This window comes from Streptococcus sanguinis (assembly GCF_050225395.1).
Classification (GTDB): domain Bacteria; phylum Bacillota; class Bacilli; order Lactobacillales; family Streptococcaceae; genus Streptococcus.
The window spans coordinates 57672-173014 of record NZ_CP071431.1; the positions used below are offsets into that span (position 1 = coordinate 57672).

115 protein-coding genes, 1 tRNA gene and 1 pseudogene (2 of these 117 cut by a window edge) are annotated in these 115343 nt (G+C 44.1%); 102 read left to right on the forward strand and 15 right to left on the reverse strand.

The window, feature by feature from the left end:
* From J1C81_RS00375 to thrC, 37 genes are all read left to right on the forward strand, one after another.
* A protein-coding gene (locus J1C81_RS00375; RefSeq protein ID WP_002916771.1) for a glycoside hydrolase family 35 protein crosses the window boundary here: on the forward strand, window positions 1-1617 show its 3' portion. Its footprint begins 204 nt before the window's first position; 1617 of the gene's 1821 nt are visible here — the last part of the coding sequence; its start codon lies off the left edge, out of view; the stop codon is at window positions 1615-1617.
* Window positions 1614-2090, forward strand: coding sequence for a PTS system mannose/fructose/N-acetylgalactosamine-transporter subunit IIB (locus J1C81_RS00380; protein WP_002898809.1), 477 nt, complete (start codon window positions 1614-1616; stop codon window positions 2088-2090). The genes J1C81_RS00375 and J1C81_RS00380 overlap by 4 nt, the downstream gene beginning before the upstream one ends.
* Before the next feature lie 25 nt (window positions 2091-2115).
* Window positions 2116-3021: a PTS mannose/fructose/sorbose/N-acetylgalactosamine transporter subunit IIC gene (locus tag J1C81_RS00385; RefSeq protein WP_002898808.1), complete on the forward strand. Its 906-nt coding sequence runs from the start codon at window positions 2116-2118 to the stop codon at window positions 3019-3021.
* Window positions 3008-3832 (forward strand): PTS system mannose/fructose/sorbose family transporter subunit IID, encoded by an 825-nt coding sequence (locus J1C81_RS00390; RefSeq protein WP_002914222.1) that lies wholly within the window; start codon window positions 3008-3010, stop codon window positions 3830-3832. Before J1C81_RS00385 ends, J1C81_RS00390 begins: the two co-directional genes overlap by 14 nt.
* Window positions 3833-3843: 11 nt before the next feature.
* Complete coding sequence (locus J1C81_RS00395; RefSeq protein ID WP_002916770.1) at window positions 3844-4248, forward strand: PTS sugar transporter subunit IIA; 405 nt, start codon at window positions 3844-3846, stop codon at window positions 4246-4248.
* A gap of 310 nt (window positions 4249-4558) precedes the next feature.
* Window positions 4559-5737 carry an SIS domain-containing protein gene (locus tag J1C81_RS00400; RefSeq protein WP_002916769.1) on the forward strand — a complete coding sequence of 393 codons (1179 nt, stop codon included), beginning with the start codon at window positions 4559-4561 and terminating at the stop codon, window positions 5735-5737.
* Window positions 5738-5751: 14 nt separating this feature from the next.
* The gene (gene lacD / locus J1C81_RS00405) at window positions 5752-6789 is read left to right on the forward strand and encodes a tagatose-bisphosphate aldolase (RefSeq protein WP_002916768.1); all 1038 of its coding nucleotides are present in this window, start codon (window positions 5752-5754) and stop codon (window positions 6787-6789) included.
* 24 nt (window positions 6790-6813) lie between these two features.
* Window positions 6814-7860, forward strand: coding sequence for an aldose epimerase family protein (locus J1C81_RS00410; RefSeq protein WP_002916767.1), 1047 nt, complete (start codon window positions 6814-6816; stop codon window positions 7858-7860).
* A 557-nt stretch (window positions 7861-8417) separates the two neighbouring features.
* Window positions 8418-9416, forward strand: a complete 999-nt coding sequence (ruvB, locus tag J1C81_RS00415) for a Holliday junction branch migration DNA helicase RuvB (protein WP_002916766.1) — start codon at window positions 8418-8420, stop codon at window positions 9414-9416.
* On the forward strand, window positions 9413-9982 hold the full coding sequence (locus tag J1C81_RS00420) for a nucleotidyltransferase family protein (protein WP_002916765.1): 570 nt from the start codon (window positions 9413-9415) through the stop codon (window positions 9980-9982). Before ruvB ends, J1C81_RS00420 begins: the two co-directional genes overlap by 4 nt.
* 275 nt (window positions 9983-10257) lie before the next feature.
* Window positions 10258-10680 carry a low molecular weight protein-tyrosine-phosphatase gene (locus tag J1C81_RS00425; protein WP_002916764.1) on the forward strand — a complete coding sequence of 141 codons (423 nt, stop codon included), beginning with the start codon at window positions 10258-10260 and terminating at the stop codon, window positions 10678-10680.
* Complete coding sequence (locus J1C81_RS00430; RefSeq protein WP_002916762.1) at window positions 10673-11098, forward strand: MORN repeat-containing protein; 426 nt, start codon at window positions 10673-10675, stop codon at window positions 11096-11098. Before J1C81_RS00425 ends, J1C81_RS00430 begins: the two co-directional genes overlap by 8 nt.
* The gene (locus J1C81_RS00435) at window positions 11088-12893 is read left to right on the forward strand and encodes an acyltransferase family protein (RefSeq protein WP_032909980.1); all 1806 of its coding nucleotides are present in this window, start codon (window positions 11088-11090) and stop codon (window positions 12891-12893) included. Before J1C81_RS00430 ends, J1C81_RS00435 begins: the two co-directional genes overlap by 11 nt.
* Before the next feature lie 252 nt (window positions 12894-13145).
* Window positions 13146-13673 (forward strand): hypothetical protein, encoded by a 528-nt coding sequence (locus J1C81_RS00440; RefSeq protein WP_002898792.1) that lies wholly within the window; start codon window positions 13146-13148, stop codon window positions 13671-13673.
* 141 nt (window positions 13674-13814) lie between these two features.
* A complete protein-coding gene (locus tag J1C81_RS00445) occupies window positions 13815-14435 on the forward strand; it encodes a hypothetical protein (protein ID WP_002905737.1) in 621 nt (206 codons plus the stop codon).
* Between the two features lie 357 nt (window positions 14436-14792).
* On the forward strand, window positions 14793-17447 hold the full coding sequence (adhE, locus tag J1C81_RS00450) for a bifunctional acetaldehyde-CoA/alcohol dehydrogenase (protein WP_002916760.1): 2655 nt from the start codon (window positions 14793-14795) through the stop codon (window positions 17445-17447).
* A gap of 202 nt (window positions 17448-17649) precedes the next feature.
* Window positions 17650-17808, forward strand: coding sequence for a hypothetical protein (locus J1C81_RS00455; RefSeq protein WP_002916759.1), 159 nt, complete (start codon window positions 17650-17652; stop codon window positions 17806-17808).
* 82 nt (window positions 17809-17890) lie between these two features.
* Window positions 17891-18571, forward strand: a complete 681-nt coding sequence (locus tag J1C81_RS00460; RefSeq protein WP_002916758.1) for a DUF6796 family protein — start codon at window positions 17891-17893, stop codon at window positions 18569-18571.
* A 115-nt stretch (window positions 18572-18686) separates the two neighbouring features.
* Window positions 18687-18794, forward strand: coding sequence for an acetylxylan esterase (locus J1C81_RS00465; protein ID WP_223310948.1), 108 nt, complete (start codon window positions 18687-18689; stop codon window positions 18792-18794).
* A gap of 324 nt (window positions 18795-19118) precedes the next feature.
* Entirely contained in the window at window positions 19119-19820 is a 702-nt protein-coding gene (locus J1C81_RS00470; protein ID WP_002911373.1) for an N-acetylmannosamine-6-phosphate 2-epimerase, read from the forward strand.
* A 14-nt stretch (window positions 19821-19834) separates the two neighbouring features.
* Entirely contained in the window at window positions 19835-20752 is a 918-nt protein-coding gene (locus tag J1C81_RS00475; RefSeq protein WP_002911380.1) for a dihydrodipicolinate synthase family protein, read from the forward strand.
* Window positions 20753-20836: 84 nt separating this feature from the next.
* Window positions 20837-22375: a sodium:solute symporter gene (locus tag J1C81_RS00480; protein WP_002901990.1), complete on the forward strand. Its 1539-nt coding sequence runs from the start codon at window positions 20837-20839 to the stop codon at window positions 22373-22375.
* The gene (locus J1C81_RS00485; RefSeq protein ID WP_002916757.1) at window positions 22375-22827 is read left to right on the forward strand and encodes a YhcH/YjgK/YiaL family protein; all 453 of its coding nucleotides are present in this window, start codon (window positions 22375-22377) and stop codon (window positions 22825-22827) included. Before J1C81_RS00480 ends, J1C81_RS00485 begins: the two co-directional genes overlap by 1 nt.
* A 169-nt stretch (window positions 22828-22996) precedes the next feature.
* Complete coding sequence (locus J1C81_RS00490) at window positions 22997-23839, forward strand: MurR/RpiR family transcriptional regulator (protein ID WP_002901994.1); 843 nt, start codon at window positions 22997-22999, stop codon at window positions 23837-23839.
* A complete protein-coding gene (locus tag J1C81_RS00495; RefSeq protein WP_002916755.1) occupies window positions 23836-24732 on the forward strand; it encodes an ROK family protein in 897 nt (298 codons plus the stop codon). The genes J1C81_RS00490 and J1C81_RS00495 overlap by 4 nt, the downstream gene beginning before the upstream one ends.
* Window positions 24733-24883: 151 nt before the next feature.
* The gene (locus J1C81_RS00500; RefSeq protein WP_002916754.1) at window positions 24884-25207 is read left to right on the forward strand and encodes a hypothetical protein; all 324 of its coding nucleotides are present in this window, start codon (window positions 24884-24886) and stop codon (window positions 25205-25207) included.
* The gene (locus J1C81_RS00505; RefSeq protein WP_002916753.1) at window positions 25197-27152 is read left to right on the forward strand and encodes a V-type ATP synthase subunit I; all 1956 of its coding nucleotides are present in this window, start codon (window positions 25197-25199) and stop codon (window positions 27150-27152) included. The genes J1C81_RS00500 and J1C81_RS00505 overlap by 11 nt, the downstream gene beginning before the upstream one ends.
* Window positions 27153-27284: 132 nt before the next feature.
* Window positions 27285-27764, forward strand: coding sequence for a V-type ATP synthase subunit K (locus J1C81_RS00510; RefSeq protein ID WP_002898768.1), 480 nt, complete (start codon window positions 27285-27287; stop codon window positions 27762-27764).
* 10 nt (window positions 27765-27774) lie between these two features.
* A complete protein-coding gene (locus tag J1C81_RS00515) occupies window positions 27775-28365 on the forward strand; it encodes a hypothetical protein (protein ID WP_002916752.1) in 591 nt (196 codons plus the stop codon).
* A gap of 10 nt (window positions 28366-28375) precedes the next feature.
* Window positions 28376-29389 (forward strand): V-type ATPase subunit, encoded by a 1014-nt coding sequence (locus J1C81_RS00520; RefSeq protein WP_002916751.1) that lies wholly within the window; start codon window positions 28376-28378, stop codon window positions 29387-29389.
* Window positions 29376-29696 (forward strand): V-type ATP synthase subunit F, encoded by a 321-nt coding sequence (locus J1C81_RS00525; RefSeq protein ID WP_002894448.1) that lies wholly within the window; start codon window positions 29376-29378, stop codon window positions 29694-29696. The genes J1C81_RS00520 and J1C81_RS00525 overlap by 14 nt, the downstream gene beginning before the upstream one ends.
* Before the next feature lie 7 nt (window positions 29697-29703).
* The gene (locus J1C81_RS00530; RefSeq protein ID WP_002911403.1) at window positions 29704-30399 is read left to right on the forward strand and encodes a GNAT family N-acetyltransferase; all 696 of its coding nucleotides are present in this window, start codon (window positions 29704-29706) and stop codon (window positions 30397-30399) included.
* Window positions 30400-30564: 165 nt separating this feature from the next.
* A complete protein-coding gene (locus tag J1C81_RS00535; protein WP_032909468.1) occupies window positions 30565-32355 on the forward strand; it encodes a V-type ATP synthase subunit A in 1791 nt (596 codons plus the stop codon).
* Window positions 32342-33736 carry a V-type ATP synthase subunit B gene (locus J1C81_RS00540; RefSeq protein ID WP_002902006.1) on the forward strand — a complete coding sequence of 465 codons (1395 nt, stop codon included), beginning with the start codon at window positions 32342-32344 and terminating at the stop codon, window positions 33734-33736. The genes J1C81_RS00535 and J1C81_RS00540 overlap by 14 nt, the downstream gene beginning before the upstream one ends.
* A complete protein-coding gene (locus J1C81_RS00545; protein ID WP_002916750.1) occupies window positions 33733-34356 on the forward strand; it encodes a V-type ATP synthase subunit D in 624 nt (207 codons plus the stop codon). Before J1C81_RS00540 ends, J1C81_RS00545 begins: the two co-directional genes overlap by 4 nt.
* Before the next feature lie 327 nt (window positions 34357-34683).
* Window positions 34684-35781, forward strand: coding sequence for a LysM peptidoglycan-binding domain-containing protein (locus J1C81_RS00550; RefSeq protein WP_002916749.1), 1098 nt, complete (start codon window positions 34684-34686; stop codon window positions 35779-35781).
* Between the two features lie 112 nt (window positions 35782-35893).
* Window positions 35894-37378: a threonine synthase gene (gene thrC, locus J1C81_RS00555; protein WP_002916748.1), complete on the forward strand. Its 1485-nt coding sequence runs from the start codon at window positions 35894-35896 to the stop codon at window positions 37376-37378.
* A 43-nt stretch (window positions 37379-37421) separates the two neighbouring features.
* Here the strand turns inward: thrC and pulA are convergent, their stop codons facing one another.
* Together pulA and J1C81_RS00565 are read right to left on the reverse strand one after the other, a co-directional pair.
* Window positions 37422-39497: a type I pullulanase gene (pulA, locus tag J1C81_RS00560; RefSeq protein WP_002916747.1), complete on the reverse strand. Its 2076-nt coding sequence runs from the start codon at window positions 39495-39497 to the stop codon at window positions 37422-37424.
* Window positions 39498-39614: 117 nt separating this feature from the next.
* Complete coding sequence (locus J1C81_RS00565; RefSeq protein WP_002916746.1) at window positions 39615-40598, reverse strand: LacI family DNA-binding transcriptional regulator; 984 nt, start codon at window positions 40596-40598, stop codon at window positions 39615-39617.
* A gap of 435 nt (window positions 40599-41033) precedes the next feature.
* Here J1C81_RS00565 and malQ point away from each other — a divergent pair, with 435 nt between their 5' ends.
* From malQ to nrdI, 4 genes are all read left to right on the forward strand, one after another.
* Window positions 41034-42545, forward strand: coding sequence for a 4-alpha-glucanotransferase (malQ, locus tag J1C81_RS00570; protein ID WP_002916745.1), 1512 nt, complete (start codon window positions 41034-41036; stop codon window positions 42543-42545).
* 32 nt (window positions 42546-42577) lie between these two features.
* On the forward strand, window positions 42578-44839 hold the full coding sequence (glgP, locus tag J1C81_RS00575) for a glycogen/starch/alpha-glucan family phosphorylase (protein WP_002916736.1): 2262 nt from the start codon (window positions 42578-42580) through the stop codon (window positions 44837-44839).
* A gap of 178 nt (window positions 44840-45017) precedes the next feature.
* Window positions 45018-45536, forward strand: a complete 519-nt coding sequence (locus tag J1C81_RS00580) for an ABC transporter permease (protein ID WP_002916734.1) — start codon at window positions 45018-45020, stop codon at window positions 45534-45536.
* A gap of 62 nt (window positions 45537-45598) precedes the next feature.
* The gene (gene nrdI / locus J1C81_RS00585; protein ID WP_002916733.1) at window positions 45599-46087 is read left to right on the forward strand and encodes a class Ib ribonucleoside-diphosphate reductase assembly flavoprotein NrdI; all 489 of its coding nucleotides are present in this window, start codon (window positions 45599-45601) and stop codon (window positions 46085-46087) included.
* Window positions 46088-46118: 31 nt separating this feature from the next.
* Here nrdI and argS read toward each other — a convergent pair whose 3' ends face one another.
* Window positions 46119-47807, reverse strand: a complete 1689-nt coding sequence (gene argS / locus J1C81_RS00590; RefSeq protein WP_002916732.1) for an arginine--tRNA ligase — start codon at window positions 47805-47807, stop codon at window positions 46119-46121.
* A 301-nt stretch (window positions 47808-48108) separates the two neighbouring features.
* Between argS and argR the strand changes: the two genes are divergently transcribed.
* Together argR and mutS are read left to right on the forward strand one after the other, a co-directional pair.
* On the forward strand, window positions 48109-48546 hold the full coding sequence (gene argR / locus J1C81_RS00595; protein ID WP_002916730.1) for an arginine repressor: 438 nt from the start codon (window positions 48109-48111) through the stop codon (window positions 48544-48546).
* A gap of 78 nt (window positions 48547-48624) precedes the next feature.
* Window positions 48625-51174: a DNA mismatch repair protein MutS gene (mutS, locus tag J1C81_RS00600; protein WP_002916729.1), complete on the forward strand. Its 2550-nt coding sequence runs from the start codon at window positions 48625-48627 to the stop codon at window positions 51172-51174.
* A 48-nt stretch (window positions 51175-51222) separates the two neighbouring features.
* Here the strand turns inward: mutS and J1C81_RS00605 are convergent, their stop codons facing one another.
* Together J1C81_RS00605 and J1C81_RS00610 are read right to left on the reverse strand one after the other, a co-directional pair.
* On the reverse strand, window positions 51223-51693 hold the full coding sequence (locus J1C81_RS00605; protein WP_002916728.1) for a DUF3021 family protein: 471 nt from the start codon (window positions 51691-51693) through the stop codon (window positions 51223-51225).
* Window positions 51690-52130 carry a LytTR family DNA-binding domain-containing protein gene (locus J1C81_RS00610; RefSeq protein WP_002916727.1) on the reverse strand — a complete coding sequence of 147 codons (441 nt, stop codon included), beginning with the start codon at window positions 52128-52130 and terminating at the stop codon, window positions 51690-51692. The genes J1C81_RS00605 and J1C81_RS00610 overlap by 4 nt, the downstream gene beginning before the upstream one ends.
* Window positions 52131-52314: 184 nt before the next feature.
* Here J1C81_RS00610 and mutL point away from each other — a divergent pair, with 184 nt between their 5' ends.
* A complete protein-coding gene (gene mutL, locus J1C81_RS00615) occupies window positions 52315-54258 on the forward strand; it encodes a DNA mismatch repair endonuclease MutL (protein WP_002916725.1) in 1944 nt (647 codons plus the stop codon).
* Between the two features lie 35 nt (window positions 54259-54293).
* On the opposite strand, the gene J1C81_RS00620 is transcribed toward mutL, so the two are convergent.
* Entirely contained in the window at window positions 54294-54815 is a 522-nt protein-coding gene (locus J1C81_RS00620) for an RDD family protein (RefSeq protein WP_002916723.1), read from the reverse strand.
* Complete coding sequence (locus J1C81_RS00625) at window positions 54799-55302, reverse strand: helix-turn-helix domain-containing protein (protein ID WP_002916722.1); 504 nt, start codon at window positions 55300-55302, stop codon at window positions 54799-54801. Before J1C81_RS00625 ends, J1C81_RS00620 begins: the two co-directional genes overlap by 17 nt.
* 168 nt (window positions 55303-55470) lie before the next feature.
* On the opposite strand from J1C81_RS00625, the gene ruvA reads away from it, so the two are divergent.
* Genes ruvA through J1C81_RS00640 form a run of 3 tightly spaced genes read left to right on the forward strand, consistent with a single transcriptional unit; the run spans window position 55471 to window position 57204 of the window.
* Window positions 55471-56061 (forward strand): Holliday junction branch migration protein RuvA, encoded by a 591-nt coding sequence (ruvA, locus tag J1C81_RS00630; protein ID WP_002916721.1) that lies wholly within the window; start codon window positions 55471-55473, stop codon window positions 56059-56061.
* Complete coding sequence (locus J1C81_RS00635) at window positions 56061-56630, forward strand: hypothetical protein (RefSeq protein ID WP_002916720.1); 570 nt, start codon at window positions 56061-56063, stop codon at window positions 56628-56630. The genes ruvA and J1C81_RS00635 overlap by 1 nt, the downstream gene beginning before the upstream one ends.
* Before the next feature lies 1 nt (window position 56631).
* Window positions 56632-57204 (forward strand): DNA-3-methyladenine glycosylase I, encoded by a 573-nt coding sequence (locus J1C81_RS00640; RefSeq protein WP_002916719.1) that lies wholly within the window; start codon window positions 56632-56634, stop codon window positions 57202-57204.
* Window positions 57205-57213: 9 nt separating this feature from the next.
* Here the strand turns inward: J1C81_RS00640 and J1C81_RS00645 are convergent, their stop codons facing one another.
* The gene (locus J1C81_RS00645; RefSeq protein ID WP_002916718.1) at window positions 57214-58062 is read right to left on the reverse strand and encodes a helix-turn-helix domain-containing protein; all 849 of its coding nucleotides are present in this window, start codon (window positions 58060-58062) and stop codon (window positions 57214-57216) included.
* A 346-nt stretch (window positions 58063-58408) separates the two neighbouring features.
* On the opposite strand from J1C81_RS00645, the gene J1C81_RS00650 reads away from it, so the two are divergent.
* From J1C81_RS00650 to J1C81_RS00670, 5 genes and pseudogenes are all read left to right on the forward strand, one after another.
* Complete coding sequence (locus J1C81_RS00650; protein WP_002916717.1) at window positions 58409-58675, forward strand: hypothetical protein; 267 nt, start codon at window positions 58409-58411, stop codon at window positions 58673-58675.
* 67 nt (window positions 58676-58742) lie between these two features.
* Entirely contained in the window at window positions 58743-60725 is a 1983-nt protein-coding gene (locus tag J1C81_RS00655) for a hypothetical protein (protein WP_002916716.1), read from the forward strand.
* Entirely contained in the window at window positions 60725-61348 is a 624-nt protein-coding gene (locus J1C81_RS00660) for an ATP-binding cassette domain-containing protein (RefSeq protein WP_002916715.1), read from the forward strand. Before J1C81_RS00655 ends, J1C81_RS00660 begins: the two co-directional genes overlap by 1 nt.
* Window positions 61345-61836, forward strand: a complete 492-nt coding sequence (locus tag J1C81_RS00665) for a hypothetical protein (protein ID WP_002894087.1) — start codon at window positions 61345-61347, stop codon at window positions 61834-61836. Before J1C81_RS00660 ends, J1C81_RS00665 begins: the two co-directional genes overlap by 4 nt.
* A 58-nt stretch (window positions 61837-61894) precedes the next feature.
* Window positions 61895-62422: pseudogene (locus tag J1C81_RS00670) on the forward strand (ATP-binding cassette domain-containing protein); the annotation flags it as partial.
* Window positions 62423-62616: 194 nt separating this feature from the next.
* Here the strand turns inward: J1C81_RS00670 and J1C81_RS00675 are convergent.
* Entirely contained in the window at window positions 62617-63024 is a 408-nt protein-coding gene (locus tag J1C81_RS00675; protein ID WP_002916713.1) for a helix-turn-helix domain-containing protein, read from the reverse strand.
* Between the two features lie 270 nt (window positions 63025-63294).
* On the opposite strand from J1C81_RS00675, the gene J1C81_RS00680 reads away from it, so the two are divergent.
* The 34 genes from J1C81_RS00680 to J1C81_RS00845 all read left to right on the forward strand — a co-directional run bounded on the left by J1C81_RS00680 (window position 63295) and on the right by J1C81_RS00845 (window position 95753).
* The gene (locus J1C81_RS00680) at window positions 63295-64551 is read left to right on the forward strand and encodes a competence/damage-inducible protein A (protein ID WP_002916712.1); all 1257 of its coding nucleotides are present in this window, start codon (window positions 63295-63297) and stop codon (window positions 64549-64551) included.
* Window positions 64552-64609: 58 nt separating this feature from the next.
* Window positions 64610-65758: a recombinase RecA gene (recA, locus tag J1C81_RS00685; protein WP_002916711.1), complete on the forward strand. Its 1149-nt coding sequence runs from the start codon at window positions 64610-64612 to the stop codon at window positions 65756-65758.
* 85 nt (window positions 65759-65843) lie between these two features.
* Window positions 65844-66242, forward strand: coding sequence for a transcriptional regulator Spx (gene spx / locus J1C81_RS00690; protein ID WP_002894078.1), 399 nt, complete (start codon window positions 65844-65846; stop codon window positions 66240-66242).
* 136 nt (window positions 66243-66378) lie between these two features.
* Complete coding sequence (locus tag J1C81_RS00695; protein WP_002916710.1) at window positions 66379-66951, forward strand: SP0191 family lipoprotein; 573 nt, start codon at window positions 66379-66381, stop codon at window positions 66949-66951.
* Between the two features lie 105 nt (window positions 66952-67056).
* Window positions 67057-67599 carry a hypothetical protein gene (locus tag J1C81_RS00700; RefSeq protein ID WP_002916709.1) on the forward strand — a complete coding sequence of 181 codons (543 nt, stop codon included), beginning with the start codon at window positions 67057-67059 and terminating at the stop codon, window positions 67597-67599.
* Between the two features lie 177 nt (window positions 67600-67776).
* Window positions 67777-68043 carry an IreB family regulatory phosphoprotein gene (locus tag J1C81_RS00705; RefSeq protein ID WP_002894075.1) on the forward strand — a complete coding sequence of 89 codons (267 nt, stop codon included), beginning with the start codon at window positions 67777-67779 and terminating at the stop codon, window positions 68041-68043.
* Window positions 68043-68462 carry a Holliday junction resolvase RuvX gene (gene ruvX / locus J1C81_RS00710; protein WP_002916708.1) on the forward strand — a complete coding sequence of 140 codons (420 nt, stop codon included), beginning with the start codon at window positions 68043-68045 and terminating at the stop codon, window positions 68460-68462. The genes J1C81_RS00705 and ruvX overlap by 1 nt, the downstream gene beginning before the upstream one ends.
* A 24-nt stretch (window positions 68463-68486) precedes the next feature.
* The gene (locus tag J1C81_RS00715; RefSeq protein ID WP_002894073.1) at window positions 68487-68798 is read left to right on the forward strand and encodes a DUF1292 domain-containing protein; all 312 of its coding nucleotides are present in this window, start codon (window positions 68487-68489) and stop codon (window positions 68796-68798) included.
* 181 nt (window positions 68799-68979) lie between these two features.
* Complete coding sequence (locus J1C81_RS00720; protein WP_032909954.1) at window positions 68980-70212, forward strand: bifunctional folylpolyglutamate synthase/dihydrofolate synthase; 1233 nt, start codon at window positions 68980-68982, stop codon at window positions 70210-70212.
* Between the two features lie 57 nt (window positions 70213-70269).
* Entirely contained in the window at window positions 70270-70749 is a 480-nt protein-coding gene (locus tag J1C81_RS00725) for an SP_0198 family lipoprotein (RefSeq protein WP_002916705.1), read from the forward strand.
* A gap of 194 nt (window positions 70750-70943) precedes the next feature.
* Window positions 70944-72479 (forward strand): cardiolipin synthase, encoded by a 1536-nt coding sequence (cls, locus tag J1C81_RS00730; protein ID WP_032909950.1) that lies wholly within the window; start codon window positions 70944-70946, stop codon window positions 72477-72479.
* Window positions 72480-72632: 153 nt separating this feature from the next.
* Window positions 72633-72776: a hypothetical protein gene (locus tag J1C81_RS00735; RefSeq protein ID WP_002916703.1), complete on the forward strand. Its 144-nt coding sequence runs from the start codon at window positions 72633-72635 to the stop codon at window positions 72774-72776.
* Between the two features lie 38 nt (window positions 72777-72814).
* Complete coding sequence (locus tag J1C81_RS00740; RefSeq protein WP_002916701.1) at window positions 72815-74362, forward strand: hypothetical protein; 1548 nt, start codon at window positions 72815-72817, stop codon at window positions 74360-74362.
* A gap of 222 nt (window positions 74363-74584) precedes the next feature.
* A complete protein-coding gene (nrdD, locus tag J1C81_RS00745) occupies window positions 74585-76780 on the forward strand; it encodes an anaerobic ribonucleoside-triphosphate reductase (protein ID WP_002916700.1) in 2196 nt (731 codons plus the stop codon).
* A 1-nt stretch (window position 76781) separates the two neighbouring features.
* Window positions 76782-76922, forward strand: coding sequence for a hypothetical protein (locus J1C81_RS00750; RefSeq protein WP_002902050.1), 141 nt, complete (start codon window positions 76782-76784; stop codon window positions 76920-76922).
* A gap of 52 nt (window positions 76923-76974) precedes the next feature.
* Window positions 76975-77472 carry a GNAT family N-acetyltransferase gene (locus J1C81_RS00755; RefSeq protein WP_002916699.1) on the forward strand — a complete coding sequence of 166 codons (498 nt, stop codon included), beginning with the start codon at window positions 76975-76977 and terminating at the stop codon, window positions 77470-77472.
* A 9-nt stretch (window positions 77473-77481) separates the two neighbouring features.
* Entirely contained in the window at window positions 77482-78027 is a 546-nt protein-coding gene (locus J1C81_RS00760; RefSeq protein ID WP_002916698.1) for a GNAT family N-acetyltransferase, read from the forward strand.
* Window positions 77993-78592, forward strand: coding sequence for an anaerobic ribonucleoside-triphosphate reductase activating protein (gene nrdG, locus J1C81_RS00765; protein ID WP_002916697.1), 600 nt, complete (start codon window positions 77993-77995; stop codon window positions 78590-78592). Before J1C81_RS00760 ends, nrdG begins: the two co-directional genes overlap by 35 nt.
* Window positions 78593-78796: 204 nt before the next feature.
* Window positions 78797-80305, forward strand: coding sequence for an LCP family protein (locus J1C81_RS00770; protein ID WP_002916693.1), 1509 nt, complete (start codon window positions 78797-78799; stop codon window positions 80303-80305).
* The gene (cps4B, locus tag J1C81_RS00775; RefSeq protein ID WP_002916691.1) at window positions 80302-81033 is read left to right on the forward strand and encodes a capsular polysaccharide biosynthesis protein Cps4B; all 732 of its coding nucleotides are present in this window, start codon (window positions 80302-80304) and stop codon (window positions 81031-81033) included. The genes J1C81_RS00770 and cps4B overlap by 4 nt, the downstream gene beginning before the upstream one ends.
* Window positions 81034-81040: 7 nt before the next feature.
* Window positions 81041-81736 carry a Wzz/FepE/Etk N-terminal domain-containing protein gene (locus tag J1C81_RS00780; RefSeq protein WP_002894051.1) on the forward strand — a complete coding sequence of 232 codons (696 nt, stop codon included), beginning with the start codon at window positions 81041-81043 and terminating at the stop codon, window positions 81734-81736.
* 10 nt (window positions 81737-81746) lie between these two features.
* A complete protein-coding gene (locus J1C81_RS00785; RefSeq protein WP_002911466.1) occupies window positions 81747-82445 on the forward strand; it encodes a polysaccharide biosynthesis tyrosine autokinase in 699 nt (232 codons plus the stop codon).
* 38 nt (window positions 82446-82483) lie between these two features.
* Complete coding sequence (locus J1C81_RS00790; RefSeq protein WP_002916690.1) at window positions 82484-84286, forward strand: polysaccharide biosynthesis protein; 1803 nt, start codon at window positions 82484-82486, stop codon at window positions 84284-84286.
* Window positions 84287-84301: 15 nt separating this feature from the next.
* The gene (locus J1C81_RS00795) at window positions 84302-84907 is read left to right on the forward strand and encodes a sugar transferase (protein WP_002899251.1); all 606 of its coding nucleotides are present in this window, start codon (window positions 84302-84304) and stop codon (window positions 84905-84907) included.
* Window positions 84908-84913: 6 nt separating this feature from the next.
* On the forward strand, window positions 84914-85774 hold the full coding sequence (locus J1C81_RS00800) for an NAD-dependent epimerase/dehydratase family protein (protein WP_002916689.1): 861 nt from the start codon (window positions 84914-84916) through the stop codon (window positions 85772-85774).
* Window positions 85775-85784: 10 nt separating this feature from the next.
* Window positions 85785-86618: a glycosyltransferase gene (locus J1C81_RS00805; protein WP_002916688.1), complete on the forward strand. Its 834-nt coding sequence runs from the start codon at window positions 85785-85787 to the stop codon at window positions 86616-86618.
* Between the two features lie 90 nt (window positions 86619-86708).
* Window positions 86709-87668: a glycosyltransferase family 2 protein gene (locus tag J1C81_RS00810; RefSeq protein WP_002916687.1), complete on the forward strand. Its 960-nt coding sequence runs from the start codon at window positions 86709-86711 to the stop codon at window positions 87666-87668.
* A 5-nt stretch (window positions 87669-87673) separates the two neighbouring features.
* Window positions 87674-88597 (forward strand): LicD family protein, encoded by a 924-nt coding sequence (locus tag J1C81_RS00815; protein WP_002916686.1) that lies wholly within the window; start codon window positions 87674-87676, stop codon window positions 88595-88597.
* Window positions 88597-89922: an O-antigen polymerase gene (locus J1C81_RS00820; RefSeq protein ID WP_002916685.1), complete on the forward strand. Its 1326-nt coding sequence runs from the start codon at window positions 88597-88599 to the stop codon at window positions 89920-89922. Before J1C81_RS00815 ends, J1C81_RS00820 begins: the two co-directional genes overlap by 1 nt.
* On the forward strand, window positions 89919-90641 hold the full coding sequence (gene ispD / locus J1C81_RS00825; protein WP_002899243.1) for a 2-C-methyl-D-erythritol 4-phosphate cytidylyltransferase: 723 nt from the start codon (window positions 89919-89921) through the stop codon (window positions 90639-90641). The genes J1C81_RS00820 and ispD overlap by 4 nt, the downstream gene beginning before the upstream one ends.
* Window positions 90622-91707 (forward strand): NAD-dependent epimerase/dehydratase family protein, encoded by a 1086-nt coding sequence (locus J1C81_RS00830; protein WP_002916684.1) that lies wholly within the window; start codon window positions 90622-90624, stop codon window positions 91705-91707. The genes ispD and J1C81_RS00830 overlap by 20 nt, the downstream gene beginning before the upstream one ends.
* Window positions 91708-91717: 10 nt before the next feature.
* Entirely contained in the window at window positions 91718-93127 is a 1410-nt protein-coding gene (locus J1C81_RS00835; protein ID WP_002916683.1) for a lipopolysaccharide biosynthesis protein, read from the forward strand.
* Window positions 93128-93588: 461 nt separating this feature from the next.
* On the forward strand, window positions 93589-94605 hold the full coding sequence (gene galE, locus J1C81_RS00840) for a UDP-glucose 4-epimerase GalE (RefSeq protein WP_002916682.1): 1017 nt from the start codon (window positions 93589-93591) through the stop codon (window positions 94603-94605).
* Window positions 94606-94778: 173 nt separating this feature from the next.
* Window positions 94779-95753 (forward strand): acyltransferase family protein, encoded by a 975-nt coding sequence (locus J1C81_RS00845; RefSeq protein WP_002916681.1) that lies wholly within the window; start codon window positions 94779-94781, stop codon window positions 95751-95753.
* Window positions 95754-95827: 74 nt separating this feature from the next.
* On the opposite strand, the gene J1C81_RS00850 is transcribed toward J1C81_RS00845, so the two are convergent.
* A complete protein-coding gene (locus J1C81_RS00850; RefSeq protein ID WP_002916680.1) occupies window positions 95828-96703 on the reverse strand; it encodes an RluA family pseudouridine synthase in 876 nt (291 codons plus the stop codon).
* A gap of 176 nt (window positions 96704-96879) precedes the next feature.
* On the opposite strand from J1C81_RS00850, the gene pbp2a reads away from it, so the two are divergent.
* The 4 genes from pbp2a to nusG all read left to right on the forward strand — a co-directional run bounded on the left by pbp2a (window position 96880) and on the right by nusG (window position 100382).
* Window positions 96880-99108, forward strand: coding sequence for a penicillin-binding protein PBP2A (pbp2a, locus tag J1C81_RS00855; protein WP_002916679.1), 2229 nt, complete (start codon window positions 96880-96882; stop codon window positions 99106-99108).
* Between the two features lie 68 nt (window positions 99109-99176).
* Window positions 99177-99329, forward strand: a complete 153-nt coding sequence (gene rpmG / locus J1C81_RS00860) for a 50S ribosomal protein L33 (RefSeq protein ID WP_002894024.1) — start codon at window positions 99177-99179, stop codon at window positions 99327-99329.
* Window positions 99330-99338: 9 nt separating this feature from the next.
* The gene (gene secE, locus J1C81_RS00865) at window positions 99339-99518 is read left to right on the forward strand and encodes a preprotein translocase subunit SecE (RefSeq protein ID WP_002894022.1); all 180 of its coding nucleotides are present in this window, start codon (window positions 99339-99341) and stop codon (window positions 99516-99518) included.
* A gap of 327 nt (window positions 99519-99845) precedes the next feature.
* On the forward strand, window positions 99846-100382 hold the full coding sequence (gene nusG, locus J1C81_RS00870; RefSeq protein WP_002894018.1) for a transcription termination/antitermination protein NusG: 537 nt from the start codon (window positions 99846-99848) through the stop codon (window positions 100380-100382).
* A gap of 231 nt (window positions 100383-100613) precedes the next feature.
* Here nusG and J1C81_RS00875 read toward each other — a convergent pair whose 3' ends face one another.
* Window positions 100614-101306, reverse strand: a complete 693-nt coding sequence (locus J1C81_RS00875; RefSeq protein WP_002916678.1) for a hypothetical protein — start codon at window positions 101304-101306, stop codon at window positions 100614-100616.
* 129 nt (window positions 101307-101435) lie between these two features.
* Window positions 101436-101506, reverse strand: a tRNA-Cys gene (locus tag J1C81_RS00880).
* Between the two features lie 307 nt (window positions 101507-101813).
* Here J1C81_RS00880 and rpsB point away from each other — a divergent pair.
* Window positions 101814-102596 (forward strand): 30S ribosomal protein S2, encoded by a 783-nt coding sequence (rpsB, locus tag J1C81_RS00885; protein WP_002894015.1) that lies wholly within the window; start codon window positions 101814-101816, stop codon window positions 102594-102596.
* 72 nt (window positions 102597-102668) lie between these two features.
* Window positions 102669-103712: a translation elongation factor Ts gene (gene tsf, locus J1C81_RS00890; protein WP_002894014.1), complete on the forward strand. Its 1044-nt coding sequence runs from the start codon at window positions 102669-102671 to the stop codon at window positions 103710-103712.
* 101 nt (window positions 103713-103813) lie between these two features.
* Here the strand turns inward: tsf and J1C81_RS00895 are convergent, their stop codons facing one another.
* Window positions 103814-104263, reverse strand: coding sequence for a hypothetical protein (locus J1C81_RS00895; RefSeq protein ID WP_002916677.1), 450 nt, complete (start codon window positions 104261-104263; stop codon window positions 103814-103816).
* Window positions 104264-104448: 185 nt separating this feature from the next.
* Between J1C81_RS00895 and J1C81_RS00900 the strand changes: the two genes are divergently transcribed.
* From J1C81_RS00900 to J1C81_RS00940, 9 genes are all read left to right on the forward strand, one after another.
* The gene (locus J1C81_RS00900; RefSeq protein ID WP_002916676.1) at window positions 104449-104913 is read left to right on the forward strand and encodes a CtsR family transcriptional regulator; all 465 of its coding nucleotides are present in this window, start codon (window positions 104449-104451) and stop codon (window positions 104911-104913) included.
* The gene (locus J1C81_RS00905; protein WP_002916675.1) at window positions 104914-107343 is read left to right on the forward strand and encodes an ATP-dependent Clp protease ATP-binding subunit; all 2430 of its coding nucleotides are present in this window, start codon (window positions 104914-104916) and stop codon (window positions 107341-107343) included. It abuts the gene before it with no gap.
* A gap of 82 nt (window positions 107344-107425) precedes the next feature.
* Window positions 107426-108169, forward strand: a complete 744-nt coding sequence (locus J1C81_RS00910) for a DUF4272 domain-containing protein (protein ID WP_002916674.1) — start codon at window positions 107426-107428, stop codon at window positions 108167-108169.
* A 42-nt stretch (window positions 108170-108211) separates the two neighbouring features.
* Window positions 108212-108697 (forward strand): hypothetical protein, encoded by a 486-nt coding sequence (locus J1C81_RS00915; protein ID WP_002916673.1) that lies wholly within the window; start codon window positions 108212-108214, stop codon window positions 108695-108697.
* Window positions 108681-109082 carry a DUF4430 domain-containing protein gene (locus J1C81_RS00920; RefSeq protein WP_002905510.1) on the forward strand — a complete coding sequence of 134 codons (402 nt, stop codon included), beginning with the start codon at window positions 108681-108683 and terminating at the stop codon, window positions 109080-109082. The genes J1C81_RS00915 and J1C81_RS00920 overlap by 17 nt, the downstream gene beginning before the upstream one ends.
* Window positions 109083-109268: 186 nt before the next feature.
* The gene (locus tag J1C81_RS00925; RefSeq protein WP_002916672.1) at window positions 109269-110327 is read left to right on the forward strand and encodes an AAA family ATPase; all 1059 of its coding nucleotides are present in this window, start codon (window positions 109269-109271) and stop codon (window positions 110325-110327) included.
* Window positions 110328-110348: 21 nt separating this feature from the next.
* The gene (pnuC, locus tag J1C81_RS00930) at window positions 110349-111164 is read left to right on the forward strand and encodes a nicotinamide riboside transporter PnuC (protein ID WP_002916671.1); all 816 of its coding nucleotides are present in this window, start codon (window positions 110349-110351) and stop codon (window positions 111162-111164) included.
* Between the two features lie 56 nt (window positions 111165-111220).
* A complete protein-coding gene (locus J1C81_RS00935) occupies window positions 111221-112009 on the forward strand; it encodes an NUDIX domain-containing protein (protein ID WP_032909977.1) in 789 nt (262 codons plus the stop codon).
* A gap of 161 nt (window positions 112010-112170) precedes the next feature.
* Window positions 112171-112920, forward strand: coding sequence for a hypothetical protein (locus J1C81_RS00940; protein WP_002916669.1), 750 nt, complete (start codon window positions 112171-112173; stop codon window positions 112918-112920).
* 40 nt (window positions 112921-112960) lie between these two features.
* On the opposite strand, the gene dusB is transcribed toward J1C81_RS00940, so the two are convergent.
* Both dusB and hslO read right to left on the reverse strand, forming a co-directional pair.
* On the reverse strand, window positions 112961-113938 hold the full coding sequence (gene dusB / locus J1C81_RS00945) for a tRNA dihydrouridine synthase DusB (protein ID WP_002916668.1): 978 nt from the start codon (window positions 113936-113938) through the stop codon (window positions 112961-112963).
* Complete coding sequence (hslO, locus tag J1C81_RS00950) at window positions 113925-114797, reverse strand: Hsp33 family molecular chaperone HslO (RefSeq protein ID WP_002916667.1); 873 nt, start codon at window positions 114795-114797, stop codon at window positions 113925-113927. The genes dusB and hslO overlap by 14 nt, the downstream gene beginning before the upstream one ends.
* A 118-nt stretch (window positions 114798-114915) precedes the next feature.
* On the opposite strand from hslO, the gene J1C81_RS00955 reads away from it, so the two are divergent.
* Window positions 114916-115343, forward strand: partial view of an ADP-ribosylglycohydrolase family protein gene (locus J1C81_RS00955; RefSeq protein WP_002916665.1) — the 5' portion only. It continues 391 nt past the right edge of the window; only the first 428 of its 819 coding nucleotides appear in the window; it begins with the start codon at window positions 114916-114918; its stop codon lies off the right edge, out of view.

Sequence of the window (115343 nt, forward strand, 5' to 3'; positions counted from 1 at the left end):
CACGAACCCCAAAAAGGTGTCTTTAACTTCCAAGGGATTTTAGATATTGAGGCATTTTTACAGACAGCTCAGGATTTGGGACTTTATGCCATTATCCGCCCTTCGCCTTTTATCTGCGCGGAGTGGGAGTTCGGTGGTCTGCCGGCCTGGCTGCTCAATGAAAATATGCGCATCCGCTCATCAGATGAGGCCTTTCTGCAGGCCGTGGCCAGCTATTATGACGAGCTGCTGCCGCGACTGACTCCAAGGCTTCTGGACAATGGGGGCAATATCCTCATGATGCAGGTGGAAAATGAGTACGGTTCTTATGGAGAAGACAAGGCCTACCTAAGAGCAATCAGACAGCTCATGGAAGAACGAGGTGTAACCTGTCCGCTCTTTACTTCAGACGGACCTTGGCGGGCTACCCTTCAAGCGGGTACATTGATTGATGATGATGTCTTTGTGACAGGAAATTTCGGCTCCAAGGCAGATTATAATTTTGCCCAGATGCAGGAATTCTTTGACGAGCATGGCAAAAAGTGGCCGCTCATGTGTATGGAGTTCTGGGATGGCTGGTTCAATCGCTGGAAAGAGCCTGTCATCAAGCGAGATCCAGACGAGTTGGCTCAAGCAGTTCACGAAGTGCTCCAGCAGGGTTCAATCAATCTCTATATGTTTCATGGTGGTACCAACTTTGGCTTCATGAACGGCTGTTCGGCCAGAGGTGTCATTGACCTGCCACAGGTAACTTCCTATGACTATGATGCTCTACTCGATGAGCGAGGCAATCCGACGGACAAGTACTATACAGTCCAGAGGATGCTGAAAAAGTATTATCCAGAGTATCCGCAGATGGAGCCCTTGGTGAAAGAGTCTTTTGAGCTCAGGAATATTCCGCTCAGTCAGAAAGTCAGTCTCTTTGAAACATTGCCTGATTTGGCAGAGCCTATCGAAAGTCTCTATCCGATGAAGATGGAGGAGCTGGGGCAAAATGTCGGCTACTTGCTCTATCGGACTTGGGCTAGTTGGGATGCTGATCAGGAAAGGCTCCGTGTCATTGATGGCCGCGACCGTATGCAGCTCTATGTGGACGGTCAGCACATAGCAACCCAGTACCAGACAGAAATCGGTCAGGATATCCTGGTGGACGGCCAGAAAAAGGCAGAGCACCAGCTTGACATTCTGATGGAAAATATGGGCCGGGTCAATTATGGGCACAAGCTGCTGGCAGATACCCAGCAGAAAGGCATTCGTACCGGTGTCTGCAAGGACCTGCACTTCCTGCTTGACTGGCAGCATTATCCATTGCCACTGGAACATCCAGAAAAGATTGACTTTTCGAAAGGGTGGCAGAAAAAGCAACCAGCTTTCTACGCTTTTGACTTTAAAATGAAAGCGCTTAAAGATACTTATCTGGATCTGTCCGACTTTGGCAAGGGCGTCGTCTTTGTCAACGGTGTCAGCATTGGCCGCTTCTGGAATGTCGGACCGACCTTATCGCTTTATATCCCGCACAGCTTGCTCAGAGAAGGCGACAATCGCATCATTATCTTTGAGACAGAAGGGGTATACAACGAAATCATTCACTTAGTTAACCAACCTACATTTAAAACAATAAAGGGGGAAAATCTATGACAATAGTAGGTGCACGTATCGATGGACGTTTGATCCATGGACAGGTAGCCAATCTTTGGACTACCAAGCTTAACATTTCACGCATTATGGTGATTGACGATGAGGTAGCTGAAAATGCTATCGAAAAGAGCGGACTCAAGCTCGCAACGCCAGCTGGTGTGAAACTCAGTGTCTTGCCGATTGCTAAGGCGGCAGAAAATATCTTGGCCGGCAAGTATGATTCGCAGCGACTCTTGATTGTTGCTCGCAAGCCAGACCGCTTCCTGCGGTTGGTCGAAGCTGGTGTTCCGCTGGAAACGCTGAACGTCGGCAATATGTCTCAGTCAGACGAAACTCGCTCTATTACTCGCTCTATCAATGTGGTAGATGCAGATGTTGAAGCCTTTCACAAGCTTCATGAAAAAGGAGTAAAACTGACAGCGCAAATGGTTCCCAACGATCCGGTTGAGGACTTCATGAAGTTATTAAAATAAGACAAAATTTTAGGAGGACATTGTTATGATACAATGGTGGCAAATTTTACTACTCACTTTGTACTCAGCTTATCAAATCTGTGATGAGTTGACCATCGTTTCGTCAGCAGGATCCCCTGTATTTGCTGGTTTCATTACTGGCTTGATTATGGGCGATTTGACAACCGGTTTGTTTATCGGTGGTAGCCTGCAATTGTTCGTTCTTGGTGTAGGGACATTTGGTGGGGCTTCTCGTATTGATGCGACATCAGGTGCCGTTTTGGCGACAGCCTTCTCCGTAGCACAAGGCATTAAGCCAGAGTTGGCTATCGCGACAATCGCAGTACCGGTAGCAACTTTGCTAACTTACTTTGATATCTTAGGCCGTATGACAACGACTTATTTCGCACACCGTGTGGATGCAGCAGTTGAACGCTTCGACTATAAAGGTATTGAACGCAACTATCTCTTAGGTGCACTTCCTTGGGCTCTGTCTCGTGCCCTCCCAGTCTTTCTGGCTCTGGCATTTGGTGGAGCATTTGTACAAGCGATAGTAGATGGTGTTGCTGGTGTGAAATGGCTGGCTGCAGGATTGACACTGGCTGGTCGTATGTTACCAGGACTTGGATTTGCTATCTTGCTTCGTTACCTTCCAGTTAAACGTAATCTTCACTACTTAGCTCTTGGTTTTGGCTTGACGGCTATGCTGACTGTGCTTTACTCAAACATTCAAACTTTGGGTGGGGCTGTATCTAGTATTGTTGGAACTCTTCCAAAAGATGCTGCGATCACATTTGCCAACAACTTCAAAGGTTTGTCTATGATTGGTGTAGCTATCTTTGGTATCTTCCTTGCAGTACAGCATTTCAAATACAGCCAAAGAACAGTAGCTGCTGCTCCAGCTGCTAGCACAAAATCAGAAAGTGAGGAAATTGAAGATGACGAACTCTAATTATAAATTAACAAAAGAAGATTTTAAACAAATCAATAAACGCAGCTTGTTCACTTTCCAATTAGGTTGGAACTACGAGCGGATGCAAGGTTCTGGCTATCTCTATATGCTCCTGCCTCAGCTGCGCAAAATGTACGGAGATGGCACTCCAGAATTGCAAGAAATGATGAAATTGCATACGCAATTCTTCAATACATCACCTTTCTTCCACACTATTATTGCAGGTTTTGACCTAGCTATGGAAGAAAAAGACGGTGTTAAATCAAAAGATGCGGTCAACGGTATCAAGACAGGTCTTATGGGACCATTTGCTCCTCTTGGAGACTCTATCTTTGGCTCTCTTGTGCCAGCCATCATGGGATCTATCGCTGCTACCATGGCTATCGCAGGCCAGCCTTGGGGAATTTTCCTTTGGATTGCTGTAGCAGTTGCTTATGACATTTTCCGTTGGAAACAGTTAGAATTCGCCTACAAAGAAGGGGTCAATCTCATCACCAACATGCAAAGCACTTTGACAGCTCTTGTTGAAGCGGCTTCTGTATTGGGTATCTTTATGGTGGGTGGTTTGATTGCTACTATGATCAACTTTGAAGTATCCTGGGTATGGAACATCGGTGAAAAAGCTATTGATTTCCAAGACATGATGAATCTGATTTTCCCACGTTTGATTCCAGCAGTCTTTACAGGCTTTATCTTCTGGCTCTTGGGCAAGAAAGGAATGAACTCTACCAAGGCTATCTTCATTATCATTATCATGGCAGTAAGCTTCTCTGCTATCGGCTACTTCCTGCTGGGACAAGTGCCAGAATAATGGAGTGATTTATGAGTAAGAAATTAGTTTTAGTCAGTCATGGTCGCTTTTGTGAAGAACTGAAAACAACTACGGAAATGATTATGGGGCCTCAGGAAGACATCCATGCAGTAGCCCTGCTTCCGGAGGAAGGTCCAGAAGATTTCGCAGCTAAATTCTTAGAAACGGTAAAAGATTTTGAGGATTACTCGGTTTTTGCGGATCTCTTGGGGGGCACTCCTTGTAATGTAGTCAGTCGCTTCATTATGGAAGGACAGGATATCGAGCTTTATGCGGGGGTCAATCTGCCCATGGTCATTGAGTTTATTAACGCTTCTTTGACTGGAGCAGAAGTCAGCTATCCATCCAAGGCAGCAGAGAATATTGTTAAGGTCAATGATGTTCTAGCAGGCCTAATGGATGATGAAGATGAATAAAAGCTTGAACAATCACTTCTAGTTAGGTCAAGTCCTTGCGCTGTCAGCAGATGGGAGATTGCTGATAGGTGAGGATTTACTACAGTGGATGATTCAAGCATACTGGTCTAAGAGGAATTTGGGAGATGCCTCTTGGCCTAGGGAAATGGATGGTTCAGCATTGCAAAATGCAGTCGCTGTCTGGCTTGAAAAAGCTTGTTAAAAGCATAGTTCAAGTCTAGCCATCGTCGCGGGGGTAGGACAGCGAGCCGAAAATCTTTGATTTTCTGGATTCTGTCTCGCTCCCCCTTTTTTCAAATGATGGAAAGGAATGAGAAAGAGAATGTTAGATTATTCACAGGAAGAATTGCAGCGTCTGGGGGCTGACATCACAACGAGAGAAATCTATCAGCAGCCTGGGGTTTGGCAGGAAGCCTTTGAACATTACAAGGCTCAAGCCGCAGCTATCGCTGCTTTTCTGAAAAAAATCGAGGAAAAACATGATTACATCAAGGTCATTTTTGCCGGAGCCGGTTCATCAGCCTATGTCGGAGATACCTTGACGCCTTATTTCAGGCAGATTTATGATGAGCGCAAATGGAATTTCAACGCTATCGCGACGACAGATATCGTGGCCAATCCCTTGGTGCATCTGAAGAGAGAAGTACCGACAGTGCTTGTTTCCTTTGCCCGCAGCGGAAATTCCCCAGAAAGTGTAGCGACTGTGGACTTGGCTAAACAGCTGGTAGATGACTTGTATCAGATTACCATTACCTGTGCTGCCCAAGGCAAGCTAGCCCAGCAGGCCCAAGGTGATGAAAAGAATCTTTTGCTCCTGCAGCCGGAAGATTCTAATGATGCTGGCTTTGCCATGACCTCTAGTTTCAGCTCTATGATGCTGACAGCCCTTTTGGTCTTTGATCGATCTGAACTAGCCCAAAAGGAAGCCAAGGTTGCAGCTCTGATTCAGCTCAGCCAGGATGTTTTGGGGCGCGTTGCAGATGTGCAGCAGCTGGTTGATTTGGATTTCAGTCGGGTCATTTATCTAGGGGCAGGGCCTTTCTTTGGTCTGGCGCATGAAGCCCAGCTCAAGATTTTAGAGCTGACAGCCGGCCAAATTGCGACCATGTACGAAAGTCCAGTCGGTTTCCGGCATGGGCCTAAGTCGCTGATTAACCAAGACACAGTCGTTTTGGTCTTTGGCTCGACAGATGGCTATACCAAGGCTTATGATTTGGACTTGGTGCGGGAAGTGGCTGGTGACGGGATTGTCCGCAGACTAGTCTTGCTGACTGACCGGGAGGAGCAGTTGGAAGGAGTCGAACAAGTAGTGCTAAGTACCCAAGAGCCTCTGGGAGATAGCTATCGTATCTTCCCTTACGTCGTCTATGCTCAGCTCTTTGCTCTCTTGACCTCGCTCAAGGTCAAGAACCGTCCAGATACACCATCTCCGACAGGCACGGTCAATCGTGTAGTACAAGGGGTTATCATTCACCCTTTTGGGCAGTAAGAAAAGGAAAAGTTATGGAGAAATTACAAATCAGCCACAAAAAAGTGAGCCATCTGAAAAAATTATCAGACGAGCAGGGGATTATCGGGGCTTTGGCTATTGACCAGCGTGGTTCGCTCAAGAAAATGCTGGCCAGCGGAGAACACTCACCTTCTGGTGACCAAGCTCTGGTTCAGTTCAAAGAATTAATCTCTAGTCAGCTGACTCCCTATGCCAGCTCTATCCTGCTGGATCCAGAGTTCGGTCTGCCGGCAGCCGAGCTGCGAGATGCTTCCTGCGGGCTAATAGTGGCCTACGAGAAGACCGGCTATGATGCGACAGCCGAGGGCCGCCTGCCGGACTTGCTGCCTAACTGGTCAGCTAGTCGCATCCGAGACATGGGCGCAGATGCCGTCAAGGTCTTGATTTACTATGATGTGGACGACAAACCAGAAATCAACGACATCAAGCAGGCTTGGGTTGAGCGCGTGGGCAGTGAATGCTTAGCTGAGGATATTCCTTATTTTCTGGAGATTCTGACCTATGATGCTAAGAGTGACAGTGTCTTGGACGCTAACTATGCCAAGCTTAAGCCGCATAAGGTCAATGAGGCAATCAAACTCTTTTCAGATTCCCGCTATCATGTAGATGTCTTAAAGGTTGAAGTGCCGGTCAATATGAACTTTGTCGAGGGCTTCACCAAAGAAGGGGTTGAGCCAGTCTACAGCGTGACGGAAGCCCAAGCTTTCTTTAAAGAACAGTCAGATGCGACGCACTTACCTTTCATCTTCCTCAGCGCTGGTGTCAGTGCCGAACTTTTCCAAGAAACGCTGCGGCTAGCCCATGAAGCGGGCTCACAGTTTAATGGTGTTCTGTGCGGACGGGCTACCTGGAAAGATGCAGTCTCAGTCTTCGCTCAAGAGGGAGCTGTAGCAACTCGAGCGTGGCTGGACGAGACAGGCCGTCAGAATATCGAGGATCTTAATCAAGTCTTGCGCCAAACAGCGGTGTCTTGGGTGGACAAGCTTGACCTGCCTTTTGAAGACAGAACTTGGCAAGTTCGTGATTTTTAACAGGATAGATAAAAGAGGTTTGGCATGAAATCTTACCGAGAATCCATTTTTGGCAAGCTGGGCAGTCAGGAGATTCTAGCTTACACTTTTGAAAACAATCGAGGTTATCGTCTAACAGTCATGAACTACGGAGCAACCGTCATCCAGTATGTCACTCCTGATAAGGATAATCACTTTGACAATGTCATCGTCGGTTTTGATCAGTTTGAGGATTATATTGGAAACAGCTCTAAGCACGGAGCCAGTATTGGTCCGGTGGCTGGACGTATTGCCGGAGCAACGTTTGAGCTGAATGGGCAGACCTTTCAGCTAGAGGCCAATAATGGCTTAAACTGCAACCATAGTGGCTCCAGCGGCTGGGATAGTAGCGTTTTTGAGGTTGAGGAAGTCAGTAATGACGGGCTCACCTTTTATACAGAGCGGACTGACGGCACTGGCGGCTTTCCGGGCAATCTGAAAATCTGGGTTTCCTATACCCTGACAGAGAAGGGCGAGCTGGAAATCTCCTATCAGGTCCAGACAGATCAGGATACCTTGGTCAATCCGACCAACCACAGCTATTTCAACCTGTCTGGTCGTTTCAATCAGCCCATTGATGACCATATCCTGCAGCTCAATACTGATGGTGTCTATCCTATCGCAGCTGACGGTCTTCCTGAAAAAAAGGCTGATGCAGAGCGTGACTTTGTCAAGAAGCTGACCAAGGGTGCTGCCCTTAAAGAAATTTTCGATGCGACCGATGAGCAAATCCAGCTGGTATCTGGCTTGGATCATCCCTTTGCGCTAAACCCAAGCCGAGACCAGGCAGGCGCGCTCTATCATCCAGCATCGGGCCGCCGCCTGACCATTCAAACTCAGGCGCCCTGCCTAGTGATTTATTCAGCGAATTGCGTGGATGATTCTGTTCGGTTTGACGGACAGCCTATGATGCAGCATAATGGCTTGGCTCTGGAAGCCCAGGCTTTGCCGGATGCCATTCACAGCAGCCAGCAGTCAGATGTCATTCTCAAGGCCGGTCAAATTTTTACCAGCAGGACGGTGTATTTTGCTGATGTACCAGCAACTTTATAAAGAAACAATCGCGAAAGAGCACAGAAAACGGCAGTACCTCCTTCTGCCGTTTTTTTGCCCAGTTTTCAGAGACTATGTTTTCATAAGTAGCCAATCTTGAGCAAGGGAACAGCCTCAACAATCAAAAGCAAAATCTTTTTTGCTAACTGAATTTTACTTTAAGTTTTTCTTAAGCTAAGGGCAGTATACTATGAGTATCAAATGAAGCCCCCTAACTTTGTTTGATAATCCTAAACTTTTTCATAATAATCTCCCATAAAGGCCACCCAATCCGGTGGTCTTTTTTTGCTCAAATTTTAGAATAAGACAGGATGTTTATCGGATTGTAACTCAAATGTTAAATTTTAAAGGATACGTTATACAAAGTTAAGGTTTCTTTAAGTTAGGGACAGTATACTATGAGTATCAAATGAAGACCTCCTAACTTTATTTGATAGAAATCCTAAACTTTTTCATAATAATCTCCCATAAAGGCCACCCAATCCGGTGGTCTTTTTTTGTGTTCAGACGTGGATTAGATTTGCTTCCTCTGCCTTATTTTCTGCTATAATAGTTCTATGAGTAGAATTTTAGATAATGAATTAATGGGTGATGAGGAATTAGTGGAGCGCACCTTGCGTCCCCAGTATTTACAGGAGTATATCGGTCAGGACAAGGTCAAGGACCAACTGAAGATTTTTATTGAAGCTGCTAAGCTAAGGGATGAGGCGCTGGACCACACTCTGCTTTTTGGCCCTCCAGGTCTGGGGAAGACGACCATGGCCTTTGTCATTGCCAATGAACTAGGCGTAAATCTCAAGCAGACTTCTGGTCCGGTGATTGAAAAGTCCGGAGACTTGGTTGCAATCTTAAATGACCTTGAGCCGGGCGATGTCCTCTTCATAGATGAGATTCACCGCTTGCCAATGGCAGTAGAGGAAGTGCTGTACAGCGCTATGGAAGACTTTTACATCGACATTATGATTGGCTCAGGCGAGACCAGTCGCAGCGTCCATCTGGATTTACCGCCTTTCACTCTGATTGGGGCGACCACTCGGGCAGGCATGCTGTCCAATCCTCTGCGGGCTCGCTTTGGAATTACTGGTCACATGGAGTATTATGAAGCTGGCGACCTGACTGAAATCGTTGAGCGGACGGCAGAAATTTTTGAGATGGATATTACCCACGAGGCTGCTAAGGAACTGGCTCTGCGTAGCCGAGGCACGCCGCGGATTGCCAACCGTTTGCTCAAGCGGGTCCGGGACTACGCGCAGATTATGGGCAATGGCCTGATTGATGATAAGATAACCGACCAGGCTCTCTCCATGCTGGATGTGGACCAGGAAGGTCTGGACTACGTGGACCAGAAGATTTTGAAGACTATGATTGAGGTTTACGGTGGCGGTCCGGTAGGGCTTGGAACCCTCTCAGTCAATATTGCCGAGGAGCGCGAAACCGTAGAGGACATGTATGAGCCTTACCTGATTCAGAAAGGCTTTGTCATACGGACTCGGACTGGGCGCGTGGCTACCCGCAAAGCTTATGAGCATCTAGGATATGAGTATATGAAGGAATGATGACAGAAAAGGAGATTTTAGACCGACTAGGCCAAGATCCAGACATCCGAGCGATTTTGGAAATTATTCGCAGTCTGGAGCTCAAGGATTCTTGGTTAGCGGCTGGATGTGTGAGGAATTTTATCTGGAATATGCTGTCAGAGCGACCAGGTTTTGACTCAGAGACGGATGTAGATGTCATTTTCTTTGATCCGAGTTATTCTGAGGCAGAGACGATAGAGCTGGAAGCCAAGCTCAAGGCAGACTGGCCACAGTATCGATGGGAGTTGAGAAATCAAGCCTATATGCACCGCCATAGTCCTGGAACGGCGCCTTATAAAAATGCTCGCGAAGCCATGAGTAAGTATCCTGAGCGCTGCACGACTATCGGACTGCGCTTGCTGGCAAATGATAAACTGGAACTTTTTGCTCCCTATGGTTTGAAGGATATCTTAAACTTTCAGGTCAGACCGACTCCTCATTTTCTTGAAAATAAGGAGCGCCAGCGTGTCTATGCTGAGCGCTTGGCTAAGAAGAACTGGCAGAAACGCTGGCCGCAGCTGGAATATCACTATCCTGATAAATAGGTATAAGCTAAGAGTAAAATGTTTAAGTTATTTTAAGGAAGTTTTAAGAAATGGATATTATACTATAACCAAGTTAAGAAATTAACTTAACTCCTAAAACTTTTTTCTTTTTAAAAAATAATCTCCCTACAAAAAGCCACCAAACGGTGGTTTTTTGCTATTTTCAGACATAATAGGAGTAGGGCTTGCCAGTTTTCAACGAGAATCAGGAAACTGTAAACGATTCAGGGCTAGTTTTTGCCATTATTTTGTTATAATAGATAGCGAGGTATTGTATGAAGAAAATTGTATTTGTATGTTTGGGCAATATCTGCCGTAGTCCGATGGCAGAATTCGTCATGAAGAGTTTAACAGACCAACTGAAAATCGAGAGCCGGGCAACCTCAGGCTGGGAGCACGGCAATCCCATTCATCGGGGAACACAGGCTATTTTTAAGAAATATGCCATTTCTTATGATAGGAACAAGACTTCTCAGCAGATTTCGGCAGCGGATTTTGCGGATTTTGACTATGTCATTGGAATGGATGAAAGTAATGTCCGAGATTTGAAGCGGATGGCGCCTGAGGATTTTCAGCATAAAATTTATCAGTTTGAAGAAGAAGGTGTGCCGGATCCTTGGTACACAGGAGATTTTGACCAAACCTATGATTTGGTCTTGGCTGGCTGCAAGAAGTGGCTAGAGCGTTTGGATGGATAGGAATATGGATAAAGTAAAAGAATTTTACGCTAAATACAAGGTCTATCTGACCCGGCAGAATTTAGAACTTTTGGCTGTAACGGTCATTGTACTGTCAGCTATTCTGGTTTTTACCTCGGGGATTCCTGGTAAGGGCGTTTTAACGCTGGATCAGGGGAAGATCAAGTATGACGGGACCTTGGTTCGCGGGAAGATGAACGGTCAGGGGACTATGACTTTTCAAAATGGGGACAGTTATACCGGTCAATTTCGCAATGGCATTTTTGACGGCAAAGGAACTTTTACCTCGCAGGCTGGCTGGAAATATGAAGGGGACTTCAGCAAGGGTCAGGCCGATGGACAAGGAAAGCTAACGACAGAAGGCAATGTCGTTTATGAAGGAACGTTTAAACAAGGAATTTATCAAAATGCGCATTAAATGGTTTTCGCTCGTCAGAATCACGGGGCTGCTTCTAGTTCTGCTTTATCATTACTTCCAGGGCGTTTTCCCTGGCGGTTTTATTGGCGTGGATATCTTCTTTACCTTTTCTGGATTCTTGATTACATCTCTGCTTATTGACGAGTTTGCCAAGAAGAAAGAAATCGATATCCAAGGCTTTTTCAAACGGCGTTTTTATCGGATTGTACCGCCTCTGGTCTTTATGATTTTGGTCGTTATGCCCTTTACTCTCTTGATTCGTAAGGATTTTGTGGCTGGGATTGGGACACAGATTGCAGCTGCCTTGGGCTTTGTGACAAACTTTTATGAAATGCTCTCAGGCGGCAGTTATGAGAGTCAGTTTGTACCGCACATCCTGATCCATACTTGGAGTCTGGCTTTAGAAGTGCACTATTATGTTCTTTGGGGGCTGGCTGCTTGGGGCTTGGGCAAGGTTGCCAAGTCAACGGCCCGCTATCGCGGCATGATTGCTCTGGTTTCTGCAGGTCTCTTTTTGCTCAGCTTTGTATCAATGTTTGCTGGTGCTTTGACCACTAAGAATTACTCTGACATTTATTTCTCAAGTTTGACCCACGTCTTTCCTTTCTTTGCAGGAAGCATCCTAGCAACCTTATCTGGCGTCGGCCATGTCAGCAGTCGCTTTAAGATGCTGGAAGAAAAGCTGGCTCTCAAGCAAGTGCTAGGAATTATGGGGGGCAGTGCAGCTGTTTTGCTTTTGCTCAGCTTCCTGCTCAAGTTTGATAACCTTTGGACCTACCTGGTAGGATTCTTGATTTCGACTATCTTGGCCTGTCTGATGATTTTGGCTGCCAGGATGCTGCATGACAAGCTCCCTGATGTGAAAGAGCCTGGCATTATCAACTTTATCGCGGATACCAGCTATGGTGTTTATCTCTTCCACTGGCCATTCTATATTATCTTTACCCAGCTGATGAGTAACAGCTTGGCTGTTCTCTTGACCACGCTGCTGTCTCTTACTTTTGCAGCCTTGTCTTTCTATATCTTGGAGCCAACTCTTGCTGGTCGTCAGCCGGTTATCATGGGAACCAAGATGGACCTATCGTCTCTTACCAGACCAATCTTTTACAGTATGATTCCGCTGACTTTGATTATGTTCTTTATCTCGGTGACAGCACCAAAGGTCGGAGCTTTTGAGGAAAGTTTGATTGTCAATGCTCTGAATCAAGCTGACACTAAGATGCAGACAACTCGGAGTCAGGTTGATCAGTCCAAGGCGACTGAGTACAATGTGGCGGACGGGATTACCATGATTGGCGACTCGGTTGCCCTCCGCTCTAGCGATCAATTGCAGCAGATCTTACCAGGAATCGAGCTAGACACTGTCGTTAGTCGCAGTCTGAGTACAGGCTTGGAGGTCTACAAGACAGATATTGCTAATAGAGTGCTGAAGAAGCAGGTTGTCCTGGCTCTTGGAACCAATTCGTCTGGTTATTCGAATGAACTTTTGGATGAGTATGTTTCCAGCCTGCCTAAGGGTCATCAGCTGATCCTCGTGACCCCTTATGACGGTCGCTCAGAGGGCGGAGTCTTGGCCCAGCAGCGGGAGTATGAACTGGAATTAGCCAAAAAGTACGACTATGTCTTTGTGGCTGATTGGCATCAAACTGCTATCGAAAATCCGCAGATTTGGGAAGGGACAGACTATGTCCACTTTGGCTCGAACTCAGAGTCCATCATTGAAGGGGGAACTCTCTATGCCAATACCATTAAGCAAGCCATAGATGAAGCAAATTCTGGTAATGTGAAACCATAAATAATCAGCTCGGTTTGTCCGAGCTTTTATAGAAACCAAAAGAAAACACAGCCTTATCTAATGCTACTAACAGAGATTCGATGGGGATTCAAACTGGAAGTGCAAGGATTATCTTGATGTTGATAAATATTTCATAGTGGGTGCAGATATTAAATATGACTTGAGTTTATTGCAAGGTCATTATGGGGACAATGAAGGAGACGCTGCTATGATTCAGGATGGAATTGATGCATACAAGAAGGAGAATAAAGAATGATAACTTCAATAGTTTTTATTACTTCTCTAGTGTTACTTTTCCGTTATTTTAAAAATAGTAAATCACGGATTATTATTGCGTTATTATATAGTTTGTTTCTTATATGGTATGTTCAAGCAGTTTTGAATTACGGTAAATACACTTTGCAGCCTGGTCAAAGCATAGAGCTGAGAGCGCATCCTAATGCAGACCAACTGGGATATAGTTCTGAGTTGATTTTAAAAAAGAACGATGATAAAAAAATCAAATTAACAGGTATTGAAGTTTGGAGCGAAAAAAATTCTAGAATTTACTATTATGTTAAGGAACAGTATATCTCTCAATCTATTTATGAAAATGGTGAAACGACTGATAAAAAACTATCTAATAATCAAAAAAATATTCACCTGGAGGAAGATGGAATTGTAGTTAATTATACTAATAAAAAAATCTTTGATGTTACTAAAAGTAAACCGTATAATATTACTATCACCAATATTGACGATAGACCCGCTCAATTTGAAGCCCGAGTGGTGGATAGATGAAGTCGAGTAGGAACTCGAAAAGTGAACCTTCGTGAGTGGTGCTAATAGCCGACTAAAGAAGCTTGGTACAAGTACAAAGGAAGAGATAATTAATAGGATTTTTAGGGTTGTCGAAATTATTACGGAAACTAGGTGGACAATATGCGACTATACATCAAAGGTGATTATGCTAAAAAAATAACATTTACTACTAGAGAACTAGTTTGGAAGATGTGGTTTAAAGAACGGAATGGCAAGAAAATAAGTTACTCCAACGTTGGTGATGATGAGATGCTGCAAGATGATTTTTATTTCGGAGCAGAGTTGCGCAAATGGGCTTCAGTTGATGAAAGATGGGATAAGGCTCCTTTTATAATTCCGAGCAATCCTTGGTTGTCCTTGCAATATGAAGATATTGAACTTGAATTTGAACATGCCTTTATTTCCGACGACCGCGAAAAAGGGGAGTTTCTTCGAATTGCCTCAACTCATGTAGATATTTTAATGGTTGACAAGCGCGCTTTATACGTTATGGCTATTGAAGTAGCATCTGCCATTGATGGTCAGATTAGCGAAGACGGCAAGCAAAGTTGGCTAAGTGTAGAAGAATTTAAGGAATATCACAAGGATGTTCTTTCACTGACTTATGATGAAGCTGTTGAAATCAGTTTGGAAGAATTAAAGACAATGGTACCGGTAAGAGATCCTCTATGGGAAGAGGAGGAAAGGCTTCGAGAAGAATATATCAAAATCCACGGTGAACGTGTTTATGATGACGATTGAGATTATTATTAAAAATGGGAATTAAGGTTCATCTTTTATAAGTTTATAAAGTAAAGATCAGCTCGGTTCGTCCGAGCTTTTTATATCTAAAATAAGAAAGCGCTTTCATATATTATGTGAAAACAAAAGTATGTGAAATCTCTAAAAAATTAAAAAAGTTTTTCACAAAATAGACAAAAATAATCTAATAAATCAGCGCTTGTTTTCTAATATTCACAAAATAACAGGAAAAAGTTTGTGAATGTTGAGTGAAAGTGTTTACAAAAGATATTAAATAAGTTATAATTGAATTGTGAAATATTTAACAAAGGTTAGTGTTCTTCGTCTAACCTAAGACAAAACCATTGGAGGAATAGAATGGCTGAAAAGAAGAAAACGGTAGAACAAGAAGACAAGGCTTTGGCAGCGCAAAAGCATGTCGACGAATTGGTGCAAAAAGGTCTGGTTGCACTCGAGGAAATGAGAAAGCTGAATCAGGAACAGGTGGATTACATTGTAGCCAAGGCTTCTGTAGCAGCTTTGGATGCCCATGGTGAGTTGGCTCTGCACGCTTATGAAGAAACGGGCCGTGGAGTTTTTGAAGATAAGGCGACTAAAAACCTTTTCGCCTGTGAGCACGTTGTGAATAATATGCGCCATACGAAAACTGTCGGTGTTATTGAAGAAGATGATGTGACTGGATTGACCTTGATTGCGGAGCCAGTGGGTGTTGTCTGCGGTATCACACCGACTACCAACCCGACTTCAACAGCGATTTTCAAATCTTTGATTTCCTTGAAGACTCGTAATCCAATCATCTTTGCTTTCCACCCATCTGCTCAAGAATCATCTGCCCATGCAGCTCAAATCGTTCGTGATGCAGCAATTGCTGCGGGTGCGCCTGAAAACTGTGTGCAGTGGATTACAGCTCCATCTATGGAAGCAACTTCTGCACTTATGAACCATGAAGGGATTGCAACAATCCTTGCGACAGGTGGTAACGCAATGGTGAAGGCAGCTTACTCATGTGGTAAGCCAGCTCTGGGGGTTGGTGCCGGAAACGTACCAGCTTATGTGGAAAAATCCGCTAATATCCGTCAAGCAGCGCACGATATCGTTATGTCTAAGTCCTTTGACAATGGTATGGTCTGTGCTTCTGAGCAAGCCGTTATCATTGATAAGGAAGTTTATGATGAATTTGTAGAAGAGTTCAAATCTTATCATACTTACTTTGTAAATAAGAAAGAAAAAGCTCTGTTGGAAGAGTTCTGCTTCGGCGCTAAGGCAAACAGCAAGAACTGTGCTGGTGCTAAGCTAAATCCGGATATCGTTGGTAAGCCAGCTACTTGGATTGCAGAGCAGGCAGGCTTCAGCGTGCCAGAAGATACGAATATCTTGGCTGCAGAGTGTAAAGAAGTTGGTGAAAAAGAGCCATTGACACGTGAAAAACTGTCACCTGTCATCGCTGTTCTCAAGTCTGAATCTCGTGAAGACGGTGTTGAAAAGGCCCGTCAAATGGTAGAATTCCATGGTCTTGGTCACTCAGCTGCTATCCATACAGCGGACGAAGAGTTGACTAAGGAATTTGGTAAGGCTGTTCGTGCCATCCGTGTTATTTGCAATTCACCTTCTACTTTTGGCGGTATCGGAGATGTTTATAATGCCTTCCTGCCATCACTGACTCTGGGCTGTGGTTCTTATGGTCGCAACTCAGTTGGTGATAACGTTAGTGCTGTGAATCTCTTGAACATCAAAAAAGTAGGAAGACGTAGAAATAATATGCAATGGATGAAACTCCCTTCAAAAACTTACTTCGAGCGTGACTCTATCCAATACCTGCAAAAGTGTCGTGATGTGGAACGTGTCATGATCGTTACAGACCATGCGATGGTAGAGCTTGGTTTCCTAGATCGTATCATCGAACAACTCGATCTTCGTCGGAATAAGGTTGTTTACCAAATCTTTGCAGACGTAGAACCAGATCCAGATATCACAACAGTTGAACGTGGTACGGAGATTATGCGTACCTTCAAACCTGATACAATCATCGCCTTAGGTGGTGGTTCACCAATGGACGCAGCTAAAGTAATGTGGCTCTTCTATGAGCAACCAGAAGTGGACTTCCGTGACCTTGTGCAAAAATTCATGGATATCCGTAAACGTGCCTTCAAATTCCCATTGCTTGGTAAGAAGACTAAGTTTATCGCGATTCCTACAACATCTGGTACAGGTTCAGAAGTAACACCGTTTGCCGTTATCTCTGACAAGGCTAACAACCGCAAGTATCCAATTGCTGACTACTCTCTGACTCCAACTGTAGCTATCGTAGACCCAGCTCTGGTACTGACTGTTCCAGGATTTGTTGCAGCAGACACTGGTATGGACGTGCTGACTCACGCAACAGAAGCTTATGTATCTCAGATGGCAAGCGACTTTACGGATGGTTTGGCTCTCCAAGCGATCAAACTAGTCTTTGAAAACCTGGAAAGCTCTGTTAAGAACGCAGACTTCCACTCTCGCGAAAAGATGCACAATGCCTCTACTATCGCTGGTATGGCCTTTGCCAATGCCTTCTTGGGAATTTCCCACTCTATGGCCCATAAGATTGGTGCTCAGTTCCACACAATCCACGGTCGTACCAATGCGATCTTGCTGCCATACGTAATCCGCTACAACGGTACACGTCCAGCTAAGACAGCGACATGGCCTAAGTACAACTACTACCGTGCGGATGAGAAATACCAAGACATCGCTCGCATACTCGGCTTGCCAGCATCTACTCCAGAAGAAGGTGTTGAATCATTTGCAACAGCTGTTTATGAACTGGGAGAACGTGTCGGTATCGAAATGAACTTCAAGGCTCAAGGTATTGACGAAAAAGAATGGAAAGAACATTCACGCGAATTGGCCTTCCTTGCCTATGAAGACCAATGTTCTCCAGCCAACCCACGTCTTCCAATGGTTGACCACATGCAGGAAATCATCGAAGACGCTTACTATGGCTACAAGGAACGCCCAGGACGCCGCAAATAAGCGAATAGCTTCTTCAATAAAAAATAAGACAGTCTGTCGGTCATCCCCTACCCCTTGGTGGGGGATTTTTCTATGTATCTTAGCGAGGCAAGACCGTTGGTCGAAGCTAAGCTTAGAGACATTGATGCTAAGGAGCGGAGTGACGTGAGCGCTATGTGTCTTAAGGAAACGCGTCCGTAGGACAAAGTTGAGTCATAGAGCAGTGGATGCAGTTTTGTCTCTTGGGACAAAAGCTGTATACCTTGAAAAAACATATAGCCAGGCAAGACCTCTGGTCGAAGCTGAGCTTAGAGACATTGATGCTGAGGAGCGGAGTGACGTGAGCGCTATGTGTCTTAAGGAAAGGAGCTTGCTGGGGTAAAAAGACGTAAACCTTCTGACTACTTGTGATTGAGTGAGCTTTTGTGCTAAGATAAGGGGACAATGGAAAAAAGGAGAGCAATGTGATTTTTTTATCTTTATGGGTTGGGCTGTTGAGTGGTCTTTGCTGGTTGTTGGGGGATATTCTGCTGGTTGGCTTTGAGGTAAACAAGAAAAGTTATGCTTCCTTTACGGAGCAGAGTCGGATTGGCAATAAGAAGCTGGCTATGCTGATGCTGTCTGGCTCTGTCGGTCGGCTGCGTCTAGGTGCTCTGGTGGCTAACTTCTCAATCCCTCTTATGTTAGTCTCGCTTTATGCTCTCTTTGGTTTGACAAATAAGGGCTTGTGGGCCTATCTGTCAATAGCCTTGTTAGGAATTGGATTTGCTCTGTCGCCAGTGGCACATGTGGCCTTTTACTACGTTGGGATCATCAGCAAAAAGGCTTATAAACGAAGCAACGGACAGGTCTGCTCAGACGAAGACAGCGAGCTTATCAATGAAGCAGTCCTCTTTCTAGATATAACCTGGCGAACAGCTATCGCCCTGACCGGTCTAGGCTGGCTCGTTTACTCACTGCTAATAGTTACCGGTCAGACAATATTGCCTGCTTATCTGGGGCTGCTGACTCCTTTACCGCTGAGTCTGTTGACTATCTTACTGGTAGAAAAGCTGAGAATCGGACGCCCCTACCTTAACGGAGCCGGCCTAAACATAGGATTTAGTTTGTTCTATTTACTGCTCCTGCTTCATATAGGTTCTTAGGTAGTGGGCCCGACAAATTTCAGAAAAACAGAAAATCTATATATTAACCTATTGAAATTTTCCTCTTTCTATGGTATGATGGAAGAGGTCTCAAGAATCGTTGGGAGGATAAGACATGAAAAACCCTACTTTACTTAAAGAAATGTTAGATTATCGCGGAAGAGATGAAATGCCCGGCGATTTTGATACCTTTTGGAATAAACAAGTGGCGGAGTTTTGCTAATTGGCATTCTGCTGATTTAAACTTCAAATATGGGCTTTCAAATAAGCTGGTTGAGCTTGGTTTTTGTTAGCATTTATTCCTTTAAGATTGGAAGTCTACAAAACTGCTTCCCCCTAGGACTAGGCATTCGCCTAGTTCTTTTTAGTTGTAGAAAAATGTTGGAACAGCCACGAAAAAAATAAATACTTTAGCTATATTCGTCTGTATAAGTTTCAAACTGAGATAAAAAGTAATGCCCAAAAAGAAAGTACTTTCTAAAAGTAAAATTATATTGAAACTAATTGCAATAAATGTTAAGATAATAAATGTAAAGGCTTACAATAAATGAGTAAGGAGGATAGGAATCAAATGGAAGAGTTGAGACATAAGTTAATTGTGTCGTGTCAGGCTCTACCAAACGAACCATTACATAGCGACTTTATCATGGCTCGTATGGCAGTGGCGGCCAAAGAAGGAGGTGCTAGCGGAATTCGGGCTAACTCGGTTATAGACATCAAGGCGATTAAAGAAGCGGTGGATTTGCCAGTTATTGGGATTATCAAGAGAGATTATCCAGATGCTCAAGCTTTTATTACACCAACTATGATAGAAGTAGATGAGCTGATGGAAGCCCATCCGGAGATTATCGCTTTAGATGCGACAAATTCCAGCAGACCTCAAGGAGAGAGTTTAAAAGCATTTTTCCAGAAAGTGAAAGAAAAATATCCTCAGCAGCTTTTGATGGCTGATTGTTCAACTATTGGCGAGATGCTGGAAGCTGATCGAATGGGATTTGATTTTATCGGAACAACCTTGGTGGGCTATACTAGTCAGAGCGAAGGAGATAAGATTGAAGCCAATGACTTTGAAATCATCCGAAAAGCTTTAGCTGAGATTCAGCACCCTCTGATTGCTGAGGGGAATATTGATAGTCCTGAAAAGGTGAAAAGAGTTCTAGAGCTGGGAGCCTTTAGTGTGGTAGTTGGATCTGCTATTACACGGCCGCAGCTGATTACAAGGAAGTTTGCAGACGCAACGAAAGAATAGAAAAGAGGAAGAATATGTCAAAATTAGAAAAATATGAAGGTGTCATTCCGGCTTTTTATGCTTGTTATGATGAAGCAGGAGAAGTAAGCCCAGAACGTGTTCGTGCTTTGACTCAGTACTTTATTGATAAGGGAGTTAAGGGTGTCTATGTTAATGGTTCTTCTGGTGAGTGTATTTACCTCAGTGTAGCAGACCGGAAATTAATTTTGGAAAATGTCATGGAAGTGGCTAAGGGCAAACTGACAGTTATCGCTCATGTGGCTTGCAACAACACTAAGGACAGTGTGGAACTGGCTAAGCATGCTGAAAGTTTAGGTGTTGATGCTATCGCTGCTATTCCTCCTATTTACTTCCGTTTGCCGGACTATTCTATCGCTAAGTACTGGAACGATATGAGTGCAGCGGCTCCGAATACTGACTTTGTCATCTACAATATTCCGCAGCTGTCTGGAACGACTCTGACACCAGCACTCTATGCAGAAATGCGTAAAAATCCACGAGTTATTGGGGTTAAAAACTCTTCTATGCCGACTCAAGATATTCAAATCTTTGTCGCAGAAGGTGGGGAAGATCATATTGTCTTTAATGGTCCAGATGAACAGTTTATCAGCGGTCGAGTTATTGGTGCTAAGGCCGGAATTGGCGGAACCTATGCTGTGATGCCTGACCTCTTCCTTAAGCTCAACCAACTTATCATTGACAAAGATCTGGATCGTGCTAAAGAACTGCAGCATGCGATTAATAGTGTGATTTACAAGATGGTCAGCGGTCGCGCAAATCTCTATGCTGTTATGAAAGAAATTCTTCGTCTCAATGAGGACTTGGATATTGGTTCTGTTCGAGCACCGTTAGAGCCTCTATCTGAGGGGGACTATGCGATTGCCAAAGAAGCGGCTGCTATGATTAAGCAGATAAGAGAAGACTTCTTGTAATATAAAGAGTGTGACACCAGAGTCTAGGGCAGTCTAAGCCTGCCCACCCCACGCTCTGGAGATGAATAATAATGGAGAAATTCTATGGGAAATGTTGGTTTTACCACAATCGATATGATTATCCTGATTGTGTATTTACTAGTTGTTCTGGTAGCAGGTTTGCTGTTCTCGAAAAAGGAAATGCAGGGTAAAGAGTTCTTTAAAGGTGATGGAACGGTGCCTTGGTATGTAACATCTGTTTCCATTTTTGCTACATTGCTAAGTCCGATTTCCTTTATGACACTGGCGGGGAACTCTTATGCAGGGACTTGGCTGCTCTGGTTTGCCCAGCTGGGTATGATTTTTGCCATTCCAGTGGCTATTCGTTTCTTCTTGCCGATTTATGCACGTCTGGATATTGATACAGCCTATGACTACCTGCAAAAACGTTTTGGTTCTAAGGCCTTGCGGGCTTTGTCAGCTGTCTTCTTTATCATCTATCAAATCGGCCGCATGTCCATCATTATGTATCTACCTTCAGTGGCTCTGGCTACTCTGACGAAGATTGATGTCAATATCTTGATTATCGCGATGGGTGCGATTGCCATTGTTTACTCTTATACCGGTGGAGTCAAGTCAGTTCTGTGGACAGACTTTATTCAAGGTTCTGTACTCTTGATTGGTACAGTTGTAGGGCTTTTCTTCCTGATTGCTAATCTCAAGGGTGGCTTTGGCGATATTGCTAGTGAGCTGGCCAGTGGTAAATTTATCTCAGGGAAAGAAACTATTTTCAATCCTAACTTGCTGAAAGATTCTATTTTCCTAATTATCTTGGGATCTGGTATCAATACCCTGTCCTCTTATGTATCTTCGCAAGATATCGTTCAGCGCTTTACGACAACTCAGAATGTGAAGAAACTCAATAAAATGATGTTTACGAATGGAGTTTTGTCAATCTTTATCGCTTCTGTCTTTTATCTGATTGGTACAGGTTTATACGTCTATTATCAAGTACAGCATCCAGGCAGTGAGGGCAGCTCTATTCCTCAAGACCAGATCTTCACTTACTTTATCGCCTATGGTCTTCCAGTTGGAGTGACCGGTGTTCTGATTGCAGCCATTTATGCGGCGGCTCAGTCTACTATTTCTACGGGTCTTAATTCTGTAGCGACTTCTTGGACTCTGGATATTCAAGATGTTGTGTCCAGCAATCTGGACGACAAGAAACGGACTAAAATCGCTCAATATGTTTCTCTAGGTGTAGGAGTCTTCTCCACAGTAGTTTCAATCGTGATGGCTCATACAGGTATTACATCGGCTTATGTTTGGTTTAATGGCTTTATGGGCTTGGTACTAGGTGTCTTGGGAGGAATCTTTATTCTAGGAATCTTCACCAAGCGTGCCAACCTCAAGGGAGCTTATGCGGCTATGATTGCTTCCAGTATTGTCCTACTAGTCATCAAGTACGCTCTGCCAGCAGAAGCAGTTAGTATTTGGGCTTATTCATTGATTTCAATTGTTGTTTCTTTAATTGTAGGCTATGTGGTTTCCGTCTTAACTGGCGGCAAGGCTGCGCCAGAGAATACAACTGTTTACGATATTGCAAGTATTCATGCAGATAAATCCTGGGAGGTACGGCACTAATGGAACTAGTTCAATATAAAGGAGCAGCTGTTGAGAGAGACATTCAGCATCCTGCCTTAAAAAAAGTCTTAGAATTTTTACAGACACATGATGTCAGCCAAGATGAAAAGGGCAACCACCCTGTGTCTGATGATTTCTTTTACAATGTCATTGAAATGACGACTACGACCGACGATGAACGGGTCTGGGAAAGTCATAGGGAATTTTACGATGTGCATCTGATTTTTGAAGGAAGGGAGCGCATCCACTATAACTTTTTGTCCAATATGGAAGAAGGGGATTATGATGCGGAAGGAGACTGGCAGCAGATGTCCGGCCAAGCTTTGTTTGACCTGATATTCACTCCTGGCAGCCTGCTCTTGCTGGATCCTAATGACGCCCATAAGACTGGACTGATAGCTGAAGAAGCCGGCCCCATCCGTAAGGTTGTCTTTAAAGTAAAAATTGTATAAAAGGCTGCGGGCGGGATGAGAAAGACGGATTGTTCTTAACATGCTGCCCCAGCTTTTTTAGTCAGTTTTGAACTTTATTTTCTGCTGGAGAATTCTAGCAAGGAAGGGTTGGAATTACTTTTGAGAAAGTGGTAGAATAAAGAAAATAGTTGCAGGAGGAAAATGTCTGATGGTTTCTTTGGAAAAAAACATTTTGCCAGTGATTGAGTCTGTATATGGTAGTCTGACACACCTGGAAAAGAAGATTGCAGATTATTTTCTGTCTGATGAGGCACTGACAGCTGATCTATCGGCTCAGGCGGTGTCTCAGAAGCTCTATGTCTCTGTGCCTTCTCTGACTCGCTTCGCCAAAAAATGTGGCTTTTCAGGCTACCGGCAGTTTATCTTTGAATTTCAGGAATCCAGCTCAGAAAGTAAAAATGTCAGTAGGGATTTGACGAGAAATGTCTTGTCTGATTATGGCGAATTGCTCAATAAGACTTTTTCCTTGATTGACGAAGAACAGTTCCTGCGCGTTGGGGATATGCTCAACAATGCTGGTCGAGTCTATATCTACGGGCAGGGGAGTTCAGGCTTAGTGGCTCGGGAAATGGAGTTTCGCTTCATGCGGTTGGGAATGGTTTGTAAGGCCATTACGGACGACCATATGATTCGGGTGAATAGAGTCATGCTGGATCCGGACTGTCTGGTTATTGGCATTTCCATATCTGGCGAGACTAAAATTATCACGCAGGCTATTCAGAATGCCAAAAAAGTCGGAGCCAAGACTGTGCTGGTAACTTCCAATAACAGCGACGACTTGAGGCAGCAGTGTGATGAATTGGTCCTAGTAGCTGTCAAGAAGCACTTGGCACAGGGCAATAATATCTCTCCTCAGTTTCCGGTTTTAGTTGTGATGGACATTTTCTATGCCTATTATATAGATTTAGACCGAGATTATCGCAGCCAAATCTTTACAAATACACTTTCAGCTTTAGAAGAAAATCAAGAAGAGAAGGAGCATGAATCGTGAATATTGTAGGAATAGATATCGGTGGGACAACGATTAAAGCAGATCTCTATCGGTCTGATGGACGTAGTCTAAATGAGTTTCGAGAAGTTACTACTGAGATCGATTTTGAAAAGAAAACGAATCAGATTTTAGAGCAGGTTTGCCAGCTAATAGCATTTTATAAGGAGAAGTTTGAGCTAGATGGAGTAGCGATTTCATCTGCTGGTGTAGTTGACAGCCAGGCTGGGAAAATCAGTTACGCAGGCTATACCATTCCAGGTTATATTGGGACAGATTTCCGTAGTCGGGTTTTAAAAGAATTTGGTTTGCCGATTGCGATTGAAAATGATGTTAATTGTGCTGCTCTGGGTGAGGCTTGGCTAGGTGCTGCCAAAGGTCATGCTTCTGCGGTTATGATTACTGTCGGTACAGGCATTGGCGGTGGCATTATCTATGATGGAAAAATTGTCAATGGATCCACCTATACCGCTGGTGAGGTAGGCTATCTGCCCATGGAAGATGGACAGGACTGGCAAACCCAGGCCTCAACAACTGCCTTGTTAGCATTATACAGCCAAAAGACAGGTGAACAAGGCCATACTGGGCGTAGTTTTTTTGCGGCGGTAGACCAAGGAGATAAGCTGGCGCAGGAAACACTTGATATTTTCTTAGGTCGCCTAGCTAAAGGTCTCTTAACGCTATCCTATATTCTAAATCCAGAGGTGTTGATTGTCGGCGGCGGCATATTAGCTCGTTCTGAGCTTATTCTGCCACGTCTTGAAAGTCTGATGAAGCAGCAAGTAGTAGATCCGCGCTTTTTGCCTAGAGAGTTGGTGGCAGCAGCCCTAGGGAATGAAGCCGGACGATTAGGCGCTGTTCAACATTTTCTGAATCAGGAGAAAAACTCTGTTTGAAAAAGATGTTTTCAGAAAGAATATGATATAATTTATGCAAGTACGAAGCTGTATTCCAGAAGATGAGTTTGCCAGATGGTTGGACAGTCAGCCAGGAATGCAGATTTTAAAATCCGTTTTCGAAGTTTTTTGAAAACGAGGGGGTGAATAGATGGCCAATGAAACACTTGAAAAAATGCAGGAAATTGAAACTGCTGCAGAAGAAGTTTTGATGGGCTACAGGACGCAGGCTCAGGAGCTGCGGCAGCAGGTAGATGAAGATCTCAGGCAGCTGGGGCTGACCTATGACGATGAAACGCAGAAGCTGGCAGAGGAATTAACTGCGAGTTCCCAGCAAAAGTTGGTGCTCCTGCAGCAAGACCTGGAGCAGATAACCCAGCAAAATGAGGACAAGGTTGCGGCCACGCTGACAGACAAAAAAGCAGACCTGGCGCGAGCCATTGTAGAGAAGGTGGTAGAAGCTTATGGCCATTAGTCAAATGCGGCAGCTGTCTCTGCTTTTGCCCAAGGAACTGCTGGATCAGCTTCTCTTTTACCTACAGGGTTTAGAGTCTGTTCAGATTCATGACTTGCGGAAGGAAGAGGACTGGCAGGCAGCCTTTGAGCAGACTTTAGTCGGCCGACCGGATCAGCAGCTATCTCAGCAGGATTTGCTCAGTCGTCAGGAAAAGCTCGAGAGGCTAATTGCAGAGCTGGAGCCTTTTATGCCCAAAAAGAAACTGCTGGGATCCTTAAAAGAAGAACCTTTGGAACTGTCTTTTGCTGCTTTAGAGCAGGCAGGGAAGGCTCGCGATGAGGTGGCGCTGCTGGAAGGAATCAGCAAACAGCTCAAGGTCTTGCAAGAGGCCAAAGGTCAGATAGAAGCTTATTGCTTGGAAGTGGCTGCGCTGGAGAAGTGGGAGCCACTGGAGCTAACACCGCAAGTAGCTGCGACTTTCAGCCATTTGGGAGCTTTGATTGGGACGATTCCCAATACAGACGACGATGCTCTGCGCCTGACTCTGGGAGCACATCCCGACCTGAAGTTTCAGGAAGTCTTTACCAATGATACGGAGCATGGGGTTCTTATTTTTTACAAGACAGGCTCTTTGGAAGAAGTTCGCAAAATCTTGAAAGAGTATGGCTTTAAGCCTTTTGAGTATGACCATGCGGAACTGCCTGCTGAGCGGATAGCCCAGCTCAAGGCCAATATTCGACAGCAGGAGGCTGTGGCAGATGCTATGACTAAGAGTCTGGCAGCTTCCAAGAATGAACTGGATCAACTCAAGGTTCAGCTGGACTATCTCTGCAATCTCTCCTCCCGTCAAGAAAGTAAGAATCAGTTAGCCAGCACGCAAAATCTGGCAGCCTTGGAAGGCTGGATCGAAAGCAATCAAGTTCAAGCTCTTGAGGCTTGCTTGACAGAGCAGTTTGGTCAGAGTATTCTCATCCAGACCAGAGAGATTCGACAGGATGAGGAAGATAAGGTTCCGACCAAGCTAAAAAACAATGTCTTGGTGGAGCCCTTCGAGCTTGTGACAGAGATGTATTCCTTGCCTAAATATGGTGACAAGGATCCTACTCCTGTCGTTTCCCTATTTTATTTTGTATTCTTTGGCATGATGGTTGCTGATATTGGCTACGGTCTTTTGCTCTTTGTGGGCACCAGTCTGGCGCTGAACTTCTTGCATGTCAAGCCGGGGTTGGCTAAGAATCTGCGATTCTTCCGCCTGCTGGGCGTAGCAGTCATCATCTGGGGACTGGTTTATGGCTCTTTCTTTGGCTTTGAACTGCCCTTTGCTCTGATTAGTACCAGCTCTGATGCCATGACGATTCTGGTTATTTCGGTCGTCTTTGGCTTTGTTACAGTGCTGGCGGGCCTCTTCCTCAGCGGTCTGAAAAATATCCGCATCAAGGATTATGCAGAAGCTTATAATGCAGGCTTTGCTTGGGTGTTGATTTTGCTGGGGCTGCTACTCTTGGCCTTGGGAAATTTCTTCCCATCCTTGGCCTTTGCAGCAACGATTGGTCAGTGGCTGGCCATCATCAATGCTCTGGGCATACTGGCAGTATCCATTGTCAGTGCTAAAAGCTTGGCAGGATTGGGGTCAGGTCTCTTTAATCTCTACAATGTTAGCGGCTATGTAGGAGACCTTGTCAGCTTTACACGGCTGATGGCTCTGGGACTTTCGGGAGCCAGCATTGGCTCGGCCTTTAACCTTATTGTCAGCCTCTTTCCACCTGTCGCTCGCTTTAGCATTGGCATTCTGCTCTTTATTGCTTTGCATCTGGTCAATATGTTTCTATCTTTTCTGTCCGGTTATGTACACGGAGCGCGTTTGATTTTCGTGGAATTCTTTGGAAAATTCTACGACGGCGGTGGCAAGCCTTTCACTCCGCTCAAGCCTAGCGAGAAATACGTTCAGCAAAGCAAGAAATAAAGATTAGGAACTATGGTAAGAGATGATAAGCTCATCTTTATAAAAACACTTTCTAAAACATCAAAACAAGTATTATTCATTCAACTAGCTGTTGGTTTTACGACGATTACAGCATTTTCATAGGAGTAAATCATGGAACATTTAGCATCATATTTTGGAACTTACGGCGGCGCCTTTTTTGCAGGTCTGGGAGTAGCATTGGCAGTCTTTCTCAGCGGAATGGGCTCAGCTCTGGGTGTTGGAAGCACTGGTCAGGCAGCAGCAGCCCTCTTGAAAGAGCAGCCAGAAAAATTCGCTCAAGCTCTGATTTTACAGCTTTTGCCAGGTACCCAAGGTCTCTACGGCTTTGTTATCGGGATTACCGTCTTCTTTAATATCAAGCCAGAATTGGCTCTGCAATCAGGCGTGGCTTATTTCCTAGCTGCTTTGCCAGTTGCGATTGTTGGTTACTTTTCAGCCAAGCATCAAGGACGAGTGGCGACAGCTGGTATTCAGATTTTGGCCAAGCGTCCGGAAGAGGTCATGAAAGGGGTTATCTTAGCGGCCATGGTTGAAACCTACGCCATCTTGGCCTTCGTTGTTTCCTTCATCATGGTTCTGAATGTGAAGTAAGGAGGCTTTTATGTCTGACATATCAGATCTCAAAGCTTCTGTCTTGGAGCAGGCTCACGAGAAGGGGCGTCTGCTTTTGGCCGAGGCTACTGAGAAAATAGAACAGGAAGCCAAGGAACGTGAGGCCCAGCTGGTTCGGCAAAAGCTTGGACAGCGAGAGCAGCAGCTGAAAGAAATTAGCCGGCGCAGCCAGCGCGATATTCAGCAGCTGGAAAATCAAAAGCGCCAGTCTACTCTGGTCATCAAGCAACGGGTTCTCAGAGAGCTTTTTGAGGAGGCCTATGCTCAGATGATGGCTTGGTCACCAGCTGAAGAAGAGCGTTTTCTGAAGAGTGTCTTGGCTAAATACCCAGAGAAAGAGTTGATACTGGTTTTCGGTGCTCTATCAGCTGAGAAATTCAGCTCCAGCCAGTTAGAAGGCTTGAAAAAGGCCTTTCCGCAAGTACACTTTTCAGACCAGTCCATAGCCGGTCAGGCAGGTTTTGTACTAAGTCAGGGACGGGTGGATGACAGTTATCTCTATCGTGACTTGCTGGACTCAGTCTGGCAGGAGGAAAGCTACCGTCTGGCTCAGGATATTTTCAAAGACCAGGCAGAATAGGAGGCGGACCATGAGTGAAAAAAACTTCTCTCAAGTCAATACAGCCATTAGTGTGCAGGAGGCTTCCTTTTTGACGCCCCAGCAATATGAACAATTGCTGCAGGCTGACGATGCTGCTAGCCGTTCGGCTCTTCTGCAGGGAACGGTCTACGCCATGGATGCTGAAGCGATTAAGGATCTCAATGCCATTGAGCAGGTGCTGATGAAGCATTTGTATTCCGTTTATAATTGGGCGCTCGAGATTAGTCCTAGCAAGGAGCTGGTGGAGATTTTCACGCTCCGCTATACTTACCACAATCTCAAAGTGCTTCTCAAGGGTCGGGCGACAGGTCAGTCCTTGGAGCATTTGCTGATGTCGGTGGGGACCTATTCGCTGGAGGTTTTGGAGCACTTGGTCATGGCCTTTTCGGCTGAGTATTGTCCAGATTTCATGCTGGACGAGGTGCTTGCGACCTGGCAGGAATACCAGGATTATCAGGATGTGCGCGTGCTGGAGATTGGCATGGACATGGCCTACTTCCAGCATCTCAAGCGCCTGACACAGGAGTTGGAAGATGAGAGCCTGCTGCAGCTGGTGAATCTGACTATTGATTTTTACAATGCCATCACGGTCAAGCGGGCTGTTGGCTTGGAAAAACCGCGCAGCTTTATGAGGCAGCTCCTGTCTGATGAAGGGAGCCTCTCTGCTGCCAACTGGATTGCCATGGCAGAGCAGGGAGATTTCTTGACTTGGTTTAGCCAGGTCAATCCCTGCGGTTACGATCTGGATCTGCGCTCCTACGAGGAAAAAATGCGGAACCAGACCTTGACGACAGTAGAGCTAGAATATCTAGCGGACCTCTTGCAGGTTAAGTTGCTTGCGGCTGGTCAGTTTGAGACAGATGGACCGCTCCCTCTGGCCCGCTATCTGCTGGGCAAGGAGCTGGAAGTCAAGAATCTGCGGCTGATTTTGACTGGCATGGACAATCAGCTGCCGGTAGAGCTTATCAGAGAAAGGATGCGACCGATTTATGGACAAGACTAGCTACAAGATTGCTGTTGTGGGGAATCGCGACACCATCCTCCCTTTTAAGCTGATTGGTTTTCAGACCTTTCCGGTGAAGGAAGCTCAGGAGACGGTCAATACCCTGCGTCGGCTCGCCCGTGAAGATTTCGGCATTATCTATCTGACGGAGGATATGGCTGCGGATATTCCAGAAACCCTGGCCTACTATGACCAGCTGGAGATTCCTGCTCTTGTGCTCATTCCTACCCATAAGGGGAGCACGGGACTGGCTCTTTCGCGGATTCATGAAAATGTCGAAAAGGCTGTCGGACAAGATATATTGTGAGGTTTTTATGCGAATCAATGAACTAGGTCAACCTATTGGGGATGCTCTGCCGGATTTTCAGCCGGGGGACTTGCCTAATTTGGAGCGAATCGAAGGCCAGTATGTTATTATCGAGCGTCTATCCAAGGACAAGCATGGAGCGGATTTGTATGAAGTGTATGGTCCGGATTCTCCTGCGGATATGTGGACCTATCTCTTTCAAAATCCTGCCCAAAGTCAGGTAGAATGGTCTCAGCTGCTAGATCAGATGCTGGTAGCACAGGATCGTTTTCACTATGCAATTGTGGACAAGGAGAGCGGTAAGACTTTAGGAACTTTTGCCTTGATGAGGATTGACCGAAATAACCGCGTTATCGAAGTGGGAGCGGTGACCTATTCGCCCGAGCTGAAGCGCACCAGACTGGCTACTGAAGCTCAGTACTTGCTGGCACGCTATGTCTTTGAAGGGCTGGAGTATCGCCGCTATGAATGGAAATGCGATGCCCTCAATCAGCCGTCAAGACGGGCAGCAGAGCGGCTTGGTTTCACCTATGAAGGTAGGTTTCGCCAGGCGGTTGTCTATAAGGGGCGCAACCGAGACACGGACTGGCTGTCTATGATTGACACGGATTGGCCGGCCGTCAAGGGTCGTCTAGAAAAATGGCTAAGCTCAGACAATTTCGACGAAAAGGGCCAGCAAATAAAAGCCTTATCTGATTTTTAAAATAAAAAGAAACAATCCTTGCCCTAGAGCTAGCTAAGAAAGATTTCAAACTCGTGGCAAGAATCAAAAAAACACTCTTTGGAAATGAAATTCAAACTGTTGCTTAGTTTGAGCTTTGATTTTCATGTAGAAGCAAGAAAAATCTCCCAAGAATGGAGGAAGATTGTGAGTCAAGGAAAGATTATCAAAGTTTCTGGTCCTCTGGTGCTGGCATCAGGGATGCAGGAAGCGAATATTCAGGATATCTGCCGGGTTGGCGATTTGGGGCTGATCGGTGAAATTATTGAAATGCGGCGGGACCAAGCCTCTATTCAGGTTTATGAAGAAACTTCTGGCTTGGGGCCGGGAGAGCCGGTCATCACGACTGGAAGCCCTCTGTCTGTTGAACTGGGACCAGGTCTGATTTCCCAGATGTTTGACGGAATTCAGCGGCCTTTGGAGCGTTTCCAAAACATCACGAAGAGTGACTTCCTCGTCCGTGGTGTCCAACTGCCAAATCTAGATCGAGAGGCTAAGTGGGATTTTGTTCCAGGTCTGTCTGTCGGAGATGCGGTTGAGTCCGGCGATATTCTGGGAACGGTGCAGGAGACCAATCTGGTGGAGCACCGCATCATGGTGCCAGTTGGAGTCAGTGGACGTTTGACCAATATCTCAGCTGGCAGTTTCACTGTTGAAGAGACTGTTTACGAGATTGAGCAGGCGGATGGTTCTGTCTTTAAAGGGACTCTCATGCAAAAATGGCCAGTCCGTCGCGGGCGCCCTTTTGCTCAGAAGCTGATTCCAGTTGAGCCTTTGGTGACTGGTCAGCGGGTCATCGATACCTTCTTCCCAGTAACCAAGGGCGGAGCAGCAGCCGTACCAGGACCTTTCGGGGCTGGTAAGACTGTCGTCCAGCACCAGGTGGCCAAGTTTGCCAATGTTGACATCGTTATCTATGTCGGCTGCGGTGAGCGTGGCAATGAGATGACCGACGTACTTAATGAATTTCCAGAACTAATTGACCCAGCAACTGGCCAGTCCATCATGCAGCGGACGGTGCTGATTGCCAACACTTCCAATATGCCGGTGGCAGCCCGGGAAGCATCGATTTACACAGGGATTACGATCGCAGAATACTTCCGTGACATGGGCTACTCCGTGGCCATCATGGCGGACTCTACCTCTCGCTGGGCAGAAGCCCTGCGGGAAATGTCTGGCCGTCTGGAAGAAATGCCGGGTGACGAAGGCTATCCTGCCTATCTCGGCAGCCGGATTGCTGAGTATTACGAGCGGGCTGGCCGGGTCAAAACGCTCGGTTCGACTGCGCGTGAAGGCTCTATTACTGCTATTGGGGCTGTATCACCTCCGGGTGGAGATATTTCTGAGCCGGTGACGCAAAATACCCTGCGGATTGTCAAGGTTTTCTGGGGCTTGGATGCCCAGCTGGCTCAACGCCGGCATTTCCCAGCTATCAACTGGCTGAGCTCTTACTCGCTCTACCTAGACGAAGTGGGAGCCTATATCGACCAGCATGAGAAGATTGCTTGGGCAGAAAAGGTGACCAAGGCCATGAATATCCTGCAAAAGGAAAGCGAACTGCAGGAAATCGTGCGTTTGGTGGGCTTGGATTCCTTGTCTGAAAAGGACCGGCTGACCATGAATGCAGCCAAGATGATCCGTGAGGACTATCTGCAGCAGAATGCCTTTGATGATGTGGACACCTATACTTCTTTCAAAAAACAGGTGGCTTTATTGAGCAATATCCTGACCTTCGATGCGGAGGCCAATCGTGCCTTGGAGCTGGGAGCTTATTTCCGGGAAATCATGGAAGGAACGGTGGAGCTGCGTGACCGAATTGCCCGCAGCAAGTTTATCCATGAAGACCAGCTGGAAAAAATTCAGGCTCTCAGTCAGACTATCGAGGAAACCCTGCACCAGATTCTTGCCCAAGGAGGACTAGACAATGAGCGTCATTAAAGAATACCGCACCGTCAGTGAAGTTGTCGGCCCTCTGATGATTGTCGACCAGGTTGCTGGTGTGCATTTCAATGAATTGGTAGAAATCCAGCTGCATGACGGCAGCAAGCGTCAGGGCCAGGTTCTGGAAGTCCAAGAAGACAAGGCTATGGTCCAGCTTTTTGAGGGATCAAGCGGCATCAATTTGGAAAAAGCCAAGGTCCGCTTTACCGGCCGTCCGCTAGAGCTGCCAGTGTCAGAAGACATGGTGGGACGGATTTTCAATGGAATGGGCAAGCCAATTGATGGTGGTCCAGCTATCCTGCCAGAAAAATATCTGGATATTGACGGTCAAGCCATCAATCCAGTAGCTCGCGACTATCCGGACGAGTTTATCCAGACCGGTATCTCGGCCATCGACCACCTTAACACCTTGGTTCGGGGGCAAAAACTGCCAGTATTCTCTGGCTCTGGTCTGCCCCACAAGGAATTAGCTGCTCAAATCGCCCGTCAGGCTACCGTACTCAACTCTGATGAAAACTTCGCCGTGGTCTTTGCGGCCATGGGGATTACCTTTGAAGAAGCTGAGTTCTTCATGAATGACCTCCGGGAGACGGGAGCCATTGACCGCTCGGTGCTCTTTATCAATCTGGCTAATGACCCGGCTATCGAGCGGATTGCAACGCCGCGGATTGCCCTGACAGCAGCCGAGTACCTAGCTTATGAAAAGGACATGCACGTTCTGGTCATCATGACCGACATGACCAACTATTGTGAAGCCCTGCGGGAAGTTTCCGCAGCTCGTCGTGAGGTGCCGGGCCGTCGTGGGTATCCGGGTTACCTCTATACTAACCTGTCCACTCTTTATGAGCGGGCTGGACGTCTGGTCGGCAAGAAAGGCTCAGTGACGCAGATTCCAATCCTGTCCATGCCAGAGGACGATATTACCCATCCGATTCCAGACTTGACGGGCTATATTACGGAAGGTCAGATTATCCTTTCACGTGATCTTTACAACAGCGGCTATCGTCCGCCCATCAATGTCCTGCCATCTCTGTCTCGTCTCAAGGACAAGGGTTCTGGTGAGGGCAAGACCAGGGGAGACCATGCCGCGACTATGAACCAGCTTTTTGCTGCCTATGCCCAAGGCAAGCAGGCCAAGGAGCTGGCTGTCGTTCTGGGGGAATCCGCCCTGTCCGAAACGGACAAGCTCTATGTGCGCTTTACTGACCGCTTCGAGCAGGAATACATCAATCAAGGTTTCCAGACCAATCGAACCATTGAGGAAAGCTTGGATCTGGGTTGGGAACTCCTGTCCATCTTACCAAGAACAGAGCTTAAGCGGATCAAGGACGATATGATTGACCAATACCTGCCGCAGACCAAGGAGGAAGAAAGATGACGCGACTCAATGTCAAGCCGACTCGGATGGAGCTGAATAACTTAAAAGCCCGTCTCAAAACGGCTGTCCGTGGGCATAAACTGCTCAAGGACAAGCGGGATGAGCTGATGCGGCGCTTCATTGAGTCTGTCCGTGAGAACAATCAGCTCCGCCAAAAGGTCGAATCCGCTCTGGTTGGTCATCTGCAGGATTTTGTCATGGCCAAGGCGCTGGAGAGCGACCTCATGGTCGAGGAGATTTTTGCTGTGCCCACGCGGGAGGTCAATCTGCATGTGGAGACTGAGAACATCATGAGTGTGCGCGTGCCCAAGGTGTACGCCCATATTGACAATCCGCATACTGATGACGAGGGAGACGTGGTTTATAGCTATGTGGCGTCTAATAGCCAGATGGATGAAACCATTGAAAGCATGAGCGATCTGCTCCCTGACCTGCTGCGACTGGCTGAAATTGAGAAAAGCTGCCAGCTCATGGCGGATGAAATCGAGAAAACCCGCCGCCGGGTCAACGGACTAGAGTATGCTACCATCCCTGACCTCAAAGAAACCATCTACTACATCGAAATGAAACTGGAAGAAGCTGAACGGGCCAGCCTCGTCCGAATGATGAAGGTGAAGTAAGATACCAAGACCGTTAAGAGCTCACAGCAAAAATAGGAAAATAGACGAAGAAGCGATAGCTTCTAGGGATTTTATCTTTTTTGCCAAGAGCTTAGGTCGGGTTTAGTTTACCAGAGTAGAAAAATTCAAATAAGCCCAAAAGAAAAAACAGAACCTCTCCAAATGGGGTTCTTTTGCTTGTTGCCTGTTTTTATATGTTACAAACAAATCTCCATATTACAGGGGGCAGACAGTTTTGTTAAATAGGTCGAAAAAGGCTTTTTTCTTAGAAGATTTATGGTAAGATGGTTTTCGTATCATGAATGATTAGGAAGGTGCATTTTGCATATGAAAATGAATAAGAATTTACTTTTGGCTTCAACTGTTGCTTTGTCAGCATTGCCTTTGTTGACAACGCGAGCTGAGGAGCAGCCACAAAACTGGACTGCCAGAACAGTTGAGCAAATTAAAGCGGATATTACAAGTAATGAAAACCAACAAACGTACACTGTTCAATATGGAGACACTTTGGGAAATATCGCTCAAGCGATGAACATTGATCTTGTTGACTTGGCTAAAATTAACCAAATTGCTAATGCAGACTTGATTTTCCCAGGTACTGTTTTGACTATTACAACAAATGGACACAACGAAATTACCTCTGTAGAAATCCAAAGCTACCAAGCAGGAAATAATGCAGGATTGGTAACGGAAGATTATACGGCTAGCGAGATTTTTGGTACTGAACAAGCCGCTCCAGCGGCACCGGCTCAAGCAGCAGAAACTCCAGCTCCGGCTGCTGAGGAAGCTGTTGCAGCTCCAGCAGACCAAGCACCAGCGCCTGCTGAAGAAGCTCCTGCCCCAGTAGCAGAAGTTGCAAGTGAAGCAGCCCCAGCTGCGGAAGCAAATGCAGCCACTCCAGTAGAAGCAGCACCGGAGCCAGTAGTTGCTGCAAGTCCAGAAGCACCAGCAGAGGCAGCTCCAGAAGTGACTGAATTAGGCCAAGACCAGGTCAGTCAAGCAACTGCCGCTGTTGAGCCAACAACTTACAATGCTCCAGCTGTAACAGACGCTGCTAGCGTGACAACTAACAATTCTGCTAATGAAGGTCTTCAGCCACAGACTGCAGCTCTGAAAGAAGAAATAGCAGCTAAATATGGCATTACAGAATTTAGTCTTTACCGCCCAGGTGATAGCGGAGATCATGGTAAGGGCTTGGCAGCTGATTTTATCGTTGGTGACAATACTGAATTAGGAAACCAGGTCGCAGCCGATGTTACTTCTAACATGACTGAAAGAGGAATCTCTTACGTTATCTGGCAGCAACAGTTCTATGCACCATTTGAAAGCATTTATGGACCAGCTAATACTTGGAACCAAATGCCAGACCGTGGCAGCGTAACTGAAAACCATTACGACCACGTTCACGTATCTATGAATGAATAAGATGGATACAAGCCCAGAAATGGGCTTTTTCTGATATTCTCTGTGAAAAAGCGAGAATTTTCTGATAAATTTTGGTATAATAAAGCGAACTACAGATAAAGGATGAGAGAGAATGACCTTAGTTTATCAATCAACACGCGACGAAAAGAATAGAGTAACAGCCAGCCAGGCGATTCTGCAAGGCTTGGCAACAGATGGTGGGCTCTTTACGCCCATTACCTATCCGCAGGTCGATTTGGATTTTGCCAAGCTCAAAGACGCTTCTTATCAGGAAGTAGCCAAGCTGGTTTTATCTGCATTTTTGGATGATTTTTCTGAAGCGGAGCTGGACCACTGTATCAACCAAGCCTACGACAGCAAGTTTGATGATGCGGCTATTGCTCCCTTGGTCAAGCTGGCTGGTCAGTACAATCTAGAGCTTTTCCACGGAGCGACCATTGCCTTCAAGGATATGGCTTTGTCTATCCTGCCTCACTTGATGACAACCGCGGCCAAAAAGCACGGCTTGGAAAACAAAATTGTCATTTTGACGGCGACTTCTGGCGACACAGGCAAGGCGGCTATGGCAGGATTTGCGGATGTTCCAGGAACTGAGATTATCGTCTTTTATCCGAAAGATGGTGTCAGCAAGGTCCAAGAGCTGCAAATGACGACGCAGACAGGTGCCAATACGCATGTGGTGGCCATTGATGGCAACTTTGACGATGCCCAGACCAATGTCAAGCACATGTTCAATGACACAGACCTACGAGCTCGTCTCTTGGAGCACAAACTCCAGTTTTCATCAGCTAATTCCATGAATATCGGCCGTTTGGTGCCGCAGATTGTTTACTATGTCTATGCTTATGCTCAGCTAGTAAAGACGGGAGAAATAACAGCAGGAGACAAGGTAAACGTTACCGTTCCGACTGGTAATTTTGGTAATATCCTGGCGGCCTACTATGCCAAGCAAATTGGTCTGCCAGTTGGCAAGCTAATCTGCGCATCAAATGAAAACAATGTTCTGACAGACTTCTTCAAGACTCAGGTTTATGACAAGAAGCGGAGCTTCAAGGTGACATCTAGTCCATCCATGGATATTTTGGTTTCCTCTAACTTGGAGCGTTTGATTTTCCACCTGTCTGGTAACAGCGCTGAGAAAACAGCTGCCTTGATGGCGGCCCTGAATGAGCATGGACAGTATGAACTGACGGACTTTGACGCTGAGATTTTAGAGCTCTTTGCGGCTGATTATGCGACAGAGCAAGAAACAGCAGCTGAAATCAAGCGGGTCTATCAAGAATCTGACTACATCGAAGACCCTCATACTGCCGTTGCGTCTGCTGTCTATCAAAAATACTTGGCAGAAACAGGTGATCAGCGCAAGACTGTTATCGCGTCTACCGCTAGTCCTTATAAATTCCCAGTTGTGGCTGTTGAGGCTGTGACTGGCCAAACAGGACTTAGTGATTTTGAGGCTTTGGACCAACTGCACGAACTTTCTGGTGTAGCCTTGCCACCAGCTGTGGATGGCTTAGAAACAGCCCCAGTGCGTCACAAAACGACGGTCGCTGCAGACCAAATGCAGGCAGCAGTCGAGGATTACTTGGGATTATAAAAAACAAAAACATCAGCTTATTCATTGGCTGATGTTTTATAATCTATTTCAACACAATCAACTGCTTGCCAGCTAGGCTGTAACTGTCAGCTAGTGGTGCGATTGGTTTTTGGGCATCAATGGCTGGGTATTGGAGGTGCAACTTTTGCTTGTTTTTGTTTTCGTATACAGCCTCTTGGTTGCCAAAGTTGATGACAATGGTCATGCTCTCTTTCCTGTCTTGAATTTTGTACTCCAATAAACTGTCTGTCAGCCAGTTGACCTGACAGGCTTGCTTGATAGCGGCGCTGGTTTTTAGATGCAGCAGCGGATGTGCTCTGCGAAAGGCAATCAGCTTTTTAAGAAAAGCAATATCCTCTGTGTAATGCAGGGAGCGCAGCCAGTCTAGTTTATTGATTTCGTCAGGCATATTGTAGGTGTTGTCAATCAGATTTTTAGTCCGGAAAAATTCCTGACCACTGTGGATAAAGGGAACACCTTGAGCCAGCAGGACGAGTTGGAGAGCCAGCTGCGAATTGGCCAGCCGATCCCGCAGGGTGATAGCAGGATTGACGATATCAAAGTAGTCAAAAACCGTTGCATTGTCATGGCACTCCACATAATTAATAGCTTGCTGGGGCGCTATGAAGTGAGCCTCGCCTTTTAGTCCGACATTGGCTGTCAGGACGTTTTCAAGATGACTGGCAGGAGTCTTGCTCTCGATTTGCCGGCCTTGAGCGATGGTCTGCTTGAGACTGTCGCGGAAATGGTCGCTGAAAAATCCATAATCTGGCAGCTGGGCAGCATTGTACTGATGGGCCAAACGCTCACTTGCCAGTCCAGTATCCATTTGCCAGCCTTCACCATAGAGATAGATGTTAGGATAGAGCACCTTGAGTTCGCCAGCTATCTGCTGCATGGTTTGGATATCTAAAATCCCCATCAGATCAAAGCGGAACCCGTCAAAGCCGTAGAGACTGACCCATTGCTTGACCGATTGCTTGATATAGCGGCGGACCATGGCCTTCTCACTGGCCACATCATTGCCGCAAAAGGTTCCGTTGGTCCGGTAGCCCATGTCATTGAGTCGGAAAAAATATCCGGGCACGATTTTTTCAAAAGCATAGCTGTTGGCATCATAGACATGATTGTAGACCACATCCATGATGACGCTGATATTAGCATTGTGGTAGGCAGTAATGGCTGCCTGCAGCTCTAAGATGCGGGCATAAGGGTCTCGCGGATCGCTGGCAAAACTGCCGTCTGGGACATTGTACTGGACAGGATCGTAGCCCCAGTTGTAGACGAGCTCTGGATGCTTTTCATCAACGCTGCCAAAGTCGTAGACAGGCAGAAGCTGCACGTGGCTGATACCTAGCTCTTTCAGATAGTCCAGACCAAACTTCTGACCGTGAACGACTGGAGATTCGCTCAGCGAGGCAAACTTCCCAGGATAGGAGAAACCAGCTTCTTTCTGCATAGAGAAATCGCGGACGCTCATTTCATAAATGACGGCTTCTGTCGGATTCAGCTGTGTTTTTGCTCGTTTGATAGGCTTTTTAATCTTGTCTAGATCGATGACATAGCTGTTTCCCGAATTGACATCTGAGGATAGGGCGTAGGGATCATGGACTTCCACCCACTTGCCATTGATCTTATGGAGATAAGAATAGGAGGCTCCCTCTAAATCTCCTTCAATCCGAGTATGCCAGACTCCCCTATCCAGACGTTTGAGATGGTGAACCTGGTCTTTCAGATGCAGGAGGACTTTTTCGGAAATGGGTGCCCAGAGTCTGAAGTCGGTGGCTTGGGGGCTGTACTGAGCTCCCAAATCGTCGCCTGCATAGTCAAAAATCTCATCGAAAATAGGCTTTTTCACGATATGGCGGTACTGCAGGTCGGTATGGTTGCGGTCTTGATCATAGACCTTGTAGGACTGCGTCAAGTCAATGGGCTCATTAGCTGACACGGTGTAGATAATCCGCTCTTCCTGATTGTTGATATTTTTGATAGTTAAAGGGCTGGAGCTGTGCTTGTCTTCCAGTGTAAAGTGGATGGAATAGGCATCAAAGCTTTTTTCCAGTTCGATGGTGATGATGTTTTCGTCATCTAAATAGGCTTGAAAAATACGAAAGGCCATGTTTTTCCTCTTTCTTTGTCGGTTTCTCTTCGGGTAATTGCTTTTAGTTCAGGCTCTGCCCTGGGTTGGGACAAGGCCGATATGTGAAGCGTTGATAAATGAGCAAAAGCACTCGGATTAGTGAGTGCTGATGCTATGCGGAATCAGCTGGCGATAGCAGATTTGCTTGTCTTCTTTATTGTCCTTGATGATTTGGAAGAGGGTCCGGAAAGACTCTTTCCCAAGCTCGAGGGCATTGATATCGATATAGGCATCCACATCAATGCGCGGTTTGATAGAATCAAAGGTGATAATGGGAATCTGGTAGTCCTGATCTTTGAGATAGTGCAGGGCTCCTTCTGCTACCAAGGTATCAGAGGTTACGATAGCTTCAATCTCATCCAGCGGCAGCTCCTCCATAATCTTGTAACTGTTGTCTTCCAGAAGGAAACCGAAGGCAAATTTGATAATGCGTTCATCCAAAGGCTGGTCTGCTTCATTCAGAGCTTGCTTGTAGCCTGTGTAACGATCTTGAGAAACGACCAGCTCCTTATTCCCGGCCAGAAAGGCGATTTTTCGATAGCCCTTGTCTAAGAAATATCTGGTCGCGTCATAGCCGGCCTTAATATTGTCATTGTCCACCAGAGAGATGAAAGGTGAGACAGCTTTCCCAAGGATAAGGAAGGGGAAGTTGTTTCTGACTGCAAAGTCGACCAAAGGATCGTCCTGCTTAGAATAAAGGAAGATCAGTCCGTCTACTCGCTTTCCTAAAATCATCTGCTTCATATTTTCCAAGCGGTGCTGTTCATCTTGCCCTGTGCTAATCTGGATGGCATAGTCATAGTCAGAAGCAATCTGAGAAATCCCCCGCAACACAGTTGGGAAAAAAGGGTTTTGATAGAAGACATCTGAGTCGTCCGGCAGGACCAAGCCGATGACCTGGCTGGACTGGCTGACCAGACTTCTGGCATTGAGGTTGGGATGATAGTCCAGCTCCTTCATAGCAGCACGGACCCGTTTTTTAGTTTCTTCACTGATGGTTGATTTATTTTGCACGACGCGGGTCACGGTAGAGGGTGATACGCCTGCTAGTTTTGCGACTTCTTTGATAGTAACTCGCATAAAAACCTCCTAAAGGCCTGCATTTGCTGGAAATCCTTACGATAACATGAACTATTTTAAATCTACTAGTAGAAGCACTTGCTTTCTAAGAGTCATGCAAACCTGTGCCAAAAATAGCTAGCAGCGACAGTGGTTTTGCCTGACTATTGTGGTCAAAAAAGCAAGTATGAGGCGGATTCTCCACAAACGCAAACGTTTTCTGTTTGTAAGAACATTTTAACACAAAAAGAGAACGCTTGCAAGAAGAGAAAAACGGTAAACAATTGGGGCAGTAGGAGAGTCCTAAAAGAGCATTATATCCATTAACCAATAAATTGAAAAAAATCTCAAAAACCCCTTGCACTAAAAAAAAAAATAGGTTATAATCAAGTCGACGCAAACGTTTGCATTAAGTAAAAATGAAAAGGCGTAGAGGAAAAATAACGAGGTGACAAAATGAAAAAACGTCAAAGCGGCGTGCTCATGCACATTTCATCCCTTCCGGGCAAGTACGGTATCGGATCTTTTGGCCAAAGTGCTTATGATTTTGTAGACTTCTTGGTTCGCACCAAGCAGCGCTATTGGCAGATTTTGCCACTGGGAACGACCAGTTATGGTGATTCTCCTTATCAGTCTTTCTCTGCTTTCGCGGGAAATACCTACTTTATCGATTTTGATATTCTGATAGAAGAAGGTTTGCTGAACGAGGCAGATGTCAAGGGAGCTGATTTTGGAGATGATCCTAGAAAAGTGGATTATGCAAAGATTTTCGATGCTCGCCGTCCAATCATGGAAAAAGCAGTAGCTCGCTTCTTGAAAGCAGACGATCTGTCTGACTATGAGAGCTTTGTGAAGCAAAATGCAGCTTGGCTGGAAGTTTTCGCTGAGTACATGGCTATCAAGGAACATTTTGATAATCTAGCTTGGACTGAGTGGCCGGATGAAGCGATCCGTCGCCGTGAGGCTGCTAGTCTCGCTTCTTATCGTGAGAAGCTGGCTGACAAGCTGACTTATCATCGTGTAACCCAGTATCTCTTCTTTAAGCAGTGGTTAAGATTAAAAGCCTATGCTAATGAACATCACATTGAGATTGTCGGTGATATGCCAATCTATGTGGCAGCTGATAGTGCTGATGTCTGGGCACAGCCGCACTTCTTTAAAACAGATGCTGTTGGCAAGCCGACCTGTGTGGCAGGATGTCCGCCAGATGAATTTTCAGAAACTGGCCAGCTTTGGGGCAATCCTATCTATGACTGGGAAGCGATGGATAAGGATGGTTATGCTTGGTGGATTGAGCGTCTGCGTGAAAGCTTCAAGATTTACGACATTGTCCGTATCGACCATTTCCGCGGCTTTGAGTCTTACTGGGAAGTGCCTGCTGACTCAGATACATCTGCTACTGGTAAATGGGTTAAAGGCCCAGACTACAAGCTCTTTGCTGCAGTCAAGGAAGCCTTGGGTGATTTGAATATCATCGCAGAAGATCTAGGCTTTATGACGGATGAAGTGATTGAACTGCGTGAGCGTACTGGTTTCCCAGGAATGAAGATTTTGCAATTTGCCTTCAATCCTGATGATGAAAGCATCGACAGTCCGCATCTAGCGCCAAACAACTCAGTCATGTATACAGGAACCCATGATAACAATACTGTTCTGGGCTGGTACAAGGATGAGATTGACGACGCCACTCGCCAGTACATGGCTCAGTACACCAACCGCAAGGAGTACGAAACAGTACCTCATGCAATGCTGCGCACAATCTTTTCTTCAGTCAGCTTTATGGCCATTGCAACCATGCAAGACCTACTGGAATTAGACAGTGCAGCACGGATGAACTATCCATCCACAATTGGTGGCAACTGGACTTGGCGGATGACAGCTGAAGAGCTGAATCCAATCGTCGAAGGTGAGCTTTACAGCTTGACCAAGACTTACCGTCGTATGAATACCGATTTAATTAACAAATAAAGAATAGCTAACTAGGCTTGAAGGGATTAATCATGTCAAACTTACAAACTTATATCAAAAATACTTATTCAAAAAATCTTGCTGATTGCAGCAATGAAGAACTCTACCTGGCTCTTTTGAACTACACTAAATTAGCCAGCGCTCAAAAGCCAGTCAACACTGGTAAGAAAAAACTCTACTACATCTCAGCAGAGTTCCTGATTGGTAAACTTTTGTCTAACAACTTGATCAACCTTGGACTTTATGACGATGTGAAGCAAGAACTGGCAGATGCTGGCAAGGACTTGATCGAGGTAGAAGAAGTTGAGTTGGAGCCGTCTCTGGGTAACGGAGGCTTGGGCCGTTTGGCTGCCTGCTTCCTGGACTCTATTGCGACATTGGGTCTCAATGGTGATGGTGTAGGACTGAACTACCATTTTGGTCTTTTCCAACAGGTTTTGAAAAACAACGAACAGACAACTATTCCTAACTTCTGGCTGACTGAGCAAAACTGGTTGGTTCGCTCTAGCCGCAGCTACCAAGTGCCATTTGCTCACTTCACTCTGACATCTACTCTTTATGATATTGATGTGCCAGGCTACAAGACAGAAACTAAGAACCGTCTTCGTCTCTTTGATTTGGACTCAGTGGATGCGGATATCATCACAGACGGTATTGACTTTGATAAGACAGATATCGCTCGCAACTTGACCCTCTTCCTCTATCCAGATGATAGTGACAAGCAAGGTGAGCTGCTCCGTATCTTCCAGCAATACTTCATGGTTTCAAATGGTGCTCAGCTGATTATTGACGAAGCGATTGAAAAAGGCAGCAACCTGCACGACTTGGCAGACTACGCTGTCATCCAAATCAATGATACTCACCCATCTCTGGTTATCCCAGAAATGATTCGTCTCTTGACTGAGCGTGGTTTGGATCTGGATGAAGCAATTGCCATCGTACAGAAGATGACTGCTTATACTAACCACACGATTCTGGCAGAAGCTCTTGAAAAATGGCCTTTGGAATTCTTGAAAGAAGTAGTGCCGCATCTGGTGCCAATCATCAAAGAGCTTGACAAGCGCGTGAAAGCTAAATACGCAGATCCAGCAGTGCAAATCATTGATGAAGACGATCGTGTGCACATGGCTCACATGGATATCCACTACGGATACAGTGTCAATGGGGTTGCTGCTCTGCATACAGAAATCCTGAAAAATTCTGAGCTTAAAGCCTTCTACGACATCTACCCTGAAAAATTCAATAACAAGACCAACGGTATTACTTTCCGCCGCTGGCTCATGCATGCGAACCCACGCCTGTCTCATTATTTGGATGAGTTGCTGGGCCGCGACTGGCACCATGATGCAACTAAGCTCGAAGGCTTGTTGGAATTCACTGGCGCTGCAAATGTTAAAGAAAAATTGGAAGGCATCAAGGCTCATAACAAGCGTAAATTGGCTCGTCACTTGAAGGAAGCACAAGGCGTGGAAATCAATCCAGACTCTATCTTTGATATCCAAATCAAGCGTCTGCATGAGTACAAGCGCCAACAAATGAACGCTCTATATGTTATCCACAAGTATCTGGACATCAAGGCTGGCAACATCCCTGCTCGTCCAATCACTGTCTTCTTCGGTGGTAAGGCTGCCCCTGCTTACACGATTGCACAGGACATCATCCACCTCATTCTTTGCTTGTCAGAAGTGATTGCTAATGACCCTCAAGTGGCTCCACACCTGCAAGTAGTTATGGTAGAAAACTACAATGTTACAGCGTCTAGCTTCTTGATTGCGGCTGGTGATATTTCTGAGCAGATTTCCCTGGCGTCTAAGGAAGCATCTGGTACTGGTAACATGAAGTTCATGCTTAACGGTGCTTTGACTCTTGGTACTATGGACGGAGCGAACGTTGAGATTGCAGAGTTGGTCGGCGAAGACAACATCTACATCTTCGGTGAAGATTCTGAGACTGTTATTGACCTCTACGCAAAATCTGCTTACAAGTCTAGTGAGTACTATGCTCGTGAAGCTATCAAGCCATTGGTTGACTTTATCGTCAGCGATGAAGTATTGGCAGTTGGTAAAGCTGAACGCTTGGAACGTCTTTACAATGAGTTGATCAGCAAGGACTGGTTCATGACCCTGCTGGATCTGGAAGACTATATCCAAGTGAAAGAGCGCATGCTGGCGGACTATGAAGACCGCGATGCTTGGATGGACAAAGTCATCGTCAATATCGCCAAAGCTGGCTTCTTCTCATCTGACCGTACTATCGCTCAATATGAAGAAGAAGTATGGCACTTGAACAGCTAATATGATTTGAATTAAAAAAGCCGAGACAGCAGTGTTTCGGCTTTGATTTTTTAATCGAAGATATGAATAAGGCTTTAGCTATTGTGTGGGCTTCTGAAAAGGTGAAAGCCTCTTGGCCTTGTCAGCTTTTTCTTTTCGGTGTATAATAAGTGAAAATATTTCTTTACAGGAGGCGTTCATGAAAAAGAAACCAATTTATCTTTATGTTTTACTGGGATTGTCAACCGTGGGAACCTTGTGGGGACTTTTTGGCAAGTTCACTTCTTCTGATGCTGGAGTGAAAAGCATTCTTAAGCAGATAGAAGAACCAGCAAAATCCCAGTATGCCACTTATTTTAGCAAGAGTGCAGAAGTGGCGAATTCGCTAGCCAATAATTTCTTTTTTTACGGGCACATCGTTCTCTTAATATTGGCTATTTTCTTCCTTTTTAGGAAAGATATATTTAAGGCCAATCTTATCTACATTGCCGATGTTCTTGTGGGCTTGATTTCGACAGCCTATGCTTATGTGGTATCAAAGGGAATTATAGCTTCTTCTTTCTCGGACTCAACTCTTCTTTCGGCACAGATGACGGGGTTGAATTTCTCCATCCTCCTTTCAGTAGTCATTAGCCTAATCTTCCTTTCCATCGTCATCTTTAAGCTAGTCCAGCAGCAGAAAGAGGCTGAAAAAGCGGAACTAGCTGCAAAGGAATAAAATTTGACAAATAACAGATAAGTGCTTACAATTTTAAGAAGCAATATCTGTTATTTTTTAGAATGGAGAGTAAAATGACAAAGGTTTCCTTGGTTTACATCAGCTTGAGCGGCAATACAGAGAGTTTCGTCCGTCGGCTGACAGACTATTTGCTGGAGCAGCATCCAAGCCTAGAAGTAGAGAGGATTCATATCAAAGACCTGGTAAAGGAAGGGCAGCCCTTTTTTGAAATGGACAATCCTTTTATCGCTTTTCTGCCGACTTATCTGGAGGGTGGCAATGGTGTGGACAATGGCGATGTAGAAATTCTGACAACCGATGTGGGGGACTTTATCGCCTATGGTCAGAATGCCAGCAAGTGTCTGGGTGTCATTGGCAGTGGCAATCGTAACTTTAACAACCAATACTGTCTGACAGCCAAGCAATATTCAGAGCGCTTCGGTTTTCCAGTTTTGGCTGATTTTGAAATGCGTGGCATGTTGGGAGACATTAAGAAGGTTGCGGGGATTATTGAGGAGCTCTATCACATTGAAAAAAACGAAAACCAGTGAGGTTTTCGTTTTTTGATGTTCTAAATCAAACTTACATCTTTTCTGGGGCTTCTACTCCCAGCAAACGCAGAGCTTCTTTGAGGACAACAGCTGTTGAGTAGCTGAGAGCCAGACGGCTGTCGCGCTCAGGGCTTTCATCCAGAATCCGTGTGTGCGCATAGTATTTGTTAAAGGCTTGAGCCAGACTGATAGCGTATTTGGCAATCAGAGATGGTTCATAGTTATCAGCAGCACGCTTGACAACGCGACCGAAGTCTTGGAGCAGCTTGATAATTTCCCAGCTTTCTGGATCGTTCAGGCTGTATGTAGCCGCTGCATCTGGCTGGAAGTTCGCCTTGCGCAGGATAGACTGGATACGAGCATAAGCATACTGGATGTAAGGGCCTGTTTCTCCCTCGAAAGAAACCATAGCTTCCAGATCAAAGTCGTAACCATTGCGGCGGTCGGTTTTGAGGTCGTAGAACTTAACTGCTCCGACTCCAACTGCGCGAGCAACAGCTTCCTTGTTTTCCAAATCTGGGTTTTTAGCTTCAATCTGGCTCTTAGCACGGCTGATAGCTTCTAGCAGAGTTGGTTCGAGAAGGATGATATTTCCTTTACGTGTAGACAGTTTTTGACGGTTCTTAGTCACCAGTCCGAAGTCAACGTGAATCATGTCATCGCTCCAGTCAAAGCCCATCTTTTTCAGAACGGCCTTAAGCTGTCTAAAGTGGTTGGCCTGCTCTTGACCTACAACATAGACATTTTTGACAAAGTTGTAAGTGCGAGCCCGGTAGATAGCTGTTGCAATATCACGTGTGATGTAGAGGGTAGCGCCATCTGATTTTTTAATCATAGCAGGTGGAAGGTTGAAGTCTTCCAAGTCTACAATGCTAGCTCCTTTTGACTCCTGTAAAAGCCCTTTTTCTTCGAGGATTTGAATCCCTTCGTCCATCTTGTCATTGTAGAAGGCTTCACCGTTTAGGCTGTCAAACTCGACACCTAGGAGTTCGTAGATACGGTTGAATTCTGTCAGACTTTCGTCGCGGAACCATTGCCAGAGCTCAGTTGCTTCTTGGTCGCCATCTTCCAGCTTCTTGAACCAAAGGCGGCCTTCTTCATCCAGAGATGGGTCGTTTTCAATCTCGGCATTGATACGCACGTAAAGTTTGAGGAGCTCGTCGATAGGGTTAGCTTCAACAGCTTCCTGGCTTCCCCACTTCTTATAAGCTACCATCAAGAGGCCAAACTGTTTGCCCCAGTCTCCCAAGTGGTTGATTTTGATGGTGTTGTAGCCAATCTTGCGGAAGATGTTGGAAAGAGCGTCACCGATAACAGTAGAGCGCAAGTGGCCGACTGAGAAAGGCTTGGCAATGTTTGGGCTGGATAGATCAATGGTGATATTCTGATTGTTTCCTTCGCTTTGCTGGCCATAGTCAGCTCCATCTTTGATGACTTCTTTGATAACTTGGCCAGAAATTTCAGCCTTGCTGAGGAAAAAGTTGACATAAGGACCAGTCGCAACGACTTTATCAAAATGCGCCGTGTCAATCTTTTCAGCGATGTCAGCAGCGATGATTTGAGGAGCTTTGCGCTCAGTCTTTGCCAGAGAAAAGGCTGGGAAGGCGATATCGCCAAGTTCAGAGCTCTTTGGCTGCTCCAATAAATTTAAAATAGCGTCTTGATCAAGGCTGTCAATAACCTTGGCCAATTCGCCGGCAATCAACTGTTTGTTATCCATATTTGCTCCTTTGTGTCTTTTGTTATTATTTTATCACATTTTTCAAGGAATCTTCAATTTTTTTGGGAATAATTTTTGGGCTAATAGGAATTTTTCTGATATAATAAGAGGGATAAGAACCTGTATTTATAGATGAGTTTTCCATCTAAATGCTTCCTTCCCTGACACTCTTGGTTAAAGTTTTTTGTTTATTCTCAGTATTCCTGCAAATCTTTGCCTAGATTGATGGAGAAGCAGTCTTTCATCAGATGGAGTATTCTTATATGAATGCAGCTTCTAATTATTCAATAATGAGGTAAAAATGAGAAAGAATGACCGTCATCAGTTAGTCAAAACGATGATTAAGGAAGAAAAGCTAGGAACGCAAAAGGAGATTCAGGATCGTCTGGAAGCGCAAGGGATTTATGTAACACAGACTACCCTGTCGCGTGACCTTCGTGAAATCGGCCTGACTAAGGTTAAGAAGAAGGGGCTGACTTATTATGTTTTGGCGCATGAAACTGAAGAGATTGATTTTATAGAGTTTTTAGCCAAGCATGTGGAGAGTGTAGCCAGGGCCGAGTTTAGTCTGGTTCTTCGTACTGTGCTGGGCGAGGCAACAGTGCTGGCCAATGTCGTGGATAGCTCGCTGGATAGCCGTATTTTGGGAACTGTTGCAGGTGCCAATACTCTTTTAGTAGTTTGCCGGGATCAAGTAGCTGCTCAGGAGATTGAGGAGCAGATACAGGAAGTAATGTAAGAATCACAGTTTTTTCAGGAAAAATGGAGAGGTTTGAGACGGAAGTCCTGACCTCGTTTGTTTTTAGAAAGGATAGAGATGGCAGTAGAAAAGTTATCGCCAGGCATGCAGCAGTATTTGGATATCAAAAAGGACTATCCAGATGCTTTCTTGCTTTTTCGGATGGGGGATTTCTATGAGTTGTTTTATGATGATGCGGTCAATGCCGCCCAGATTTTAGAGATTTCTCTCACCAGCCGCAATAAAAATGCAGAAAATCCTATTCCCATGGCTGGAGTTCCCTATCATTCGGCTCAGCAGTATATTGATGTTTTGGTCGAATCAGGCTATAAGGTAGCGATTGCGGAGCAGATGGAAGACCCCAAAGAAGCCAAGGGGGTTGTTAAGCGGGAGGTGGTTCAGGTTATCACACCGGGGACTGTGGTGGACTCCAGTAAGCCGGACTCTGCGAATAACTTTCTGGTGGCTTTGGATTACTCAGAGGGCCTCTATGGTCTGGCTTATATGGACTTGGTGACCGGTGAGTTTCAGGTGACCAGTCTAGAGGACTTTGCCTTGGTCTGCGGGGAAATCCGCAATTTGAAAGCTAGGGAAGTGGTGCTGGGCTATGCCTTGCCAGAAGCTGAGGAGCAAGTCTTGGCTGGACAGATGAATCTTTTACTGTCCTATGTACAGACAGCTTTGGACGATGTCCAGCTGCTGGGCGAGGAGCTGTCTCCTATGGAACGTCAGGCAGCAGGGAAATTGCTGGAGTATGTGCACAGGACCCAGATGAGAGAGCTCAGCCATTTGAAGAAGGCCCAGCATTATGAAATCAAGGACTTTCTGCAAATGGACTATGCCACCAAGGCGAGTCTGGATTTGACAGAAAATGCTCGCTCGGGCAAGAAGCACGGCAGTCTTTATTGGCTGATGGACGAGACTAAGACGGCCATGGGCGGCCGTATGCTGCGCTCTTGGATCCAGCGTCCGCTGATTGATGAAGCGCGAATTAGCCAGCGGCAGAATGTCGTCGAGGTTTTTCTGGATCATTTCTTTGAGCGAAGTGATTTGACGGAGAGCCTCAAGGGAGTCTATGATATTGAGCGGCTGGCTAGTCGAGTGTCTTTTGGCAAGACCAATCCCAAGGATTTGCTGCAGCTGGCAGCTACCCTAGGCAATGTGCCTCAGATTAAGGCTATCTTGCAAGGAATCGGCAGCCCGCATCTGGCTCGTTTGATTGAGGGCCTGGATCCTATTCCAGAGTTGGCGGGCTTGATTAGCTCGGCCATTTCGCCGGATGCACCCCATATCATCACTGAGGGCAATATTATTCGGACCGGTTTTGATGAAACCTTGGATCAGTATCGGCTTGTGCTGAGGGATGGGACCGGATGGATTGCGGAGCTGGAAGTCAAAGAACGTGCTAACAGCGGCATCAGCAATCTGAAGATTGATTATAATAAAAAAGATGGTTACTATTTCCATGTGACCAATTCTCAGTTGGCTCATGTGCCTAGTCATTTCTTCCGCAAGGCGACCCTGAAAAATTCTGAACGTTTCGGAACGGAGGAGCTGGCCCGGATTGAGGGAGAGATGTTGGAGGCGCGTGAAAAATCTGCTAATTTGGAATACGAGATTTTCATGCGGATTCGCGAGGAAGCTGGCAAATACATCCAGCGCTTGCAGGCCTTGGCACAAACGCTGGCAGCTGTAGATGTCCTGCAGAGCTTTGCTGCGGTGGCAGAACAACTGCATTTGGTGCGCCCTGTCTTTACTTCGGAGCGCCGTCTGCAGATTGAAAAAGGTCGGCATGCTGTTGTGGAAAAGGTCATGGGAGCCCAAAGCTACATTCCAAATAGTATTCTGCTGGACCAGGAAACGGACATCCAGCTGATTACCGGGCCTAATATGAGCGGGAAATCGACTTATATGCGCCAGCTGGCTATCATCGTCATTATGGCACAGATGGGCTCTTATGTGCCCGCTCAGTCTGCCAGTCTGCCGCTATTCGATGCGATTTTCACTCGCATCGGCGCAGCGGATGATCTGGTATCTGGCCAGTCCACCTTTATGGTGGAGATGATGGAGGCCAATCGGGCCATTCGACAGGCCAGCGAGCGTTCGCTCATTCTCTTTGATGAGCTGGGCCGTGGGACGGCGACTTACGATGGGATGGCGCTGGCTCAGGCTATTATTGAGCATATTCATCATTATACCGGAGCCAAGACCCTCTTTGCCACCCACTATCATGAGCTGACAGCCTTAGAGGAAAGTTTGGAGCATTTGGAAAATGTCCATGTGGCAACCTTGGAAAAGGACGGACAGGTGACTTTCCTGCATAAGATTGAGCCGGGTCCGGCTGACAAGTCCTACGGAATTCACGTGGCGAAAATTGCGGGACTTCCTGAGAAATTACTGGAGCGGGCAGACAGCATTTTGAGTCATTTGGAGAGTCAGGATACAGGAATAGACTCAGAGCTTCCTACCGAATCCAGACAAACACGGTCGCAAGTGGCTGAGCAGATGACTCTTTTTGCAGAAGGATTGGAAAATCCAGTCCTGACTGAACTACGAGACTTGGACATCTATAATATGACTCCTCTGGAAGTCATGGCAGCAGTGGCCGATCTCAAGAAGAAGTTGTAAAAGCAAAGAACAGACTTGTTAATGCCTCAAGTCTGTTCTTTTTATTTCTCACGATTTGCTAGACAAGCCGCTATTGATTTTTTGAATGTTGCGGTAGGTGTGGTAATAGATGGCGCCTGAAATGATTAGATAGATAAGGGTGAATTCCCCGACGGCAGTCAGTGTCAGGCTGAATATTTTTTCTCTTGGGAAAAATCCAGCTAGATTAGCCAAAAGTGCAAAACTCAGAATCATCACACCATAGTGGCTGACGATGGAGCGCAGGATGCTCCAGTCTCTTTGGAAGAAGCTTCCGCTCCATCTGAAAACAGCTCCCATGATAAACCAGATAAGCAGGCAGTAGAGCATGATGAGGGAAACATGGACATGCTGGCTCAAAAAGAAGTGGCCGATAGGAGAGCGAGGGTGAAGCGGTAGATAAGCTGGGTTGTAAAAATAAGAAACAATCATGGAGAAGAAGAGACCGATGAAAATCCCTCCAATTCCTCCGAAAAAGAGTTCTTTAAGACGAGTTTTCATAATTGCAACCTTTCTTTGATAGATTTGAGATAGCGGCGGGACGAGTAAGTCTGGTCGCCGTTTTTCAGAAATATTTGAATCAGACCATTTGGAGTCAGCTTGAGGTGGCTGATTTGTCGGCTGTTGATAATTTCCGACTGAGAAATCTGCAGAAAATAGTCCGGAAGGCTCTGCAGCAACTGATAAAGAGCTTGTTGAGCTCGATAGCTGTCTTTTGCTGTTCGGACTCGGAGCTGGCGATTTTCTGTATAGATTCGGTGGATTTCCTTAGCATCCAGCAGATAGATTTCGTTCTCTTTTTTGACATGAATCTTGTCTTCTTTGCCTAGATGTTGAGCAAAGTGGATCAATTCCTGAATGCTTTCGGTCATGAGTCGAGCTTCAATGCTGACGGAGTCTTCGGTGACTTGAGAATCGATTCTTAGCTTAACTTTCATAACTTCCTCCTTTCACCTTTATTAAACCGCAACTTAGCAGCGAAAACAAGCCCTTTTGTCTATGTGGCAGCTATTTGTGTCTATCTGGTTTGAATGGTGAGCAGAGTGGTCGAGATAAGGCTCCCTTCTGATAGAAAAAGCCCAATGTGTTATAATAGATAGCAGAACAAATACGGAGAAAAAGATGTCAAAAATTATCGAACTTCCAGAAATTCTAGCCAATCAGATTGCGGCCGGTGAGGTCATTGAGCGGCCCAGCAGCGTGGTCAAGGAGCTAGTGGAAAATTCAATTGATGCGGGTGCAAGCCAGATTACCATCGAAATAGAAGAAGCGGGACTCAAGAGCATTCAGGTGACGGATAATGGCGAGGGCATAGACCACGAAGATGTCCCTCTGGCCCTTCGACGTCATGCTACCAGTAAAATCAAGAAACAGGCGGATCTCTTTCGGATTCGAACACTGGGTTTTCGTGGTGAGGCCATTCCTTCCATTGCTTCTGTCTCGCGTTTTACCATTGAGACAGCGACGGAAGCCGGCCAGCACGGGACTTTGCTAGTTGCCCAAGGCGGTGAGATAGAAGAGCACGAGCCTGCTAGCAGTCCAGTGGGAACGAAAATCAAGATAGAAGATCTCTTCTTTAATACTCCAGCCCGGCTCAAGTATATGAAGAGCCAGCAGGCTGAGCTGTCCCATATCGTTGATGTGATTAATCGGCTCAGTCTGGCCCATCCAGAAGTGGCTTTCACCCTTATCAGCGACGGCCGCGAAATGACGCGGACCGCCGGCAGTGGCAATTTGCGTCAGGCTATTGCAGGCATCTATGGCCTGGCAACAGCTAAGAAAATGGTGGAAATCTCTGCTTCAGATCTGGACTTTGAGGTGAGCGGCTATGTCAGCCTGCCTGAGCTGACTCGTGCGAATCGGAATTATATTACGATTCTCATTAACGGCCGCTATATTAAGAATTTCCTGCTCAATCGTGCTATTTTGGACGGCTACGGCAGCAAGCTTATGGTAGGACGCTTTCCACTCGCGGTTATCAATATTCAGATTGACCCCTATCTGGCTGATGTCAATGTCCATCCTACCAAGCAAGAGGTGCGGATTTCTAAAGAGCGCGAACTCATGGATTTGATTTCGCAAGCCATTGCGACCAGTCTCAAGGAGCAGGATCTTATCCCAGATGCTTTGGAAAATCTAGCCAAATCAACTGTTAAGCGTGCGACTAAGCCCGAACAGACCAGTCTTCCGCTGAAAGAAAATCGCCTCTACTACGATAAGGAGCAGAATGACTTCTTCCTCAAGCCACAGGTGGCAGAGCAGCAGCTATCCTTTGAAGAAACAGCAGGGCTTGTTCATGAAGCGACAGATGAAAAAGTAGAACCGCAACCGACTTCGGTCAAATTTGCAGAGAGAAAGCTGGCCAGCTATGACCAACTAGACCATCCAGAGCTAGATCAAGCCAGTCTGGAGCGGGCTGTGGATAAGCTAGAACAGGAAGAGAAGTCAAGCTTCCCAGAGTTAGAATATTTCGGCCAGATGCATGGCACCTATCTCTTTGCTCAGGGCAAGGGCGGTCTTTACATTATTGACCAGCATGCTGCTCAAGAGCGGGTCAAGTATGAGTATTATCGGGAGAAGATTGGGGATGTGGACAATAGCCAGCAGCAGCTCTTAGTGCCTTATATCTTTGAATTTCCAGCGGACGATATGCTGCGAATCAAGCAGCGGATGGAGCTGTTAGAAGACGCTGGCATCTTTTTAGAAGAGTACGGAGCCAACCAGTTTATCCTCCGCGAGCATCCCATTTGGTTCAAGGAAGAGGAGATTGAAGCCGGCATCTATGAGATGTGTGATATGCTTCTCCTTACCAAGGAAGTTTCCATCAAGAAATATCGAGCAGAGCTGGCCATTATGATGAGCTGCAAACGCTCCATCAAGGCCAATCACAGTCTGGATGACTACTCTGCGCGTGACTTGCTCTTTCAGCTGTCCCAGTGTGACAATCCTTACAACTGTCCACACGGCCGGCCGGTCTTGGTCAACTTTACCAAGTCGGATATGGAAAAAATGTTCCGCCGCATTCAGGAAAATCATACTAGCTTGCGGGAGTTGGGGAAATACTAAACTCTATAGAAGATAAAACAGCCCTAGTCATAGAACTAGAGCTGTTTTGAATTTTTGAGCTGAACTTGTGTTCCAGCAAGAAAATCAGCTGGATGGCGTTTGTCCTTGCGAAGCAGTCCCATCAGCAGAAAAATCAAGAAGAGAATACCTGATGAAGTTGACAAAAAAATTGACAGGGCATCTGCTTGATAAGCACTACGGATAGCTCCCAGATGCCCCAGCTGCCAAGGAAAAAATTTGATAGCTGAGCGCAAAAGACTGTGGGAAAGGCTCCTATGTTTGTAAACCAACTGTAAACCTGCCCAACGTTTTCCAAAACTGCCTTTTCTATAGTCTAGCCAAGCAAAGATAATAGTTAGAGGCAGGACGGAGCTAGAAAAAGCCAAAAACTGGCTCTGGGCTTCAGTGAATGCAGGAATGCCCCCTAGAACCAGATTGTAAAATCCCATAGCTAGTAAAAAAAGAAAAATGAGGTAGCCTGAGATGAAGAGCCAGTCGCCAAAGAGTTCTTTCAGACGAGTTTTGACTGGTATGGGATTGTCAGTTTTTAGTTTCATCTTTAGCACCTTCTTTCTTAAAATCATCAAGGCCTATAACCTTGTCCAAGTACTTTTCTTTAATCTTAAGAGCCTTGCTAATAGCCATTGCGGATGCGACTAAGAGGAAAAAGCTCAACCAGACCAGGGCAGTGAATTTTGCTGGAAAGCTAGAACCTGCGAAAAAGAGAAAGATAGCCAGAGCTGATACAAAAATATATATAACCTGCCAGAAGCCATAAGATTTTACTTCCTTGTAGTAGCGATTTTTTTCGTCTTCTGAGAGGACGGGTTTTATTTCCGGCTTATCGCTGTCTTCTAAAAGCAGATAATCTGTCGTCACTTGGAAAATCTTGCTCAGTTCTACAACTTTTTCGAGTTCTGGCAGTGCTTGGCCAGACTCCCACTTGGAAATGCTCTGGCGAGAGACATTGATTTGTTCAGCTAGTTTTTCTTGTGACCAGCCTTTTTCTTTTCTTAGTTCAAATAATTTATCAGCGAGTTTCATCGTGACGGCCTCCTTTTCTTTGCTAACTCTATTCTAACAGCTTTTAGTTATCTTGAGAATACAGCTTCCTGTACATTTTGTCAACCACCGGTTGCACTTCTATTTGCAGTTTCCAGGCAGAAAATATGATATACTAGATAGGCAAAATGATACAGAAGAAGGAAGATTATGTACGAATATTTTAAAGGAATCATCAGTAAAATTACAGCCAAGTACATTGTGTTGGAAGTCAACTCTATCGGCTATATTCTTCATGTGGCCAACCCCTATGCTTACTCAGGGCGTCTTCATCAGGAAGCCAAGGTCTATGTGCACCAAGTGGTGAGAGAAGATGCGGAGCTCTTATATGGTTTTGCGACCGAGGAGGAGAAGAAACTCTTCCTCAGCTTGATTTCAGTCTCAGGCATTGGCCCAGTGTCTGCTCTGGCTATTATTGCGGCGGATGATAATGCTGGCTTAGTGCAAGCCATTGAGCAGAAAAACATCACCTACCTGACCAAGTTTCCTAAGATTGGTAAGAAAACAGCCCAGCAGATGGTGCTGGACTTAGAAGGCAAGGTAGTTGCGGCAGATGGTCCGGCAGAAAGCAAGGCGCCTATCCAGACTGCGGATAATCAGGAGCTGGAAGAAGCCATGGAAGCCATGCTGGCTCTGGGCTACAAGGCTGCTGAACTCAAGAAAATCAAGAAATTCTTTGAGGGCACAACGGACACAGCTGAAAACTATATCAAGTCAGCCCTCAAGATGTTGGTGAAATAATGGGGATTGCTCGAATTAGTTATGCTGAAAGCAAAAATGTTAACAATAATATAGACCTAAGTTTTAGGAATGGTAAGATAGAAGATGTCTGGCTAGACTGTAAAACTTTTCCTTTGTATTGTAAATATTGTGAACAAACTCAAACGGAATTATTTTTACATATGTCGTCTCGATATGGTCAAGTAGGACCGATTCCTTGTGAATTTTGTAATCGTGATATAACGGTTGTAGATTGTGATACTTATGTTGATGGAATAGAGGTGAGTGGTGAACCCTGTTCCTTTCAACAACTCTATTTGTTAAGCGCAGATTACATTGAATGGTTTCAAGAATGGTACGGCATCTCGCTAACCACGGAAAATTTATCTGAAGGATGGACCCATTGGATGACTGTAGATCAGCTACGAGAACAGATTGAAACATTAACTGGAATAGAAACAGATAGTCAAGCAAGGTATCAAACAGATGAGAAATTTAACCCTCTGCCACCAGATATTAATCGTTGGATCAATTTATTAGATAGGTCTACGGTTCCCTTACCTAGCTATGTTTTAAAGATTGGAGAATAATATGACCAAACGCTGCGGCTGGGTAAAAATGAACAACCCCTTGTATGTGGCCTATCATGATGAGGAGTGGGGCAAACCCCTCCATGATGATCAGAAATTATTTGAATTGCTCTGCATGGAGACCTATCAGGCTGGACTTTCTTGGGAGACCATTCTGAATAAACGCCAGGCTTTTCGGGAAGCTTTTCATTTCTATGATGCCCAGAAAATTGCTCAGATGACAGATACAGATCTGGATGGTTTGTTAGGCAATCCTGATATTATCCGTAACAAGATGAAAATTTATGCGACCAGGGCTAATGCCCAAGCTTTTTTGGCTGTTCAAAAGCAGTTTGGCTCTTTTAATGACTATATCTGGTCTTTTGTAGACTTCAAAACGATTGACAATCAAATTACGAACTACAAGGAAGCACCGACTAAAACAGAGCTGTCAGAAACTATGTCCAAGGCGCTGAAAAAGCAAGGTTTCAAATTTGTCGGTCCTGTTTGTGTCTATTCATTCCTAGAAGCAGCTGGCCTTATCAACGATCATGAAAATGATTGTGATTTTAATCCACGTAAAAATACCGTTTGAGAAAGATTCTCAACGGTATTTTTCAATTTCTTCTTTTAGAGATTTTACTAGCTCTTTTTCATCGGCAAGTTGTAGTAGAGCAATCCCTTTTTTTATTAATTCGTTATCATTTTTGCAAATTCCAAGTCGAATCTGTGAAAGCCCGAGGGAATCATAACGTTTTTCTTTTTTTGACAAATCGTAAATGTACTTAGTAATTTCAGCGCATTCTCTCTTTAATCCATTATAAAGATAGATGGTAGAAAGGTTGACTAAGAGTCCGATTTGTAGATTATTCCCATTGCGAAATGATTGGTATTTTTTTATGCTATTTAAAATCTTTTGGGTAAATTGTTTGATATTTTCTAAAGGGAAGAAATAAAGGATGGTAGAAAGCAGTCGAAAATCACTTTCATACCAAGTGTCCTGTTTTTCTAAATACGCCCAAATTTTATTGGTAGTAGCATTAATTTCTTTTGTCTCAGAAATTCCATTTTGTCTCAGATGAATAGTAATATTGATGCTATCTAAAGCATGTTTAATCGGAATATCGGAATGTTTATATAGATATGCCTCGCATTCTCTCTTTAGTTGTAACAAACCTTCTGTCCCTACAATAGACTCACCTTGGTTGTAAAGAGAATTTAAAATTTTCTGTCTCTGACTAGGTTGATAATAATCACAAATGTATTTAAATTCTTCTAGTGTCATATCTATCTGGCGAAGTAAAAAAATCATGGTATCGAACTTTGGCACGACTTGTCCGCTTTCAATTCGTGCCAAAGTTGAGCGAGCTAAAAAATCTCCACAAATTTCTTCTTGAGTCAACCCTTTTGATTTCCTAATTTCTTTATAGATTTTTCCATAATCCCAGCGCATAAGAACTCCTTTTTAAAATGTTACTAAAAGCTACATTTTGAAAAAATATTTTAAAATAGTATACCATGAAATAAAAAGGAGGGCAAAAATGAAGAAAGTGAAATACAATTCTATTTTATTGGCAATGACGCTAATAATGCTTGTAAATGCACTCCCATGGTGGTGGCCGTGGAGATAAGGTGGATAGGATAGAAGGGGAGTGAGTTCAATGTTCTAAATATTTCAAAAAAGTAGGCAAAGATTAAATATATATATATTTAAAAATTAGAATCTATAAAATTTAAGAATTAAAAATAAAACATTAGCTTTATTAGCTACAGTTTCTTTAGGTTTTGGGCTAACTACTATGACTAGTATCGTTAGTGCAGAAGTAGCATATCCAGCCCCATATCCGATTATTGATGAATGGAATTATGGTGTGAATGATAACTATGGTTATTCTGATTACTATGTTAAATCTCCGAATAATATTGGTTCAAAATCTTCGATAACTAATCTTTGGGGAACTGTTAAGTCATCTGATTCTCAAAAATATGGATGGGCAATGTCAAGTTCAACAAAAAGTTGGAATGATGTTCGATTAAATGCACATTGGAACTACTTTAAATTTTAACAATAGTTTATGAAAGTTGGAAGACCCAATAATATTATAGGGTCTTTTATAATATAGGTAGGAGCTTATGAAATTAAAATTAGGTGTTATAGGACTCTTTTTTTGCTTAATTGCTGCCATTGGTCTGGTTAGTATTAGTGATACTCAAAAACCAATACCTTTACCAATTGATGGTGCCTTCTCCATTCAAGGAAAAAGCAATCTTTCTAATGAAGAAATATATCAAATGATTAGTGGCCTATCAGAAGAGAAAAAAGTTAAAATATACAAGCCGGTGGTTCAGAATTCAGGACAGTTGACTTATATAAATCTTGATGATGCCAGCCATGAACAATTAAAGTCTATACCGATAACAGGGATGTACTATACTCTAGGGGAAATAGATTCAAATGGTTTAAAAAAACTTACGTCTACAGGTCTGCAAGTAGTATATATGGCTTACCCTTGGTATATGGGAGGAATGATACAATTTACTGGCTCTTTAAGATTTTTGTTAATGATTTCAATTTACTTAACCTTATTAGTTGTTTTATTTGTTGTTAGAGCGAGAAAGATTAAAGAAGGGATGATAAGACGTTCTTTAGGATTGCCTGTGTATAACCTAAAAAAGGATTATTTAATTTCTGTTACTTTTGAGCTGATTTTAGTTGCTTTATTGATGGTTTTCTATGGCTCTTTTCTGGGGAGTGGTCTCTTCACCTATAGTTCCAAGTTATTCTTCTCTCTACTTCTAACCAATTTTATAATTTTTCAAATCATTGATCTCATCACCTTTGTTTTATTTTGGCTGACGATTCAGGTTGAAAAGCCTATTGAAATTATAAAAAATAAGGCCAAAAACAGCCTCATTTTTATCGTATGGCTTGCGGTTATTTCTAGCATAATAGTTGTTTCAGGAGTCTTTTTACGGGAAACAAAGGCTAGTCAATCAAAGATAAATATACAGATAAAGCATTTAGAACCATGGAGTGCAGTAAAAGATTGGAAAAGACTAGAGTTTTTGGGTATTGAAAATGAATCTGTTACTAATGGAGAAGAAGCAAATGACTCAGGAGCTAAGTATATAGAGATTGCTAAAGCCTTAAAAAAACTGGATTTTATATATATCAAATCATCTTCAGCCTATGTTCCAGATTTTATGAAAACTTCTCATGTTACAGAAGATTTTTCTAAGCAATTAAAAAGTGATGGGATAACGAATCCAGAGGTTAATAAAGAGCTGGTTTATATCAATCAAACAGGTGCTAAGGTACAAAATAAAGTTAATGGAACAAACTATCGTATTTTAGATAATAAAATAGCAACCATCTATATTCCTAATAAATTTAAAGAGAATAAGGCATCAATCGAGAATACGGTTGTAGCAGAACAATTTACTGGTACAAACTATACAAAAGATGATCTTACGGTGCAAGTCATTCCTGATGGGCAAGAATTTTTCTATTTCAATGAAAATGGCAGTAGTGTCCCTGAAAATAAAGATAATCTACCCTTGGAAAGTGTGACAAATAGTAAGAGTAATATAGTGGTTGTATTAGATACTGATAAAATGGTAGAAACTAACGATTTTATTTTGGCAAGCAATATCATATATAACTCACTTTTTAGTCCAGAAGCAATTAAGGAAATCAACGATTTGAGTGCTAGTTTGAATTTTTCAATCAATCCAGTCGAGGTTTACCAAACTGTGAAACTTAATATTCAATCTTTAGAGCACCAAATTCTCCTTTCAAAAATACTGCAAATAATTATTTGTGAAATTGTATTTCTACTCATTTATCAATATGCTCAAATGTTTGTTGCCTTAAAACAGAATGACTATGTCAAAAAGATCATTTTAGGCCTATCGAAAACAGGTATAGCCATTTCAAGTCTAAAATATTTTATGATAACGATTATAATGGTTATCTTATTGACATTTATCATGACAGGACAAATAGAGTTATTGTATATTGGTCTTGCTTCTTTAACGGTTTTAATGATGTCAATAATAATAAGTTTCAGAAAATTATCTGATAGATACACTCAAATTCTAAAAGGGGATGACTAATGACAATTGAAATTGTGAATGTTACAAAAAAATATGGCTCAAAAGAAATATTTACAGATTTAAATTTAACCTTTGAAGCTGGAAAAAGCTACGCCTTGATTGGCGGTTCGGGTTCAGGTAAAACTACCTTGCTAAACATTATAGGAAGGCTAGAAAAAATTGACAGTGGAAAAGTGTTAGTTGATAAACAGGATATTTGGAAAACAAAAGAAAGAACCTATTTTAAAAATACTATTGGGTATGTATTCCAAAATTATTCTTTGATAGAAAACAAAACAGTATATGATAATTTAAAACTCCTCAATAAAGACAAAAAAATTATATCTGAGATACTTGAAAAAGTAGGCCTTTCTACGGACTATTTAAAACATAAAATATATGAATTGTCTGGGGGACAGGCTCAGCGTGTAGCTATTGCAAGAATGTTAATGAAACCGCGTAAAATTATTTTAGCGGATGAACCTACAGGAGCCTTGGATAGTGAGATTGGGAATGAAATCATCAACTTATTATTGAGTGAAGCAACCAAGAACAATTATGTTATTATAGCAACACATGATCCAGCTGTATATAGTAAAGTTGATGTTATCATTGACATAAAAGATATAGGAAGTCAGGCATGAAAAAGAAAATTTATATTAGTTTGCTACTAGTCATTGGAATACTCGCAATCGTCTTAATTGGCAAACAAGTGATTAAAAAAGAAAATTCCAATAAACCTTCGGTGGATTTAACAGTCTATACAATCTCTTCGAATGATACCGAAAGATGGGATAAGGTAAGGCAAGTAGAAACAGAAGATGCTGTCTATCTAATATCTGTCAAAGAAGTAGCATCTTCAGAAGAAGTGTTTTCAAATATTATTGCAGATGGCACTGCTATGGGGTTTGGAGTTAGTGAAGAAGAAGTTAAACAATTTAACAATAATTTAGGAACTACTGTAGTAGATGCTAAAAATAATAAATTGATTGGGATAGAATTCTTCACTTTTTCTGATGATGGCAAGGGATTTTCAGTAGCGAATTTTGATTACGGCAAAAAAGAGTTTAATAATCAAAAAAAAGAAAAGAAAGAGTTCTATAAAAAACTATACGAAGCGTTTAAAAAATAATTTATGATGACACGACAAACGCATAAAGACAAAAGTTCCAATAAATTTTTGAAATACAAATAAATCTTATGCTCTGATTGGGCCGTCAGGTTCAGGAAAAACAACGTTATTAAATGCAATCGCCCGTCTAGAAAAGCCTAATAACGGCAAGGTCTTACTGAATAATCAAGATATTTGGGCTATGAAAGAAAGAGACTATTTTAAAAACTATCTGGGTTATGTTTTTCAAAACTATGCTTTGGTGGAAGAGGAGACAGTCTGGGATAATTTAAAAATGTTAGCAGGTAAAGCAGAAGTGGCTACTACTTTAATGAAAGTAGGACTGGATGAGTCATTCCTTAACTCTAAAATTTATGAACTTTCAGGTGGTCAGGCTCAGCGTGTTTCGGTTGCCCGACTCTTGCTCAAAAAAGCCAAGATTATTTTGGCTGATGAGCCGACAGGAGCGCTTGATCGGCAAACCGGTCAAGCTATTATAGAATTGTTGTTAAGTCTGGTTGCACCAGATACGGTTGTAATTTTTGCCACTCATGATCCCAATGTGTTTAAACAAGTTGATATTGTTATTGATGTTACACAAATCTGATCTTGATTGAGCTCATTTGTCAAAGGTAGCTGAAGTTTTACTTTCCTCTTTTTTCCTTGCTGTCTTATATATAAAAAGCGAACGCAATCTTTGCTTGTCAGTTCTCTTTCATAATTTTCATAATAGTGCGACTATATTCCTTGTTTCATAGAAAAAATTCCTTGGTTTTCTAACGTCCAAGGAATTTTATTTAGTTATCCTTTCTGCATCCAAATCTTTTCCTTGATAAAGATGCGTAATTCATAGAAAAGCATAAAGAGGGTGGAGATGAGGAAGCCGGCCATAAAGATATGGTGCAAATAAGCGAAGACACCAATATAAACCAAGATGGAAAAAAGGTAGAGAATGACTAAGTAATGCCATTTCTTAGCTTTACTGTCTTCGATAACCTTTTTCTCCAAGCGCTCATCCTCCTTGATGAGTGTGTCCAGACTGATATCAAACTCCCGACTGATAGCGATGAGATTTCCAATATCAGGGATACCTTTTTCGCTTTCCCAGCGGGCAATGGCAGAGCGGGAAACCTTGAGCCTTTCTGCCAAAGCCTCCTGAGTGAGTTGATTTTGTTGACGAATATCTTTGAGAACTTGTGAAATTTTCATGATGATCTCCTTTCTTCAAATAAAAATATTTAGATGATTTCCTTTTTTCATCTTTATTATAAAAATAATGAAACCATTTGCCAATAGCATTTCCCTAACAATCTAGTTATTCTGCATAACACCAGCCTTTTTTAAAAGTTTTCCACAGCATGTTGACAAGTTTGTCAAGGAGCTTGACAACTCTATTTATTTCCTGAAATGAAAATCAACTTTTTTTAGATTTTTTGTGATAAAATAAAGCCAATTCCGAATAGTAAGGTAGGAGGTTCTATGAAAGCAGAAATTATTGCTGTGGGCACCGAGATTCTGACGGGTCAGATTGTCAATACCAATGCCCAATTTTTATCTGAAAAACTGGCGAGTCTGGGAATCGATGTCTATTTTCAGACAGCAGTGGGAGACAATGAAAATCGTCTCCTCTCTGTTTTGGAAATTGCTCAAGGACGTAGTAATCTGATTATCCTGACAGGAGGCTTGGGGCCAACAGAGGATGATTTGACCAAGCAGACCTTGGCTAAGTTCTTAGGGCGCGAGCTCAATTTTGACTCACAGGCTGTGGAAAAGCTGGATCGCTTTTTTGCTAGTCGACCGGATTATGCTCGAACTCCCAATAATGAGCGTCAGGCCCAGCTAGTCGGAGGCTCGACGCCGTTACCAAATGCGACCGGCTTAGCTGTCGGAGGCTTGTTAGAAGCAGACGGAGTGACCTATGTAGTCCTGCCTGGCCCGCCTAGTGAGCTTAAGCCTATGGTCAATAATGAGCTGGTTCCCCTCTTATCCACAGGTCAGAAACTGTATTCACGGGTGCTGCGATTCTTTGGTATTGGCGAGAGTCAGCTAGTGACTATTTTGTCAGAGATGATTGAGCAGCAGAGTGACCCCACTATTGCTCCTTATGCAAAGACGGGAGAGGTTACCCTGCGACTGTCCACCAAGGCCCTGAGTCAGGCAGAAGCTGACACCAAGTTTGAGGCTGTGGAAAAGGAAATTTTGGCATATAAGACTTTTGAGGGACAGTCACTGTCAGAGATTTTCTATGGTTACGGCGATGACAATTCCTTGGCACAGGTGGCTTTTGAGTTGCTGAAGAGTCAAGGGAAGACGATTTCGGCGGCGGAGAGTCTGACAGCTGGCCTCTTTCAAGCGACCTTGGCTGATTTTGCTGGAGCCTCTTCCATTTTTTCAGGTGGCTTTGTCACCTACAGCATGGAGGAAAAGAGCCGGATGCTGGATATTCCGTTGGGAGTCTTGGAGAAGCATGGAGTTGTTTCAGCTTTTACGGCAGGGAAAATGGCAGAGCAGGCTAGAAAGCTAACCGAAAGTGACCTAGCTGTCAGTTTGACAGGTGTGGCTGGCCCAGATTCACTGGAAGATCATCCAGCAGGGACCGTTTTTATCGGCTTAGCTAGTGCTTCAGGAACGGAAACTATTAAGGTCAATATTGCTGGACGCAGTCGGCGCGATGTGCGGAAAATTGCTGTTCTGCACGCCTTCAACCTAGTACGAAAAACTTTATTAAATAGCTGAATTTTGGTATAATTACAAAGATGGCCAAAAGACATTTTAGAAAAAACAGGAGAAATAAATGGCAAAGAAACAAAAAAAATTAGACGAAATCTCAAAGAAATTCGGCGATGAGCGCCAAAAAGCCTTGGATAATGCCCTGAAAAACATTGAAAAGGACTTTGGTAAGGGAGCCATTATGCGTCTTGGCGAGCGGGCAGAGCAAAAGGTTCAAGTTATGAGTTCAGGCTCTTTGGCCTTGGATATTGCCCTTGGTGCTGGTGGTTACCCTAAGGGACGGATTATTGAGATTTACGGTCCAGAGTCTTCTGGTAAGACAACCGTTGCCCTTCACGCAGTTGCTCAAGCGCAAAAAGAAGGTGGTATCGCAGCCTTTATCGATGCTGAGCATGCTTTGGATCCATCGTACGCAGCTGCTCTGGGTGTTAATATTGATGAGTTGCTGCTGTCTCAACCTGACTCTGGGGAACAGGGACTGGAAATTGCTGGTAAGCTGATTGACTCAGGTGCGGTGGACTTGGTGGTTGTGGACTCCGTTGCAGCCCTAGTACCACGTGCGGAAATCGATGGCGATATTGGTGACAGCCATGTCGGCTTGCAGGCTCGGATGATGAGCCAGGCTATGCGCAAGCTGTCTGCTTCTATCAACAAAACGAAGACGATTGCGATTTTCATTAACCAGCTGCGTGAAAAAGTTGGCGTTATGTTTGGTAATCCTGAAACAACACCAGGTGGCCGTGCACTGAAGTTCTATGCTTCTGTCCGTCTGGATGTCCGTGGTAATACTCAAATCAAGGGAACTGGCGATGAGAAGGATACCAATGTTGGTAAAGAAACCAAGATCAAGGTTGTTAAAAATAAGGTAGCTCCGCCATTCAAAGAAGCCTTCGTGGAAATTATGTACGGAGAAGGTATTTCTAAGACAGGTGAGTTGATTAAGATTGCGACTGATTTAGATATCATCAAAAAAGCTGGTGCTTGGTACTCCTACAATGATGAAAAAATCGGTCAAGGTTCTGAAAATGCTAAGAAGTACTTGACTGATCATCCAGAAGTCTTTGACGAAATTGACCGCCAGGTTCGTGTACGCTATGGTTTGATTGAAGGCGATGACTTGGCAGAAGCGGTTGGCAACAAGGCTGACAGCCCTGTGGAAACGATGGAAGAAGTGACTCTGGATTTGGACGATGCCATCGAAATTGAAGAGTAATTTTGCAAAATAGGTCGCAAGACCGATGGTTTTTGTGATATAATAGACTACGATATTAGTATCGTGTAGCGAAAGGAGTACTTACATGATCACAATCTATACTGTCTCAAGTTGTACTAGTTGTAAAAAAGCAAAAACCTGGCTAAACGCTCATCAATTAACTTATAAAGAACAAAATTTAGGCAAAGAAGGCATCACCAAAGAGGAACTTCTGGATATTTTAACTAAAACAGAAAATGGTATCGCGAGCATTGTTTCATCAAAAAACCGCTATGCTAAAGGTTTGGGTGTTGACATTGAGGAATTAAGTGTCAACGAAGTTCTTGACATCATCATGGAGACCCCGCGTATTTTGAAAAGTCCCATTTTAGTGGATGATAAACGTCTCCAAGTTGGTTACAAAGAAGATGATATCCGTGCTTTTCTGCCACGTTCTGTTCGCAATGTTGAAAATGCAGAAGCTCGTCTGCGGGCAGCTCTCTAATCTTTGAATATAACTGAAAGAGTCGGGAAGAGAATCTCGGCTCTTCTTTTTGTTCGGGTTGATAGAGGGCTTTAGCGACTGGATGGAATTGACAAGGAGCAGAACTGTGATACAATATCTCTGAGGAGGATGGAAGATGAAGAAAATTATATTAGGACTGGGATTGAGTGTGGCACTGTTAGCAGGCTGTGGACAGAAAAAAACGGAGACGCCTTCAAATGCGGCTGACAAGAAAGAAATCAGCAATAATCTGCCTATCATTGATAATGCCAAGCAGCAGGAAGTGATTACTCGGACGCTTGTTTTTCCAAAGGATGAACGAGGAAACCAGCAGAGCCAGACAGTGACTTATCAGGGAGAGCATTTTAAACGCTTGGTTATTGAAAGGCTGACTGCGACTGATAATGAGATGAAAGAAGCTATCAAGCAGATGGGACTGGAGGAAGCGCAGAAGTCGCTCAATGAGTCACTGGAGCAGGATGCAGACTATGTGCAGGCTCGTGGACTTCAAGGCTTCAGCGGCTCAGTGACAATTTTGAATGAGAACGAGCTGAAAATGACTTCCACCTATGACTTTGAGAGTTTGGATATCGAAAAAGCAGCGTCTATGCCTTATTTTCAAAATCTCAAGCTCAAAGAAATGATTAAGCTGACGCCAGAAGAATATATCAACAATCTCCTGATGAATGGAGCAGAAGAGCAGAAATAAGCTGCTCTTTTTTATTACATTTTAATGACAGAGTGACAATCAGTTTGACAGCGCTGATTTTATAATGATATGATAAAATCAGCTCAATATTGAAGGAGATAAGACATGAGAAAATTAATTGTCTTTTTGCTGGCAGCTTTGGCAATCTTAACAGCTTGCAGTCAGCAGTCAAATAACAGTTCATCCTCGCAGGGAGGGGCTGGAAAAGGAGATATTGTCACTAAGTCCTATAAAACTGAGAAGCAATTAGAACATGGTAAAGAAACCAGAATCTTAACAGTAAGCTACACCGGACAGAAGTATGATAAGGTTATCCTGCATGTCAGCAAGGCTATTCCTGACAACATTAAGGAAGCTCTGTCAAAACAGGATGTTTCCACTGTGAAGAAGGAAATGCTGTCTTTGATCGAGGAAGCACTGGGTCTGAAAGAGGCGGTGAATATCACCGGTCTTGACTTGAAAACAGATATGACAGCGGAAGAGATTTCTCTGGAGATGACTATCGATCCTGAGAACCTAGACTACGAAGCAGCCAAAAAGCTTCCAAACTACGCGCAGCTGTTTGAGCAGATTGAGACCCTGAGTCCGGAAGAATTGCTGAACAAGTTTAAGGGAAGCGACGGCGTGGAAGTGCCAGCTTCAAATTAGGAAGTTTTCATCCAGTTCTCTAAAGAGAGCTGGATTTTTGCTGGATTTTAGAGCCAGACTTCGGATAACTATTAGCTAAAGTTTATTGAAAAATTAGGGAAATTCAGGTGAATTAAATTTGTGAAAAGCCTATAATTATGCTATAATAGGGATATTCTAAAGAAAGAGGGTGTAATTGTGGGATTTACAGATGAAACAGTACGTTTTAATCTCGATGATTCAAATAAAAAGGAAATTAGCGAGACTTTGACCGATGTCTACAAGTCGCTCAATGAAAAAGGATACAATCCAATCAATCAAATCGTGGGATACGTACTCAGTGGTGATCCTGCGTACGTACCTCGCTATAACAATGCCCGCAATCAAATCCGCAAATACGAGCGCGATGAGATTGTTGAGGAGTTGGTTCGTTATTATTTGAAAGGACAAGGCGTCGATCTCTAATGAGAATTATGGGATTAGATGTGGGCTCGAAAACGGTTGGGGTTGCCATTAGTGATCCTCTTGGTTTTACGGCTCAAGGACTGGAGATTATTCCGATTCATGAAGAAAAGGGCGAATTCGGCTTAGAGCGCTTGGGCGAGCTGGTGAAAGAGTACAAGGTTGATAAGTTTGTTATTGGCCTGCCTAAGAATATGAACAATACCAGCGGGCCTCGAGTGGAGGCCAGCCAAGCTTATGGTCAGCGGATTGCTGAGCTGTTTGGTCTGCCGGTTGACTATCAGGATGAGCGCCTGACGACGGTGGCTGCTGAGCGCATGCTGGTGGAGCAGGCGGACGTTAGCCGCAGTAAGCGCAAGAAAGTTATTGATAAGCTGGCGGCGCAGCTGATTTTGCAGAATTATCTGGATCGAAATTTTTAGAAAAGAAATGAAGGAGACACTAGTATGACACATGATCATAACCATGACCACGAGCATGAAGAGCGTGAATTAATTACCTTGGTTGACGAGCAAGGGAACGAGACTTTATTTGAAATTCTTTTGACCATTGATGGTAAGGAAGAGTTTGGCAAGAATTATGTTCTTTTGATTCCGGCTAATGCGGAAGAAGATGAGAACGGTGAGGTAGAGATTCAAGCTTATTCCTTTACTGAAAATGAAGACGGTACAGAAGGCGACCTGCAGCCAATCCCAGAGGACTCAGATGCTGAGTGGGATATGATTGAAGAAGTCTTCAACAGCTTTATGGAGGAGTAAGACTGGCTTAGCCTCGCTTCCAGAAATGGACAAGCGCAGGCGAAAAGCTAGCTAAATTTGACAGATGATGGAAGTAGCCAAGGCTGGGCTATTTTCCATCTCATATCGTAAAGATTAGAAAGAGGAGCGAGTTGCAATTCAGATTTGAGTTCTGCTTCGCTGCTCTTTTTTGGGTAAGAAAATGAGTGAAATTGAAGAATGGCTGAACAGCCGAATTGGTCTAAACTTTCGTTCGGGTCTAGGGCGGATGCGGCAGGCAGTGACTCTTTTGGGGAATCCTGAGCGGAGCTATCCAACGATTCATGTAACCGGTACAAATGGCAAAGGTTCTACTATTGCTTTTATGCGTCGGCTGTTTGCGGGGCATGGTCGCAAGGCAGGAAGTTTCACCTCACCACACATGATTAGTATTTATGATCGGATTTGTATCAACGGTCAACCGATTGCTCCAGCTGATTTTATCCGTCTGGGTCAGCAGGTGCAAAAGATGGAGCAAGAACTGCTCAAAAGCCATGACCAGTTGTCCTATTTTGAAATTCTGACCTTGATAGCCTTTCTCTATTTTAAGGAGCAGGAAGTAGATCTGGCCTTGATTGAGGTAGGGATTGGCGGATTCTTGGACACGACTAATGTCATTACGGGAGATATTGCAGTCATCAGCTCTGTGGGCTTGGATCATCAGGAGACTCTGGGAAAGAGCTTGACGGCGATAGCAGAGCAAAAGGCAGGGATTTTCAAGCCGGGGCGGCCAGCTGTCATCGGACCGCTGCCAGAGGAGGCACGATTGGTTTGTGCGCAGCGAGCTCAGGAGCTGGGAATAGAACTCTATCAGTATGGTCGCGATTTTTCTCTGGCAAATCAGACTTTTTCCAATTCGACCATGACCCTATCCAATCTTGAGCTGGGCCTCAAGGGAGGTTATCAGGAGGAAAATGCGGCGCTGGCTCTGCAAGCTTTCCTGCTCTTTATGCAGCAGCAGGGCTGGGAAGTAGATTCTGCTAAGATTCGGACGGCCTTGCAGGAGACTCGGTGGGCAGGGCGCTTGGAAGAAGTCAGTCCAGGTATTTATCTTGATGGGGCCCATAATCTTCCTGCACTAGAAAGGTTAGTAGAGTTTATCCAAAGCCAGAATGATAAAGAGTGCTTGCTTCTTTTTGGTGCTCTCAAGCGTAAGGACTATAGCGCTATGCTGTCTTATCTGCGAGAGGCTCTGCCAAATGTTCAGATGACAGTTACTTCCTTTTCTGATGGAGATTCCCTTGGTCAAGCTGAAGCGGAAGGCTTCTTATACATAGAGGATTATCAGCAGCTTATTCAGAATTTTCAGGAGAGGCGAAACGATAATCAACTACTTTTCATTACGGGCTCTCTCTATTTTATTGCGGAAGTCAGAGCTTATTTGACAAGTTTATAAATTGACCGCCAGAGTCCCGCTTTGGTACAATAAAGACAGAAGAAAAAGGAGAATACTATGGCAATTTCTAAAAAGTTAATCTTTTCGGGTCTAACTGCTGCGGCTGTTTTGGCCTTGGCAGCTTGCGGTTCTAATCAGAACCAGACGGCGCCTTCCTCTCAGTCTCAGTCAGCCGCTTCCAGTAAGCCAGCAGAGTCTTCGTCAGTAGCTAGCACGTCTAGTGCGGCCAATAACAGTTCATCTGCTTCAGCATCCTCTTCTGAGCAAGCAGTCAATGGCGAGCTGGATGGCAGCTACCAGACAAGTCATGAAGGCGATCAGCTGACCTTGCAGATTTCAGGCACCACTGGCCAGCTGACCAAGGTTGAGGCGGATGGTGAGCAGGAGATTGAACAGGTTCAGATTGATGCTACCAACCAGACCATGATCATCGGAGATGATGTCAAGCGCTATCGCATTGAGGGCAATCAGCTGACAATTGAGGATCTTTCCCAAGAGCCTTATGATGATGACACACTGGTCTTTACGAAACAATGATGAAAGAGCCCTGTCTTGAATAGGGCTTTTCCTTTTATCAGTTGTAATCTTGTAGTGAAATTTTGAGGATAGTAGTATTCAGAAGCTGTACTTGGATTTTCATCGGTCAGAAATACGATTTGCATTGATATAAACGTTGTTTTAAGGCAGTTTTACTGATATACTAGAATATATGCAATGAGATAGGAGAGTGTATGACTTTCAGGAAATTCCGCTTATTAATGTCAAAATACGGTTTCAGTATTATTATTATGCTGCTGGAGCTAGCCTTTGTCTTTGTTGCGTTCTTCTATTTTAATGAGATTGCACCCAACTGGCTGTCGGTGGCGATGATTGTTTTCTTGTATATCGGAACTATTTTAGCGATTGTCAACCGCAATATGCCGCCTGAGAGCAAGGTGACCTGGCTTTTGATTGCTGTGGTGCCCGTATTTGGCTTCCTGCTCTATCTGATGTTTGGTGAGCGACGGCTGTCTAAAAAGGAAATGATTCAGCTGGAAAATATGGATTCCATGAAATTTCGAGAGGACAATAGCTATGAACTCCGTGTTCAGCTGAAAAAGGAAAACAAGTCAGCCTACGGTATTATCAAATCACTGCTGAGTATGGACAATAATGCGGATGTCTATGACGGTACAGCTTCTCGCTATTTTCCGATCGGAGAGGAGATGTTTGAGGCCATGCTGGCAGATCTGCGGGCTGCTGAGAAATTCATTTTTCTGGAATTTTATATCATCGATGAAGGGCTGATGTGGGACAGCGTTCTGGAAATCTTGGTCGAAAAAGCTTCGCAGGGCGTTGAAGTCAAACTGCTCTACGATGATATCGGCTGCATGGCTACTTTGCCGGGCGATTATACCCGTAAGCTCCGCAAGATGGGCATCGAGGCTTATAAGTTTAACAAGGTGATTCCGCGAATGACGGTATCCTATAACAACCGTGACCACCGCAAGATTTTGGTCATTGACGGTCAGGTTGGCTATACTGGCGGCATCAATCTGGCTGACGAGTACATCAATCATATCGTTCGTTTTGGACACTGGAAAGATGGTGGAGTCCGCTTGGAAGGTCGGGCAGTTAAGGCTTTGACGCGGCTCTTTCTCATGAACTGGTACATCAATCGCGGGGAAATCACAGACTTTGATAAGTACCATCTGGAAAATAAAGCTGTTGAAGGCAAAGGGCTTTACATTCCCTATGGCAGCGGGCCTAAGCCCATTTATAAGGGCCAGGTTGGCAAAACAGTCTATCAAAATATTATCAGTCAGGCTACGGACTATGTCTACATTACTACGCCTTATCTGATTATTGACTATGACCTGACGGAGGATATTAAGAATGCTGCTATGCGGGGAGTGGATGTCCGCATCGTGACTCCTTTCATTCCGGACAAGAAGCTGATTCAGATTGTTACCCGCGGAGCCTACCCGGATCTGATGGAAGCGGGGGTTAAGATCTTTGAGTACACGCCAGGTTTTATCCACAGTAAGAATGTGGTGGCTGATGATGAATTTGCTGTGGTAGGGACGATTAACTTTGACTACCGCAGTCTGGTGCACCATTATGAAAATGCAGTCCTGATGTACCATACGGAGAGTATCCCAGCTATCAAGGAAGATTTTGAAGCAATTTTTGAGGCTTCTGAGGAGATTCTTCCTGAAAATCTCGATAGCAGCTGGTATCGTCGCTTTATCAAAGAAATCATGCAGCTCTTTGCACCCATGCTCTAGTGCCAGAGGTGGGCAAATTCTGCAGCAATATACAGAAAATCTGAGGGGGAAGTCTCAGATTTTTTGCTTGTGCTTTTTCTAATCGTGTTGAGAGATGTTCTTGACATTTTTGCTTTATTTTTACGAATGTAAAAAATAAAGGAATTTTTTAAGATGACAATGGAGAAAATTTCCAGTCAGCCGTTTGCTTATGAAACGAGAGAATATCGCTGTTTTCGGGAATTGGAGGAGCTGGCTAGAAGCTATAATGCTCAGAAGAAGGGTCAAGAGAAAGCTGACAGGAGGACAGGAATTTGATATACTAGATGGGACTGATATCAAGGAGAATATTTTATATGCATGATACAACGGAAGAAAAAGTTTTAGAGGTTTCAGAGGAGCAGCTAACTAGGGCTGAAAGGTCTGAGCAAAAAATTACCAAGCCAGAGCCAACGCCCTATTTTTTGACGCTCTGGTGCAGTTTGGCTATCGGCTTGCTGAGTGTGGTCAATCCTTTTTTGACCAATCTAGCAACGAATTTACAAAGTCAGAATCTCTATGCCGGTTGGGCCATGACTCAGGGGCAGGTGCCTTATTCGCAAATATATGGAACTAGTGGCCTGCTTTACTATCTGATGGCTTGGACCAGCAGTCTGGCTTTTGGCCAGCTTTTGTGGATGGTCTTTCAGACGCTGGCTCTGTGGCTGGCTGGACTTTTCCTGCACAAGACCTTGGTGCTCTTACAGCCTAAACAGGATTTATCGCGCAGCCTCCTGCTGCTCTTTTACCTGCTAGTCTTTGCCCTTGGATTTGGCGGTCTTTACTCTAATATTTTTGTTCTGCCCTTTATTTTTTGGGATCTATCTTTCTTGGTGCGCTATCTGCAGGATTCAATCAAGGACGAAAAGTTCATTGTCTATGGAGCATTTGGAGCTCTTGCTTTTATGATTGATCCGGTTTCCAGCCTAGTCTTCTATTCTTTGACTGCTCTGGTGCTTTTGGTCTACAATATCGCGACCAAGCGAGCAGCTCAAGGTTTTTATCAGCTCTTGGCAGGCCTCTTTGGCTTCTCAGTGATTTTTTATCCTATCGGCTACTTTACTGTTGCCAATCAAACCTTTGGCCAGGCTATCAGTCAGGTGACCTATGCTTGGGATTCCATCAGCTTGATTGGCAGTCATAGTATTTCTAATTTGGTTTATTATGGCTTGCTGACGGTTGGTCTAGGTTTCATTTCTGCTTTGGGTGTCAATCTCTTTTCAAGAGAAAAGGGGCAAGCAACCAGCCTGCGCGTCTTGCGCTTTATCGGTCTGCTAGGGCTCTTCATTACTGTCTTTGCGGCTTTTATCCTGCCAGATCAGGGCAGTTATCAACTGCTTCCTGCCCTACCTTTTGCCATGATTCTTTTTGCTTTGTGGTTCAATAAAGGCAAGCAGCAGGCACCAGGGCGTCATCGCCGGGATCGCCGTCGTCCTACGATGTGGACTTCCTATCTCTCAGGCCAGTTCTTTCTGCCGCTCGTAGCCATTTTCTATCTGATTGGCTATCCTTTGGTGAATGAGTATATCCTTTCCAGCGGTGTATCTGCTGAAAGAAGTGAAGCGGCTCAGTATATTAAGGAAAAGACCAAGGATGGGGATACCATCTATGCATGGGATAACTCGGCTAGTCTGTATCAAAAGAGCGGCCGTCTATCTGCTGTTTCTCTCTTGTCTCCAACTTTGTATGTGGGAACGGCTGAAAATCGTTTGGGTCTTCAGAATGGACTGGAAAACAGTCAGCCCAAGTATATTTTGGTTAACAATGATGTCAAACTGCTGTCGGATGTGAAACAGCTAATTTCCAAAAATTATAAGGAATCTGACCTCAAACTCGACCATTTCAAGCTTTATCAACTTAAGTAGTAAAAAATCAATATGTTGTGTATAAAAAGAAAAAATAACTTTTTTGCCACAACATATTGATTTTTAATTTTAACGTGCTATAATGAGTCTTGTATCGACTTATTTATAAAATACTGTTCTTTGGATGAACTGCTGTCGGAGATTTCTTGGAAATTTCTTAGCAAGCGATAGGTTTAAAGAGACTTGATTTGTCCTAAGGGCAGAGAAAAGGATGTGTTCGTGATGATTTTAAGGGAAGAGAAGTTTGAAACTGCTCCGGCGATTTATGTGGAGAAGCGGGATGGCCGCAGAGTGGCTTTTGATGTGTCAAAGATTTATAAGGCTATGGTGCGGGCAGCTCAGGAAGTCGGTCCGTTGAATCCGATGCTGGAAGCCAAGCTGGAAGCTATCACAGACCGCATTGTGGCAGAAATCAGCAGTCGCTTCGCTAAGTATGTCAAAATCTATGAGATTCAGAACATCGTTGAGCATGAGCTTTTGAATGCCAAGGAATATGCCATTGCAGAGAACTACATCACTTACCGCACCCAACGGGATTTTGAGCGTTCAAAAGCGACTGATATCAACTTTACCATTGACAAGCTCCTCAACAAAGATCGCACGGTGGTCAATGAGAATGCCAATAAGGACAGCGATGTTTTCAATACCCAGCGGGATTTGACAGCTGGGATTGTTGGCAAATCCATCGGCCTTAAGATGCTGCCGCCTCATGTGGCCAATGCCCACCAAAAGGGTGATATTCACTACCATGATTTGGACTACAGCCCTTATACACCGATGACGAACTGCTGTCTGATTGACTTTGACGGCATGCTGAAAAATGGCTTCAAGATTGGCAATGCAGAAGTAGAGAGTCCCAAGTCTATTCAGACTGCGACAGCGCAGATCTCGCAAATCATTGCCAATGTAGCTTCCAGCCAGTATGGCGGTTGTTCGGCCGACCGGATTGATGAAGTCTTGGCGCCCTATGCTGAGCTTAATTATCAAAAGCATCTCAAGGATGCAGAGCAGTGGGTTTTGCCGGATAAGCGGGAAGAGTACGCCTGGGCGAAGACCAAGAAGGATATCTACGATGCCATGCAGTCGCTGGAGTATGAGATTAATACTCTCTTTACTTCTAACGGTCAGACTCCTTTTACTTCGCTGGGCTTTGGTCTGGGGACCAATCGTTTTGAGCGGGAAATTCAGAAGGCTATTCTCAATATCCGTATCAAGGGACTGGGAAGCGAGCACCGCACAGCAATTTTCCCTAAGCTGATTTTCACCCTTAAGCGTGGGCTCAATCTCGAGCCGGGAACGCCGAACTATGACATCAAAGAACTGGCTCTGGAGTGTGCCACTAAACGCATGTATCCAGATGTCCTCTCCTATGACAAGATTATCGACTTGACTGGATCGTTCAAGGTGCCGATGGGCTGCCGTTCTTTCTTACAAGGTTGGAAGGATGAAAATGGTCAGGAAGTCAATTCCGGCCGTATGAATCTTGGTGTCGTTACTGTCAATCTACCGCGGATTGCGCTTGAATCCGAGGGGGATTTGGATAAATTCTGGGAACTCTTTAACGAGCGGATGAATATCGCTGAAGATGCTTTGGTCTACCGAGTGGAGCGGACCAAAGAAGCTAGTCCAGCCAATGCACCGATTCTTTATCAGTATGGGGCTTTTGGCCAACGTCTGGGCAAGTATGATCAGGTTGACCAGCTCTTTACTCACCGTCGTGCAACGGTGTCTCTAGGCTATATCGGTCTGTATGAAGTGGCAGCAGTCTTTTACGGTGGTAATTGGGAGACCAATCCAGAAGCCAAGGACTTTACGATTGCTATTGTCAAAGATATGAAGCGCCGGGTGGAAGAGTGGTCCGAGCAGTATGACTATCATTTTTCTGTCTACTCGACGCCATCTGAAAGCCTGACCGACCGTTTCTGTCGCTTGGATACAGAGAAGTTTGGGGTCGTTCCGGATATTACTGACAAGGAATACTATACTAACTCTTTCCACTACGATGTGCGCAAGAATCCAACGCCTTTTGAGAAACTGGACTTTGAGAAGATTTATCCTGAAGTGGGAGCTTCTGGTGGCTTTATCCATTATTGTGAGTACCCTGTGCTGCAGCAAAATCCAAAAGCACTGGAGGCTGTCTGGGACTATGCCTATGACCGAGTCGGCTATCTGGGAACCAATACACCGATTGACCGTTGTTATAAGTGTAACTTTGAGGGAGATTTCACGCCGACCGAGCGGGGCTTCACCTGTCCAAACTGCGGCAACAGCGATCCCAAGACGGTCGATGTGGTCAAACGGACCTGCGGTTACTTAGGAAATCCGCAAGCCCGTCCAATGGTCAACGGCCGTCACAAGGAAATATCAGCCCGGGTCAAGCACATGAATGGCTCGACTATTAAGTACGAAGGAAATTAAGATGGGAAAGTATCAATTGGACGACAAAGGAAAGGCTCAGGTACAGCGTTTCCACGAAAAGCATTCGCAGGGCGGCAGCAGCAAAAAAGAGCGATTGGCCAAACTGCGTCAGCAATTTTTAGAAAAGAACAAGAAACAATAGAAGTCAGAGTGGGGCGCAAGGCGGTCTCACTCTCTTCGTATCAGGAGGCACTATGGAGCTTAGACGACCGAAACTAGAAGACAAGGAAAAGATTTTAGAGATGCTGGCTGACTTTGAAGTAGCTGGTAGCCGACAGGATGGCTTCTTTGGTGGAGTGGATTTTGTCTACGAGGATTGGCTGGAGACGATTCAGCTAGCTGAGGCAGGTCTAGGCTTGCCGCAAGGTTTTGTGCCTTACGTTCAACTGGTTTCTTTTGCTGAGGATGGTCAGGCTGTGGGCTTTCTCAATCTGCGCTTGCGGCTCAATGACCATTTGCTCCAAGAAGGCGGGCATATCGGCTATAGTATCCGTCCGTCTGCGCGTGGGAAAGGATTGGCCAAAGAGCAGCTGCGACAAGGCTTGCAAGTAGCCAAAAGTAAAAATATAAAACGAGTCCTAGTGACTTGCGATAGTGACAATGCTGCCAGCCGTGCAGTGATTCTGGCTAATGGCGGAGCTTTAGAGGATATTCGAGCTGGTAAGGAGCGTTACTGGATTGATATAGATTGAGGAGAGTTTATGGAATTACGACGACCAACTTTGGAAGATAAAGACGCGATTTTGGAGATGATTGCTGAGTTCGATGCGGCAAAATCTTATATGCATGGTGGCATGGGCTCCACTTGGAAGCGAGCAAAGGATTATGAGGATTGGTTGAAAATTATAGAACAGAAGGAAGATGTGGCAAACTTGCCAGCAGGTTGGGTTCCTGCCATCCAATTTTTATCCTTTGATGAGACCGGTCTTCCTTTGGGTTTTTTAGCTTTACGCCTGTCCTTAAATGACAAGTTATTTGTAGAGGGTGGTCATATTGGCTATTCTATCCGGCCCAGTCAACGCAGAAAGGGCTTGGCTAAGTTGCAACTAGAGCTAGGACTAGCAGAGGCTCGAAAGCAAGGACTGGAACGAGTGCTGATTACCTGCGATGAAGACAACGAAGCCAGCCGACGCACCATTCTCTCTGCTGGCGGTGTTTACGAAAATACAATCGACAGAAGTCAGCGCTACTGGATTGATTTGGAGGATGAAGATGAACAATCCCAAACCTCAAGAATGGAAAAGTGAGGAGCTGAGCAAGGGGCGAATCATTGACTATAAGGCCTTTAACTTTGTGGATGGCGAAGGTGTCCGTAACTCCCTCTATGTCAGTGGCTGTATGTTCCACTGTGAGGGCTGCTATAATGCAGCAACCTGGTCCTTCAACGCTGGTATTCCCTATACCCAAGAGCTGGAGGAGCAGATTATGAAAGACTTGGCGGAACCTTATGTGCAGGGACTGACCCTCCTAGGCGGCGAGCCTTTTCTCAATACAGGTATTCTCCTGCCCTTGGTCAAGCGGATTCGGAGAGAGCTTCCGGACAAGGATATCTGGTCCTGGACTGGCTACACCTGGGAGGAGATGATGCTGGAAACGGAGGATAAGCTGGAGCTGCTGAGTTTGATTGACATTCTAGTGGACGGCCGTTTTGACCTTAGCAAGAAGAATCTCATGCTGCAGTTCCGCGGTTCCTCCAATCAGCGAATCATTGATGTGCAGAAGTCCCTTCAGTCAGGTCAGGTAGTCATCTGGGACAAGCTAAATGATGGCCTCCAAGCCTATGAGCAAGTTGACAGGGATAAGATGCTTTAAAAACTAAGTAAAATACTGATATAAAAGAGGTTTTACCTCTTTTTTTCTGTTGTCAAAAATAGTATAAAATATTGGTTTTTCGAGAAGAAAAAAGAATTTACCGAAAATTAATACAGACTGTCCTTTTTTGTCAACAAATTTTGGAAAAAACTAAAATATTTTTAAATATTTTAGTGTATCATAATGCATTTATGATATAATAAAATGTATTTATATCTCAGGGGAGAAAAAGGGAGAATTATGAATCAACATAGGAGAAATGTGCCTGCTTCTAAAAAGGGGAAGAAGCTTAGGCTCTTTAATGCAGCTTTACTGACATTGGTAAGCTTGGTTTCAGGTTTGCTTGTTTTTTCTATATTTAAAAATAATGTTCTGGCGTTTCATCACCTGAACCTTATTTTGTCTGCTCTTTTGGCGGCTGTTATTTTACTGGCAGCCTTCTTTGTATGGAAAAATAAGTTCAAGGTCCTGACAACCTTTCTTTTGCTTGTGACCTTGCTGGTATCCTCAGGAGCTATGTACGGGGTCAAGGAGCTGATGGACTTATCTAGAGGTGTGAACTCGACTTCAAATTACTCTGAAATTGAAATGGCCGTTTATGTCCGGGCAGACAGCGATAAATCAGATGTAACTCAGCTGAAGAAGCTGACAGCTCCGACTGAAAATGGGGATAAGGACAATGTGACAGCTCTCCTGGACCACATCAAGAAGACTAAAAAGACAGAACTCACAGTGGAAAACAGCTCGTCTTATATCGCAGCCTACAAGGCCCTCATCAATCAAGAGACTGAGGCCATTGCCCTCAATAGCTCGTTTGGAGACATGCTGGCTTCTCATGATGCTGACTATGCTTCAAAGATAAAGAAAATCTATACTTATAAAATCACCCGTCAAGTAGAGACAGGCAAGCGCAGGGATGATGCCAATGCAGATGTCTTCAATATCTATGTCAGCGGTATTGACACCTATGGCTCGATTTCATCTGTCTCACGCTCAGATGTCAATATCATCATGACGGTTAATCGCAAGACCAAGAAAGTCCTCTTGACGACAACTCCTCGTGATTCTTATGTGGCGATTGCAGATGGAGGAGGCGGGCAGATGGACAAGCTGACCCATGCTGGGATTTATGGCGTGGATGCTTCTGTCCACACGCTGGAAAATCTTTACGGCATTCGCATTGATTACTATGTTCGTCTGAATTTCTCTTCTTTCCTCAAGCTAGTAGACCTGTTGGGAGGGATTGATGTTGAAAATGACCAAGAATTTACCAGCCGACATGGTAATCATCATTTCCCAGTAGGGAAAGTTCATATGAACTCAGATCAGGCATTAGGCTTTGTTCGCGAGCGCTACTCTCTTCAGGGAGGCGACAATGACCGCGGGAAAAATCAAGAAAAGGTTATCGAAGCAGTCATTAAAAAGCTGACTTCAACCAGTGCTTTGAAGAACTACAACGAGATTATTTCCGGCTTGCAGGACTCTATCCAGACCAATATGGAGCTGCCTGTTCTTATGAATCTGGTCAATACCCAGCTGGAGTCAGGTGGAAGCTATCAGGTTCAGTCACAAGCTATCAGCGGAAACGGTCGTATGGATCTACCATCCTACGCTATGCCAGATTCCAATCTCTACATGATGGAAATCCAGCCAGAAAGCCTTGATAATGCTAAGGCAGCGATTCAGCTGGTAATGGAAGGGAAAACACCATGATTGATATCCATTCTCATATTATCTTTGATGTGGACGATGGCCCTAAGAATTTTGAGGATTCCAAAAAACTGCTGGAAGAAAGCTATCGACAGGGAGTTCGGACTATTATCTCTACTTCTCATCGCAGAAAGGGCATGTTTGAAACGCCTGAACATACCATTAGCTCTAACTTTAAAATGGTAAAAGAACTAGCAGAGCTTGTAGCGCCTGACTTGACGGTTCTCTATGGGGCAGAGATTTACTACACCAGCGATGTGGCGGATAAGTTGGAAAAAGGGATTTTCCCCAGTCTAGCTGGCACACGCTATGTGCTGATTGAGTTTAGCATGGCAACGCCTTATAAAGACATCCATAAAGGTTTGGCTCAGATTCTGCGCTTAGGTCTAACACCGGTCCTTGCTCATATTGAGCGCTATCACTGCCTGGAAAATGATGAAAAGAAGGTGCAGGAACTCATTAATATGGGCTGCTATACTCAGATTAACAGCTCCAGTGTTCTGAAGCCCAAGCTGCTTGGAGACTCGCATAAATTTATGAAAAAACGGACTCAGTTCTTTTTGGAGAAGGACTTGGTCCACTTTGTTGCCAGCGACATGCACAATCTAAGCCAGAGACCGCCCTTTATGAAGGAGGCCTTTGACATCGTCGCTAAGAAATACGGTTCCCGCCGGGCAGAGGCCCTCTTTGGCGGTAACCAAGCATTATTATTGAAAAATGAATTGATTTAGGGGAAAAATGGAAAAACAAGAAAAGCAAATCGTAGAAATCGATATTCTGTCCTTGCTGAGAGCCTTATGGCTGAAAAAGTTCACCATCGTATTGGGAGCTGTGCTCTTTTCTTTGCTGGCTTTTGGCTATAGCGTCTTTATTGCTAAGAAAATGTATCAGAGCACCACACGCATCTATGTGGTTAGCCGTCAGAACGAAACGCAGGCAGCTTTGACTAATCAGGACCTGCAGGCGGGTTCATACCTCGTTAAAGACTTTAAGGAAATCATTCTGTCACAGGCGGTTCTATCACAGGCAATTAGTGAGCTGAAACTGCAAACGTCGCCAAGAGAGCTGACGCGTCACATCACCGTTTCCGTTCCGGCGGATACTCGTATCGTTTCGATTACAGTTAAGGATGACAATCCAGAGGAAGCGGCTCGCATTGCCAATGCCTTTCGTAATATCGCCGCTGAGAAAATCATCGAGGTGACAAAAGTTTCTGATGTGACAACTTTGGAAGAAGCAACAGTCCCAGCAGAGCCTTCTTCACCAAATATTCGGCGTAATGTTATCTTAGGATTTTTAGGGGGCAGCGTCCTGATGTCAATCTTTATCATCGCTGTCGAAATCCTGGATGATCGGGTGAAGAAGCCAGAGGACATTGAAGAAGTCATGGGCTTGACGCTGTTGGGCGTTATCCCAGATATGAACAGAATGTAAGGGAGAGAAAATGGCAACCTTAGAATTAGTTAGGAAAAAAAGGAACCTTGTCAAACTAACCGAGGAATACTACAATGCTCTAAGTACTAATGTACAGCTGAGTGGTGCCAATATCAAAATGGTCGAAATAAGCTCGGTGACGGCAAATGAAGGAAAGTCTACAACCTCAGTGAACCTCGCAGCCGCCTTTGCCAGAGCTGGTCACAAGACCTTGATGATCGATGCGGATATCCGTAACTCAGTCATGTCCGGTGTGTTTAGCAGTCAGAGAAAAGTATCAGGACTGACGGACTATCTGTCAGGACAGGCTGCCCTGCATGAAGTTATCAACGATACAGATCTGGACAACCTTGATGTGATCTTATCTGGTCCAGTATCACCTAATCCGACGGGGCTTTTGCAAAGCAAGCAGTTTGATGCGCTTTTGACTGACTTACGTGTCCGTTATGACTATATCATTGTGGATACTTCACCGATTGGTCTGGTCATTGATGCGGCTATCATCGCTCAGAAATGCGATGCAAGCTTCTTGGTGACACAAGCAGGTCATATCAAACGAAAAGCAGTGATGAAAGCTAAAGAGCAGCTGGAACAAACGGGAACTCCTTTTTTGGGTGTTGTCCTCAATAAATATAACATTGATTTGGAACGCTATGGCGCCTACGGAACTTATGGGGGATACGGCAGCTATGGCAATTATGGGAAATAGGGATTAAAGAGTTTTAGGATAATTGGGAGATTAGGAACATGACAAGAGCGAGAAAAAGAGTCATCTTAATTATTGTTGATATTATTTTGCTCAGTATAAGTCAGGGGATTTCAAAATTCTTCTTAGCAAAATATGTCGGGATAACGGATTTATCTTTTGTCTCTATTTTAATGGGGATTATTGTATTGTATTTGACATTTGCAACACTGTCGAATGTCTTTTCTACCATTACAAGGTATACAGATTACAAAACAATGTTTCGAGTGGGGGGCTCAATTTTGGGAGCTTACTCAATTGTATACATTGCAGAGAAAATTTTTTACGAATCTACAAACAGTAGATATATTGTCCTTTCTATGCTGCTATCTTTTTTGTTGGTTATTGCTTCAAGGCTGACCTGGCGGGAGATTCATGAATTCGTGCAGCACCCTTCAGCCTTACTGGGTAAGAAAGTAGATGGGACGAAGACCCTTGTTGTTGGTTCAGGGGATGGTGCTAGTCTCTTTATCAAGACAGCCCAGCAAAAATCAAAAGATTTGAAGATAGTCGCGATTGTAGATGACGATAAGAATAAGCAAAATACCTATCTTCATGGAGTAAAAGTTGTAGGAACAACTGAGCAGATACCTGAAATTGTAGGGAATTATGAAGTTGAACAAATTGTCATTGCCATTCCTTCGTTGGCTCCGGATGATTACGAACGAATCGTAGAGTACTGCCAACAGACGGAGGTCAAGGTCAATGCCATGCCTAAGTATGAACAGGTAATTACGGGGAAACTATCTGTCAGCAAACTTCAGGAAATTGATATTGCAGATCTGTTGGGACGTAAAGAAGTTAAGCTGGATCAGCAAAGTTTGAAGTCCAATCTTAAATGCAAGACAGTGCTTGTTACGGGGGCCGGTGGCTCTATCGGCTCGGAACTTTGCCGTCAGATTGCTCAATTCTGCCCAGCAAGGCTCCTGCTTCTAGGTCATGGAGAAAATTCAATTTATTTGATTCACAAGGAGCTGTCAAGCCGTTATAAAGATGATATTGAGTTGATTCCAATCATTGCAGATATTCAAGATAGAGAGAGAATTTTCCATATTATGGAAACCTATCGTCCTGATCGAGTGTATCATGCAGCTGCTCACAAGCATGTTCCCTTGATGGAGTACAATCCGACAGAAGCGGTCAAAAACAATATCTATGGCACGCGAAATGTAGCAGAAGCAGCAAAGGCAGCTGGTGTCGCGAAATTTGTCATGATTTCTACAGATAAGGCGGTCAACCCGCCTAATGTTATGGGGGCAACTAAGCGTGTGGCAGAAATGGTCGTGACCAGTTTAAATGAAGAAGGAAAGACTCTTTTCTCAGCTGTTCGCTTTGGGAATGTTTTGGGCAGCCGAGGTAGTGTTGTTCCTTTGTTCAAGGAGCAGATTGCTAAGGGAGGTCCTATCACCGTGACGGACTTTCGAATGACGCGCTATTTCATGACGATACCAGAAGCCAGCCGCTTGGTGATTCAGGCTGGAGCCTTGATGCAAGGGGGAGAGGTTTTTGTCTTGGATATGGGCGAGCCTGTGAAAATTTTGGACTTGGCTAAAAAGATGATCACGCTCAGTGGCCATACTGAAGAGGAGATTCAGATTCAGGAAGCAGGCATTCGACCGGGTGAAAAGCTTTATGAAGAGCTCTTGTCTGCCAAGGAAAAGGTTAATGATCAAGTCTATGAAAAGATTTTTGTAGGGAATGTTCAGTCGCTGCCTAAGATAGAGGTGGATTCCTATGTGGACTCTCTTCTGACTCTTGGTGCAAATGACCTCAAGGATAGCCTGGTAAAGTTTGCACAGCAATAAGTTTTTAGGATAATCATGTATAAATTTTTTAAACGAACATTAGATATAGTCTTGTCATTCATAGGAATGATTGTCTTATCACCGTTTTTTCTGCTTCTAGTACTCGCTATTAAATTGGATTCAAAAGGACCAGTTTTGTTCAAACAGAAGCGGGTCGGTCTGCATAAGAAACACTTCTATATTTTGAAATTCAGAACGATGCGAATTGACACACCTAAGGATACCCCAACTCATTTACTGGAAAATCCTGAGCAATGGATTACAAAGGTGGGGAAATTTCTTAGGAAGACATCTCTGGATGAGTTGCCTCAGATTTGGAATATTTTTGTGGGTGACATGAGTATCATAGGTCCAAGACCGGCTCTTTGGAATCAGTATGATTTGATTGAAGAGCGAGACCGCTATGGAGCAAATGATGTTTTGCCAGGTCTGACGGGATGGGCTCAGATTCACGGGCGAGATGAGTTGCCGATTGCCAAGAAAGCTGAATTGGATGGCTACTATGTCCAGCATTTGTCTTTTGGATTGGATGTCCGCTGTTTCTTTGGCACCATTAAGAGTGTGGCCAAGAGCGAAGGCGTTGTCGAAGGCGGCACGGGAAATATGGAAAAGAAAGATTAAAGGCTGATGAAAAGAATATTAATTACGGGAGAGGGTAGCTATATCGGCCGGAGCTTTAAGAGGTATGTTTCCTCACGGGAGGATGTCCAGGTTGATGAGCTGGATGTCCGCGGAGAAACCTGGAAGGAGAAAGATTTTTCGTCTTTTGATGTAATTTTGCATTTGGCAGCGATTGTCCATATCTCTAACCCATCAAAAGAGATGGAATCAGTATATAATCAAGTCAATACTCAGCTACCGTATGAATTGGCTCAAAAGGCTAAACGCGAAGGTGTCAAACAGTTTATCTTTATGAGCAGCATGAGCGTCTATGGCGAAGTTTTGGGAGATCGGGTTATCACAAAGGATACACAAGAGCGTCCTGATTCTTTTTATGGCAAAAGCAAACTAGCTGCTGAGCAACTTCTGGCGGAATTGGAGAGCGAAGATTTCAAATTGGCAGTTTTACGGCCGCCCATGGTTTATGGTCATCAAGCTAAGGGAAATTATAAGCGATTGTCAGAGTTGGCTCAGAAGCTACCAGTTTTTCCTTTGGTCCAGAATGAACGTAGTATGATTTATATTGACAATCTTTGTGAGTTTATCAGGCTGATTGTTCAGAATCAAGACAGTGGTGTTTTCTATCCTCAAAATCAGGACTATGTCAATACCTCTCAGCTAGTCAAAGAAATAAAACGGACTCATGGCCAGAGAGTGGTCTTGCTGCCTGCATTTAACTGGATTTTAAAAAAATTGTCCCGCTATGTTTCGACTCTAAATAAGCTGTTTTCAGATTTAACTTATGAAAAAGAGATGTCTAGCTATCCTCAGTCTTATCAGGTGGCAGATTTTAGGAGGTCTATTGAGAAGACGGAGAAGGGAAACTAGTTTAGGATGAATGGGGGGATTGTTAGTGAAATTTTCGGTATTGATGTCTGTCTATCAGAAGGAGAATCCGGATTTCTTAAGAAAGAGCCTAAATAGCGTTCTTATAGAGCAGAACCACAAGCCAGATGAGCTTGTCCTGGTAGAGGATGGGCCGCTGACAGAAGAGCTGTATCAGACGATTCAAGATTTCAAGGAAAAATTTCCAGAGATGAAAGTTCTACCTTTAAAGGAAAATGTCGGATTGGGAGAAGCTTTGCATCGGGGAGTTGAGGCTTGTTCTTATGACTGGATTGCTAGAATGGATACAGATGACATTGCGACACCGGACCGTTTCCAGCAGCAAGTGGACTATATTGAGCAGCATCCGCAGTTAGATGTTCTGGGTGGCAATATCATAGAATTTGACACGGAACCAGATCAAATAGTAGCAGAGAAACAAATGCCGCTTTCCCATGAAGAAATTATCAAAAGGTTGCAGCGGAGAAATCCTTTCTGTCACATGACGGTATTTTTCAAGAAATCATCTGTTTTAAAAGCAGGCAATTACAAGCCCCTGCCTTTAGTGGAAGACTATTATCTTTGGGTGAGAATGGCTGCTCAGGGCTGTCGTTTCGCCAATCTTAATCGGGTCTTGGTTTATGCTCGTGTCGGAAACGGCATGCATACAAGAAGAAGCCAGACAGAGCAGATTGCCAGCTGGAAAGTAGTCAATACTTTTTTGCTGTCACATGGTATGTTGAACCGAGGGCAATATTATCAAAATATGTTGATGATTCGTGCTTTTGTGGGAACACCTATTTGGATAAAAGCGTTCATTTATAAGTATCTGCTTAGAAGAAAGTAATGACTTTACAGACAGAGCAGTCTAGCTTAGATAGGGAGAAAGCTAGAAGTTAAGGGGACATAGGATGAAAAGTTTAGGAAGGAGAGAGAAATGATTTCTGTCGTGATGGCGACCTATAATGGGGCGGATTTTATTTTGGAGCAACTAGACTCTATCCGCACTCAAAAGCTGAAGCCTGATCAGGTCATTATCTGTGATGACTGTTCGACAGATCAGACAGTGGTGTTAATCAGGGATTACATCACCAAGCATCAACTGACGGATTGGCAGCTGATTGAAAATCAGGAAAATTTGGGTCATTATCGAACTTTTATAAAATTAGCGAGTTTGGCTGAGCATGATATTGTTTTTTTCGCTGATCAGGATGATAAATGGCTGCCTGATAAAACAGCTGCCTTGCAGAAAGTACTGTTAGAAACAGACGCTGCTATGGTGTATGGCCAGTCTTACTTGATTGATCAAAAAGGTCAGGTCATCAAGGAACCTAAGGTTTCAGGAGAATGTCGAGAAAGAAATCTAGCTTGGCTTCTGAAAAATTGGCCGTCAGGTTATCAGACAGCTTTTAGAAAGTCGGTACTGACTGATATTTTAGAGCAACAGTATACGGATTATCCTGGATTTGACTATCATGATGTTTTATTTGGTATGCTGGCTCCATTGTATGGAAAAGTTGTTTGCTTGGACAATCTTCTAGATCAGCATCGCATTCATCAGGCGAATGTAACCCAGTCTGCGTCGTCGCTCAGTTTTAATAAAACAAGGTTATCTAGGATTAACTATTTACAGAAGGTCATCAGTCGCTATGAGTCCGTGCAAAAAATCGCAGAGGAGCGACAGATTTCTGAGGCGGATCATCGCCAGCTTGCTAGGGCTTTGGCCTTGACCAATCTTAGACTGAAATTATTACAGTCTAGAAATCCATTTTGGGCTTTGGGCCTGATGTTTCAAATAAGGGAGTATCGAACAATAAAAGATTTCATCAGTGATTTAGTATACACCTACTCACTGAATGGAGTTGCTAGGAGATTATTGAAAAAGTTTGGGAGGTAAGAAAAATGAGAGGAACCAGTAAGATTGAATGGGAGTTGGCTTTGGGAGAACGCTTCAGCCCCATGTATCAAAAAATTACGGATGATAAATTAAAGGTTTTACAAAAAGCCTATTTACAAATGTATAAAAAATTTGATGCAGAATGTTGTCGGCATCATATTCATTCCTACATGGTTGCAGGGACCTTGATTGGTTCTTTGCGACATGGGGGCTATATCCCTTGGGACGATGATATTGACTTGGTGATGTTCCGAGAGGACTACAATCGCCTGCAGGAAATCTTTGCGGACAGCGAGGACTTCGAGCTGATTTCTCCTGCGGATGCGACAGACAGTGTCTTTAAGGTTCTAAAGCTGCAGAGCAAGTCACTGACCTACTATGATGTTTTGGGAGAAGGTTTCAGTAAAAAGAAACATCTTTATCTTGATATGCTGCCAATTGACTTTGTCCCAGAGAATAACATGCTTCGCAAGCTCAAGGGTCTTCTGTTCAGAGCCTTGGATTTGTCACATAACAGCTCGCGCTGCTATACGAAGTTTACTCCGCATCTGACCTATATGGCTAAAGAATCCAAAGAACTCAGACAAAATCTTTGGATCAGAAGACTGATAGGCTTCCCTTCTTTTATCATGGGACCGGCTAATATGTATAAGTTGATGGAAAAACTCATCCAGTCTAATAAGAAGACTTCAAAAATAACAATTGCTTATGGTGTAAAAGGTTATTTGGGAGAGACAATCGACTATGAAAGTTTCTATCCAGCTAAGAAGTATTCCTTCGAAGGCTATGAGTTCGACGGACCTAATGATGCGGACAAGTATCTGACCAATCGCTACGGTGATTACATGACACCGCCTGAAAGAAAAGAACAGACAGAACGTCATGTCAGACTGAGAGATAATTGGGTTGAATTAATAGAAGGAAGATAATGGTTTTTTTACTAATTTTGGGTGGCCTCTTCCTATTGTTTTTGACAATCAAAACAGTAGGAAGAGACTATGCTAACCCGGCTTTTATATACTTGGCAATATGGATGATAGCAAGCATTTTTACTGCATTTTATTCATCCAAATGGGGAGAGGGACTTTCTCTGATAACGGTCACTGTTATCTTTGTTGGGAATGCCATTTTTTTAATGGGAGTCCTCTTGTCATCGAATTTGTTTGCTGAGAGAAAGTTGGACGCCAAACCTAGTCAAATAAAGGTGAGTAATTTTTTCATTATTTTAGTTCTCTTGTTTTTGGCTTATGCGGTCAGGTTTATTTATTCCGATTTGCTTTACTTGGCAGCGCAGAGCAAGCAGGTACCTGGAGGATTGTTTAAAACCATTGAATTGGCTCGGCATATGACTACAAATTATGATTTCTCTCTTAGTCGTCTTAGCCTCAATTTGTTGCGGGTTAACTTTTCCTTAGGAATTGTTTTCTTCTACTTTTTCTGCGAGTCTATTTTTTCAGGAAAAGATGGCATTTTTTACAAGGGCAAGTTACTGCTGGTTAGTCTGATTTCTTTAGGTATTTCTCTCTTGTCTACTGGACGTACGGAGTTGCTGGGCTTGGTTGCAGGCTATGCTATTGTGTATATGTTATTTTTCTCGAAGTATTATTCGTGGAAAGACAGCAGGTATGGTGTGAAGCTTTTTCGCTCTTTGCTGATAATTGGCTTTGTATTCCTTGTCTTATTCATGGCGGTTGGAACCTTTGTTCTCAATCGAGTGGATAGTCAGGCAGAGTTTGGAATTTTGGATAATTTGGTTAAATATATGGGTTCTCCCATCCAGGCTTTAGACTACTATCTGAAAAATCCTACTCTTTATAGCGATAATCAAGTCTTTGGAGAAAATACTCTTATTGCTATCTATGGAACTTTGAAATCCCTTGGTCTGTCTAGCCATGAGCTGACACCTTTCTTGCCTGTTGTTCATTTTAACGACGATAAAACCAATGTTTACACCATTTATTACTACTTTATCAAGGATTTTGGCTATTTCTCAGTCCCTATCTTTCAGCTTTTATATGGCTTCTTTTACGGAAGTTTCTACTATTCTATCAAAAAACGCTATTTCACCCCGCTAAAGGTTATTGTTTTCGCTTTATTTGCGTATCCTTTGGTCATTTCATTCTTTCAGGAAACGTTGCTGTCATTGCTGACAACCCATATTAATCGGATTATTTATGCTTTTGTGATTTATATGGCAGCTGATTTACTGAGTAGAGTACGATTTACAACGAGAGGAAGGAAAGTATCGGTATGACGACATCAGCTCTGATATTCGCAGGCGGCACAGGCAGCCGCATGAATACCAAGACCTTACCCAAGCAGTTTTTAGAGTTGCACGGTAAGCCTATTATTATTCATACGATTGAGCATTTTGAAGACCATCCGGCAGTATCGGACATTGTGGTTGTCTGTGTAGACGGCTGGCTGGATTATTGCAGAGATTTATTAGCTCGATTCAATATTAAAAAAGTCAGTCAAGTGGTTCCTGGTGGAAAGACTGGACAAATGTCTATTTTTAATGGTCTATCTGTCTTACGGGAAAAGTACAAGAACGATGACGACTATGTGTTGATTCATGATGGTGTTCGCCCCTTGATTGACGGGGGAATCATTTCTAAAAATATTGAGGCGGCCAAAAAGTATGGGGCAGCTATTACGGTTAAGCCGGTTATCGAAACGGTTATTCAGGTCGATGAGGCGGATGTTATTAATCAGGTTATTGAGCGTTCCACTTGTCAGACAGCTGTCGCCCCTCAAACCTTCGCGCTTTCGAAGATTCACTCCCTGCATTTAAAAGCTCAGGCAGAGAATCAGTTTGATATGACGGATTCTGCGACACTGGCTCGTTATTTTGGACTCCCTCTGCATACAGTTATGGGGGGCAGCGAAAATATTAAAATTACGACTCCATCTGATTTTTATATTTTTAGAGCGATTTACGAAGCGCGTGAAAATGCACAAATTTTTGGTTGATATGGGAAATAATACAATTTTACAAAAGGATATGGAAGACCTAGCTACTGTCAGTCCTATTCTCATAGAACTGAGCAATGTTACAGTCTTGGTAACCGGAGCAACCGGACTTATAGGCAGGCACTGTATTTCCGCTTTGATGGCTTTAAATGATTTGTACGATGCCAACATCAGAGTAGTGGCCTTGGCGCGAAATCAGAAAAAAGCGGAAGATCTATTTCAAGATTTTTTACATAGTGAGAATCTGCAGCTAGTGTATGCTGACTTGCTGTCAGATTGGCAGATAGAGGAGGATTTGGATTATATTATCCATGGAGCCAGTGCGACGGACTCCTCTTTTTTCGTTGAGCATCCTGTGGAGACAATTGATCTAGCCGTAAATGGAACGAAAAAACTGCTGGAGATGGCTAAAAATAAGCAGGTTCGCAGTATGGTCTATCTCTCTTCTCTGGAAGTCTATGGGACGACAAATCCTGATGCTTCCAGCATTAGCGAGAAAGATTACGGTTATTTGGATCCAACCAGTGTCCGTAGCAGTTATTCGGAAAGCAAGCGCATGGCAGAGTCCTTGTGTGTAGGCTATTGTCATCAGTATCAGGTGCCTGTTAGAATGGCTCGTTTGTCACAAACTTTTGGCCCAGGTGTGAGCTATGAAGACAACAGAGTTTTTGCACAGTTTGCGCGTGCCGTTCTTGAAAAGAGAGATATTGTTCTCCGGACTAAAGGGGAAACTGTTCGGAACTATTGCTATACCAAAGATGCTATTGAAGCCATTTTTTACATTCTGCTGAAAGGCCAAGCAGGTCAAGCTTATAATGTCGCCAATAAAGAGACGGCTATTTCCATTCGTGAGATGGCGGAAATGGTTATTGAGCTAAGTGGTAGCAATGAAACGAAGTTAGTTTTTGATTTGGCAGAGGATGTGGAAAAGCTAGGCTATAATCCGACAGTCAAGATTCGTCTCAATACGGACAAGCTTGAGAGTTTGGGCTGGCAAGCTCATACTGATTTAGAAACCATGTTTTTACGTTTGATTGAGAGCATGGCAGCAGATAGGAAGGAATAGGAGGGCAAATTTGTCTGGTGGATTTAAAAAAATAATAGCTAATTTTTCCTATGTTGTCTTGTCCAATTTGCTGACAGTAATAGTTTCTTCTCTGGTTGTCTTGATTTTGCCTAAGATTATGGGTGTAGAGGAGTATGGCTACTGGCAACTCTATATTTTCTATTTATCCTATGCCGGTTTTGTTCATCTGGGCTGGGTGGACGGGATCTACCTGCGCTACGGTGGTTTGGAGTATGATGATCTGGATAAAGAAAAGTTTTTCTCTCAGTTTCTCATGCTTTTGATCTATCTGACAGGGATTGGAATTTTATTTTTCTTAGGAACTTCTGCCTTTATTAGAGATGAGAGCAGTCGGTTTGTTTTTATACTTTTGGTTTATACTATGTTGGTCACCAATCTGCGCTTTCTCTTTGTGTACGTTTTGCAGATGACTAATCGACTAAAGGAGAGTTCCTATGTTGTCAGTGGGGACCGACTCCTCTATTTACTGCTTTTACTGGTCTTTATTTTCGTGGGTTTTCGAGACTTCAAGATTATGGTCTATGCAGATTTGATTGGTAGAGTTGTTTCTCTTTTTTATGCCATGTATCTATGCCGAGATATGGCCCTGCGACCTCTCAATCAGTTTAAGCTTGATATACGGGAAACGGTTAGCAATATTGCTGTCGGTATCAATCTCATGCTATCAAATGTAGCCAGTATGCTCATTATCGGTACGGTTCGAATGGGGATTCAAAAGGTATGGAACATTGCTACATTTGGGAAAGTATCCTTGACCTTGAGCATTTCCAATCTGCTGATGACCTTTATCAACGCTATCGGTTTGGTCATCTTTCCGATTTTGAAACGGACGGACGAAAGCAAATTACCTAAGATTTACAATCAATTGCGGAATGTCCTTATGGTTCTTATGTTTGGTGTGCTTTTGCTGTATTATCCCCTGAAAATAGCTTTGGACAGCTGGCTGCCGGCTTACAGAGAGTCCTTGATATTTATGGCTCTAGTCTTTCCTATGTCTGTCTACGAGGGCAAGATGGCTCTGCTTATCAATACCTACTTAAAAGCCTTACGAATGGAGAGGCAGATTTTTAAAGTAAATGTAATTGCTATGCTCTTAAGCTTTGCTACTACCTTGATTTTTGCAGTTTTTCTGCGCAATCTGAATGCTACAGTTCTGTCTATCGTGCTGTTGCTGGCGACTAGGAGTATACTGGCAGAGCTAATCTTAGCCAAGAGGATGCAGATTGAGGTCGTCAAAGATATCTGGGTTGAGTTGCTAATGACACTTGTATTTATTGCTTCGAATTGGTTTTTATCAGTTTATCTAGCTGCTGCAGCCTACGGATTTGTCTATCTGACCTATACCATTTACAAATACCAAAGTTTGAAAGGTCTGCTCCAGCAATTGCGGGCTCGTTGATGCTTGAGAAATTATAAATAGTTTAACAATCTAAATGCTAAGCCCTGTCTGGGCTTTTTAGGTTTGTAATGTAGCGTTAGCATACAAAGCTACTTATAAAGTTACTCTGGCTACAATCAGTTTGCTGAAATATATATTATATATATTATATATAGTGGAAATGAAAGACAATTTTTCCAGTAACTTATTGCAGATTATGGTATTTTTTAAGAATAACTAGAAATTAGCTAAAATAATTCCTTTCTTTATGCCACTAAATATAAATGATTTTGCAAGTTATTTTATCATGAAGAGATTTCAAAAGACATCTGGAGAGCAGAGCTATAGGGTAGCAAATTAGGCTAGTTTTTGGTATTTTAAGTAAGTGCAGAATTTGGTGGTCAACTTTGGGAAGAGAAATACCTGTTAGTTGCAATAGTAAAATTAAAGAGAACGTGAGGATCAGCAAGAAGAGGTGTCCTATGAAAAAAATTTTAGTAACAGGTGGAGCGGGGTATATAGGCAGTCACACAGTGGTTGAACTAGTTGCAGCGGGCTATGAAGCCATTATCGTGGATAACTTTTCGAATAGCTCTCCAGAAGTGCTAGAGCGCTTAGAAACTATCACTGGTGTGAACATCCTGTTTTACAAGGGTTCGATTTCTGATAAAGATCTGATGAACCAGATTTTCGAAGACAATCACATTGATGCAGTCATTCATTTAGCGGCCTATAAATCAGTAGAAGAATCGGTGCGGGAACCACTTAAATATTACGAAAATAATGTCAGTGCTGGCATCTCTCTTCTCGAAGTTATGAAGGAGCAAAAGGTAGAACATATCATCTTTAGCTCCAGTGCCACGGTCTATGGAATGAATCATGGTTCATCCTTGACAGGAGATTTATCTACTTCAGCGACTAATCCCTACGGCCATACTAAGCTGATGATGGAGCAGATTTTGACGGATCTTGCTCTTGCATATTCAGATTGGTCTGTGACTAATCTTCGTTACTTCAATCCAATTGGTGCTCACGAGTCTGGTATGATTGGTGAGGCACCAAATGGAATTCCTCATAACCTCATGCCTTATATTACCCAGGTTGCAGTCGGTAAATTGCAAGAGCTTAGCGTTTTCGGAAACGATTATGATACGCATGATGGTACAGGGGTGCGGGATTATATTCATGTAGTCGATTTAGCCAAGGGCCATGTTTTGGCTTTGAAACATAATTTAGAAAATAAGGGGGTTGCTGTTTTCAATCTTGGCACAGGAATTGGTTATAGTGTACTGGATATGGTTAAAGTCTTTGAAAATGTCAATGGTGTGAAAATTCCTTATACTATCAAGGAGAGACGGCCTGGAGATGTGGCGACTTGCTATGCCGATGCAAGTAAAGCGAATGACATTTTGGGCTGGAAAGCCGAGAAAACTCTCCAAGATATGATGCGCGATTCTTGGAGATGGCAAAGCTCAAATCCTAATGGCTATGAAAGCTAATGTAGAATATCAGTCAGGTGAATAAAACTCTTCTGTAATAGTGCAGTATATAAGAGCTGTCTTCTCCCTCAGATACAAAACTTTTTAAAGAATGTCATCAATTGATATGTTTTTTAATGGGCATGTAATCTGGTCTTGATGAGCTGTAATAATAAACATGCTATAATGTCTGCATGAAGACTGAAAACACAACTTTGCACGCTTTTAAGGCCCTAGCTTGCTTTAGTATTGTTTCCTTACACTTTCTGCTGCCGGGGCAATTTGGCGTTTTTTATCAAATTGTGGCCCGCTTCGCAGTTCCTTTTTTCATGATGCTGTCGGGCTATTTTTCTTTTAATATTTCCAGAGATAAGGTCAAGTATCGTCTCAAGCAGATGCTCCTTTTGACAGCTGCCAGTCTCCTGTTTTACATGATTGTGCATTTTGTCAACCTAGTGCTGACCAGAGAACTAACAGAAAAGATGGCAGCTATAAACCTGTCTGATTTTGCGGACTTTTTCCTCTTTAACAGTCCCAGGGACTTGATTGGCTCGGCTGCTACACCGACTTGGTATTTGCTGGCTATTTCCTATATCTACACGCTTTATCTGGTTTTTTATAAGCATTTTCACCGCTTAACTAGCTTTGGTGTGTCCTTATTCTTGTTGGTCCTGGCCTTTTGTATTGAGTTCAATACAGATAGCGAATTTTACTATCGCAACTTCCTGTTTATGGGTCTTCCCTTTTTCATTCTAGGGATGCAGTTTGCCAAGCATCGGGATCGGATTTTAGCCTACGACTTGTCGTCTGTCAGGAAATGGGCGATTGGTTTGGGAATAGCAGGCTTGATTCTGCTTGAGTATTGTTTCATGGGTACGGAGTATGACCTCTATCCTAGTACCCTTTTGTCTTCCAGTGCAATTTTCTTCTACGCGGTCAGAAATGGGACCAATATTGATATTCCGATTTTGAATAATATTGCCAAAAAGTACGCCACCATGATTTATATCATCCATCCTTTTATTATCTTCATTTTCAGGTCGATAATGCCTCGGAATACTATTTATAGTTTTGGCTTTTTTATCATTTTCTTACTGTCTTATTTGCTGAGCATAGCTTTTCAGAAAGCCATCAGGCCCAGACTTATCAGTGCACTTCCGGCTCAGTGATGTAAGCTGTCATAGCTTATCCTCGCTTTGACTCCGAACTAAAAGCAACAGAGAATACTGTTGCTTTTCTTGGTCTATCTTGGGTTCAGACTGCTCAATACTTTTTCAAAACTGTCAGAGCGAGCTTCGACGGTTATTTTTTCTAGCGTAAAAGGGTGGGTGAAGGTCAGCCGATGGGCGTGGAGCATAAGCCGCCCTTTGGGCTGTGGATGATAAAGGGGATCGCCGACCAGTGGATGTCCGTGGTGACCTAGATGAACACGGATCTGATGGGTGCGGCCAGTCTTGAGTTGGCATTTGACCAAGGCAGCCTGCCCAAATTGCTTGAGACGAGTCACATGGGTCTCTGCATAGAGTCCTTTTCGGGGGTCAACCAGCCGTTTCCTGCGATCATGGCGGTCGCGGCCAATCTTGTCTTTATAGATAAGATTTTTAGCTGGTAACTTGCCTTGGACCAGAGCCCAATATTCGCGGCTGATTTCTCGCTTTTCCAACAGTCGATTGAGGATGGGCAGGACAAAGGGATTTTTGGCAAAGAGGACAGCACCGCTGGTTTCTTTATCCAGCCGGTGAACGACATAGCAGGTCTCACCGACATAGGCGGAAACATGATTAAGCAGGGCTAGCTCTGTTGGCTCATTAGCATGGGTTTTCATACCCTCAGGTTTATTGACGATGATGAGATGTTGGTCCTGATAGAGCTCTTCTACGAGTTCGCCATTTCCAAACAAGATTGTCTTTTGAGGGTAATCCTCTTCATCAAATATCAGGCAGATGTCATCTCCAGGTTTGACTACAGTCTGCCAGTTGATAGCTAGACCGTTGACGGACACATGCTTCTTGGTCCGCAGAAAGTGCCGAATTTTTCGCGGAATGAGAAATTGTTCTTCCAGCAGCTCTTTGACTGTCATGGCAGGCAGTCCATCTGGGATAGTCAGTGTAAATTTCATACATTTATTGTAGCAGAAAGCTAGAACTTTGAAAATAGGCAGTGTCGGATAAGACTTGCTGCAGAGGCTTTTAAACGGCTATTTAATATACCCTTTTTCTTAAAAATAACTAAAAATCAGACGGGAAATAGGGTACTTTCTTGTCTGCACCTAAATAAGGTGATAAAATAAGGTTTATGAAGAATTTAAAAGATTTGTTTGAAAAATTAGTAGATTATTTTACCATACAGAAACCTCAAAAAGAAGCAGCAGAGGAGGTAGAGCTGACAGAAGAGCAGGCTAAGTCTGGTCTCAGCCGTTCGGGCAAGACCAAGAAGAAACCTCTCTCTCAGCACCCTATCCGTCGTTTTTGGCGCAGGTTTCATCTGACCAAGATATTCCTGATTCTCGGCTTGACCTTTGGTCTGGTGGTCGGTGGCTATCTCTTTTATGTGGCTAAGACGACCAATGTCAAGGATTTGCAGAATGCCCTCAAAGCTACCACGCTCATCTTTGACAAGGATGGTAATGAAGCGGGAAGCCTGTCTGGTCAGAAAGGAACTTATGTTGAGCTGACCGAGATTAGTCAAGACCTGCAGAATGCTGTCATCGCGACAGAGGACCGGACTTTCTATGAGAATGGCGGGATTAACTACAGTCGTTTTATCCTAGCTATCCTGACAGCTGGTCGCTCGGGTGGGGGGTCTACCATCACCCAGCAGTTGGCCAAGAATGCCTATCTGTCTCAGGACCAGACCATCGAGCGGAAGGCCAAGGAATTTTTCCTGGCTCTGGAAATCAATAAGAAATACAGCAAGCAGGAAATCCTGACCATGTACCTCAATAACTCTTACTTTGGGAATGGGGTCTGGGGTGTGGAGGATGCCTCTAAGAAATATTTCGGAGTTTCGGCCAGTCAGCTTAGTCTGGACCAGTCAGCTGTTCTGGCCGGTATGCTCAAGGGACCTGAGATTTACAATCCGCTGTACTCAGTTGAAAATGCGACCAATCGCCGCAATACAGTGCTGCAAAATATGGTTGCTGCAGGCTTTATTGATCAGGGGACAGCCGATCAGGCTGCCGCTGTAGGAATCGGTGGCCAGCTGGTTGATGCTTATGCCGGTAAGTCAGAAGACTATCGATATCCATCCTATTTCGATGCGGTCATCAATGAAGCTGTCAATGACTACGGCTTGACTGAAGAAGAGATTGTTAATAATGGCTATCGCATTTATACTGAATTGGATCAGAACTACCAAGCTAGCATGCAGGTTATTTACAGCAATGTCTCTCTCTTTCCTGTAGCAGAAGATGGCACTATGGCTGAATCGGGCAGTGTTGCCTTGGATCCAAAAACTGGCGGTGTGCGGGCATTAGTTGGCCGAGTCAATAGTGCAGAAGGCTCGACTTTCAGAAGCTTTAACTATGCAACTCAGTCCTCTCGTAGCCCCGGCTCTACTATCAAGCCTTTGGTTGCTTACAGTCCAGCCGTTGCTGCTGGTTGGCCGACAGATAAGGAGCTGGATAATACCAGAACCACCTTTGGCGACTATACCATCAACAATTACGGCAATATCCAAAGCTCCCCTAAAGTTCCAATGTATCAAGCCTTGGCAGAATCTCTGAACATTCCGGCTGTTTCAACTGTAGACGAGTTAGGCATTAACAAAGCCTTTGAGTACGGGAAAAAGTTTGGTCTGAATATGGACAAGGTTGATAAGACTTTGGGCGTAGCGCTAGGAAGCGGAGTTACAACCAATCCAATGCAGATGGCGCAGGCCTACTCAGTCTTTGCCAATGGCGGTGTGATGAATGATGCCCATCTCATTACAAAAATTGAAAATGCCAGCGGTCAAGTTGTCAAGACCCATCGTCAAACCTCTACTCGGGTTCTTAATAGCTCGACTACTGACAAGATGAACAGCATGATGCTGGGGACTTTCTCGAACGGTACAGGTATCTATGCGGCTCCGTATGGTTATACAATGGCTGGTAAGACCGGTACGACTGAAACGGACTTTAACCCAGATTTATCTGGTGACCAATGGGTTATTGGTTATACTCCGGATGTGGTTATCAGCCAGTGGCTAGGCTTTCCAAAAACTGATGAGGCCCACTATCTAACTGGGACCAGTGCGAATGAAGCCTCGGCGGTTTTCCGAAATGTTGCCAATAGCATCCTGCCATATACAGAAGGAACTTCCTTTGAAGGGCAGAAGAATGCCTATGCTGCCAACGGCATTGCCCCTGTGGACACCTATGGTACCGAAGAAACGGGAACTACAACTGAAAACAAAGACTTCCTGCAGGACGTTCAGGACCGAGCTCAAAATCTGGTGGATGAAGCCAAGAAAGCCATTGATGACACTGGTATTCCTGAGAAAGCGAAAAACCTCTGGGATACTGTTACCAGCTGGTTTCAATAGGATTTAAAAGAGCTGAACGGCTTGTCAAAAGTATAGAATCCTGCTATAATAAGAAAGATGGAGGCGTTATGGCATTAAAAAAAGCGAGTCTAGCGTGTACAGTCTGTGGTTCTAGGAACTACTCGGTTAAGCTCAGTAGCACTCCAAAACCAACGCGTTTAGAAGTTAATAAATTTTGTAAGCATTGCAGTAAATACACCCTGCATAAAGAAACTAGATAGGAGATTGTTGTGAAATTCTTTAAAGATGTTTTTAAACTATTGAAAGATACAACTTGGCCTACCCGAAAAGAAAGATGGACAGATTTTATTTCTGTCATGGAATACACTGCATTCTTTGTAGTAATCATCTATATCTTTGACAAAGTAGTGGCAAGCGGTCTATTCCAGATTCTGAATATTTTCTCTTAACAACTGAAGTAGAAATAGAGAAGAATCTTGCGGCAGCCATATCATTCAAAGTCCCACCTATTGTGAGTAGGTGGGATTTTTGGCGTATGTCCTTATTTACGCGCCGACAATTTCAAAAAAATCAAATCTATCTATAATTCATCGTTTGAAATAAAAATTTCTCATACTAGACAACACCGATTCAAGAATTTTTGGGCAGAATTAAAAGGCTTTGATTTGTCAGGAAAATAGTTATTAAATTCCTTTGCATTTGGGGAAATTATGGTATAATAGGGCTAGAAAGAAGCAGAAGCCCGCAGGCTTTTTTATTTAGGAAAGGATGAACTCATGGACAGTTTTGACAAAGGTTGGTTTGTACTGCAGACCTATTCAGGCTATGAAAACAAGGTAAAAGAAAATCTTTTGCAGCGCGCTCAGACTTATAATATGCTGGAAAATATCTTGCGCGTGGAAATCCCTACTCAGACCGTGCAAGTAGAGAAAAATGGCAAGACCAAGGAAATCGAAGAAAATCGCTTCCCTGGTTATGTTTTGGTGGAAATGGTCATGACAGATGAAGCTTGGTTTGTCGTGCGGAATACTCCGAATGTAACAGGATTTGTCGGTTCACACGGAAACCGCTCTAAACCAACGCCGCTCTTGGAAGAAGAGATTCGCAACATTCTCATCTCCATGGGCCAAACAGTGCAGGAGTTTGACTTGGACGTTAAGGTTGGGGATACTGTTCGTATCATCGATGGTGCCTTCACTGACTATACAGGTAAGATTACGGAGATTGATAATAACAAGGTCAAGATGATTATTTCCATGTTTGGTAATGACACCGTGGCCGAAGTTAATCTTAGCCAAATTGCAGAGCTTTAATTGACGAAGTCGCTATCCTCGTCAAAAATAAAATCCAAGACTTAAAAAGGTCTTGGATTTTTGTGTTTTTGGAGCCAATTGTAAGATTACTTATCCTTAATGACGGAGTCAATAATATCTTTGGTTTGTTTCATTTGATAGGTAGACATTACCCCAACGATTTGATTATTCTGAGTAGAGAAATTAATAGAGTTCTATAAAATCTAAAGTTTAAAATAGCAAATTTACATTTTACGGTTCAACAATCTGATAGACTTTATCTTGATCGAACATGACGCTGTAATCTTTGCCATCTTGACCTTTCCATCCAAAAACAGTTGAGTGGCCAAAGACTGCGATTGTTTCTGGGCGTCCATGTTTAGCAACGACCTCCTGCGCGGACATCCCAGGTTGCACATCCTTGAGATTGTTGATTTTCTTAGGATTAGGTAGGCTGGCTGTCTTGGTAGTTACTGCTCCCTGGTCACTAAAACTTATCAAGATGCTGTAATCAGTTCCTCGCCAAAAGCCGCCACTTCCCATATCTGAGTCAGCGGGTCCCATTTTGCTGACAACCTCATCTTTGGTGCTGGGAGTAGGACCAGCAGATCCTATAAGGGACTCAACTTTTATGGTTTTAAATTCAGCCCATTTTGGAATTTCAGGGATATCCCCAAGAGCTTCCAGAGCCTCTCCCTGATCAATTAGGCTGATTTGAGCATTAGGGTCCTTGCGAGTATTAGAGCTAGAAGAAGTAGAGTAGTCTTCATCATCTTCACTAGAAGAGGAACTTTTTTTGCTAGATTCCTTTGTTGAGGTTGAACTTTTCGAAGCTTTGAGGGAGCTAGGCGTCTTTTTTCTTTGCTGTGTCTGCTTGGCAGGCATGCAGGCTGAGAGAGCTAGCAGAGAGAGAAGGCTGAGGGCATAGAAGCTGACTTTTTTCATAATCAATCTTTTTTCCTTTCGCTGATGATGAATGATGTTTTTATAATATTATATCAGCAAAATTTGCTAGAAACAATAGGAAATGCAATAAAAAAGCCCTTTGAGGGACTTCTAGAAATATATTTACGAAGGCGGTAGACGGATTTGAACCGACGATCAAGCTTTTGCAGAGCCGTGCCTTACCACTTGGCTATACCGCCGCGACTCTTATTATTCTATCGTAAATACTTGCTTTCGTCAAGAGTCTTTCATAGTCAAAGCAGAAAATATTAGATGTTCCTATTCTGAACAATTTGGAGAATAAATGTTCTGCTGAGAAGTGGGAATAGTGGCTAGCGGAAGAAAATCTGGTAAATGCCTTGTCAAAGAGCTGCGCTTTTGTTATAATAGAGGTTGCCGTGTAAATGGCAAAATACTCATTTTAGATGAATTGTGGGACTGTTGCCCTCGGGTGGTTCTGCGAGCTGAAATCTAAAAGAGGAAAAAAACAAAAAGGAGAATTTACTCATGGCAGTAATTTCAATGAAACAACTTCTTGAGGCTGGTGTTCACTTTGGTCACCAAACTCGTCGCTGGAACCCTAAGATGGCTAAGTACATCTTCACTGAGCGTAATGGCATCCACGTAATCGACTTGCAGCAAACTGTAAAGTATGCTGACCAAGCTTACGATTTTATGCGTGATGCTGCTGCTAACGATGCAGTTATCCTCTTCGTTGGTACTAAAAAGCAAGCTGCTGACGCTGTCAAAGAAGAAGCAGAACGTTCAGGTCAATACTTCATCAACCACCGTTGGTTGGGTGGAACTCTTACAAACTGGTCTACTATCCAAAAACGTGTAGCTCGTTTGAAAGAAATCAAACGCATGGAAGAAGACGGAACTTTCGAAGTTCTTCCTAAGAAAGAAGTCGCTCTTCTCAACAAACAACGTGCTCGTCTTGAAAAATTCTTGGGCGGTATCGAAGATATGCCTCGCATCCCAGATGTGATGTACGTAGTTGACCCTCATAAAGAGCAAATCGCTGTTAAGGAAGCTAAGAAATTAGGTATCCCAGTGGTTGCCATGGTTGATACTAACACTGATCCTGATGATATCGATGTTATCATCCCAGCTAACGACGATGCAATCCGTGCGGTTAAATTGATCACTGCGAAAATGGCTGATGCTGTTATCGAAGGCCGTCAAGGTGAAGATAGCGTTGAATCAGTAGAAGCAGAATTGGCTGCAACTGAAACTCAAGCAGATTCTATCGAAGAAATCGTTGAAGTTGTTGAAGGTTCAAACGAATAATCAGTAAACTAACCTAAAGGGGCAGGGCTCAGCCCAGCTCCTTTATTTACATTAAAAAATAGGAGAAGAAAAATGGCAGAAATTACAGCTAAGCTTGTCAAAGAATTGCGTGAAAAATCTGGTGCTGGTGTCATGGACGCTAAAAAAGCACTTGTTGAAACTGATGGTGACATCGAAAAAGCGATTGAATTGCTTCGCGAAAAAGGGATGGCAAAAGCAGCTAAGAAAGCTGACCGTGTTGCTGCTGAAGGTCTGACAGGTGTTTACGTAAACGGTAATGTTGCCGCTGTTGTTGAAGTGAATGCTGAAACTGACTTCGTTGCGAAAAATGCTCAATTCGTTGATTTGGTAAATGCAACTGCGAAAGTAATCGCTGAAGGCAAACCAGCTAACAACGAAGAAGCGCTTGCTTTGACAATGCCTTCAGGTGAAACTCTTGAAGCTGCATACGTATCTGCAACTGCAACTATCGGAGAAAAAATCTCTTTCCGTCGCTTTGCATTGATTGAAAAGACAGATGCTCAACACTTCGGTGCTTACCAACACAATGGTGGCCGTATCGGTGTTATCTCCGTTATCGAAGGTGGAGACGATGCTCTTGCTAAGCAAATCTCTATGCACATCGCTGCGATGAAACCAACTGTTCTTTCATACAAAGAATTGGATGAGCAATTTGTCAAAGATGAATTGGCACAATTGAACCATGTCATCGATCAAGACAACGAAAGCCGTGCAATGGTTGGTAAACCAGCTCTTCCACACTTGAAATACGGTTCTAAAGCTCAATTGACTGATGCAGTTGTTGCTCAAGCTGAAGAAGACATCAAGGCTGAGTTGGCTGCAGAAGGCAAACCAGAAAAGATCTGGGACAAGATCATCCCAGGTAAAATGGACCGCTTCATGCTTGACAACACTAAAGTTGACCAAGCATACACACTTCTTGCACAAGTATACATCATGGATGACAGCAAGACAGTTGAAGCTTACCTTGAATCAGTAAATGCTTCAGTAGTTGAGTTCGCTCGCTTTGAAGTTGGTGAAGGTATCGAGAAAGCTGCTAACGACTTTGAAAACGAAGTAGCTGCAACAATGGCTGCTGCTCTTGGTCAAAACTAATCGTTTTTAGCTTAGAAATAGAACGATAAAAAGGTCTGAGATTTTTTCTCAGACCTTTTTTATAGGTTTTTTAAACATCCAGTTCAGAATGGTGAGTAGCATCATTTAGCTGCTTTTTCTCTTTCTTCCTTATGAGCAATCAAGCCGTTGGTAAAAATCAACACTGCCAAGAGGAAGAGAAGCACTGTCGTTTGGGGGTAAGTCAAGCTAAACTGGTAGACTTTGGTAATAAACAAAAGGGGCAGAGTAACCACCATCATAATCAGAAAGCTATACCATTTGACTCGGTTGCTGACCAGCTCCTGTTCGAAGAGTAAGGGAGCATAAAGACAAGCGATGAGAGCTCCGATAGGAATATCAACGTAATCAGCAGAAAAGATGGTGAAAATACTCAGAGCTGCAAAGAGCCATTTGAGTACATGACGAGAATAGTTGAGCCAATCCATTTTCATTGGATTATCCTCCTTGTTTAGATGATAGTTGGCAGGCAGGAGTTTCTGTCTGTCTTTTCCTTGTGGATTTCCACCTATATTATAACGCTTTAAAAGCAAAAAGCAAGCGGTTACACAAGTCTATCGAAGCTTTTTCACTAGTTTGAATTGTCAGACCTTTCAGTCATCCCTTTTTCTTTCAAAATAAAGACTTTTCCGGTATAATATTAGTCAAAGATAGTCAATGTTAGAGAAGCAAGGAAAAAAGAAATTTATTCTGAAATTCTCAACTGGAAAGGAAAGTCATGGGTGCAAAAAACACATCGGACAGTATTGAAGCATATATCAAGTCGATTCTGGCTCAGGCAGGGATGGTTGAACTGAAACGCAGTGAACTGGCTGATGTTTTTCAGGTGGTTCCCAGTCAGATTAACTATGTGATTAAGACTCGTTTTACGGAAAGTCGGGGCTATATCGTCGAGAGTAAGCGTGGTGGCGGCGGCTATATTCGGATTGGAAAGATTGAATTTTCCGACCAGCATCAGATGCTTTGTGGCCTATGCGACAGTGTGGGAGAACGTGTCAGCCAGCAGGTTTTTACAGATGTTATTCAGCTTCTTTTTGACGAGAAGATTATGACTGAACGTGAGGGCAATCTAATCTTATCAACAGCAACGGACTCGATTTTGGGTGATGGAGCTGCGGTGATTCGTGCCCGGATATTAAAAAAGATTTTACAACAACTAGACAGAAAAGGAATGGAATCATAAATGAAATACTCAAAAGCCTTAATAGAAAGCTTGGAAGCAGCTCAGCTCTTGGCCGGCCATTTTACGACAGATTATCTGGAATCATGGCATCTGTTGATTGCTCTGGCTAATAATCCCTACAGCGTTGCTGGTTCAGTCCTCAATGAGTTTCCTGTGGAAGTTGATGGATTTGAAGAAGCGGCTTTTCAGATTACTGGTCAGGCTTATCAGAAAGACGGTCACTTTGAGCTGCTGCCTTTTTCTTATCGCTTAGAGGAGTTGTTTGAGGAGGCGGGGCAGATTGCAGAAGCTGTTCGGGCTAAGCATATAGGTACTGAGCATGTGCTGCTGGCCATGCTATTTGACCGAGGGACCTTAGCCTCTCGTATCCTGGAATTTACCGGCTTTAGCTACGAGGATAAGGAGCAGGGGCCGAAAATCAGTGATTTGCGAAAGGTCTTGGAGCAGCGAGCTGGCTGGGTCAAGGAAGATATTAAGGCTATTCGCAGTCTGAATAAGGGGGTAATGGCTGCCAAGCAGACCATGGCTAATATGATGGGGATGCCGGCTTCTACTAGCGGAGGCCTAGAAGACTACACCCGTGATCTGACGGAGCTGGCTAGAGATGGCCGATTGGAGCCCGTCATTGGCCGTGATCAGGAAATTTCACGGATAGTTCGGATTCTCAGTCGCAAGACTAAAAACAATCCAGTCTTGGTTGGAGACGCTGGGGTTGGTAAGACGGCTCTGGCCTTAGGATTGGCCCAGCGTGTAGCAGCTGGTCAGGTTCCTGCTGAACTTGCCAAGATGCGGGTTTTGGAGCTGGACTTGATGAATGTGGTTGCTGGCACTCGCTTTCGCGGAGATTTCGAGGAGCGGATGAACAACATTATCAATGACATTGAAGAAGATGGTCATGTCATTCTCTTCATCGACGAGCTGCATACCATCATGGGCTCTGGTAGCGGTATTGACTCGACCTTGGATGCGGCTAATATCCTGAAACCGGCTCTGGCTCGCGGAACATTGCGGACAGTTGGTGCTACGACGCAGGAAGAGTACCAGAAACATATTGAAAAAGACGCTGCTCTTTCTAGGCGTTTTGCCAAGGTCAGCATAGAAGAGCCTAATGTAGCTGATAGCATTGCTATTTTACAAGGTCTGAGAAAGAGCTATGAGGACCATCACAAGGTACAGATTAGTGATCAGGCTATCGAGACAGCGGTGAAATATGCCCATCGCTATCTGACTAGCAAGCACCTGCCGGACTCTGCCATTGATCTTTTGGACGAGGCCAGTGCGACAGTCCAGAACAGAGGACCGCAGAATTACGAGCAGTCGGATTTGACTCCAGTGGATCAAGCCTTGATGGCAGCGGACTTTAAAAAGGTTTCACAACTGCTTGAGCAAGAGCAGAAACCCAAGCTCTATAAACTGAAAGTGGAAGAAGACGATGTTTTGGCTACTCTGAGTGCTTTGTCTGGTATTCCAGTGCAGAAGCTGACTCAGACAGATGCGAAGAAATACCTCAACTTGGAAACAGAACTGCATAAACGCGTGATTGGACAGGACGAGGCGATTTCAGCTATCAGCCGAGCTATCCGACGCAACCAGTCTGGTATCCGCAGCAGCAAGCGGCCGATTGGCTCCTTTATGTTCCTCGGTCCGACAGGAGTCGGGAAGACAGAGCTAGCCAAGGCCTTGGCCGAAAGTCTCTTTGATGACGAATCTGCACTCATCCGCTTTGATATGAGTGAGTACATGGAGAAATTCGCAGCTAGCCGCCTCAACGGAGCCCCTCCAGGCTATGTAGGCTATGAAGAAGGAGGCGAACTGACTGAGAAGGTACGCAACAGACCTTATTCTGTCCTGCTTTTCGATGAGGTGGAAAAGGCGCATCCGGATATTTTCAATGTTCTCCTGCAGGTCTTGGATGACGGTCAGCTGACTGACAGCAAGGGCCGCAAGGTGGACTTCTCCAATACGATTATTATCATGACCAGCAATCTGGGAGCAACCAGTTTGCGGGATGATAAGACGGTAGGTTTTGGGGCTCGGGATATCCGCTTGGACCACGCCAATATGGAAAAACGGATGCTGGAAGAACTCAAGAAAGCTTATCGACCTGAGTTTATCAACCGTATTGACGAGAAGGTAGTCTTCCACAGTTTATCTGCAGAAGATATGCAGGAAGTGGTCAAGGTTATGGTCAAACCGCTCATTGCCAGTCTCGCCGAGAAGGGAATTGAGCTGAAGTTTCAGGCTAGTGCACTTAAGCTGCTGGCTCAGGAAGGCTACGATGTGGAAATGGGAGCACGGCCATTGCGCCGCACTCTGCAGACTCAGGTGGAGGACAAGCTGTCTGAGCTCCTCTTGACAGGAGACTTGACGACGGGTCAAACTCTTAAGGTCGGGGTCAAAGCTGGTCAACTCAAGTTCGAAGTGGCCTAGAAAGCGAACCTTGCAATGGGAAATTGTGTGCTCGCGGTTAATCCCTGATAGCAATTATACCGAACAGTTATTTCATCATTCAATGAAATTGGGAATTGAAGGATTGGAGGCTGATATGTCGTTTTTTAAAGATTTATTTGCAGGCAAGCGAGCCAGAGTGAAAAAACCAGAAGAGCGCAAAGCGGCTAGTATCCAGCGCTTGAAAAAGGAGGGGATTCCTTACCTTGAGCATTTGCCGGTCATCGAAAGTGCTGAGCAGGTACGGCCGCGCTCGCTAGAAGAAATTGCGCGTCGGGCTATTACCAGCCTCTTGATTATTCAGGCGGCCTTGGATATCGAAAATAATAATTATAATGAGGAGAGCCGCCAGTGGCTGCAGGATAAACTGCAGCAATACGGGGTGCAGGAAGAGCTGACGCCCAAAGAAAGGGCAGTCTTGGAAAATCGTGCCGCCCCGGCAGCTATCATCAATATGGTTTGGAAATACGAGGCCTATTGGTCCCTGATTTGGTACTTAGGTCTAGTAGATACTTTGCCGTTTCCAGATAAAATTTGTGATTGTGATGCTGCTATTGACGCAGTCGCTAGTGCGGTTGACTTTCAGGAATTTCTAGGTAAATGTCAACCGCGCAGCCTAGAAGAGTTACTGGATGAGGATGATTTGATTTATCGTTATCATTGGGCCTGTGTTGATGCTCGGATTCATGACCAGCCAGCACCGGCAGGCCTTGATGAAAGTGTTGTTCTGGAGAGGCGGTCTGGCCTTGACTGGCTGCTGGGGCTGAATACGGCCCAAGACTGGGATGCTGTTGAGCTGCATACCTAGTCCAACTTCTCTTGATTCACTCAATTAGAAAAGGAGGTACCTTTGTCCGCTCGTAAAATGGCTAAAATTGCCATCCTATCGGCTTTATGTGTGGCCTTTCGCTATGCATTTTCCTTTTTGCCCAATGTGCAGCCTATTTCAGCTATCTTTTTCCTGATAGTTATCTTTGAGAATTTGCAGACTTCACTCCTAGTGATGGCTGTGACGATGTTTACATCAGCATTTCTTTTGGGAATGAGTCCGATTGTCCTCTTTCAGTTGCTGTCCTTTGGACTGATTCTTTGCCTTTGGCGACTGCTCTATCCTCGCTTAAATCTAGTGGGACAGGGAATAGCAGCAGCTCTCCTATCCTTTGGCTATGGCATTGCCATCGATACACTGACAGCCTTGCTTTACAACTATCACTGGTGGTCTTATGCGATTATCAACGCTTTGACCTTCAATATAGCGCACGGACTGTCGACCTTGTTTTTTTACCCACTCTTGTACCCTATTTTAAGGAGGCTCTATAATGAAAAAAATCTTTAGTTTGCTCACACTTGCTTTTGCCCTTCTCCTTGTTGGTTGCGGCAGCAGTCAGACCAATACTGACAAGAGCTCTAGCTCTGCTGATTCTTCTGTCAAAAAGGAACTGAAAATTAGCATCAGTATTGCACCAGAAGGTCAGGAGAAGAGCGAGAAAACGGTGGCTGTTGCAGAAGGAAAGACAGCTATGGATGCTTTGAAGAAGGCCTATAAGGTCGAAGAAAAAGATGGTTTTATCACTTCTATTGACGGTCATGCTCAGGATGAAGCAAAGGGTCTCTACTGGATGTTTAAGGTCAACGGAGAAATGGCTCCTAAGGCAGCCAATCAAATCACTGTCAAGGATGGAGACAAGCTGGAATTCTACCAAGAAGTCTATCAGCAATAAATCTTTTGTAAAAAGAATCTGATGCTCAAGGCATTAGGTTCTTTTTTTGTGCATTAGATACAGTTTTAAAGTGTCTTAAAATATTTTTATAAAATTTTATAAAAAACTATTGACAAAAAGAAAATATAGTTTATAATAAAAACATAGAAAGAACAAAATATAAAAAACAATAAAAAGGATAGAGCTATGAAAGAAAAAATTGCAATCGTATTTGGAACCTTTGCTCCCTTGCATCAGGGGCATATCGATTTGATTCAGAAAGCTAAGCGTTCTTACGACAAGGTACGCGTGGTGGTTTCTGGTTATCAGGGAGACCGTGGGCAGGAAGTGGGTCTGTCTCTGCAGAAGCGATTCCGCTATACGCGGGAGACTTTTGCTGATGATGAGCTGACCCAGGTTTATAAGCTAGATGAAACTTCTTTTCCTCGTTACCCTATGGGTTGGGACAAGTGGTTGCCAGGTTTATTGGAGTTGGTGGGCTATGATGCAGAACGCGAGGAGTTGATTTTCTTTGTCGGAGAATCAGACTATCAAGCGGAGCTGGTAAAGCGTGGTTTTGAAACCTGTTTGGAAGAGCGCCAGTTTGGTATCTCAGCTACGATGATTCGGGAAAATCCTAGTCGTTACTGGAAATATATCGCCCAACCTTTCCGTCGTCACTTTACTAAGAAAGTGCTGATTATGGGAAGCGCCAGCAATGGGAAAACAACCTTGGCTAAGGATTTGGCTCGTTACTATGATGCTCCAGTTAGTCTAGAATATGCTCGAGAATACCAGATTCAAAATAACGTGCGAGACGATGAGCTGACTCCTAAAGACTACTATTATCTGCTCTTAGGACAATATGCTCAGACTTCCCGCTTGATTGACAGCAGCGCCAACCGTGGTCTGGTCGTGGCTGATACAAATTCTCTGGTAACCAAGGCTTACTATGATTACTATCTGAAAGAAAGTCCGGTTCAGGATGAAGAGACAGATACCTTTGACAATCTCTTTGCAAGCATTTTGTCTAAGGAAAAATGGGATTTGATTCTCTTTGCTGAGCCGGTTGGGGCCTATGTCAACGATGGCTTTCGCGATATGAGTATGGCAGACGAGGCTATACGCAGTGATTTTTCCAGCTATCTGAAAAAGCTGAAAGAGCAGTGCTTGGCTCATATTCCGACTGTCTATCTGGCTGGCAGTTATTTGGACAATTATCAGGCGGCCAAAGAAGCGATCGACATGATTTATCAAGCGGATTAAAAAAGAAAGTGGTAAAATAGAATGGTAGTAAAAAAACAAAAACTCTCTCTTGCAGCTCTCTCCGCAGGACTAAAACAAAAATCTCAAACCTTTGTTCAGAATTTCCGCAATGTCTGTGCGGCAGCTAAAAAACAAGGTTTTAGCGGCATAGCGAAATTGTTCTGGCAGGATTTATTTGGCGGGCGCAGCTTGGCTCAATGGCTCTACTTGATTGCTCTTTCCAGTCTGCCTTTCATTCTGGAGTTCACCAGTGGTCAGGAGCAGCATGACTGGCTGGGTCTCTTTGCTTCCTGGACTGGCATCGTCTGCGTTATTCTAGTAGCCGAGGGGCGGGCCAGCAATTACCTATTTGGAGCGGTTAATTCGGCAATTTACCTCCTATTGTCTTTTCAGGCTAGCTTTTATGGAGAAGTGCTGACTACGGTCTACTTCTTTATCATGCAGCCAATCGGCCTTTATACTTGGCTGTCCAACCGGGTCAATGAGCAAGATAAGGAAGAGCCTTCTCATTTTGAAGCTAAGAAGCTAGACTGGCGTGGCTGGCTTAAATATTTGGCCTTGACTGCCTTGATTTGGATTGGTATGGGCTTTGCCTATAAGAGCATTCACAGTCACCGGCCTTTCCGTGATAGTGTGACAGATGCGACCAATGGTATCGGTCAGCTTCTTATGACTGGTCTCTATCGCGAGCAATGGCTTTTCTGGATTGCGACCAATCTCTTCAGTATCTATCTCTGGTGGGGTAGCAATCTCCATATCCAGGCCATGTACTGGGTCTATACCCTCAATAGTATCGTCGGATGGTATCAGTGGACCAAGGCGGTGAAGAAAGCTTAGACCAAAGCTTGAGATTTTTGATAGAAAAAGATAGCTTAGGAAAGGACGAAAAATTCATGACCAAACAGGATATCCCATCGGGAATGTCGGAAAAAGAGTACTACGAAACCATGGCGGATGAGTCCGCCTTTTTGGCATGGTACAAGATACAGGATTTACCCAAGTACGAGACACCCAGCGTAACAGCAGATATGGTGGCTTACTGTTTTGTGGATGGTCAGGTGAAACTCTTGGTCATCAAGCGTAAGGCTCATCCTTATCAGAATAAATATGCCCTAGTCGGAGGTTTTGTGGACAAGCATGAGGATGCCTATCAAGCCTGTATTCGGGAAGTAAAGGAAGAGGTGGGGCTGGAGATACCGCTGGAAAAGGTGGAACAGCTGATGACGGTTTCTACTCCAGGACGTGATCCGCGCGGTTGGGTCATCACCATTGCCCATCTGGTCTATCTGCCGGCCATAGCAGTAGACCAAGCGCAAGCTGGGGATGATGCCAAGGAAGTCACCTTTCTTGATGTTGACTTTAAGACTAGTAGTTTTAAAGATGGTGAACGGCTCCTGACAGCAGAGGACTTTGCCTTTGACCACTACCAAATCCTGTTGGAATCTATCAAGCGGATTCAGGGACGACTGGACTGGAATCCAACTTTTCTCCATCTGCTGGAATCACCGTTTACTGTCTATGAAGGGACTGAGCTGGTCAACCTCATCTCACCTAGACGCCCTATCGTTAGCAATAATTTTTTAGTAAAATTTGGAGAATACTTGGAGGAGGCTGGCGTTAAGCGCGTGCCAAAGAAGAAGCCGAGAAAAGTGTATCAGCTTAAGGTAGAAAAATCAGACTAAAAGAAAGTTGATTATATATTTCTCTTGCAGGACAAATTTGTCCTGTTTTTTCATTTTTAATTACGAATAGATAAGTAGGAGCGTGTTTCTCATGAAAAAAGAAGCAGATTGAAAAACAGAATTTCGCTTGAGTAAAAAATTTTTTGAAAAATATTATATAAATGATTGACATAGTAAATCTACAGTGTTACAATAATGTTACAAAAAGATTTCCAAATATTACAAGGAGACAAAAGATGAAAATACGTACTTATACAAAAATGATGGCAGCTGCAGTTCTGGCTTCTAGTTTGCTTTTAGGGGCATGTGGTAAGAAAGAAGAAAGTACAACAAGTGCTAGTTCTAGCAAGACTGTTCAGACTTCCTCTAGCTCAAAAGCCGCGTCATCCAGCAAGGCCAGCACTTTTCCTAAGGCTAGCAATAGCGCTTCTTCAGAAGGAGCAGTTGGCCAGCCTGGACAAGCCGAAATTCCTGCTAATCAGCAACAGTCTACTGTCGAAGCTCCTCAAGCCCAACAAACGCAGCCGCAGCAAGCTTCAGGTCGAAAAAATACTCAGTCTCAACCGGTTCAACCAGCCCAATCGCCAGAAAGCAATCGCCAGCTTCAAAATAAGCAGGCAGCCAGCAATGCTCGCTATAAAGGTGTCTTGACTATGGTGGATGGGGATTTCTCAGCTGCTACTGGTACTTGGAAGGATACCAATGGAAATACTGTGACTGTATCAGGTAATGGTCAATTCACAGTCCAGTCTGCAGATGGAAAGACTGATAATTATTCCATTGCTTCCTACTCTTATACACTGGATGATGGAAAATACAATGCGCAGTTAAGTGGCCAAGGCAATGCCAATCTGCAGATTACAACAGGAGCGGATGGTTCAGTAACAAGCGTTGTGGTGACCCAACCCTAAACAGAACAAAAAAGGAAGTCCAATGGGCTTCCTTTCGTTTTTATTTTTGAATTTGTAAGAGTTCTTCAATTTCAGCCAGACTTTCAGCTTGTGAAATAGCACCGCGGAGCTTGGCTGCTCCAGCAGTACCGCGCAGATAGTGCGGAGCTAGGCCCCGGAATTCGCGGATGGCTACATATTCTCCTTTGAGATTCACCAAGCGAGAAAGGTGATCGTGAGCGATTTTCATCTTGTCCTCGAAGCTGAGGTCTGGAAGAATTTCGCCGGTTTCAAAGTAGTGGTTGATTTGGTTAAAGAGGTAGGGATTTCCCATAGCAGCCCGTCCTACCATGACGGCATCTGCTCCGACTTCTTCAATCCGCTGTTTTGCGTCTTGGACGCTGCGAATATCTCCGTTAGCGATGAAAGGAATCTTGGTCAGAGCTTGGGCTACATCGTGCAAGGTCTCAAGGTCAGCATGACCAGTATACATTTGCTCACGGGTCCGCCCGTGCATAGCCAGGGCTGAGACGCCAGCGGCTTCAGCTGCTAGAGCATTTTCTACAGCTAGTGAGCTGTCAGACCAGCCAGTCCGCATCTTGACTGTCAGAGGAATATCTAGAACGGACTGGACCTTGTTGATGATTTTATAGATTTTCTCAGGATCCTTGAGCCATTTGGCTCCAGCTTCGTTTTTGACAATTTTATTGACCGGGCAGCCCATATTGATATCGACAATATCAGTTTTAGTGTTTTCTTGGATAAAGTCCGCTGCGCGGGCTAAACTGTCTTCGTCGCTGCCGAAAAGCTGGATAGAAACAGGATTTTCTCCCTCATCAATATGGAGCATGTGGAGGGTTTTTTCGTTGTTATACTGGATGCCTTTGTCAGAGACCATTTCCATGACGACCAAGCCTGCTCCTAGCTCTTTGGCAATGGTCCGAAAAGCAGAGTTGGTTACGCCGGCCATAGGCGCCAGAACTGTGCGGTTGGGAATTTCAACATTCCCAATCATAAAAGGGGTATTAAGATTTGTCACGAATCAGTTCCTCCAGGTCATTTTGGTCAAAGTGATAGGCTGTCTGGCAGAATTGGCAGATAATTTCAGCCCCTTGGTCTTGGTCACGCATCTCTTCTAAGTCAGCCTTTGGCAGAGTAGCCAAGGCATTCATGAAGCGCTCTTTGCTACAGTCGCACTGGAAGCGGATTTCCTCTTCAGACAGGCGTTTGTATGGCTCATCACCATAGATGGCAGCCAGCAGAGCTTCGATATGGTCATCGGACTCCAGCAGTTTTGAGATAGCAGGCATTTCTTGGATTCGCTTCTCAAAGCGGGCGATTTCAGCTTCCTTGGCACCAGGCAGAACTTGTACCAAGAAACCGCCAGCAACCTTAACTTTATCATTCTCATCCAAGAGAACATTGAGGCCAACTGCGGAAGGTGTTTGCTGGCTTTCGGTCAGGTAGAAGGCTAGGTCTTCGCCGATTTCTCCAGAGATGAGAGGAGTCATGGAGTTATACGGGTTGCCCGTACCATAGTCCGTGATGACGAGGAATTCTCCTTGCCCGACAAAAGGACCAACCAGAACTTCGCCGGTGGCAGTCTTTTTGATATCTACACCGGGATTTTGCACATAGCCTTTGACATTGCCCTCGGTATCTGCCACTGTGATAATCGCGCCTAGTGAGCTGGTCCCGAGAATCTTGACGGTAATCTTGGTCTGGCCTTTTTCATTTGCAGCTAAAATTTGACTGGCAATCAGTGTGCGGCCAAGTGCAACGGTAGAGCTTGCTTGAGTTTGATGTTTTTCTTGAGCGATCCGAACCGTCTCTGTGCTATCCAGCACATAAGCTCGGAAAGAACCATTTTCTGAGATAGTTTTGATAATTTTGTCCATACCTCTTATTTTAACACAAAATAGAAAAACAAGCGCATGACTGTGCTTGTTTTTTGGGGTTAGGAAGAATTTTAAGATCAAAAATAGTATAATAAAATAAAAAACAAAGGAGGCTATTATGAATCAATCTTTAAAAGCGGCAGTCTATGGTTTGGCGGTAGCTGATGCATTAGGAGTTCCGTATGAATTTTTAACCCGAGGCAGTTTTAAAGCGGTTGAGATGGTGGGCTATGGCAGCCATCAGCAACCAGCTGGTACTTGGTCAGATGATACCAGCCTTGTTTTGGCGACCTGTGATTCTATCAGGGAAAAAGGTAAGATTGACCCTGCCGATATGCAGCAGCGGTTTAAAAATTGGCTCTTCGAGGGAGCATACACACCAGCTGGTTTGACTTTCGATGTAGGAAATGCGACTCGCGAAGCATTGACAAGGGGACACGGTCTATCTGATGAATATTCCAATGGAAATGGTTCTTTGATGCGGATTCTGCCCCTAGCCTTTACGGCAGCTAGTCCGTCTGATATTGAAGCTGTTTCCAGTATTAC

Excerpts from the sequence above, each read along its gene's own strand:
- J1C81_RS00380 (WP_002898809.1), top strand. The coding sequence starts at position 1,614 with ATGACAATAGTAGGTGCACGTATCGATGGACGTTTGATCCATGGACAG.
- J1C81_RS00385 (WP_002898808.1), top strand. The coding sequence starts at position 2,116 with ATGATACAATGGTGGCAAATTTTACTACTCACTTTGTACTCAGCTTAT.
- J1C81_RS00390 (WP_002914222.1), top strand. The coding sequence starts at position 3,008 with ATGACGAACTCTAATTATAAATTAACAAAAGAAGATTTTAAACAAATC.
- J1C81_RS00395 (WP_002916770.1), top strand. The coding sequence starts at position 3,844 with ATGAGTAAGAAATTAGTTTTAGTCAGTCATGGTCGCTTTTGTGAAGAA.
- J1C81_RS00400 (WP_002916769.1), top strand. The coding sequence starts at position 4,559 with ATGAGAAAGAGAATGTTAGATTATTCACAGGAAGAATTGCAGCGTCTG.
- lacD (WP_002916768.1), top strand. The coding sequence starts at position 5,752 with ATGGAGAAATTACAAATCAGCCACAAAAAAGTGAGCCATCTGAAAAAA.
- J1C81_RS00410 (WP_002916767.1), top strand. The coding sequence starts at position 6,814 with ATGAAATCTTACCGAGAATCCATTTTTGGCAAGCTGGGCAGTCAGGAG.
- ruvB (WP_002916766.1), top strand. The coding sequence starts at position 8,418 with ATGAGTAGAATTTTAGATAATGAATTAATGGGTGATGAGGAATTAGTG.
- J1C81_RS00420 (WP_002916765.1), top strand. The coding sequence starts at position 9,413 with ATGATGACAGAAAAGGAGATTTTAGACCGACTAGGCCAAGATCCAGAC.
- J1C81_RS00425 (WP_002916764.1), top strand. The coding sequence starts at position 10,258 with ATGAAGAAAATTGTATTTGTATGTTTGGGCAATATCTGCCGTAGTCCG.
- J1C81_RS00430 (WP_002916762.1), top strand. The coding sequence starts at position 10,673 with ATGGATAGGAATATGGATAAAGTAAAAGAATTTTACGCTAAATACAAG.
- J1C81_RS00435 (WP_032909980.1), top strand. The coding sequence starts at position 11,088 with ATGCGCATTAAATGGTTTTCGCTCGTCAGAATCACGGGGCTGCTTCTA.
- J1C81_RS00440 (WP_002898792.1), top strand. The coding sequence starts at position 13,146 with ATGATAACTTCAATAGTTTTTATTACTTCTCTAGTGTTACTTTTCCGT.
- J1C81_RS00445 (WP_002905737.1), top strand. The coding sequence starts at position 13,815 with ATGCGACTATACATCAAAGGTGATTATGCTAAAAAAATAACATTTACT.
- adhE (WP_002916760.1), top strand. The coding sequence starts at position 14,793 with ATGGCTGAAAAGAAGAAAACGGTAGAACAAGAAGACAAGGCTTTGGCA.
- J1C81_RS00465 (WP_223310948.1), top strand. The coding sequence starts at position 18,687 with ATGAAAAACCCTACTTTACTTAAAGAAATGTTAGATTATCGCGGAAGA.
- J1C81_RS00470 (WP_002911373.1), top strand. The coding sequence starts at position 19,119 with ATGAGTAAGGAGGATAGGAATCAAATGGAAGAGTTGAGACATAAGTTA.
- J1C81_RS00475 (WP_002911380.1), top strand. The coding sequence starts at position 19,835 with ATGTCAAAATTAGAAAAATATGAAGGTGTCATTCCGGCTTTTTATGCT.
- J1C81_RS00480 (WP_002901990.1), top strand. The coding sequence starts at position 20,837 with ATGGGAAATGTTGGTTTTACCACAATCGATATGATTATCCTGATTGTG.
- J1C81_RS00485 (WP_002916757.1), top strand. The coding sequence starts at position 22,375 with ATGGAACTAGTTCAATATAAAGGAGCAGCTGTTGAGAGAGACATTCAG.
- J1C81_RS00490 (WP_002901994.1), top strand. The coding sequence starts at position 22,997 with ATGGTTTCTTTGGAAAAAAACATTTTGCCAGTGATTGAGTCTGTATAT.
- J1C81_RS00500 (WP_002916754.1), top strand. The coding sequence starts at position 24,884 with ATGGCCAATGAAACACTTGAAAAAATGCAGGAAATTGAAACTGCTGCA.
- J1C81_RS00505 (WP_002916753.1), top strand. The coding sequence starts at position 25,197 with ATGGCCATTAGTCAAATGCGGCAGCTGTCTCTGCTTTTGCCCAAGGAA.
- J1C81_RS00510 (WP_002898768.1), top strand. The coding sequence starts at position 27,285 with ATGGAACATTTAGCATCATATTTTGGAACTTACGGCGGCGCCTTTTTT.
- J1C81_RS00515 (WP_002916752.1), top strand. The coding sequence starts at position 27,775 with ATGTCTGACATATCAGATCTCAAAGCTTCTGTCTTGGAGCAGGCTCAC.
- J1C81_RS00520 (WP_002916751.1), top strand. The coding sequence starts at position 28,376 with ATGAGTGAAAAAAACTTCTCTCAAGTCAATACAGCCATTAGTGTGCAG.
- J1C81_RS00525 (WP_002894448.1), top strand. The coding sequence starts at position 29,376 with ATGGACAAGACTAGCTACAAGATTGCTGTTGTGGGGAATCGCGACACC.
- J1C81_RS00530 (WP_002911403.1), top strand. The coding sequence starts at position 29,704 with ATGCGAATCAATGAACTAGGTCAACCTATTGGGGATGCTCTGCCGGAT.
- J1C81_RS00540 (WP_002902006.1), top strand. The coding sequence starts at position 32,342 with ATGAGCGTCATTAAAGAATACCGCACCGTCAGTGAAGTTGTCGGCCCT.
- J1C81_RS00545 (WP_002916750.1), top strand. The coding sequence starts at position 33,733 with ATGACGCGACTCAATGTCAAGCCGACTCGGATGGAGCTGAATAACTTA.
- J1C81_RS00550 (WP_002916749.1), top strand. The coding sequence starts at position 34,684 with ATGAAAATGAATAAGAATTTACTTTTGGCTTCAACTGTTGCTTTGTCA.
- thrC (WP_002916748.1), top strand. The coding sequence starts at position 35,894 with ATGACCTTAGTTTATCAATCAACACGCGACGAAAAGAATAGAGTAACA.
- pulA (WP_002916747.1), bottom strand. The coding sequence starts at position 39,497 with ATGGCCTTTCGTATTTTTCAAGCCTATTTAGATGACGAAAACATCATC.
- J1C81_RS00565 (WP_002916746.1), bottom strand. The coding sequence starts at position 40,598 with ATGCGAGTTACTATCAAAGAAGTCGCAAAACTAGCAGGCGTATCACCC.
- malQ (WP_002916745.1), top strand. The coding sequence starts at position 41,034 with ATGAAAAAACGTCAAAGCGGCGTGCTCATGCACATTTCATCCCTTCCG.
- glgP (WP_002916736.1), top strand. The coding sequence starts at position 42,578 with ATGTCAAACTTACAAACTTATATCAAAAATACTTATTCAAAAAATCTT.
- J1C81_RS00580 (WP_002916734.1), top strand. The coding sequence starts at position 45,018 with ATGAAAAAGAAACCAATTTATCTTTATGTTTTACTGGGATTGTCAACC.
- nrdI (WP_002916733.1), top strand. The coding sequence starts at position 45,599 with ATGGAGAGTAAAATGACAAAGGTTTCCTTGGTTTACATCAGCTTGAGC.
- argS (WP_002916732.1), bottom strand. The coding sequence starts at position 47,807 with ATGGATAACAAACAGTTGATTGCCGGCGAATTGGCCAAGGTTATTGAC.
- argR (WP_002916730.1), top strand. The coding sequence starts at position 48,109 with ATGAGAAAGAATGACCGTCATCAGTTAGTCAAAACGATGATTAAGGAA.
- mutS (WP_002916729.1), top strand. The coding sequence starts at position 48,625 with ATGGCAGTAGAAAAGTTATCGCCAGGCATGCAGCAGTATTTGGATATC.
- J1C81_RS00605 (WP_002916728.1), bottom strand. The coding sequence starts at position 51,693 with ATGAAAACTCGTCTTAAAGAACTCTTTTTCGGAGGAATTGGAGGGATT.
- J1C81_RS00610 (WP_002916727.1), bottom strand. The coding sequence starts at position 52,130 with ATGAAAGTTAAGCTAAGAATCGATTCTCAAGTCACCGAAGACTCCGTC.
- mutL (WP_002916725.1), top strand. The coding sequence starts at position 52,315 with ATGTCAAAAATTATCGAACTTCCAGAAATTCTAGCCAATCAGATTGCG.
- J1C81_RS00620 (WP_002916723.1), bottom strand. The coding sequence starts at position 54,815 with ATGAAACTAAAAACTGACAATCCCATACCAGTCAAAACTCGTCTGAAA.
- J1C81_RS00625 (WP_002916722.1), bottom strand. The coding sequence starts at position 55,302 with ATGAAACTCGCTGATAAATTATTTGAACTAAGAAAAGAAAAAGGCTGG.
- ruvA (WP_002916721.1), top strand. The coding sequence starts at position 55,471 with ATGTACGAATATTTTAAAGGAATCATCAGTAAAATTACAGCCAAGTAC.
- J1C81_RS00635 (WP_002916720.1), top strand. The coding sequence starts at position 56,061 with ATGGGGATTGCTCGAATTAGTTATGCTGAAAGCAAAAATGTTAACAAT.
- J1C81_RS00640 (WP_002916719.1), top strand. The coding sequence starts at position 56,632 with ATGACCAAACGCTGCGGCTGGGTAAAAATGAACAACCCCTTGTATGTG.
- J1C81_RS00645 (WP_002916718.1), bottom strand. The coding sequence starts at position 58,062 with ATGCGCTGGGATTATGGAAAAATCTATAAAGAAATTAGGAAATCAAAA.
- J1C81_RS00650 (WP_002916717.1), top strand. The coding sequence starts at position 58,409 with ATGACTAGTATCGTTAGTGCAGAAGTAGCATATCCAGCCCCATATCCG.
- J1C81_RS00655 (WP_002916716.1), top strand. The coding sequence starts at position 58,743 with ATGAAATTAAAATTAGGTGTTATAGGACTCTTTTTTTGCTTAATTGCT.
- J1C81_RS00660 (WP_002916715.1), top strand. The coding sequence starts at position 60,725 with ATGACAATTGAAATTGTGAATGTTACAAAAAAATATGGCTCAAAAGAA.
- J1C81_RS00665 (WP_002894087.1), top strand. The coding sequence starts at position 61,345 with ATGAAAAAGAAAATTTATATTAGTTTGCTACTAGTCATTGGAATACTC.
- J1C81_RS00675 (WP_002916713.1), bottom strand. The coding sequence starts at position 63,024 with ATGAAAATTTCACAAGTTCTCAAAGATATTCGTCAACAAAATCAACTC.
- J1C81_RS00680 (WP_002916712.1), top strand. The coding sequence starts at position 63,295 with ATGAAAGCAGAAATTATTGCTGTGGGCACCGAGATTCTGACGGGTCAG.
- recA (WP_002916711.1), top strand. The coding sequence starts at position 64,610 with ATGGCAAAGAAACAAAAAAAATTAGACGAAATCTCAAAGAAATTCGGC.
- spx (WP_002894078.1), top strand. The coding sequence starts at position 65,844 with ATGATCACAATCTATACTGTCTCAAGTTGTACTAGTTGTAAAAAAGCA.
- J1C81_RS00695 (WP_002916710.1), top strand. The coding sequence starts at position 66,379 with ATGAAGAAAATTATATTAGGACTGGGATTGAGTGTGGCACTGTTAGCA.
- J1C81_RS00700 (WP_002916709.1), top strand. The coding sequence starts at position 67,057 with ATGAGAAAATTAATTGTCTTTTTGCTGGCAGCTTTGGCAATCTTAACA.
- ruvX (WP_002916708.1), top strand. The coding sequence starts at position 68,043 with ATGAGAATTATGGGATTAGATGTGGGCTCGAAAACGGTTGGGGTTGCC.
- J1C81_RS00715 (WP_002894073.1), top strand. The coding sequence starts at position 68,487 with ATGACACATGATCATAACCATGACCACGAGCATGAAGAGCGTGAATTA.
- J1C81_RS00720 (WP_032909954.1), top strand. The coding sequence starts at position 68,980 with ATGAGTGAAATTGAAGAATGGCTGAACAGCCGAATTGGTCTAAACTTT.
- J1C81_RS00725 (WP_002916705.1), top strand. The coding sequence starts at position 70,270 with ATGGCAATTTCTAAAAAGTTAATCTTTTCGGGTCTAACTGCTGCGGCT.
- cls (WP_032909950.1), top strand. The coding sequence starts at position 70,944 with ATGACTTTCAGGAAATTCCGCTTATTAATGTCAAAATACGGTTTCAGT.
- J1C81_RS00735 (WP_002916703.1), top strand. The coding sequence starts at position 72,633 with ATGACAATGGAGAAAATTTCCAGTCAGCCGTTTGCTTATGAAACGAGA.
- J1C81_RS00740 (WP_002916701.1), top strand. The coding sequence starts at position 72,815 with ATGCATGATACAACGGAAGAAAAAGTTTTAGAGGTTTCAGAGGAGCAG.
- nrdD (WP_002916700.1), top strand. The coding sequence starts at position 74,585 with ATGATTTTAAGGGAAGAGAAGTTTGAAACTGCTCCGGCGATTTATGTG.
- J1C81_RS00750 (WP_002902050.1), top strand. The coding sequence starts at position 76,782 with ATGGGAAAGTATCAATTGGACGACAAAGGAAAGGCTCAGGTACAGCGT.
- J1C81_RS00755 (WP_002916699.1), top strand. The coding sequence starts at position 76,975 with ATGGAGCTTAGACGACCGAAACTAGAAGACAAGGAAAAGATTTTAGAG.
- J1C81_RS00760 (WP_002916698.1), top strand. The coding sequence starts at position 77,482 with ATGGAATTACGACGACCAACTTTGGAAGATAAAGACGCGATTTTGGAG.
- nrdG (WP_002916697.1), top strand. The coding sequence starts at position 77,993 with ATGAACAATCCCAAACCTCAAGAATGGAAAAGTGAGGAGCTGAGCAAG.
- J1C81_RS00770 (WP_002916693.1), top strand. The coding sequence starts at position 78,797 with ATGTATTTATATCTCAGGGGAGAAAAAGGGAGAATTATGAATCAACAT.
- cps4B (WP_002916691.1), top strand. The coding sequence starts at position 80,302 with ATGATTGATATCCATTCTCATATTATCTTTGATGTGGACGATGGCCCT.
- J1C81_RS00780 (WP_002894051.1), top strand. The coding sequence starts at position 81,041 with ATGGAAAAACAAGAAAAGCAAATCGTAGAAATCGATATTCTGTCCTTG.
- J1C81_RS00785 (WP_002911466.1), top strand. The coding sequence starts at position 81,747 with ATGGCAACCTTAGAATTAGTTAGGAAAAAAAGGAACCTTGTCAAACTA.
- J1C81_RS00790 (WP_002916690.1), top strand. The coding sequence starts at position 82,484 with ATGACAAGAGCGAGAAAAAGAGTCATCTTAATTATTGTTGATATTATT.
- J1C81_RS00795 (WP_002899251.1), top strand. The coding sequence starts at position 84,302 with ATGTATAAATTTTTTAAACGAACATTAGATATAGTCTTGTCATTCATA.
- J1C81_RS00800 (WP_002916689.1), top strand. The coding sequence starts at position 84,914 with ATGAAAAGAATATTAATTACGGGAGAGGGTAGCTATATCGGCCGGAGC.
- J1C81_RS00805 (WP_002916688.1), top strand. The coding sequence starts at position 85,785 with ATGGGGGGATTGTTAGTGAAATTTTCGGTATTGATGTCTGTCTATCAG.
- J1C81_RS00810 (WP_002916687.1), top strand. The coding sequence starts at position 86,709 with ATGATTTCTGTCGTGATGGCGACCTATAATGGGGCGGATTTTATTTTG.
- J1C81_RS00815 (WP_002916686.1), top strand. The coding sequence starts at position 87,674 with ATGAGAGGAACCAGTAAGATTGAATGGGAGTTGGCTTTGGGAGAACGC.
- J1C81_RS00820 (WP_002916685.1), top strand. The coding sequence starts at position 88,597 with ATGGTTTTTTTACTAATTTTGGGTGGCCTCTTCCTATTGTTTTTGACA.
- ispD (WP_002899243.1), top strand. The coding sequence starts at position 89,919 with ATGACGACATCAGCTCTGATATTCGCAGGCGGCACAGGCAGCCGCATG.
- J1C81_RS00830 (WP_002916684.1), top strand. The coding sequence starts at position 90,622 with ATGCACAAATTTTTGGTTGATATGGGAAATAATACAATTTTACAAAAG.
- galE (WP_002916682.1), top strand. The coding sequence starts at position 93,589 with ATGAAAAAAATTTTAGTAACAGGTGGAGCGGGGTATATAGGCAGTCAC.
- J1C81_RS00845 (WP_002916681.1), top strand. The coding sequence starts at position 94,779 with ATGAAGACTGAAAACACAACTTTGCACGCTTTTAAGGCCCTAGCTTGC.
- J1C81_RS00850 (WP_002916680.1), bottom strand. The coding sequence starts at position 96,703 with ATGAAATTTACACTGACTATCCCAGATGGACTGCCTGCCATGACAGTC.
- pbp2a (WP_002916679.1), top strand. The coding sequence starts at position 96,880 with ATGAAGAATTTAAAAGATTTGTTTGAAAAATTAGTAGATTATTTTACC.
- rpmG (WP_002894024.1), top strand. The coding sequence starts at position 99,177 with ATGGCATTAAAAAAAGCGAGTCTAGCGTGTACAGTCTGTGGTTCTAGG.
- nusG (WP_002894018.1), top strand. The coding sequence starts at position 99,846 with ATGGACAGTTTTGACAAAGGTTGGTTTGTACTGCAGACCTATTCAGGC.
- J1C81_RS00875 (WP_002916678.1), bottom strand. The coding sequence starts at position 101,306 with ATGAAAAAAGTCAGCTTCTATGCCCTCAGCCTTCTCTCTCTGCTAGCT.
- rpsB (WP_002894015.1), top strand. The coding sequence starts at position 101,814 with ATGGCAGTAATTTCAATGAAACAACTTCTTGAGGCTGGTGTTCACTTT.
- tsf (WP_002894014.1), top strand. The coding sequence starts at position 102,669 with ATGGCAGAAATTACAGCTAAGCTTGTCAAAGAATTGCGTGAAAAATCT.
- J1C81_RS00900 (WP_002916676.1), top strand. The coding sequence starts at position 104,449 with ATGGGTGCAAAAAACACATCGGACAGTATTGAAGCATATATCAAGTCG.
- J1C81_RS00905 (WP_002916675.1), top strand. The coding sequence starts at position 104,914 with ATGAAATACTCAAAAGCCTTAATAGAAAGCTTGGAAGCAGCTCAGCTC.
- J1C81_RS00910 (WP_002916674.1), top strand. The coding sequence starts at position 107,426 with ATGAAATTGGGAATTGAAGGATTGGAGGCTGATATGTCGTTTTTTAAA.
- J1C81_RS00920 (WP_002905510.1), top strand. The coding sequence starts at position 108,681 with ATGAAAAAAATCTTTAGTTTGCTCACACTTGCTTTTGCCCTTCTCCTT.
- J1C81_RS00925 (WP_002916672.1), top strand. The coding sequence starts at position 109,269 with ATGAAAGAAAAAATTGCAATCGTATTTGGAACCTTTGCTCCCTTGCAT.
- pnuC (WP_002916671.1), top strand. The coding sequence starts at position 110,349 with ATGGTAGTAAAAAAACAAAAACTCTCTCTTGCAGCTCTCTCCGCAGGA.
- J1C81_RS00935 (WP_032909977.1), top strand. The coding sequence starts at position 111,221 with ATGACCAAACAGGATATCCCATCGGGAATGTCGGAAAAAGAGTACTAC.
- J1C81_RS00940 (WP_002916669.1), top strand. The coding sequence starts at position 112,171 with ATGATTGACATAGTAAATCTACAGTGTTACAATAATGTTACAAAAAGA.
- hslO (WP_002916667.1), bottom strand. The coding sequence starts at position 114,797 with ATGGACAAAATTATCAAAACTATCTCAGAAAATGGTTCTTTCCGAGCT.